This window comes from Pseudomonas sp. No.117 (genome assembly GCF_054558395.1).
Genome location: NZ_BAAJNP010000006.1, coordinates 1 through 112,905 on the forward strand (window position 1 = coordinate 1; position 112,905 = coordinate 112,905).

Below are 112,905 nucleotides of genomic sequence, written 5' to 3' on the forward strand. Positions count from 1 at the left end.
CTTCATTTCGTTATCACCCGAAGGTGAAGACCAAATGGCGAGGACTCCGTGGACCCCTCGCCCGACTCAGACCTAAGTGCTTGATTTTCAAGCCCTTCAGCGTCTGCGCCGGAAGTGGGGCGCATTATAGGGGAGTTTTGGAGGGCGTCAACAGTTATTTTACGGCCGCGTTACAGCGGATCAGCTCGGCCATGTCCTTGACCGCCTGCTTGAAGCCGACGAAGACCGCCTGGGCCACGATGGCATGGCCGATGTTCAGCTCGTTGATACCCGGCAGCGCCGCGATGGGCTGGACGTTATGGTAGTGCAGGCCATGGCCGGCATTGACCACCAGGCCGAGCCCGGTGGCGAACTCGACGGCCTTGACCAGCCGTTGCAGCTCACGGGTCTGCTCTTGCTCGGTCTCGGCTTCCGCATAGCGACCGGTATGTAGCTCAATCACCGGGGCACCGCTGTCCTTGGCCGCCTGGATCTGCTGCAGATCGGGATCTATAAAGAGGGATACTTCCGAAGCGGGCAGCGCGGCGATGGCGTCACGAATACGCTGGACCTGCCCTACTACGTCCAGTCCACCTTCGGTGGTCAGCTCTTCCCGGCGCTCGGGCACCAGGCAGACGTGCTCCGGACGGATCTCCCAAGCGAAGGCCAGCATCTCGGGCGTCAGGGCGACTTCGAGGTTCATGCGGGTCTGCAGGAGTTCGCGCAGCAGGCGTACGTCCCGCTCCTGGATATGGCGACGATCTTCGCGCAGGTGCAGGGTGATGCCGTCCGCGCCAGCCTCCTCGGCATCCAGGGCCGCCTTGACCGGATCGGGATAGCGGGTACCCCGGGCCTGGCGCAGGGTGGCGACATGATCGATGTTGACGCCCAACAGAACACGACTGAACTCTTTCATGGCTTATTCACTTGGCTTGGCGAACAATTCGCGACTCATCAGGGGTTTGCTGCCCAGGTGGGGCGCCAGGGCCTGGCGCATCAACCGCTTGGCGGCCCGTACCACGGTGGGATCGTCCCACTCACCGCGTTCGAGTGCCAGGATTTCTGCACCGGCCAGGCAACCGGGCCGGACTTCGTCGACCGGCTCGAAGCCCTGGTCCGGCAGGAAGCGGTACAGGCGCTGCGCCTCGATGGGCTGACCATCGAGGGCCTGGGAAAAGGAAAAGCCGTAGCCCAGCAGATCGAGCAGGCGCCATTCGAAGGTGCGCAGCAGCGGCTCGACCGGCCGCCCCTGGGCCAGGGCCGCCAGGGTCAGGCCATAGAGTTCGAAGAGCGCAGGATAGGGATCTTCGGCGGGCAGTAGCCGGACCAGCAGCTCATTCAGATAGAAGCCGCTGAAGAGTGCCTGGCCCTGGAGCAGGTAGGGCGGCGCCAGGGCCGCCACCTTCTGCAGATTCTTCAACTCCCCTCGCCCACTGAGCTGAGCTTCCAGAGGAACGAAGGGCCTGGCCAGGCTACCGGAGCGGGAGCGGGCCGCACGCAATACGGTGCGGACCCGGCCGAAGGCGCCGAACACGTCCACCAGCGCGCTGCTTTCCCGATAGGGGCGCGCGTGCAGGACGAACAGCGGCTCGGACGCCTGCATCGTCAGAGGTCGGAATAACCCAGGGAACGCAGGGCGCGCTCGTCATCGGACCAGCCGCCTTTGACCTTGACCCAGAGATTGAGCATGACCTTGGCGTCGAACAGGGTTTCCATGTCCTGGCGCGCTTCCTGGCCGATTCGCTTGATGCGCTCGCCGGCCTGGCCGATGAGGATCTTCTTCTGGCCGTCGCGTTCGACGAGAATCAGGCCATGGATGTGCAGCACGCCGTTCTCGTACTTGAATTCCTCGATCTCGACGGCGACCTGGTAGGGCAGCTCGGCCCCCAGCTGGCGCATGATCTTTTCGCGAATCAGCTCGGCTGCCAGGAAGCGGCTGGATCTGTCGGTGATCTGGTCTTCCGGGAAGAAGTGCTCGCCTTCCGGCAGGCGCTCGGCGACCAGCTCCTCGAGGGCCTCGAGATTGTGGCCGTGCTGCGCGGAAACCGGAATGATGGTGGCTTCCGGCAATTGCTCCTGCAGCCACTGCAGGTGCGGCAGCATGTCGGCCTTGTCTTCCAGGCGATCCAGCTTGTTAACGGCCAGCAAAACCGGGCATTTCACGAAGCGCACCCGCTCCAGCACCATCTGGTCTTCGTCGGTCCAGCGGGTACGGTCGACCACGAACACCACGACGTCGACATCGCGCAGCGCGGTGACGGCCGTCTTGTTCATGAAGCGATTGAGCGCTTTCTGGTTTTCCTTGTGCAGGCCGGGGGTGTCGACGTAGATGGTCTGCACCTCGCCCTCGGTCTTGATCCCGAGCATGTTGTGTCGGGTCGTCTGCGGCTTGCGCGAGGTGATGGCGAGCTTCTGCCCGAGGATGTGGTTGAGCAGCGTGGACTTGCCGACGTTGGGCCGGCCGACGATGGCGACATAGCCGCAGCGCGATGCCTTGAGCTCATCATTCATGACCATTCTCCACGCCCAAGGCGATCAAGGCCGCCGAGGCGGCTATCTGTTCGGCGATGCGGCGGCTGGCGCCCTGCCCCGTCGTCTTTTCACTGAGCATCGCGACTTCACATTCGACGAAGAACACCCGGCAGTGGGGTTCGCCCTCGATGGCGACCACGTCGTAGCGCGGCAACTCGCAGGCGCGCGCCTGGAGGAATTCCTGCAAACGGGTCTTGGGATCCTTGTTGGTATCCACTGGTGTCAGTTCGCGCAGCTGGGGTCCGAGCCACGCCATCACCCGGTCCTTGGCCGCGTCCATGCCGGCATCCAGGTAGATGCCGCCGATCAGGGCTTCCATGGCATCGGCGAGAATAGACTCGCGGCGGAAACCGCCGCTCTTCAGTTCGCCGGACCCCAGGCGCAAGTAATCACCGAGTTCGAAGCTGCGTGCGAGCAGGGCCAGGGTCTCGCCCTTGACCAGCTTGGCCCGCAGGCGGGACAACTGACCTTCGCGGGCCTGGGGGAAGTGTTCGTAGAGGGCTTCGCCGATGATGAAGTTGAGGATGGCGTCGCCGAGGAATTCCAGGCGTTCGTTGTTACGACCCGCGAAACTGCGGTGCGTGAGGGCGAGCAGCATCATGTCCGGGTCCTTGAAGGTATAACCCAGCCGACGCTCGAGGCGATCTAGAGATAAAGTCACGGGAGATTTATACGGAAATCACGGTTGAAACGAACGACCAGATCGATGTTGCGGATCAGGTGTTCACGTTTTTCATAATCGAGGTAGATCTGCAGGCGGTTGCCGTCGGCTTCGACGCGCATGGCCTTCTGCAGATCGAGATCACGGATGTCGTTCACCTGCATACCCTTCCCCACGTAGCTGTAGACGTCGGACACGCTGCGAATCTGGTTATCGGGGTTATCGCCGATGGATTCGATGACCTTGGTCAGGGCATTGTAGTCCAGGTAATGGGGAACGAGTTTCATGGCCGTGCTGGCCAGGAAGGCGATGACGCAGAGTGCGAGCAGTCCGCCCAGGAACGACAGCCCCTGCTGACGCGACGGAAGACCAGACACTCTGCGTTCACTCATCGAATGATACCTACGCGGGACAGGGTGGGCATGCTCTGCAGCTTGGGCTCCGGCCAGCTCAGCCAGACGGCGAAGGCCTTGCCGACGATGTTGCGGTCCGGGACCATGCCCAGCAGCTCGCGGGGGATGTTGGGGTCGTCCCAGTAGCGACTGTCGTTGGAGTTGTCGCGGTTGTCGCCCATCATGAAGTAGTGGCCCGCCGGCACCTTCCACTCGTGGTCGGGCTCCATGCGGTAGCGGGTCATTTCCTCGCGGATCAGGTGCTCGGCCTTGCCCAGCTGCTCCTTGAACAGCTTGACGCTGCCCAGGGACCCGGGCTCGTCGCCGACCAATTGCTCGCTGACGCGCTGGCCATTGATATACAGCTGCTTGTCGCTGGTGTAGCGGATGGTGTCACCTGGCACCCCCACGACGCGCTTGATGTAGTTGACGCTGGGATCGCTGGGATAGCGGAACACCATGACGTCGCCGCGCTGCGGATCGCCGACCGGAATGACCTTGAGATCGATCACCGGCAGGCGGATGCCATAGGCGAATTTGTTCACCAGGATGAAGTCGCCCACTTCCAGGGTCGGCTTCATGGAGCCCGAGGGAATCTGGAAGGGCTCCACCAGGAAGGACCTGAGGATCAGCACGATGGCCAGGACGGGGAAGAAGGACTTCCCGTACTCGACCAGTGCCGGCTCCTTGTTCAGTTGCTCCAGCACCGCCGGATCCGGCTCGCTGACCTGCTGACCGTAGGTCTGGATCGCCCGGCGCCGCCGCGGGGCGAGGACCAGCAGATCGATGAGCGCCAGGGCGCCACAGATGGCGACCGCGAGAACCAGCAACAGAGGGAAGTTCCAAGACATGGGCTTCAGCTATCCACCTTGAGCACGGCCAGGAAGGCCTCTTGAGGAATCTCGACGCTACCGACCTGCTTCATGCGCTTCTTGCCCGCCTTCTGCTTTTCCAGCAGCTTGCGCTTACGGGAGACGTCACCGCCGTAGCACTTGGCCAGGACGTTCTTGCGCAGCGCCTTGACGGTGGTACGGGCCACGATCTGGCCGCCGATGGCCGCCTGGATCGCCACGTCGAACATCTGCCGTGGGATCAGCTCCTTCATCTTCTCGGTCAGGGCGCGACCCTTGTAGTGCGCCTTGTCGCGATGCACGATCAGCGCCAGGGCATCGACCTTCTCGCCATTGATGAGGACGTCCAGCTTGACCAGGCTGGCGGCTTCGAAGCGGTCGAAGCTGTAGTCCAGCGAAGCATAACCGCGGCTCACCGACTTCAGGCGGTCGAAGAAGTCCAGCACCACCTCGTTCATCGGCAGGTCGTAGCTGACCTGCACCTGGCTGCTGAGGAACTGCATGTCGCGCTGGACGCCACGCTTCTCGATGCACAGGGTGATGACGTTGCCCAGGTGCTCCTGGGGTACCAGGATGTTGGCCCGCACGATGGGCTCGCGCATCTCGGCGACGGAGGCCAGGTCCGGCAGCTTCGACGGGTTGTCGACGTAGATGATGCTGCCATCCTTGAGCACCACCTCGAAGACCACGGTCGGCGCGGTGGTGATGAGGTCGAGATCGTATTCGCGCTCCAGGCGCTCCTGGATGATCTCCATGTGCAGCATGCCGAGGAAGCCGATGCGGAAGCCGAAGCCGAGGGCCTCGGAGCTTTCCGGCTCGTATTGCAGGGCGGCGTCGTTGAGGGTGAGCTTCTGCAGGGCTTCGCGGAAGTCCTCGAAGTCGTCGGAGCTGACCGGGAACAGGCCGGCGTAGACCTGCGGCTTGACCCGCTGGAAGCCCGGCAGCATGGCCACGTCCGGGGTGGCGCTGAGGGTCAGGGTGTCACCGACCGGGGCGCCGAGGATTTCCTTGATGCCGGCGATGATGAAGCCCACCTCGCCCGCCTTGAGGTCAGGCATTTCAGTGTGCTTGGGCGAGAAGACGCCGACGCTGTCGACCTGGTGCACCTTGCCGGTGGACTTGACCAGGATCTTGTCGCCCTTCTTGACCCGCCCGTGCTTGACCCGCACCAGCGAGACGACGCCCAGGTAGTTATCGAACCAGGAGTCGATGATCAGCGCCTGCAGCGGTGCGTCGATCTCGCCTTCCGGCGGCGGGATGACCTTGACCAGTCGCTCGAGCACCTCGGGCACGCCCATGCCGCTCTTGGCGCTGCAGGGGACGGCGTCGGTGGCATCGATGCCGATGATGTGCTCGATCTCGGCCTTGACCTTGTCCGGCTCGGCCTGGGGCAGGTCCATCTTGTTCAGCACCGGCATGACCTCGAGGCCCTGCTCGATGGCGGTGTAGCAGTTGGCCACCGACTGGGCTTCCACGCCCTGTCCGGCGTCCACCACCAGCAGCGCGCCTTCGCAGGCGGCCAGCGAACGGCTGACTTCGTAGGTGAAGTCGACATGGCCGGGGGTATCGATGAAGTTGAGCTGGTAGGTCTTACCATCCTCGGCCTTGTAGTACAGCGTGACGCTGTGGGCCTTGATGGTGATGCCGCGCTCGCGCTCGAGATCCATGGAATCCAGGACCTGAGCCTCCATTTCTCGGTCGCTCAAACCACCACAGATCTGGATGAAACGATCCGCAAGCGTCGACTTGCCGTGATCGATGTGGGCGATGATGGAGAAATTGCGGATATGGCTCAGATCACTCACGAATCAGCACTCGAATAGCCAGCGGCGGAACATCCGCCGGGAAAATAGCGGGGGAGTTTACCTGAATGCGGCAAACAAGGGGACTCGCGCCGTTCGAGCGGACAAAAAGAAGGGGCGGTCGCCCGCCCCTTCGCTAAGCCACCCAACCCTTATTTGCCCGGTAGCTTAAAGGTGATGAAGCTGGCGCGGCCGTCGCGCACCACGCGCATCGAGATAGAGCGCCCCGCCGGCAGGGCGGAGGTGATCTTCTCGAAGGCGGTAGCCGATTCGATCGGCTGGTTGTTCAGGTGGGTGATGACGTCGCCGGGACGCAGACCGATGGCCGCCGCCGGACCGTCGCCGCTGAGCTTGTTGATGACCACGCCACCCTGCAGATCCATAGTCTTCTTCTGCTCGGCCGTCAGGTCCGCCACGGAGATGCCAAGGCGATTGCTGGCACGGTCGGAGCCGCGCTCGCCACCGGACGCAGCCTGGTCGTCCTTGGGCATATCGCCCACGGTGACACTGAGGTTCTGGCGCTTGCCATCACGGATGATCTCCATGTCGGCCTTGGCACCCGGCTTGAGGTTGCCGATCAGGTGCGGCAGATCGGCGGATTCCTCGATCTTCTGGCCGTTGACCGAGAGGATGACGTCACCCACCTTAATGCCACTCTTGGCGGCAGGACCGTCGTCCAGGGTCTGAGCCACCAGGGCACCAGCCGGACGATCCAGGCCGAAGGATTCGGCGAGATCCTTGTCCACTTCCTGGATGACCACGCCCAACCAGCCGCGGCTGACCTTGCCTTCGGTCTTCAACTGATTGGCCACGTTCATGGCGACGTCGATGGGAATGGCGAAGGACAGCCCCATGAAGCCACCGGAGCGGGTGAAGATCTGCGAGTTGATCCCGACCACCTCACCCTTGAGGTTGAACAGCGGACCGCCGGAGTTGCCCGGATTGATGGCCACGTCGGTCTGGATGAAGGGCACATAGCTTTCGTTGGGCAGGCTGCGACCCTTGGCGCTGACGATACCGGCGGTGACCGAGTGATCGAAGCCGAAGGGCGAACCGATGGCCAGGACCCATTCGCCGACCTTGAGCTGATCGGAATTGCCCAGCTTGAGGGTCGGCAGGTCCTTGGCATCGATCTTCAGCAGCGCCACGTCGGTACGGGCGTCCGCGCCGATCAGCTTGGCGGTGTGGTCGCTGCGGTCGGACAGGCGCACCAGGATCTCGTCGGCATCGGCGACCACATGGTTGTTGGTCAGGATGTAGCCGTCGGGCGAGATGATGAAGCCGGAACCCAACGATTGGGCCTGCTCTTGCTTGCCGCGGGGACTACGCGGCATCTGCGGGATGCTGCGCTCGAAGAATTCGCGGATGCCCGGCGGCAGGCCGTCCAGGTCCGGCATCGCCATGGAGCCCGCACCGCGCCCTTCCGGGATCTTCTGGCGGGTACTGATGTTGACCACCGCTGGCGATGCGGCTTCGACCAGGCCAGTGAAATCCGGCAGGTCGGCCCGGGCCATGGCCGTCAGCCCCATCAGCCAGAGCCCCATCAGGGCAGCCGTATAATGCTTGAAATTGCGCATGCGCATGCAGCTCCACGTTATCCAATGACTAGAACGCATCGTTGGCGACTGGCTCTTACCCTGGGGAAGTGCAGTCAGAGACGATTGGCAGCAGAAATATCACGCCCTTGCTGAACGATAGCTTTCGAAGCATTTTGCTGGTCCGCCGTCTTCCTCGGGACGAAAAAAAACGGCGCCCGGATCGGAAGTCCGGACGCCGCTCTCGAGGTGAAGCCAGCGAATCAACGCTGGGCAGGAGCGTCCTGCTTTTCACCCACAGCCGGTTGCTCGGCCTTGGCCTTGCTGCTCTCCTCGCTGAAGCTGGCCAGTACGGCCGGGCTACGCGCGGGCTGCGGCACGGTCAGCTGGCTCGGCGCCTGCTGGGCCAGGCCCTGGGTGGACACGTCGGACTGGTTGTACATCCGCACACCCGCCAGCACGGCGAAGGTGACGGATGCCGCTACCGCGACGCGACCCAGGCTCGACCAGCGACCCTTGCTGACCTGAGCGGCGACCGGGGCTGCCGGGGCAGCGGCCGCGTCGTCACGCTCCAGCGTGGTGGTCACATCCTTGGCGATATCCAGGAGGGGCATCATGGGTTCGCCGCGGATCACGGCACTGACCATGGCATAACGCGACCAAGTGGCGCGCAGTTCTGGATCCTTGCTGACCTCGGCGATTACACGCCGGGTTTCGAATTCGTCCGCTTCGTTATCCATAACAGCGGACAGGGATTCCAGCAGGGCTTCACGACTCATACGTATTACCTCTCTAAAAGCTGTCGCCGCTGTCTATGCATCACGCAGCAGGGGCTGCAATGCTTTGTCTATCGCTTCCCGAGCTCGGAAAATCCGAGACCGGACCGTTCCCACCGGACACTGCATGACGTTCGCAATGTCTTCGTAGCTGAGACCTTCGAACTCGCGAAGGGTCAGCGCGGTGCGCAGATCTTCCGGGAGCTGCTGGATGGTCCGATGCACGGTGGCCTCGATCTCATCCCGCAAAAGGGACCGCTCTGGGGACTCGATATCCTTTAGAGCATGGTCACCTTCATAAAATTCCGCATCTTCGGCGCTGACGTCGCTGTCCGGTGGACGACGACCCCGGGCAACCAGATGGTTCTTCGCCGTGTTGATGGCGATGCGATAGAGCCAGGTGTAGAAAGCGCTATCACCGCGGAAGTTCCCGAGCGCGCGATAGGCTTTGATAAAAGCCTCCTGGGCGACGTCCTGGGCTTCCTGGGTATCGTGTACGAACCTTACGATCAGACCGAGAATCTTGTGCTGGTACTTGAGCACCAGCAGGTCGAAGGCACGCTTGTCACCACGTTGCACGCGCTCGACCAGTTGTTGATCCTGCTCCTGCGTGGGCAGGGCCTGCTTGCCGTCCTTTGCTTGCAGCTCGTTATCGTCCTTGCTTTCACTGTCGACGCGCGCTGCTAGACTGGGCTGTTGCACGAAAGTTCTCCCCTCCACAGCAGTTGATGAGCGAGCACTGGGTGGCTGCTGATCGCTCCTGGGTATCACTGATTGGCTTTGGCAGACGTCCCACTCTCGGCTAGGCACTCCGGCCGCACGGATGGGCAATTATCTGTACATAGACCCTGCTGGCAGCCTGCGAGTTCCCTGGCCACTACCATCGATGGCTATGCCGTCGTCCCCCTTGTTCCTATACTCGCCGCTCCGGTGAGAAGGAAACGACATGGCGCGTCATCTGGAATTCGATGTTCTGGTAATCGGCAGCGGCGCAGCGGGCCTGACCCTCGCCCTCAACCTTCCCGCGACGCTGTCCATCGCGGTGCTGAGCAAGGGCGAGCTGGCCCACGGCTCGACCTACTGGGCGCAGGGTGGCGTCGCCGCCGTCCTGGACGAGGGCGATACCGTCGAGGCGCACGTGCAGGATACCCTAGTTGCCGGCGCCGGGCTCTGTGACGAGGAGGCCGTACGCTTCACCGTGGAACATAGCCGCGAAGCCATGCAATGGCTGATCGACCAGGGCGTGCCCTTCACCCGCGAACAGGGTGCCGGCACCGGTGGCCTGGGCTTCCACCTGACCCGCGAGGGCGGGCACAGCCATCGCCGCATCATCCATGCCGCGGACGCCACCGGCATGGCCATCTTCGACACTCTGCTGCGGACCGCCGAAGGTCGCCCCAACATCCAGCTGCTGAGCCAGCGGGTGGCGGTGGACCTGATCACCACGGAAAAGCTCGGTCGACCGGGGGCTCGCTGCCTGGGCGCCTATGTACTCGACCGCACCAGTGGCCAGGTGGACACCCTGCACGCGCGCTTCACCGTGCTGGCCACCGGCGGCGCCAGCAAGGCCTACCTCTATAGCACTAACCAGGACAGCGCCAGCGGCGACGGCATCGCCATGGCCTGGCGCGCCGGCTGCTCGGTGGCCAATCTGGAATTCAACCAGTTCCATCCCACCTGCCTCTACCATCCCCATGCACGCAGCTTCCTCATCACCGAGGCCCTGCGTGGCGAGGGCGCCGTGCTGCGCCTGCCGGATGGCGAGCGGTTCATGCCACGCTTCGACGAGCGCGCCGACCTGGCCCCGCGAGACGTGGTGGCGCGCGCCATCGACCACGAGATGAAGCGCCTTGGGATCGACTGCGTATTCCTCGACATCAGCCACAAGCCGGCGGACTTCATCCAGGAACACTTCCCCACGGTCCATGGCCGCTGCCTGGAACTGGGCATCGACATCACCCGCGATCCGATCCCGGTGGTGCCGGCGGCGCACTACACCTGCGGCGGTGTGCGCGTGGATCGACATGGACGCTCGGACCTGGCCGGCCTCTATGCCATCGGCGAGACCAGCTGCACCGGCCTGCACGGCGCCAATCGCATGGCCAGCAACTCGCTGCTGGAATGCTTCGTCTACGCGCGCTCGGCGGCGCTGGACATCCAGGCACAGCAGGCGCAGGTCGCCATGCCGCGCGACCTGCCCGACTGGGATGCCAGCCAGGTGACCGATTCCGACGAGGACGTGGTGATCGCCCACAACTGGGACGAGCTGCGACGCTTCATGTGGGATTACGTCGGCATCGTGCGCACCACCAAGCGTCTGGTCCGCGCCAGCCATCGCATCCGCCTGCTGATGGACGAGATCGACGAGTTCTACAGCAACTACAAAGTCAGCCGCGATCTGATCGAATTGCGCAATCTGGCGCAGGTGGCGGAGTTGATCATCGAGAGCGCCCTCGCCCGCCAGGAAAGCCGCGGCCTGCATTTCACCCTCGACTATCCGCAGACCGACAGCGACGCCCGGGACACTATTCTGGCGCCGCGAAACGGCGTGGCGCGAAGCGAAGCCTGACGCGCAGGCGGCGATGGGCATCCGGGGACAGGCTGTCCCGCGCGATGCAGAGACCACGGCTGCGTCTCTCACCAGGCAGGCGATAGCGCAGCACCACCAGCAGCGGTAGCGCCAGGCTGTCCGGGCGCAACTGGATAGCCTGCCAGCCCGCGGCTGGCGACCAGAGCTGCCAGCCCTCGGCACCATGGCGGAGGCGGCGGGGTACCGCCGGATAGTGCTGGCGGAGCTGTCGCTGGCGGACGCGCTGCCAGGACCAGAGCAGCAGCAGGGTCAACAGCGCTTTCAGCGACCAGGGGATGGCGGCGAGCCAGAGACAGGTCCCGGCGGCGAAGGCCGCCAGGGCATGCAGCCGCAGGAGCGTCGGCGAGGCGCTCCAGCGGCACTCGAACGGCTCAAGCCGGCTGGACACGGTCCAGGATCATGCGCACGATGAGGCGCAGGTCGGCGTCTTCGGGTTCGCCACGCTGCATGAACCAGTGGAACATGTCCTGATCCTCGCACTCGAGCAGCTTGCGATAGCGCGCCTGGTCTTCGGCACCGAGGGTGGCATAGACCTCCTGGACGAAGGGCACCAGCAACACATCCAGCTCCAGCATGCCGCGACGGCTGTGCCAGTACAATCTCTTGAGTTCGGTAGTTTCGGTACTCATGGGGACTCCTGCGACGATCGACGCAGTATAAGCCCGAAGCGCCCCGCCGCGCAGTGCGCCTGACATTCCCCCCGGGCGGGCCTATGATGGGCGGCTTCACACGACACGGAGCTGCAGCCGCGATGGCCGACTCGCCGTATTTCTGCCGCTTGACCCACGAGGGCGTCCTGGCCATCCGGGGCGTCGACGCGACCAAGTTCCTCCAGGGGCAGGTGACCTGCAACCTCAATTATCTCGCCGACGACCAGGCTGGCCTGGGCGGCCGCTGCACGCCCAAGGGGCGCCTGGTGTCCAGTTTCCGCATCGTCAAGTCGGCCGACGGCTATCTGCTGGCGATGGCCCGGGAACTGGTCGAACCGCTGCTGACCGACCTGAAGAAATATGCGGTCTTCTCCAAGTCGGCACTGACCGATGAAAGCTCCCAATGGCAACGCCTGGGCCTGAGCGCCGCCGGCTTCGCCAGCGCCTACCCCGCCATCGTCCTCGGCGAACAGGCCAATGGGGTAGCGCCCCTCGACGACGGCCTCGCCCTGCGCCTGGAAGATGGCCGCGTGGAAGTCTGGCGCGCCGCGGAGGCGATCGCCCCCGCGTTGCCGGAGGCGGGGCTCAACACCTGGTTGCTGGCCCAGGTACGGGCCGGCGTCGGCCAGGTGTTCGGTGCGACCCGCGAGTCGTTCGTCCCGCAGATGATCAATCTGCAGGCGCTGGACGGCGTGAGCTTCAGGAAGGGCTGCTACACCGGCCAGGAAATCGTCGCCCGCATGCAGTATCTCGGCAAGCTCAAGCGGCGCCTCTATCGCCTGGCCGGAAGCGGCACGGCTCCTGCCGTAGGCACGGAGCTGTTCTCGCCGGTGCACGGCAGCAGTGTCGGCGAGGTGGTGCTCGCCGCCCCGGCCGCCGACGGCTGCGAATTCCTGGCCGTGCTGCAGGCCGATGCCGTGGAGGACGGGCGCCTCAGCCTCGGCAGCTCGGACGGGCCAAACTGCCGTTTACTCGATTTGCCCTACTCACTCGATAGCGATCGTGAAATAAAGCGCTGAAGGTTGGGATCGCCTTCCCGTTCTCCACACAGGTATGTCATGACTCCTCTTGCCGAAAAAGTTGTCCAGGATCTTCTGCACGCGATAGACACCGATCGCGTGGTGCTGCCCACCCTGCCGGAGGTGGCACTGAAGGTCAGAGAAGCGGCGGAAGACCCCAACGTGGGCGTCGCCGAGCTGAGCCGGGTGATCGCCCTGGACGCGGCCCTGACGGCGAGGCTGATCAAGGTGGTCAACAGCCCGCTGCTGCGGACCAGCAAGGAGATCACCGACCTGCAGATGGCCGTCGGCCGGCTGGGCATCAACTACACGGCGAACCTCGCCACGGGCCTGGCCATGCAGCAGATGTTCCAGGCCACCAGCGATGCGGTGGACCGCAAGATGCGCGAGGTCTGGAGCCAGGGCACCGAGATCGCCGCCATCAGCCATGCGCTGTGCAAGAAGTACACGCGCCTGATGGCCGACCGCGCCCTGCTCGCCGGACTGGTGCACCAGATCGGCGTGCTGCCGATCCTGACCTACGCCGAGGAACAGGAAGACCTGCTGGCCAATGCCATCACCCTCGACCAGGTGACGGCGCGGATCCATCCGCAGATCGGCGAACGCATTCTCAAGGTCTGGGATTTCCCCGCCGACATCGCCTGTGTGCCGCGGGAGTACCTGACGCTGGATCGCCAACCGGCGACCGCCGATTATGCCGACATCGTCCAGGTGGCCACCCTGCTGCAGGCGCAGCGTCAGGGCCAGTCGGAGACATCGGTCCAGACGCTGCCGGCCGCTCTTCGCCTGGGCCTGGACCAGCAGCCGGACCCGGCCAAGGATCCCGCCTTCTGGGACGCCGTGGACCAGTCTCGCAGCCTGCTCGGCTAAACCCGCTCTAGCCTTCCTCGACGGGAAATTCGACCCGCACGCGCAAGCCTCCCAGGGCGCCATCCAGCAACTGGATGCGTGCCCGGTGGGCCGCGCAGATCTCGCCGACGATGGCGAGGCCCAGGCCGGCACCACCGGACTGGGGATCCAGGCGCTGGAAGCGTTCGAACACCCGGGTCCGGGCATTGGCCGGAATCCCGGGGCCGTCATCCTCGACCTCGAGTACCGCGGGTGCCAGTACCCGCACCACGATGTTGCCGCCCGGGGCGCTGTGGGTCAGGGCATTTTCCACCAGATTGCAGAGCAGTTCGTTAAGCAGCGTGGGTTCGCCGATCACCGTGCCCTTGGCGAAGGGTTCGAAGGCCAGGGCGACGCCTTTGGCATGGGCCAGCGGCGCCAGCGCCAGGGCCAGTTCCCGTGCCAGTTCGCTCAGCTCCAGGCGCTCGGCACCGCCTTCGGCGATGGCCTGGGCACCGCTTTCGATCCGCGCCAGGGACAACAGCTGATTGGCCAGCCGCGCCAGCCGGTCGGTGCTGGCGCGCACCTCTTCCAGGGTGGCGTGCCAGGCCTGCGGCTCCTTCTCACGCAAGCCCAGTTCGACCCGGGCCTTGATCGCCGCCAGGGGGGTGCGTAACTCGTGGGCCGCATTGGCGATGAAGTCGGCCTGGCGCTCGAACAGGCGGCGCAGCCTGAGGGTGAAGCCTTCCAGCGCATGCACCAGCGGCAGCAGTTCCTGGGGGGCGCGGACGTCCGGCAGGGGCCGCAGGTCGTCGACGCCGCGCTCCTCCACCGCCTGGCGCAGTCGCTCCAAGGGACGCAAGGCAGCGCCAACCGCCATCCAGACCAGCAGGATGGCGCCCAGCCCCATGAGGCCGAGACGGATCAGGGTGTCGGTGAGCAAGCTGCGGGCCACGTCCTCGCGCGCCTCGGCGGTCTCGGCGACGCGGATTTCCGCCATGCCGGTCAGATCCGGCTGGCTGACGGGTTGCGCCAGGCTGACCACGCGGACGTCCTTGCCGCGGTAGGTGCCGTTGTAGAAACGCGCCAGGGCGGGGTATTCGCGGGTCAGGCCGGCATCCGGCGGTGGCGGCGGCAACTCCTCGTAGCCGGAGATCAGCCGCCCGCGCGTATCCAGCACCTGGTAGAAGATGCGGCCGACGTTGTCGTAGGCGAAGTTGTCCAGGGCGATGTAAGGGACATCGGCGCGCAGGGTGCCGTTGCTGGCCGAGAGACCCGCGGCGATGGTGCGGGCCGAAGCCAGCAACGTCCGGTCATAGGCGACGTCGGCCAGGCGGCGGCCATTGAGGTAGGCGGCCAGGCTGCTGATCGCCAGGACCACGGCGAGCAGCACGACCAGGCGCAGCAGCAGGCGGCCGCGCAGGCTGCCGGTCGCACTCACCGCTTCAACCATGCTGTTCTTCCAGCAGGTAACCCAGGCCGCGGAAGGTGACGATGCGCACGGCGCCGGCTTCGAGCTTCTTGCGCAGGCGGTGGACGTAGATCTCGATGGCTTCGGGACTGGCCTCCTCGTCCAGGCCGAACACCTGGGCGGCCAGTTGCTCCTTGCTCATGACCCGCCCGGGCCGGGCGATCAGCGCGGCCAGCACGGCATGCTCGCGCGAGGTCAGCGACAGCGCCTCCTCGCCCAGGGCAAAGCGGGAGGTATTGAGGTCGTAGACCAGCGGCCCGCAGCGCTGCTGGCGGTCGCCGCCCAGCACGCTGCGGCGCAGCAGGGCCTTGACCCGCGCCTCCAGCTCGGTGAGCTCGAAGGGCTTGGCCAGGTAGTCGTCGGCTCCCAGGTTAAGCCCCTGGACCCGGTCCTTGACCTCGCCGCGGGCGGTGAGCATCAGCACCGGCAGGCGATCGCCGCGCTCGCGCAAGCGGGCCAGCACCTCGAAGCCGTCCAGGCGCGGCAGGCCGACATCGAGGATGGCCAGGGCATAGCTTTCGCTCTGCAGCGCCAGGTCCGCGGCGACGCCATCGGTGAGCAGGTCGACGTTGAGCCCGGCACTCTTGAGTGCCTGGGCAACGCTTTCGGCCAGGGGCGGATGGTCTTCGACCAAAAGGATGCGCACGCTGCTTGCTCCCGCGGAAAAATCGGGAGTTTACCGGGATACGGACGGGCTGGCCCCAGGCCAGAAGCTCGTATTCGTCGCCTTTCATCGTTGAAAGGCTGTTGAAAGCTTGGCGGTCTAGAGTGAAAGGTAGCGGTCCCAGAACCGCATGATGCTTGCCCAAGCGCCACCCCTGGTTGGCCGACAACAATAACAAGCGGAACGACATCCATGCTCGCCCTCGTGCAGCTTCCCGTGCTCCCCCTTCCGGTTTCCGAACGATCGCCGCCCTGGCGAGCCTGAGCCGTGTCCGCCTGTCAGCTTCTGAAATAACAACAAAAGGAAGACGTCGATGAGCACCACCTTGCGCACCCTCACCCTGACCCTGGCCGCCTCCGTGCTGCTGTCCGCCCAGGCCATGGCCGAACCCAAACGTCCCGAGTGCATCGCCCCGGCCTCGCCCGGTGGTGGCTTCGACCTGACCTGCAAGCTGGCCCAGAGCGGCCTGGTGGAAGCCAAGCTGCTGGACAAGCCCATGCGGGTGACCTACATGCCCGGTGGCGTGGGCGCAGTGGCCTACAACACCGTGGTGGCCCAGCGGCCGGCCGATGGCGACACCATCGTCGCCTTCTCCAGCGGCTCGCTGCTGAACCTGGCCCAGGGCAAGTTCGGTCGCTTCGACGAGAAGGCGGTGCGCTGGCTGGCCGCGGTGGGTGCCAGCTATGGCGCCATCGCGGTCAAGGCCGATTCGCCCTACAAGACCCTGGGCGACCTGGTCGAGGCGCTGAAGAAGGACCCGAGCAAGGTGGTGATCGGCTCCGGCGGTACCGTCGGCAGCCAGGACTGGATGCAGACGGCGCTGATCGCCAAGGCCGCCGGGATCAATCCCAAGGACCTGCGCTACGTGGCACTGGAAGGCGGCGGCGAGATCGCCACCGCGCTGCTGGGCGGGCACATCCAGGTCGGCAGCACCGACATCTCCGACTCCATGCCCCATGTCGAGGCCGGCAACATGCGCCTGCTGGCGGTGTTCGCCGAGCAACGTTTCGACGAGCCAGCGATGAAGGACATCCCCACCGCCCGCGAGCAGGGCTACGACATCGTCTGGCCGGTGGTCCGCGGCTTCTACGTCGGCCCGAAGGTCACCGACGAGCAGTACAACTGGTGGAAAGCCAGCTTCGACAAGCTGCTGGCCTCCGACGACTTCGCCAAGTTGCGTGACCAGCGCGAGCTCTTCCCCTTCGCCATGACCGGCTCCGAACTGGACGCCTATGTGCAGAAGGAAGTCGCGCGCTACCGCAGCATGGCCAAGGAATTCGGCCTGATCCAGTAACGCGCCCTGCCGCCCCGGCGCCCATTCAGGGCGCCTTCGAGGATGTCGACATGATCTTCCAACGCGCCTTCATGGCGGTCTGGCTGGTGGCCGGACTCGCCATGCTGTTCATCGCCCGGGATTACCAGGCGCCCTTCTCCTACGAGCCGGTCGGTCCGCGGGCCTATCCGATGCTGATGTTCGGCCTGATGAGCCTGGGCCTGGCCTACCTGATCATCCGCCCCACGCCGATCGGCGACGGCGAAGACCAGAAGCCGCTGGACGCCTCGTCGCTGCGCAAGGTGGTGGCCTGCTGCGTCATCCTGCTGGGCTACGCCCTGACCTTCCAGCCGCTGGGCTTTCCGCTGAGCGCCTTCATCACCGCCACCCTCTGCGGCCTGCTCTACGGCGGCCGCCTGGTGCCCTGCGCCCTGGTTAGCCTGTTGCTCGCCATCGGCCTCTATGTGCTGTTCGACCGGGTGATGGAAGTCCCCCTACCCCTTGGCGTGCTGGAATTCCTGGAGGGCTGACATGGATACCCTGAACTTTCTCATGCAGGGCTTCGGCGTCGCCCTGACGCCGACCAACCTGATCGTGGCGCTGATCGGCACCCTGATCGGCACCGTGGTGGGCCTGCTGCCGGGTCTCGGCCCGATCAACGGCATCGCCCTGCTGATCCCGGTGGCCTTCGCCCTGGGCCTGCCGCCGGAGACCTCGCTGATCCTGCTCGCCGCCGTCTACCTCGGCTGCGAATACGGCGGGCGGATTTCCTCGATCCTGCTGAACATCCCCGGCGAAGCCGCGACCATGATGACCTGCCTGGACGGCTATCCGCTGGCCCGCCAGGGCCTGGCCGGCGTGGCCCTGTCGCTGTCGGCCTGGAGCTCCTTCATCGGCGCCTTCATCGCCACCTGCGGCATGGTGCTGTTCTCGCCACTGCTGGCCAAGTGGGCGATCGCCTTCGGTCCGGCGGAATACTTCGCGCTGATGGCCCTGGCCATTCTCAGCCTCTCCGGCATGGCCGCCGAGAAACCGGTCAAGACCCTGGTCGCCGCGCTCTTCGGCCTGGCCATCGCCTCGGTGGGCATCGATGCCAACAGCGGCGTCTACCGTTTCACCTTCGACAACGTGCACCTGGCCGATGGCATCGACTTCGTGATCCTGGTGCTGGGCCTGTTCTCGGTGAGCGAGCTGCTCCTGCTGCTGGAGCAGACCCATCACGGCCAGGTGGCGGTCAAGGCCACCGGACGCATGCTGTTCAACGTGCGGGAAGCGCGCAGCGTGTTCATGGTCAACCTGCGCAGCTCGGTGAGCGGCTTCATCATCGGCGTGCTGCCCGGCGCCGGCGCGACCCTGGCCAGTGCCCTGGCCTACACCACCGAGAAGCGCATGGCCGGTGCCGATGGCAAGTTCGGCAAGGGTGACCTGCGCGGCCTGGCGGCGCCGGAGACCGCCATCGGCGCGGCGGTGTGCGGCAACATGATCCCCATGCTGACCCTGGGCATCCCCGGCTCGGGTACCACCGCGGTGATGATCGGCGCCCTTACCCTCTACAACATCACCCCCGGCCCGCTGCTGTTCCAGAACGAGCCGAACCTGGTGTGGGGGCTGATCGCCTCGCTGTTCATCGCCAACGTGATGCTGCTGATCCTCAACGTGCCCATGGTGAAGATGTTCACCAAGATCCTCGATGTCCCGAACTGGTCGCTGGCACCGGCCATCGCCATCATCACCGGCATCGGCGTCTATGCGGTGCATGCCACCACCTTCGACCTGGTGCTGATGGTCTGCGTGGGTATCTTCGGCTACATCATGCGCAAGCTGGACTTCCCGCTGTCGCCGCTGCTGCTGGGCTTCATCCTCGGTGAGCTGATGGAGACCAGCCTGAGACGAGCCCTGTCGATCTCCAACGGCGAGGTGGGCATTCTCTGGCAGAGCGGCATCAGCCAGGCCATCTGGATCGTCTGCATCCTGATGGTGGCCCTGCCCTTCTACCGTTCCTGGCGCAAGCGTCGCGCGCCCAAGGCCGCGACCGTCTGACCTAGCGGCAGCTCAAGCCCGCGGCCGGAGTCCTTCCGCCTGCGGGCTTTTTCGTTCAGAGCGGCTGGCAGGCGGGTACGCGCGGCGCGCAGAAGCCGCATCGAGAGCACTGCACGCGCCCGTCTGGCGGACGCGCAGTAGGTTTGCTAGCCGCTCTAGGAGGACTTGAAGCTCTTCTTCGGATAGATGTCGTAGCGGCTGGATTTGCCCTCCAGCACATAGCCGGGCTTCACCCCTTCGATGACCGGTGCCTTGCGCGGGCGTTTGACCACCACCCGGTGGGTAGCGCGGGCCAGGGCCGCGGCGAGCAGCGCCGGGGCGTCCAGGTCGTCGCCCACCAGCGGCCGGAACAGGCGCATTTCCTTTTTTACCAGGGCGCTCTTGTCGCGATGGGGGAACATGGGGTCCAGGTAGATCACCTCGGGCGCCTCACCCTCCCCGCCCTGCAGATAGGCCGTGGAATCGGCCTGCACCAGGCTCATCAGGGCGACGATGCCAGCGGCCTCGGGGTCCCGCGCCGCGCGCGCCAGGCCGTCTTCGAGCAGGGCGGCGATCAGGGGCTGGCGCTCCACCAGGGTCACCTGGCAGCCGAGGGTGGCCAGCACGAAGGCGTCGCGCCCCAGGCCGGCGGTGGCATCGAGGATCCGCGGCCGGACGCCCGGACCCACACCCACCGCCTTGGCGATCATCTGCCCGGCACCGCCGCCGAATTTGCGCCGATGCGCCGCCGCGCCCTCGACGAAATCCACCCGCACCGGGCCGGGCGCGTCCGGACCGCGCTGGACCAGTTGCAGACCCTGGGCACCGACCTGCACCGCGAAGTCTTCGGCGGTGGCCGTGCCCAGGGGCAGGCCCAGGCGCGTTGCCCAGGCGGCAGCGGCCTCGCTGAAGGCAGGTTCCAGGGCTTCGACGATGAGCGAGGGGCTAAGGGTGGACATGGGCGACTCGATGGCGGAAAGACCGGTCATTCTACCGGCAGACGCGAAAGCCACCCATGTCGACGTGGAAATGATCGCGATGCGCGGCGTTGTAGTCCGGCCCCAGGGTGGTGTTGAAGGCGCGGCAGGCACCCTCGCGTACCAGCCGCAGGAAGCGCTGCGCCTGGGCATCGCCGTTCCAGTCCCGGGCCACGCTGATGCGGCGGTCGTCGGCCAGGCGCAGGGCGGCGATGTCCAGGGCATTGGCGCTGGCGTGCTGGCTCCGCCGCCCGGTGGCCCGGCCATAGACATTGCGACAGGCGAAGCTGCCATAGTGCTCCACCTCGGCCACCCGTTGCCCATAGACCGCCTCGGCAGCCGGTTGCAGTGCCTGCCGCTCGAACAGGGCGAAACTCACCGCCAGCGGGCAGCTGGCGATGAAACTACCGCTCAGCCGTACGCCTTCACCGCGCTGGATGCGGACCGCGCGCTCCAGCGGGCAGTCGGCCGACCCCGGATTACCCCGGAGTTCGCGATAGCTGAGCGCCGAGGTGGCCAGCGAGGCCGCGCAATAATCGGCATCCGCCTGCAGGCGCCAGAGCTTGAGGCGGGTGACGGCATTGGTGGGTGCCTGGATATCCAGGGGCGCCCAGGGATTGTAGGCCGGCGGGATGCGCAGCCAGCCCTGGTCGAAAGCGGTATGCAGACCACTGTAGAACAGGATGACGAGACCGAGCAGGTGTCTGGCTTTCATGCGGCGCGCTGGAGGGGATTCGCGAAGCGGAGTCTCCATCAGACCCGAGCGGGCCGCGGGAATGCCGGTGAAAACGTCGCCAAACGTATCGCGCCGGCAGGTACTGGCTAGAGCAGGCCGAGTTGCTCGGTGTCGGCGGTACTCAGCTCGGGCAGCGCCGGCAGGCCGGTCAGTCGCTCGCGCAGCTGGGCGTGGAATCTCAGGGCCAGCTCGGGCGCCTGGCGATTGTCCGGGGTATGCAAGAAGACATAGGGCACCTTGCCTGCCTCGATCCAGTCGGCCACCCGGGCGATCCACTTGGCCAGGTAGTAGTCGTTGGCGGCCAGCTCCAGGCGACCGATGAAGCGCACCTGGGGATGGGCGCTGAAGGCCAGGGCACGGGCCGGTACCCGTGGCTTCTTGGCCTGCGCCAGGCGTACCTCCGGTTCACTGGGGTCGGCGCTGAACAAGGCCGCTGAATCCAGGCCGACGCGCTCCACGCCCAGCTCCAGGAGCAGTCGATTCAGCGCCCGCTCGGTCTCGCCCTTGTCGAAGAAGGCCAGGTGGCGAACCTCCACCGCCAGGGCGCAACGGGGCGCCATGGCCGTGAGGAACACCCGCAATTCATCCAGGCGTTCCGGACCGAAACCGGCGGGCAGCTGCAGCCATAGCGGACTGGCGCGCTCGCCCAGGGGCGCTAGCAGTTCGAGGAAGGTCCGGGCGCTGGCCAGCTGCACCCGTAGGTCGTCGGCATGGCTGATGTCACGGGGAAACTTGGCGCAGAAGCGAAAGCCGGCCGGCATCAGCTCGGCCCAGCGGCGGATGGTGTCGGCTGACGGCCAGGCATAGAAGGTGGTATTGCCTTCCACGGCGTTGAACACCTGGGCATAGCGCGGCAGGAAGTCGGTGGGCCGCAGGCCGTGGTAGAGGCTCTCGCGCCAGGCGTTGTCGTTCCAGGAAGGACAGCCGAGAAAATACGGCAGCATCAGGCGTAGAGGTCGAGACCCACGACGCTGGAGGAGCCTTCGGGCTCGGCGCCGAAGGTGGCGGTGCTGCCATAGCTGGCCAGGGCCTGCTGGGCACGGACGGTGAGCTGACTGGCGAAGCGGCCCTGCCGCTCGCTGAGCACCAGGCCATTGTCGCCCGCGTGGCCGGTATCGGTCGCCGTGGTCGCTTCGACACGGCGTACCGGGGGCTGGGCGGTGGTACCCGCCTCCTTGGCGACGGCGTTCTGGCGGGCGTCCTCATCCTTCGCCACCTCGCGTACGGGCGTGACCGCGCGCGAGGAACGATTCAGGGGATAGGCGGAGGAGGAATAACCGCTGTCGATGCGCATGGGCGGGTCCCGAACGGATGACGCTACTCTATGTAGGGTCGAAGGCGATGGCAATCAAGGGCCGGACACCCGTCACGACAGGCAGACGAGCGGCGTTCAGTTATTGGACGCCCGACCGGCACCCTCGGTTTCCGCGCCCTCAGCGCGACTGTTTGGGAGTGGCGACCCGGTCACGCAGATAGACGGGTTGCGCCGCTTCGGACTCCGCCGCCACGGCCTCGCCTCGTTGCCAGGCCACGGCGGCCAGGACCGCCAGGTCCTGCGCATGGGGCAACAGGGTGGCATCCGTCTCCGCCACAGGCACGGCCATCCGGCCGACGTAGCCCCAGCCGGTTCCGGCGCCGAACCAGTCGCCGCTGGCGGTCGCGGGCAGGACGATGGCTTCGGGCGCCAGCACGGCTTCCGCGCCCGTCAGCACCATGGCCTCGCCGTCCAGGCGATAGCAGCCCCAGTACACCTCGTCCATGCGCGCATCGATGGCCGCCGCCACCTGGGTGACGCCCCGTTCGCGCCAGGCGCGCTGGGCGATGATCGCCAGATTGGACACCGGCAGCACCGGTCGCTCCAGCCCGAAGGCCAGGCCCTGGACCACGCCGATGGCGATGCGTACCCCGGTGAAGGCGCCGGGGCCGCGGCCGAAGGCGATGGCGTCCACCTGAGCCAGGCTCAGGCCGGTCTCGGCGAGCAGCTCCTGCACCATGGGCAGGACCCGCTGGGCATGCAGGCGCGGGGCGATCTCGTAGCGATGGATGATCTCGTCGCCCAGGTGCAAGGCGACCGAGCAGGCTTCGGTGGCGGTGTCGAGGGCGAGCAGGATGGACATGAGGCGAATCCGCAACGGCTGGGAAGGCCGCGCATTCTAGAGCAAGACGGGACGCGAGGGGACCCGCCCATCGGTCACGACGCCAGGACGGCGCCTTGACCGGGCCGCCTGCAGGCACAGGCGGCCTTGACCAACTTTTAGCTCAGGGCTTGCAGCACCTTGGCGGTGATGGCATCCACCGAACCCACGCCCTCGATGCGGCTGCACTTGGGGGTGCCCTGGGCAGCGCCGAGCTTCTGGTAGAAGTCCACCAGCGGCTTGGTCTGGGAATGATAGAGGTCCAGGCGCTTGCGAATGGTGGCTTCGCGATCGTCCTCGCGCTGCACCAGCGGCTCGCCGGTCAGGTCATCGGTGTCGGCGACCTTCGGCGGATTATGCTGGACGTGATAGACACGGCCGGAACCCGGGTGCACGCGGCGACCGGACAGACGCTGGACGATTTCCTCGTCGTCGACGGCGATTTCCAGCACATGGTCGATCTTCACGCCGGCGGCTTCGAGGGCCTCGGCCTGGGGAATGGTGCGCGGGAAGCCATCGAAGAGGAAACCCTGGGCACAGTCGGCGTCCAGGATGCGCTCGCTGATCAGGGCGATGATGATCTCGTCGGAGACCAGGCCGCCATTGTCCATGATGTCCTTGACCTGCAGGCCCAGGGGCGTGCCGGCCTTGACCGCGGCCCGCAGCATGTCGCCGGTGGAAACCTGCGGAATGCCGAATTTTTCAGTGATGAACCGGGCCTGAGTACCTTTGCCGGCACCGGGCGCTCCCAGCAGGATTACGCGCATCTGTTGCTCCTTAGAATGGTCTCGGACTGGCAGCCCGCGCAGGGCGCTGTCGCGATGATTGTTGTCGACGACACGAGACGGCCAAAGGGACCAACCATACACAGCGCCCCCTGGCCGCACAAGTTACCAAGCGTCGCAGGTGCCGGGCCCGTCCAGACGACCCCGGGCCCTGGCAAAAGCGACGGTCTGTTCAACCGGTATTGCGCAGTCCTGCGGCGATCCCGGCCACGCTCACCAGCAGCGCCTGATCGAGCGCCGCCGGCTGGCTTTCGCCCGCCGCCCGCGCCCGGGCCAGCAGTTCGATCTGCAGCAGGTGCAGCGGATCGAGATAGGTGTTGCGCACGGTGATGAACACCAGGGTGTCCCGGTGATGTTCGAGCAGCTCCTGCTGGCCGGTCAGGCGCAGCACCGCGACGCCGGCCTGGCGTAGTCGCTCGCGCAGCTGGCTGCCGAGCACCTGCAGCTCGGCGTCCACCAGGCGCTCGTCGTACAGCCGCGCCAGCTCGGCCTCGGCCTTGGCCAGCACCATCTCCAGCATGTCGATACGGGTCTGGAAGAACGGCCAGCGCTCGCGCATCTCGCGCAGCAGCGGCGACTCGCCGCGCCGCTCGGCCTGCTCCAGCGCCGCCTCCCAGCCAAGCCAGGCGGGCAGCATCAGGCGGGTCTGGGTCCAGGCAAAGATCCAGGGAATCGCCCTGAGGCTTTCCACGCCGCCCTCGCGACGCTTGGCCGGCCGACTGCCCAGGGGCAGTCGGCCCAGCTCCAGCTCCGGCGTGGCCTGGCGGAAATAGCTGACGAAATGCGGATCTTCGCGGACCACGCCGCGATATGCCTGCAGGCTGTCGCGGGCCAGGCGATCCATCTGCTCGCGCCAGGCCGGTTCGGGCGCCGGCGGCGGCAGCAGGGTGGCCTCCAGCACCGCACCCAGGTAGAGCGCCAGGTTCTGCTCGGCGATGGCCGGCTGACCGAACTTGAAGCGGATCATCTCGCCCTGCTCGGTGGTGCGGAAGCGCCCGGCCACCGAGCCCGGCGGTTGCGAGAGGATGGCCGCGTGGGCCGGACCGCCGCCACGCCCCACGGTACCGCCGCGGCCATGGAACAGCAGCAGCTCGACGCCGCGGCTGGCGCAGATCTCCACCAGCGCCTCCTGGGCCCGGTACTGGGCCCAGGCCGCCGCCAGGGTACCGGCGTCCTTGGCCGAATCCGAATAGCCGATCATGACCTCCTGGGGGCCGGCCAGACGCTCGCGATAGTCGGGCAGGTCCAGCAGGCTGGCGATGGCGGTGCCGGCGTGATCCAGGTCGTCGAGCGTCTCGAACAGCGGCACCACGCGCATGGGCTGGCGGACGCCACATTCGCGCAGCAGCAGCTGCACGGCGAGGACATCGGACGCCGCGCCGGCCATGGAGATGACATAGGAGCCCAGGGCGTCGGGCGGCGAGGCGGCGATCACCCGGCAGGTGGCGAGCACCTCCTGGGTATCGGCCGCCAGCTCGGCATCCAGTGGCAACAGGGGGCGCCGGCTGTTCAGCTCGCCGCGCAGGAATTCCAGGCGCTGCTCCTCGCTCCAGGCGGCATAGTCGCCCAGGTTCAGGTAGCGGCAGATGTCGGCCAGGGCCGCGGCATGCCGTGCGGCATCCTGGCGGATGTCCAGGCGGACCAGATAGAGGCCGAAGGTACGGGCCCGGCGCAGGGTATCGAGCAGGGAGCCGTCGGCGATGACACCCAGGCCACAGTGCTGCAGGGAGTCGTAGCACAGCTGCAGTGGCGCGATCAGCTCGGCGTTGTCGCTGAGGATATGACGGGCGCCGGCATGGGGATCGGTGATGGCGTGGGCCGCCCAGCTGCGGGTGATCTGCAGCCGCTCGCGCAGCACCTTGAGCACCTTGCGATAGGGTTCGGGGTGATCGCCGGCCTGTTCGCGCAAGGCCGGACTTGCCGCCTGCATGGACAGCTCGGCGGCCAGGCGGTCGACATCGCGCAGGTAGAGATCGGCGGCCATCCAGCGCGCCAGCAGGAGCACCTCGCGGGTGATGGCGGCGGTAACATTGGGGTTGCCGTCGCGGTCACCGCCCATCCAGGAGGAGAAGCGCACCGGGGCCGCCGTCAGCGGCAGCCGCTGGCCGGTGCGCTCCTGCAGGCAATCGTCCAGCTTGCGCAGCAGGCTGGGTATCGCCTGCCAGAGCGAATTCTCGATCACCGCGAAGCCCCACTTGGCTTCGTCCACCGGCGTCGGCCGCTGGCGGCGGATCTCCTCGGTGTGCCAGGCCTCGGCGATGAGCCGCCGCAGCCGGGCCTCGATAGCGGCCACCTCGGTGGACGTCAGATCGCGGTGATCGAGCGCCGCCAGTTGCGCGCTGATCTCGTCGTATTTCTGGATCAGGGTCCGCCGCGACACCTCGGTCGGGTGGGCGGTCAGCACCAGGTCGATGTCCAACGCCGCCACCCGCCCGGCCAGCTCGGCCCCGGAGTGCCCGGCCGTGCCCAGGCGCTCCAGCAACTCGGGCAGCACCTGTTGCTCGAAAGGCGGCGGCTCGTCTTCGGTGCGCCGCCGGACGCGGTGATATTCCTCGGCGATGTTGGCCAGGTTGAGGAAATGGCTGAAGGCCCGGGCGACAGGCAGCAGCTCGTCCTCGGCCAGGGTATCCAGAGTGTCGCCGAGCTGGCGCGCCCCTTCCGCGGAACCGCCACGCGCCGCCTTGGCGCCCTTGCGGATCCGCTCGATCTTGTCGAGAAAGGCTGCGCCATGCTGGTCGGCGATGGTCTGCCCCAGCAGATCACCCAGCAACCGCACCTGCTCGCGCAGACGAACGTCGATTTCCACCATTTCGTGCTCCTCGAAAGTACCGGTTCGGACCTCAGGGCCACCACTGCGGTCTAGCGCAGAGGACAGCACCCTACTGCCCTGGTTGCAAGCCCCCGGCCCTTGCAGGGTGCCCAGGCTTGCTCGACCTGAATATCCGACCTTTGCCTAAGCCACGGGAGATCCCCATGAAGATTCGCGAACTCGCTCACCAATGGGAGCAGCAGGCCACCACCCCCAGCACCACGCGCAGCTACCGCCTCGACCTGGAGCTGGAAACCGCGGCCCGGCTCGAGGCGCTGCGCGAGCTCTATCCCCAGCGTACCCCCGAAGCCCTGCTGAGCGAATTGCTGGCGGCAGCCTTCGAGGAACTGGAGGCCAGCTTTCCCTACGTCAAGGGCGACGAGGTGGTGGCCACCGATGAGCTCGGCGACCCACTGTATGCGGACGCCGGAACAACCCCGCGCTTTCTCGAACTGGCGCGCAAGCACCTGCACCGCCTGCAGACGGAAACGGGCGCCTAGCCGCCGACCTGCACCTTTACCTACAGGGCTACCGCTCTGCGAAGGGCCTTGGCGCCAGGGCGAAATTCGATAGCCAGTGAACATTTTTGGCGGATGAGCGGTCACAGGATCAGACCGCAGCGCTGGACGAGGGCTGTCTGACAGCACCCGCCCATGGACCTTGAAGGAACGGGCAGGGCTTGCCTCCACGTGCGGCTTTCAATGACCAGGCGCCCGCCTCGCCCATGCCGGCGGCGCGCTTTTCGGATCAACAACGGAGCTTGAATCCATGAAGAGTGCCACTGCCCAAACGTCCTTCTCCAAAGCCTGCACCCTGAAACTTGCAGCCCTCGCCCTGGGCAGCTCGCTGCTGCTGGCCGGTTGCGCCGGCAACCCGCCGACCGCCCAGATGGCCGTGACCCAGTCCGCCGTCAACGAGGCCGTCAGCTCCGGTGGCAACCAGTTCGCGCCCATCGAGACCAAGTCGGCCCAGGACAAGTGGACCCAGGCGCAAACCGCCCTCTCCAACGAAAAGTACGCCGAAGCCAAGCAACTGGCCGAACAGGCCGAGTGGGATGCCCGCCTGGCCACCCGCAAGACCCAGGCCGCCAAGGCCGAAGCCGCGCTCAAGGATGCCCAGAACAGCATCCAGCAGATCCGTGAGGAAGGTCAGATCAACCTGCAGCTCCAGCAGAATCTGCAGAAGAAGGTCCAGCAGTAACAGACCCGCTCCTTCTTACCTTCACGAATTCAAAGGATGACCACCATGCGTAAACATATTCTGATCCCTGCCGTGTCGCTGCTCAGCCTGGCCCTGGCCGCCTGCTCCACGCCGCCCAACCCCAACCTGGAACAGGCCAAGTCCGACTACTCGGCGCTGGAGTCCCAGCCGCAGGCCGCCCAGCTGGCCGCCCTGGAGACCAAGGACGCCGGTGCCTGGCTGCAAAAGACCGAGAAGGCCTACAAGGACGGTGAGAACGAGAAGACCGTCGACCAGCTGGCCTACCTGACCAACCAGCGCATCCAGACGGCCATGCAGACCATCAAGCTGCGCATGACCGAAGCCCAGATGCAGAACGTCGACGCCGAGCGCACCCAGGCCCGCCTGGACGCCCGTACCGCCCAGCTCAAGCAGCTGCAGGACGCCCTGCAGGCCAAGCAGACCGACCGTGGCACCGTGGTGACCTTCGGTAACGTGCTGTTCGACTTCAACAAGGCCGAGCTCAAGCCCCAGGGCTATGCTAACGCCCAGAAGCTGGCTGACTATCTGAAGCAGAATCCCGAGCGCAAGGTGATCGTCGAAGGCTACACCGACAGCGTCGGTGGCGATGCTTACAACCAGCAGCTTTCCGAGCGTCGCGCCCAGGCCATCCAGACCGCGCTGATCAGCGCCGGCGTGGAGCCGAGCCGCATCCAGACCCGCGGCTACGGCAAGGCCTTCCCGGTGGCCAGCAACAGCAATGCCTCCGATCGCGCCCTGAACCGTCGGGTGGAAGTGACTATCTCCAACGACGCCAACCCGGTCGCCCCGCGCATGTAATGACTGCCTAGCGCACAAGAAAGACCCCGCCTCGGCGGGGTCTTTTTTTGGCTGGCCGAGCGGCTAGCGACGCTTGCCGCCCAACAGCGAACCCAACAATCCCCGCACCAGCTGGCGCCCCAGCTGATTGGCCGCCTGGCGCGCGGCGGTCTTGAGCGCCTGGCCCGCCAGTTCGCCGACCAGATCGCCCAGGGCGCCGCCCTGCCCCGGCTTTGCCGGCGCGGGCGCCTCTTCGGGTATCCGCGCGGCCTGACGATCACGCAGGATCTCGTAGGCCGACTCCCGATCCACCGGCCGGTCATAACGCCCCGCCTGGGGTGACTGACGAATCAGCGCCTGGCGCTCGGCCTCGCTCAGCGGGCCGACCCGCGATTGCGGTGGCGCTATGGCCACGCGCTCGACCATGGCCGGGGTGCCCTTGTCCTCAAGGCTGCCCACCAGGGCTTCGCCAATGCCCAGCTCGGTCAACACCTCCAGGCTGTCGAAGGCCGGATTGGCGCGGAAGCCGTCGGCCACCGCGCGCAGGGCCTTCTGCTCCTTGGCGGTGAAGGCGCGCAGGCCGTGCTGGATACGCAGGCCCAGCTGGGCCAGGATGGCGTCCGGCAGGTCAGCGGGCGACTGGGTGACGAAGTAGACGCCGACGCCCTTGGAACGGATCAGCCGCACCACCTGCTCCAGGCGATCACGCAGCGCCTTGGGCGTATCGCCGAAGAGCAGATGGGCCTCGTCGAAGAACAGCGCCAGCACGGGTTTGTCGGCATCGCCCCGCTCGGGCAATTGCTCGAAGAGCTCAGCCAGCAGCCAGATCAGGAAGGTGGCATAGACCTTGGGCGCCTCGTGCACCAGGCGGCTGGCGTCGAGCAGATGGATGCGCCCGCGGCCATCGGCCTCAGGGCGCAAGACGTCTTCCAGTTGCAAGGCCGGTTCGCCGAAGAAGGCCTCGGCGCCCTGCTGCTCCAGGGTGGCCAGGCGCCGCAGCAGTGCCTGGGCCGAGGCACCGGTGAACAGGGCGCGGTCTTCGCCGAGGGCTTCGGGTTGCTCGCGCAGGTGATTGAGAACGGCCTTGAGATCCTTGAGATCGAGCAGCAGCAGGCCTTCGCGATCGGCCAGCTTGAAGGCGGCATGCAGGGCGGCCTGCTGGCTGTCGGTCAATTCCAGCAGATTGCCCAACAGCAGCGGGCCCATCTCGCTCAGGGTGGTCCGCAATGGATGGCCGCTCCGGCCGTCAACGTCCCAGAGGGTGACCGGATAGGCCTGGGGCTGGTGCGGCAGGCCCTGGGCGGCGATCCGCTCGGCCAGCTTGCCCTGGGGCGCGCCAGCGGCACCCAGGCCGCAAAGGTCACCCTTGATATCGGCGGCGAACACCGCGACGCCGGCATCGCTGAAGGCTTCGGCGAGCCGTTGCAGGGTAACGGTCTTGCCGGTGCCCGTGGCCCCGGCGATGAGCCCGTGCCGATTGGCCAGCTTCAGGGGATGACCGAGGGGTTGACCATCGGTGCGGGTACCAAGGATCAGGTGGGGCGTCGAAGGCATGGCGCAGCTCCATAGCGGTTCTGCGCCCAGCTTAACCCGAGTGCCGCCAGCGGTCAGGTACGGTTGCGGATCCGCTCGACGATGGCGGTGGTGGAGCTGTTCTCCACCAGGCCGAGGATGCGCACCTCGCCGCCGTAGCCCTGCACGATCTGGGCGCCGACCACCTCTTCGACGCTCTTGTAGTCGCCACCCTTGACCAGCACGTCGGGGCGCACCTGCTCCAGCAGCCGCTCCGGGGTGTTCTCGCTGAAGGGAATGACCCAGTCCACCGCGCCGAGACCGGCCAGCACCGCCATGCGCCGGTCGACGCTGTTGATGGGGCGACCCGGGCCCTTGAGGCGGGTGACCGAGGCGTCGTCGTTGACCGCCACGATCAGGCGATCGCCCTGGGCGCGCGCCTGCTCCAGGTAGGTCACATGACCGGCGTGGAGGATGTCGAAGCAGCCGTTGGTGAAGACGATCTTCTCGCCATGGGCGCGGGCGTCCTCGATGGCCAGTTGCAGTTGCTCCAGGGTCAGGACGCCACGCTCGGAGCCTTCCGAGCGCTGCACCGCGCGGCGCAGCTCGGGGGCGCTGATGGCGGCGGTACCCAGCTTGCCGACCACGATGCCGGCGGCCAGGTTGGCCAGGGCCACGGCCTGGGGCAATTCCTCGCCGGCCGCCAGGGCGGCGGCCAGGGTGGAAATCACGGTGTCGCCGGCGCCGGTGACGTCGAACACCTCGCGAGCGCGGGCCGGCAGGTGCAGCGCCGCCTGGCCTGGCCGTAGCAGGGTCATGCCGTGCTCGCCGCGGGTCACCAGCAAGGCGCCCAGGTCCAGGCGCGCCATCAGCTCGCTGCCCTTGGCCACCAGCTCGGCGTCGTCGGCGCAGACGCCAACGATGGCTTCGAATTCGGACAGGTTCGGGGTGATCAGGCTGGCGCCCCGGTAGATGGAGAAATCCTTGCCCTTGGGATCGGCCAGCACCGGGATGTTGCGCGCCCGGGCCAGCTGGATCAGCGCCTGGTGGTTCTTCAGCGCGCCCTTGCCGTAGTCCGAGAGCACCAGCACCTTGACCCCGGCCAGCATGGCGGCGGTGTCCGAAGCCAGCGCCTGGGCGTCGGTGTCGAAGGGTTCCTCGAAGTCGACGCGGATCAGTTGCTGGTGACGACTCATGATGCGCAGCTTGACGATGGTCGGTTGCTGGGCGATGCGCTGGAAGCGCACCTGCACATGGGCGGCTCTCAGGCTGTCGGTCAGGGCATCGGCAGCCTCGTCCTGGCCGGTGACGCCGACCAGGTAGGCCGGCGCGCCGAGGGCGGCGATGTTGAGGGCGACGTTGGCCGCGCCACCGGGACGATCCTCGTGCTGGTCGACCCGCACCACGGGTACCGGCGCCTCGGGGGAGATCCGCGAGGTGGTGCCGTGCCAGTAGCGGTCGAGCATCACGTCGCCAACCACCAGGACCGGCGCGAGATCGAAGCGAGGCATGGTCAGCTTCATAGGGACAGGCTCCAAAGCGCGAAAATGGCGGCGATCATAGCATAGGGGCCAAGGCGCCCCGGAAGCGCCTGCCAGCGGGAAAGGCCGGGCTCAGGGCCCGTTCATAATCTCGCGAGCTGGAGCCAAACAAGGCGCAACGACCCACGGGAGTAACAGCCAAGGGCTGGCCCGAAGGGTGAGCGCTAGCGAATCAAAGGCCTGAGGGAACGGATCGGACTCGCGCTCGACCGGGCTCGCGCACGAGTTTACGAGCGGTAAATGAGCATGGCGACGGGGCCGCCCAGGCCGGGCTGGCGACCAGGGCCTTTTCAACGCCGTTTGGCCGACGCGCAGCAGCTTCTGAATAGGCTCTCAGGGCCGGCGATTGATCCAGAACAGCTCGTGACGCCGCACCGCCTTGCGGAAGAACTCGTCTTCCCCGGTGCGCGGCCAGCGGCGCCCGGCCAGCAGCCACTGGATGGCGCGGCGCAGGCGCTTCTTGGCCGGCAGCGGCACCAGCAGGTCGTGCTGCAGGCCCAGGGCCATGGCCTTGTCCAGCCGGCGCTCCGGCGTCAGCAGCGGACTCCAGGGCACCAGGGGCGTGGGTGTCTCGATGGCCGGTGGCAAGGCGATACCGCCCTCGGCTGGGCCCATGGGCCAGCGGTCGTTGTCGTGCAGGTGGTTGGCATAGAGCAGCTCGAACTCGGGCTGCCAGTCGCTCGCGGCCATGGCCTCGCGCAGGGCCTGGGTGCTGGCGACGTGATCGGCATGGGGATCGATCTCGGGATGCGGCAGCACCACCACCTCGGGACGGAAATGCTCCAGCAGCGCCACCAAATCGGCCACCAGGTTGCGCCAGCTGGGGATGCCGTCGGCATCCCCGGGCAAGTCGAAGGCATTATAGCGGCGCGCGCTGCGAATATCGCCTTCGCCGGATTCGCGGGAACCGCAGGCTTGATCCGGCGCCTGGCGCATGGCCGGCAATTGCAGGCAGTAGTAACCCAGTTGGAAGCAGCGCTCGGGCAGTACCCCACCCCACAGCGGGGTGACCAGGCTGTCCCAGGTGCGCAGCCGGCCCTTGAGCCGGGCAGCCGCCTGGCGGTCGAGGCCCAGGCGCTGGTAGTGCTCGGCCTCGATCTCGCCCTGGGTCAGGGTGACGATGCTGGTCTCCCGGGCCTGGCTGTAGAGACCGAAGGCGGCCAGCTCGGCGTCGTCGGCATGGGGGGCGATGACCATCACGCGCTTGGTAGTGAAATCCGGCTGGGCGAAGACATGCAGGCGCAACTCCCCCTGCAGGCGGCAGAAGCGGGTCCAGAGTTGCAACTCGCCACGGCGCAAGGCCTCGGCGTAGCCACTGAGGTTGACGTAGCGGCGCCCGGCCACGCCGCGCTCGAAGTCCTGGCGGTCCACGTCGTCGCCCGCCCGCAACCGCACCTGGGGATCCAGCAACCGGCCGAGCCAACCGGCCCGCAGGCGGCACTCCAGGAACAGCGTCAGCTCGCCCGGCGGCAACTCCACCGCGGCCAGCCGGCCCTGCTGCAAATGCAGGCCCAGCACGAGGGTGTCGGCAGGAAACTGGTACTGGTAGCTGTCCCGCGGCGAGTAGAAGAGATGATCGGCGAACCAGGCTTCATGCCCGACCCAGACCAGCAACGCCAGCAACGGCGCGCTCCACCAGGGCCCCAGCGCCAGGCAGCCGAGCAGGACCACGGCGATGACCAGCAGGGCCAGCCGCTTGTGCCGGCGATGACGTTTGAGCAGGGCTTGTTTGCGGGCAGTCATCTCAGCTCTCGAAGACGGTGACGCGGTGGCACCAGCGGTCCTTGTAGTCGCGGTCGGCGCGGCCGAAGGAGTAGCGCAGCGCCTTGTCCAGGGCACGGGCATCCTGCCAGGCCGCCTGGGTGTTCAGATAAGTGAGAACGCTGCCCGGACTGAGGTCGCTGCAACTGGGATCGACGCCGCCATTGACGTATTCGACGCTGATCCACTCGGGCGCTTCCACCCGATAGAGCACCTGGATGGCCACCGGCCGCTCGCCGAGCATGAGCACCGAACCGGTCATGAAATCGCGCAGTAGGGCGAACACCTCGGCCAGCCGCGCCTTGCCCGGCACCTCGAAGCCCCAGCGCGACTCGAACAGCTCGGCATAGATCCGCGCCTGCTCGGCACTGTCCAGCTCGGCCATAGGCAGGGCGCGGCCACCGGCGTCTTCGAAAAGGCGCTGCTCGCGTCTCTGGTTGTAGCGGAATTTCTTCGACCAGGCCTCCGGCTCGCGGAGCATGGCCAGTTCCTCGCTCTGCCGACGCAGCCCAGCAAAGCGCTCTTCGCACAGCGGCGACAAGTAGCGGGCACGCTGGCGCAGGGGTGCCGCAGCGCCCTGGGCGGCGGGCAGGATGATCTCGGCATTGCCCAGGTCGAACAGGGCACGCTGGCGGCGCTGCTTGAGCACCGCGCGGGACAGCGCCAGTTCGCGGCCCCAGCAGGGCACCGCGGCCTGCCAGCCGTCGGCGCCGGCCCAGCCCAGGTAGCGCACCGGGATACCGGCCAGCTCGGCCAGTCGAGCGATCACTTCCGGGTGAGTGACGACGCTGCCGCCGTAACGCTGCCAGGTGGCGGCATAGTCGGCGGCGGAAATCGAGGTCCAGCCGCGCTCACGCCAGAAACGCAGTCGGTTCAGCATTCGATCGTCGGCGCCGGCGGCGCGACCTCCTCGAATTGCTTGGCATGTAGGCGGGCATAGTAGCCGTTCAGCGCCAGCAGCTCGCCGTGGCTGCCGCGCTCGACGATGCGGCCATTGTCCATCACCAGGATCAGGTCGGCCTTCTCGATGGTGGAGAGGCGGTGGGCGATCACCAGGGTGGTACGGCCTTGCATGACGCGATCCAGCGCCGCCTGGATATGCCGCTCGGATTCGGTATCCAGGGCCGAGGTGGCCTCGTCGAGGATCAGCAGCGGCGCATTCTTCAGCAGGGCCCGGGCGATGGCCAGGCGCTGACGCTGACCGCCGGACAGCAGCACGCCGTTCTCACCGACCTGGGTATCGTATTGCTGCGGCAGGCGCTCGATGAATTCGTCGGCATAGGCCGCTTCGGCCGCTGCCTTGACCTGCTCCATGGGCGCCCCGGCCAGGTCGCCATAGGCGATGTTGTTGGTGACGCTGTCGTTGAACAGGGTGACGTGCTGGGTTACCAGGGCGATATGCCGGCGCAGATTGGTCAGCCGGTAGTCCTGGATCTCCAGGCCATCGAGCAGGATCTCGCCCTGCTCGTGCTGGTAGAAGCGCGGAATCAGGTTGGCCAGGGTCGACTTGCCACTGCCCGAGCGGCCCACCAGGGCCACCATCTGGCCCGGCTCGGCGACGAAGTCGATGCCCTCCAGCACGGCCTTGTCGGTGCCGGGATAGCGGAAGGTGAGGTTGCGCACCTCCAGCCGACCCTGGACACGCTCGCGCTCCTCGCGGCCCTCGTCACGTTCGGCGGGTTCGTCGAGCTGCTCGAAGATGCTTTCCGCGCCAGCCACGCCGCGCTGGATGGTGGAACTGACCTCGGAGAGCTGGCGGATCGGCTTGGGCAGCAGGCCGGCCATGGTGATATAGGCCACCAGGTCCCCGGCGGAAGCCTCGCCGCGCAGCCAGAGCACCAGGAACATCAGCACCGCCATGGCCGAATAGATCACCAGCTGCAGCATGGGGGTATAGACCGCTCCGGTCTTGGTCATGGTCAGCTGCTTGTCGGTGTTGGCGACGCTGGAATCGAGGAAGCGCTGCTGCTCGTAACGCTCGCCACCGAAGCTGCGCACCACCCGATAGCCCTGGATGGCCTCGGAGGTGATGTGGGTGACGTCGCCCATGGCCGACTGGATCTTGCTGCTCTGCTTGCGGAACTTGCGACTGGCGCTGGTCACCATCAGGGCGATCAGCGGCAGGATGGCCACCATCACCAGGGTCAGCTTCCAGTTCATCCACAGCAGGGAGGCGAACAGGAAGACCACCGTCATGCCCTCGCGGATCACTACCTTGATCGCCTCGGTGGCGGCGCCGGTGACCATGGTGACGTTGAAGGTGATGCGCGAGATCAGGTGGCCGGAGTTGTTGGCATCGAAGTAGCGGTTGGGCAGCCGCAGCATGTGGTTGAACAGCGCCACCCGCAGGTCATGCACCAGTCCCAGGGAAACCCGCGCCAGGAAATAGTTGCCGAGAAAGGAACCGACGCCCTGCCAGGCGGCGATCAGGATGATCATCAGCGGCACCGCCTGGACCAGGTGCAGGCCGCCGATGAGCGGCCACCCCGGGAACATCGAGGCATTGGGATTGTTCAGGCCATCGACGAAGTACTTGAGGATGCCGGCCAGCATCGGCTGGGTGGAGGCGAAGATCAGGAAGCCGACGATACTCAGGGCGAACATGCCGATGTAGGGCCGCACGTAGCCGAGCAGGCGGAAATAGATCTTCAGACTGGAAGTCTGCGCAGGGGAGTCTTGGCTCATGGTCTCGTCGTGACGCAAAAGCGCCATGTTAACACGCACCTGCCGCCGACCCAGTGGCGGGATTTTCCGCTAGGCTTGCCCTCCCCTGCTCCGGAACGTCCGTCATGCCACCGCTGATCGCCACCTTCGCCGAACTCAAGGATCATTGGCGCGTGGAGGTGCTGGATGCGCCGGGCAAGCCCTTGCGCCTCAAGCGCCTGTTCCGGCGCGTGGCGGCCGGAGAGAGTCCGAGCTTTCTGTTCTGGTATCGCCTGGCGCAGTTCCTCTACTGCCGCCCGCGCGGCCTGCTCAATTACCGCAAGCTGGCCGAGCGGATCAATCGCCGCCTGATCCGCCGGCACAACATCGAGATCTTGCTGGGCGCGCGTATTGGCCCCGGGCTGCGCCTGCCCCACCGCATGGGCATCTGCGTTTCCAACCTGGCGGTGATCGGGCGCAATGTGATGATCCGCCAGCACACCACCATCGGCATCAAGAGCGACGATCCGGCGCGGCTGGTGGGCATCTTCATCGGCGACAACGTCAGTCTCGGCGCCCATGTCTGCATCGTTGGCGACCACCTGACCATCGGTGACAACGTGGTAGTCGGTGCCGGCGCCCTGGTGATGCGCGACATCCCCGCCGACAGCCTCTACTACAGCCGTCACGAGGCGGTGATCCGGCCGCTGCCGGGCTTCATGCCCGGGGATGACGGCCCCTGAACACGGTCTGCAGCATCTGCGGCAGCACGCCATACAGATAGAGGCGATTGCCCAGCAACTGCCGCCCCAGATAGCGCAGCACCTTGCCGCGGGAAGCGCCCTTGTAGTGCAGTCGCAGCAGCAGGGCGACGTAGAATTTTTCGATATCGCGAAAGCGCCGCTGGGCCGGCGTTTCGGCTTCCAGCTCAGACAGCGAATGATCCAGCACCCCGGCGCAGAGCAACTGGACCGGCTCCTCCCGCGCGAGCTCCTGGACCCGCAGGAAGAAGGAGACATCGACGCCATAGAGGGCGAATCTCTCGTCGAAGACGTCGCCATGACGGGCCGCGATGCGCTGGGCCAAGCCTTGGGTCAGACACAGGCCCGAGCTGATGGTGACGGTGGCCTGGGGATCCAGCGGGCCTTCTTCCGTCACTACCGCCTTGTGCTGATGGGGATAGCGGATGGTACCTGCACCCAGCACCAAGGGCACCAGCAACTCGGCCTCCCGTGACAGGGCCTGCAGATAGCGACCGTCCACCACGGTGTCCTGGTCGAGGACCACCAGCCGCTCGGCGTCCTGCTGCAAGGCCTGGTTGTAGACCCGACTCAGCGGGGGATTGCCGAGGTCTTCCGTGATGAGTACCCGCGTCCAGCCTGGCGCAGCCAGCAGGGCCTGGCGCTCCGCCTCGTCCAGGGCCTGGGGGCCGTTGTTCCAGACCAGCAGACCGCTGTCCGCCGGCAGGCTGGCCAGAGGCTGGGCCAGCAGGCTGCGCAAGGTGGCCGAATCCCTCGGGCGCAAGCCGTAGAGGACGACGAGGAAAAGCGTTCGCATGCAGAGATTCCTGAAGGGATGCTAGCCGCGCACCCGTGTGCGTAGATAGTCGAGCGCCGCACCGGCTTCGTCGGCCAGGTGCGGGCGTGGCAGGTCGTTCGGCCAGATGCCTTCGGCGAAGGCCTGACGGTCGCCGCCACCCAGGCGCTCGCTCAACGCCCGTTCCCACCAGACGTGGCGACAGGCCTGGGCGTAGCTGTCCTGGGGCGCCAGGCAGCCATAGAGCAGCTTGCGGCCCAGGCTCGCCCGCTGCTTGTCCAGTCCGGCCAGTTGCCACTTCACCCGCAGCCGGGTCCAGACGTCGGGCAGGGGCTTGGTCAGGGGCACCTCCTGCCAGTGGCGCTGGAGTTCGGGCGAGTAGTCTTCACCGTAGCGCTCGAAGAAATGCGCCAGCATGAAGTGCAGGAAGCGTTTTTCCGCGTAGTAGTGGCGGATGGCACCGCGCGCCTGGCTGATGCCAAGGTCCGCCAGACTGAACGACAGGGCGATCTGCTCCAGGGTATGGACCTCGTCGTCGTGCCCCCGCCAGTCGTCGATCAGGGCGATGGCCTGCTCGACCCGCCACAAATGGGTTCGCGCCAGACCACAGACCCCGCTGTTATAGAGCCGCGTATCTGCCGCCGGCTCCTGGTCGCGCTCGGCCAGGGTCGCGGCGAACCGGGCGAATTCGGGGCGGGCGCGGGCTCGGTGCCAGGGCCACTCCTCGATGTCCATCAGGCCACGCTGGTCGTCGATGCCGTCGAACAGGGCGGCCAAGGGCGCCTGGACCACGGTGTCGCTGTCGAGGAACAGCGTCTTGTCCGCTCGCGGCAGTGCCCAGGCGATGGCGCAGGCCTTGCTGCGATGCAGGTAACCGTGCTGGCCCTGCCAGGCCTGGAGCGTCGCCCCGTCGAGGGGCAGCACGTCCACCGGCCAGCCACGATAATCCTGCGGCCGGTCGGTCAGCAGGCGAATGGCGATGTCCTGGCGCTGCCGCCAGTGCAAGGCGCTGAGCAGGCTGAACTTCAGCTCCTGCCGATAGGCCTGGGCACCGCCGTAAACGAAGTACAGGAGTTGACGTGTTGAGCGCATGTAAAGGTGCTGGCAAAAAATCGATTCTAGCAACAAGCGCTAGGTTAGGTAGTAAGGGTCACTTCACAGCCTGCCACCTTCGGGTAACATGCACGCCCTGACGTTGACGGGTCTTGCATGAAGCCTCTCGAACATTCGCGCTATCTCGAACTGCGCGACGCCGCCCAGGTAGTGGAAGCCGATCATCACGGCGACAAGGTCCTGCGCCTCACCGATGGCAGCTACCTCAAGCTGTTTCGCCGCAAGCGGCTGCTGACCTCGGCTGCGCTCTTTCCCTATGCCCAAAGATTCGCCGACAACGCTCGTCAACTGGCGGAACGCGGCATTCCCTGCCCGAAGGTGCTGGCCGTCTACCGCGCCGCCTCGCTTCAGCGCGATCTGGTCCACTACAGCCCGCTGCCCGGTGCCACCCTGCGCCAGCTGCGCGGCACGGAGCAGGCCGAGACACTGCGTCCGGCCCTGGGCCGCTTCATCGCCGGGCTGCACGACGGTGGCGTCTACTTCCGCTCGCTGCATCTGGGCAACGTGGTGCTGACGCCGGAAGGCGAGCTGGGCCTGATCGATATCGCCGACCTGCGCTGCCATACGCGCCGTCTGCCGCTGCGCCTGCGGGTACGCAATTTCCATCACCTACTGCGCTACGACGAGGACCGCGACTGGCTGTTCGCGCCGGGTCGCGAACCCTTCCTGCGCGCCTACGCCGAGGCCTGTCGCCAGCCGTTGGACTGGCGCGACCTCGACCGCCAGCTGCAGAACTAGACGGGTAGTGCCTGCCCCAGCGCCAGCTTGCGGCGGCGCTGCACCTCGGCCCCGGCGATCATCGCCGCAGGCAACAGCACCAGCGGCCATAACTCGTCCGGATTGCCGATCAGCTTGGCCCCGTCGAAGTTCAGCATGAGCAGGGCCACCACCAGGTAGAGTCCCCAGGGATCGCGCTGGCGCAGCGCCGCGCCCAGGGTGGCCAGCATCAGCACGGCGAAGATCAGCAGCGAGACCAGCCCGGTGTAGATGCCGAAGGAAACGAAGATGTTGTGCGGATGCTGGATGGCCTCGGTGCCATGCAGCAGGTCGTGGCTTTGGTAGCCCAGGCCACAACCCAGCCACCAGCCGCAGGCCTGCCAGTCCTTCATCATGAAATGGAACAGCTCGATGCGCCCGGAATCGGCTCGCCCCCAGAAGGCGACGAACCAGGCCTCGGTGTGTACCACCTGGACCACGCCGGCGATCAAGGCGCTGACCAGAACAACGAAGGCCAGGGTGCGGAGCGGGAACCGCGGGAAGGCGAAGAGCACGCCCAGGGCCGCCAGGAAGACGATCCCGACCAGGCCGGTGCGGGTCTGCAGCGCGAAGGAGATGCCGACGATGGTGATCACAACCGCTGCCAGCAATTCACCCCAGCGCCGTTCGCGAATCCAGGTGGGGGCGGCCAGCCCGCCCAGGCACACCATCCAGATGCTGACATAGATGGGGTTGGCGATCCGTCCGGGCAGATGGATGACCCTCTGGCCCACGGCGTAGTGGCCGGTCAGCCAGAAGACCAGGCTGGAGCCCACGGCGTAGGCGCAAAGGATCCAGAACGCCAGCCGCACGAATCCGGGGCGCCGAAAGAAATCGCCATCCACCAGGCAAGCCACGGTGAAGACGAACAGCAGCACATAGAGGATGTGCTTGAAGAACGCGCCCTCCTCCGCCCGCGCGCCTGGCACGATGAACCAGGCGAGAAACACCAACCAGAGCAGTAGCAGCGGGGAACGCCAGTCGATCACCCGCGGGCGCAGGACGAACAGCACCAGCGCCGGCAGCGCGATCACCGCGTAGTAGTAGCTGTTGATCCACTTCGCGACGGGAATGCACAGATAGGCGGCCAGGAACACCAGCACCGCCAGGGTGAAATAGCGGCTGTGCTGCAGCCGATCGAGCACGGGTGTCACCACAGCAGGGCTCCCAGGAGTGCACCGACCAGGAAGGCCAGCGCCAGTTTGATGCGGTCCAGACGACGACGCCTGCACTTGTCTTCGCGATCTTTCTCACTGACCACGTGCTGGCCGAAGCCCGTGTGCAAGACCGCATCGTTTTCCAGGATCAACGCGTGCCGCTGCTCCTCGGCGTAGCGGCGGGACAGTTCCTTCTCACCGGTCAGCTCGCCATAGGGCGCATGGCGGAGGTAGTCGGCACGTCGACGCAGACCGGGATTGAAGGAGAAACCCTGCCATTCGGGCTTGTGCGAGCCGACCTCGTGGAAGGCGATACCCGCGTGCACCTGTCGTGGCTTGAGATAGACGTAGGGGCTGTGGATCGCCAGGTCATGGGCATGGCTGCGCAGCCAGACCTGCAACGCCTGGGGATCGGCCTCCAGCAGCGCCTGGGAGTCCTCGATGAAGCCGGGCCGATAGAAGGCCCAGTCGTCTTCGCAATGGAAGATCCAGGTCGTTTCGACCCGGGCGTAGGCGGCGTCGACGCTGCGCATCTGGCCGAGCTTGGGCTGGTTGACGATGAACTCGGTGTGCTCGCGCCAGTGCGCTGGGATGCAGTCGCGCACCCGTTCGTCACCGGAGTCCTCGGTGATGAAGACCCGGCGAATGGGGGCGGTGTTGAATTCGTCGAAGGTCGTCAGCGTCTGCGTGAGCAGGTCGAAGCGCCCGCAGCTGGTGACGACCAGGGAGATGTCGCTGTCGGCGGAAAACTGCACGTTCTACCCTTTCTGCCAGGTGAGTCGAAAGCTTGGCCTTGCGCGCCGCATCAGCGTCCCAACCTGGCCAGCAGGCGGTGTAGGAACCCTGGTGCGACCGCCGGCCGCAGCGCAGGGGTTATAGCCGAAACCACGCGTTCGCCCAAGTGGCCGAAGGCGAAAGAGTGACGCGCCAGGGCCTCTCCGGCCCTGGCGATCGCCGCGGCGTGCGCAGGGTCCGTCCTGAGTCTCGCGAGTTTCTCCCGCAACTCCGCCAGCGAACGATAGAGCACCACGTTGACGCCGTCCTCGAAGCCCAGCGCCCGGTTCTCTTCCTCGCCTTGGTCGTAGGTGAAGAGCACGCAGCCACAAGCCATGGCTTCGAAGTTCTTGATCATGTATTCGCCCATGCCGACGTCGGCACCGACGAAGAAGCGGATGCGGTTGAGGGTCTGCAGGTATTCGTCGCCCGAGCGGGTCTTGGTGATCAGCAGGGGCTCGATCTTGGCAAGGTCTTCCAGCAGTTGCCGACGCCCGCTGTAGGCTACGCTGCCCAGGCTGCCGACGAAGCCCAGTTCGATGTCGCGTTGCAGGCCCAGGTCGTGCAGGCGGCTGTCGTCGTAGCCCTTGGGCACGAAGACGGCATCCACCTCCTCCTCCTGCAGCCGCCGCGCCACGCCCGCTCCCGAGACCAGAACACGTACATGGGGGATGGCCTGATAGTAGCGGCTGAACTTGCCGGTGTACTTGCAGGGGATGAAGTTCTGGTAGGCGTCGTGTTCCAGCTCGACCAGATTGGGCAGGCTGCGGATGAAGGCGACCTGCTTGAGCTGCTTCTTGAAGCGCAGAAACAGCAGGATGCGGTCGTATTGTTCGGGCTGGGGCACGGCGCGGCGAAAATAGCCGCGCAGATCGGCTTGTTCCTCGTCGCTCAGCCAGCGCAGGTCGCAGTCGCAATGGGCGGCGATGCTGGCATAGAAGTGGTCCAGCAGGATGCGTTGTTCCTTCTGGACCAGGAACAGGACTTTCACGGCGCCGGGGCCTTGAAGGCGGCGACCATCGGCAGGCGCCAGAACTCGCGGCGCACGGCCGCGTCGGAAAAGCGCTCGGCCAGGCGTTCGCGCATGTGCTGGACGCAGGCGCGTCTCTGGCTGGGTGCCAGGCGGCCGAGGTGCTGCAGGCCCTGGCCGAGGGCTTCGGCATCGCCCAGGGGGAAGAGGAAGCCGACGCCCTCGACGATCTCCCGGGCGCCGCCACAGGCGGTGGCGATCAGCGGCACACCGGCGGCCATGGCTTCCAGCAGGACCATGCCGAAGGGCTCGTGGTCGGAACTCAGGGCGAAGACGTCGAAGGCCTTGAAGTAGCGCCGGGCGCCCTCCACCTGGCCGAGGAAGAGCACCCGGTCGGCGATGTTCAGCTCGCGGGCCAGGTCCTTGAGGTCGTCTTCCAGGCGGCCCTTGCCAAGGATGGCCAGCAGGGCGTCGTTCGGCAGGTTCGGCAGGGCGGCGGCGAAGCCGCGCAGCAGAGTGGCCTGGTCCTTGTCCGGATGCAGGCGGCCAACATTACCGACGATCCAGGCGTCCTGGGGCAGCTTGAGCTCGGCGCGAGCCTGGTCGGCCGGCAGCAATTCGCGCTCCACCGCCTCGACGTCCAGACGGTTGTAGAGGGTCTCGATGCGCTCGGCCGGCCAGTCCTTGAGGCGCTGGCGGATCTCGTCGCGCACCGCGTCGGAAACCGCCAGCAGGGTCAGGCGCTTGCTCATCAGCTTGGCGAACAGCCGCCGACCGAGGCGATCGTAGTCGCCGAAGGCATGGTGGACGCCGATCACCGGCAGGTTGGTGGCCAGGCAGGCGATCCAGATCGGCTTGAAGCGATGGGCGATGACGAAGCGGATGCCGCGCGAGCGGACGATCTCGCGCAGCGCCTGGATGGCGCCGAGCTTGAGGCCGCGCACGTCCCTGGAGGAGTACTCCAGGAACAGCACCTCGTCGCTGCCGCACCCGGCGGCCACCTCCGCATCGGCGGTGCCGGTGAGGAACACCGTGGTGACGCGATAGCCGCTGTCCGCGAAGAGACTGGCGGTCTGGCGGGCGCAGTCGAGGAAGGGACCGTCATAGCCGTGACAGAACTGCAGCACCCGCGGTTCGGCGGAACGCGTCATAGGCCGGCGCCCTCCTTGACCACCAGGATGTCTTCCATGATCAGGTACTGCAGGTCAGAGCCGAAGAACATGTTCAGGGCGTCGGTGGGCGAGCAGACCATGGGTTCACCGCGGCGGTTGAGCGAGGTGTTGAGGGAGACGCCGTTGCCGGTGAGCTTTTCCAGCTCGAGCATGAGGTCGTACCAGCGCGGATTGTGCCGGCGCTCCAGTACCTGGGCGCGGGAGGTGCCGTCTTCGTGGACCACCTCGGGTACCCGGCTCTTCCACTCTTCGTTGACCTCGAAGGTAAAGGTCATGAAGGGCGAGGGATGGTCGACCTTGAGCATCTGCGGCGCCACGGTGTCGAGCATGGACGGGCAGAACGGCCGCCAGCGCTCGCGGAACTTGATCTGGGCATTGATGCGGTCGGCGACGCCCGGCACGCTGGGGCAGCCGATGATGGAGCGACCGCCGAGGGCGCGCGGACCGAATTCCAGGCGGCCCTGGAACCAGGCCACCGGATTGCCGGCCACCATGATCTCGGCGATGCGCTGGGGCATGTTGTCGATTTGCTGCCACTTAGGCGCATTGGGATGCCGGGCGCAGGCGGCGATGACGTCCTCGTTGCTGTAGCCTGGGCCGAGGTAGACGTGCTCCATCTTCTCCACCGGCACGCCGCGGGCATGGGAGACGTAGGCCGCCGCACCCACGGCGGTACCGGCGTCGCCCGAGGCGGGCTGGACGAACAGCTCCTTGACCTCGGGACGGGCGATGATCTTCTGGTTGAGCTTGACGTTGAGCGCGCAACCACCGGCGAAGGCGAGCTTGCCGGTCTGCTTGATGATGTCGCCCAGGTAGTAGTCCATCATCTCCAGCGCCAGCTTCTCGAACAGGGCCTGCATACTGGCGGCGTAGTGGATGTAGGGATCGTCGGCGATATCGCCTTCACGCTTGGGTCCCAGCCACTCGATCAACTTGGGCGAGAAGTAGTAGCCCTTGCCCTTCTCCTTGTAGCGGCGGAAGCCGATGACGTTGGCGTAGTCGGTATTGATGATCAGCTCGCCGTTCTCGAATTTCGCCAGGCGCGAGAAATCGTACTTGCTGGCATCGCCATACGGCGCCATGCCCATGACCTTGAATTCGCCGTCGAGCATCTCGAAGCCGAGGAATTCGGTGAGGGCGCCATAGAGACCGCCCAGGGAGTCCGGATCGTAGAACTCCTTGATCTTGTGAATCTTGCCGTTCTCGCCATAGCCGAAGAAGGTGGTGGCGTACTCGCCCTTGCCGTCGATGCCGAGGATGGCGGTCTTTTCGCTGAAACCCGAGCAGTGATAGGCGCTGGAGGCGTGGGCCAGGTGGTGCTCGACGGCTTCCAGCTTGACCTTCTTCAGGTCGAAGCCGAGCTGCACCAGGCACCACTCGATACGCTTCTGGTAGCGGTGGTAGCGGCGATTGCCGAACAGAATGGCATCCAGCGCGCGATCAGGGGCGTAGGCGTAGCGCTTGGCGTAGTGCCAGCGGGCCTCGCCGAACAGACTGATGGGCGCATAGGGAATGGCCACCACGTCGACGTCGGCGGGGGTGATCCCGGCTTGCTCCAGGCAGAACTTGGCCGACTCGTAGGGCATGCGGTTCTTGGCATGCTTGTCGCGCACGAAGCGTTCTTCTTCCACCGCGGCGATCAGCTTGCCGTCGATGTAGAGCGCGGCGGAGGGATCGTGGCTGAGGGCGCCGGACAGGCCAAGGACGGTCAGGGACACAGGTAAAGCCTCTGTACAGGGCGTAACCAGGGGTTCGCCGGGGTTTCGCGAGGCCGCTGCAGGCCCGCCTCGCCTCAAAAACGGCGAATTATAGCCGTTCGCTGCCACCGGGGGTAATCGCGCCACGGCACATTGTGGCCAGGCGGTGCCCGGCCCGGGCCGAAAACGACGAAGCCCGCCGGATCGCTCCGGCGGGCTTCGGGAGGTCAAGACGCCGGGATCAGCGCTTGTCAGGCAGGGCGTAGGCGATCACGTAGTCGCCGCGATCCGGCGACTGGCGGGCGCCACCGGCGCTGATGACCACGTACTGCTTGCCGGTCTTGGGCGAAACATAGGTGATGGGCGTGCCCTGGCTGCCCACCGGCAGGCGCGCGCGCCAGATCTCGCGCCCGGTGCCGCTGTCGTAGGCGCGCAGGTAGTAGTCCTGGGTACCGGCGAAGAACAGCAGGCCGGCCTGGGTCGCCAGGGAGCCACCCAGAGTGGGCATGCCGATGGGAATCGGCAGGTGCAGCTTGATGCCCAGCGGGCCGGTATCCTGCACGGTACCTACCGGCACCTGCCAGGCGACCTTGCGGGTCTTGAGGTCGATGGCGGTCATGGTGCCGTAGGGCGGCGCCTGGCAGGGAATGCCCAGCGGCGAGAGGAAGCGGTTGCGCAGCGAGCCGTAGGGGGTACCGGTCTGGGAGGCTGCGCCCATCTCGACGCCACCGGCCTTGTCGTTTTCCATCTGGGCGCGCGGGATCAGCCGCGTCCACAGCCCCAGGCGCATGTCGTTGACGAACAGGTAGCCAGTGGTGGGATCGATGGAGTTGCTGCCCCAGTTCATGCCGCCCAGGGAACCGGGCCATTGCAGGGAGACGTCGGTGGACGGCGCGGTGAACATGCCGTCATAACGCAGCTGCTTGAACTGGATGCGGCAGAGCAGCTGGTCATAGGGGGTGGCGCCCCACATGGCCGACTCGGTGAGGGTCTCGGTGCCGATGGCGGGCATGCCCACCGACAGCGGCTGGGTCGGCGAATGCCGTTCGCCGGTCACCTCTTGCGGCGGTGCCTTGACCGGCTGATCACGCACTTCGGCGATGGGCTTGCCGGTCTCCCGGTTGAGCAGGAAGACCTGGCCGGCCTTGGTGGTCTGGATCAGGCCCGGCAGGGTACCGCCCTGCCCGTCCGGCACGTCCACCAGGGTCGGCTGCGACGGCAGGTCGTAGTCCCAGAGGTCGTGGTGGACGGTCTGGTAGACCCAGCGCTCCTGGCCGGTCTTGACGTCCAGGGCGACGACCGCCGAGCTGTACTTGTCGTCCTGGGGCGTACGTTCGCCACCCCAGGCATCAGGGGTGGTATTGCCGGTCGGCAGGTAGATCAGGCCGAGTTTGGCGTCATAGGCCATGGAGGTCCAGACGTTGGGCGTAGCGCGGGTATAGTCGATGTTGGGGTCCAGCGGGGTATCCGGCTGTTCCTTGGCCAGATCCCAGGCCCAGACCTTCTTGCCGGTATGGACATCGAAGGCGCGGATGACCCCGCTCGGCTCGTTGACCTCGATGTTGTCGGCCACCCGACCGCCGACCACGATCAGGTCACCCGCCACCAGGGGTGCGGCGGTCAGGGTATAGAAGCCCGGCTTGACCTCTCCCAGGCCGGCCTTGAGGTCGACCACGCCATTGTCGCCGAAATCAGCGCAGGGCTTGCCGGTGTCGGCGTCCAGGGCGAACAGCCGGGCGTCGATGGTGGTGGTGAGAATGCGTCTCTGGCAGACAGCCGCCGGCTGGGCGGGAGTTGCGGTGGCGCTGGCCTGGGCGGCCGGTGCGTCCTCGTAATAGCCGACGCCGCGGCAGCGCTGCCAGTTGGGCGCGGTGGCCTTGGGGTCGAAGGACCAGCGCTTGGCCCCGGTATCGGCGTCCAGGGCGAACACCTGGTTGTGCGCGGTACAGAGATAGACGCTGTTGCCGACCTGCAGCGGCGTCACCTGGTCCTCGGCGCCGAAGCCGTTGCTCTGGGGGATGTCACCGGTCTGGAAGGTCCAGGCCACCTGCAGCTGGCCGACGTTGGCCTTGGTGATCTGGTCCAGGGCGGCGAAACGGGTCCCGGCGGTGGTATTGCCCCAATGGCGCCAGTCCTGCTGCGCGGTGGCGGGCGTCACCGGGGTGACGGCGGGTGCCGTTGCGGCGGCCACCAGCGCCTGCGGCTTGAACATCCAGGCGAAAGTCGCGGCACAGGCCAGGGCCAGCAGACCACCCAGCAGGTAGCCACCCTTGCCGGCGACGCCACCCCGGGCGCGTACCAGCGCCGGGTAGGCCAGGGCCACCACCGCGCCGATCACCGCGAACATCATCAGCCGGGAGACCAGCGGCCAGAACACCAGCCCGACATCGGCCAGTGCCCAGACCAGGGTCGCCAGCAGGAATAGCCCGTACAGCCAGGCGCCCAGCGGCCGCCGGATGGCGATCAGGGCGCCGGCCAGGGTCAGCAGCAGGCCACCCAGAACGAAATAGAGGCTGCCGCCGAGGGTGGCGAGATAGATCCCGCCGCCGCCCAGGGCCAGCCCCAGCAGGGCGATCAGCACGCCCAGGGCAGATACCAGGAATTTGCAGGCGCTCGTCGCGCCCCCGTTGCCACTCATCGTTGTCTCCTTAAAAAATTCATGCATGCCAGACGCCCGCCATTGGCGGGTCCGTTCGTGGATCTCATTATGGGTGCCGGGCGTATCGCGCAGACCAGCGCCCTGGCGGGGAACCTCAGGCTGCGACATTCTGCCACAAAGGTAGCCAGCTAATTAACTAGTTGGTTCATTTCCGCGCGAAACGGGTCGGTTATCGAACGACGGGCGCTCAGAGCCTGCTCAAAGGCGCGAGCTAGAGGTAAGCAAGGCTTGGGCGGCCCCGCGAAAATAGCTGGGGAAGCGGATCGGACCCGCGCTCGGGTTTGCCCGTAGTAAAAGAGTATGCGGACTGGGCTGGCGATGCCGGCCATTTCAACACTGCCTAGTCGACGCACAGCAGCCTTTGGACAGGCGCTCAGGCCGGTGGTAGACGGCTATCGAGCAGCCGATACAAGGCACTCTCAGCCGGCCAGTTACGCAACAGCCGGGCGCGGTCGCGGGCATAGGCGCGGGCATAGGCCTGGTCGCTGCTGTGGGCCTGGAGCGCATCGAGGTCGATCACCTGCCAGCGGCCGGCATGCCAGATCAGGTTGGTCCCCTTGAAGTCACCATGCCCGAGGCGCTCGCGGCGCAGGGCATCGACCAGGGCCAGCAGGGCGTCCAGCTCCGCCGGGGGCGGGGCGGAATCGACATAGGGCGCGAAGCGCTCCAGCAGATTGGGCCCCGAGAGATAAGGCGTCACCAGATAGGCGCGGCCGCGCAGGCCGAGGAAACGCCGCTCGCGCACGGCCAGGGGTTCGGGGGTGGGAATGCCGAGGAACAGTAACCGGTGCCCTTCGCGCCAGCTGTGCCAGGCCCGGCTGGGCCGCCAGAAGCGCGTCAGCCAGTGGCCGAAGCCCTTGATATTGTACCTCTTGAGCACCAGGTCCTGGCCTTGCCACTGCAGCCGCGCCACGGTGGCGGCGCCGCCGTCCTTGAAGGTCGGCAGCCCGACCAGGGCCGCATCGGGTTCGGCCATCAGGCCTTCCAGGGTGGCCAGCCAGCGGCGGCGGACGGCGATCAGGCCGAAGGCGCTGCGGGTGACGGCGAACAGGGTGCACTCCCGGCCGCTCTTCTTCAGGTAGTCGGCCAGGCGCCAGCGGCGGATCTCGGCGGTACGGGCCAGCAGCGCCTCGAGGCGCAGGGCGTGCTCGGCGTTGACCAGCAAATAGTGGATCAGCAGCTCTTCAAGGTGCGCATCCAGGGTGGCCGGCAACTGGGCGAAGAACACCGCCAGGTTTTCCTGCACCCGCGCCTGGGACAGCGGCTGGCCGACCGTCTCGGCCTGGATGTCGGCCGCGTCTATGACCAGGGCGGCGCCGTCTTTGACCAGCAAGTTGTCCAGATGCAGATCGGCCTGCCAGAGGCCCTGGGCGTGGAGCCGGGCCAGGGTAGCCAGCGCCGCGCCGAGCAAATCGTCCTGCGCTCGCGACAGCGGCGGCTCGCCGGCGATCTGCTGCCAGAGCTGGTCGACGCTGGGCGCGGCCTCGATGAAGTCGAACAGCAACCAAGCGCCCTGCCCGCTCGCCTCGCCACTCTCCAGCAACGCGGGCGTGGGCGCCGCGGCTGTCGCCAGCAGACGACAGCCCTCGCGCTCGCGGGCGAATTGCCGGGCGGCGCGGTCGCCCACCAGCAACTTGGCCAAAACCCGGCGGCCCTGCCAGAGCGCTTCGCCGACATAGCGCTGACCCGGCAGCACCCGCAGCAACGAGCGCAGTTCCAGCTCGCCGCCGGGTAGCTCGATCCGCAGGGGCAGCGTCGGGGCGCGGCCGGCCTTGGCCAGTTGCTCCAGGGTCATGCCTTGCGCTCCTTGTGGCGGCGGCGTCCGGCCAGCTGACCGCTCCAATCACGCACGGCGGCGCTATCCAGCGGCTGGTCCAGATAGCTGGCCAGCAGGCGGGCGATGTCCGGCTCGCGCCACTGCGGCGCACGCCGCACCAGGGGTTCGAGATCACGCAGCCGGTCGCGCCGGCCGAACAGCAAAGGCCGGGTCTTTTCCAGGTCGATCAGGCGGGCGGCCAGGCCTTCGCCCTGGCGCTGCAGGAACAGGTGCTTGGGGTAGAAGCAACCGTGGACCTGGCCGGCGGCGTGCAGCCGCCGGGCCAGTTCACCGACGGCGACCAGCACCGCGGTGCGCTCGTCGGGCGACAGGTGCGGCCAGACCTTCAGCCAGCTGTCGAGATCGCGCCAGTCGTCCAGCGCGCGGGTCACCAGGATGGCGCGCCAGCCCTCGGCATCCCGCCGCTCGCCATAGTAGGCCAGCTCCAGCGCCGGGATGCCGCGTTCGGCGTAGCGGCGGATGTTGCGACTCTCGCGAGCGAAGGTGGGCTCGCCCAGCGGGCGGGCCAGGGTCCGGGTCAGGTAATCACGCTGCCGCTTGAGGTAGTAGCCGTGGCCGGCCACGTCCAGGCGAAACACCTGGCTGAAGCCGCCGCGCCCCCGGTTGGGTTCGTCCACCGCCGGCAGCTCCAGCGCCCATAGCGCCGCGAAGCTGTCCAGGCCCGCGTCGGCCAGCACGGCCTTGTCCTCGGCCGCCCATCCCTCGTTCATTCCCGCCCCTTGAAATAGTCCAGCACCTCGCGGATGCGCCCCTTGTCGTTGTCGCTGAGCCGCGGACGACCGCGGTATTGCAGATAGAATCTGAGCCGCTGGGTGCGCGAGAGCTGGTACTTGGCCACCTTGTCCAGGCAGGCCAGGTCCTTGACGATGCGCCAGCGCAGCCAGTGGCCGACCCAGAAGGCGCCGCCCGGACAATCGATGAAGTAGAGCACGCCCTGGCCATCCACCAGCAGGTTGCGCCACTTGAGATCGTTGTGGACGAAATGGTGGTCGTGCAGGGTGCGGGTCGCCGCGGCCAGCTGGCGGCTGATATTGTCCACCCAACGCCGGTCGCGCAGCCGAGGATCGCCGCGGCGGGCCAGTTCGGCGAGATCCAGGGTATCGGGAATCTCCCGGGTGATCATGGCGCCCCGGCTGAATCCCCTGGGCGAGCGCTCCAGGCCCCAGGCCACCACCGGTGCGGTGGCGATGCCCCACTTGGCGAAGCGCTTGAGATTCTGCCATTCGGCCTTGACCCGCGGCCGCCCCACGTAGCGCCGCAGCCCCTTGCCGGCGCCGTGGTAGCGCTTGACGTAGTAGCGGATGCCGTCGCGCTCGACGCGGATCACTTCCGACAGCGGATCGCTGGTCAGGCGCTCGCCCGCGAGGGCGAACACCCCTTCGAGGGTGGCGAACTCGCGGATATGGGCAACGCTGGAGTCGAGGCGCCAGTCAGCCATCAGAGACGGTCTCCGTAGCGCTCCTTGCGCTCCAGCAGCGCGGCGGCCTTGCGTTCCAGGCGCGCCAGCAGCGGCGCCTCGTCGCGCAGGATCTCGCGCAGCGGCCGCTGGAAGTAGCCGCGCAGGAAACGCAGAAAGTCACGCCGCGTCAGGCCGATGCCCACGGCGGAGAAATACAGTCCGGCCAGGTCCTTGTCGCGCCAGCGGCGGGGCACCTGGGTGCGGCACTGGGCGCGGTGCAGGTCGATCAGCCAGAGCCGCAGGTTGGCCACCGTCACCGGCTGGGCGGTGTCGAGCAGGAAATGGCAGATATAGCAGTCGCGATGGTTGACGCCGGCGCGGTGCATGGCACCGGTCATGCGCGCCACCTCGGCGATCAAGGCGCGCTTGAGCGCCGGCTCCGGCGGCTGACGACTCCAGTCGAGACTGAAATCCTCGAGGCTGACGGTGGGCGCCAGCTCCTCGGTAATGATGAAGGAATGCTGGGTCGCCGGATTGGCGCCGCGCTCGCCGAAGGCCACGGCGGTCATGGTCGGCACGCCCACCTGATGCAGGCGTGCGATGGCCTGCCATTCCTGGCGGGCGCCCAGCACCGGCTGCTTGGCCTGTAGCAGGTTCTTGGCGATCTCGCCCCAGCCGATGCCGCGGTGGATCTTGACGAAATACCCCCGTCCGGCCACCTCGGTGCGCAGGGTGCGGCGGCCGTCCAGCTCGCGGAACACCTGGCCCTGCAGGGCCTCCACGGCGACGAAGGGGTCCTGGCCAGCCCAGAGACTGGCGAAGGGTTCGCGCAATTCCAGGGTCATGCCACCCCCAGGATGACGTCGGCGGCGCGCTCGGGCAGCGAATAGAGGTCGGCGCTATCGGCGAAGGCCAGGCCATTGCGCCCCTGCACCGCCCGGCGCTCGGGATCGGCCAACAGCTCGGCGAGCATCAGATCCAGGGTCTCCTGGGCGAAGGGCGAGGGCACCACTTCGCCAGCGCGGGCCTCGTCGATGTAGTGGGCATAGCCGCAGACGTCGGTGACCAGCACCGGTAGCCCGGCGACCAGCGCCTCCAGGAGCACGGTACCGGTGTTCTCGTTGTAGGCCGGGTGGATCAGCAGGTCGGCGCCGAGCAGGAAGCGCGGGATGTCGCTGCGTCCCTTGAGGATCTGCACCCGATCACTCACGCCCAGCGCCTTGGCCTGGAGGATGAAGGGCTTGGGATCGTCCTGGCCGATGGCGAACAGCCGGGTGCGCCGGCGCACTTCCTTGGGCAGGGATGCCAGCGCCCGCAGGCTGCGATCCAGCCCCTTGGTCTTGAACCCGGAGCCGATCTGTACCAGCAGCAACTCGCCCTCTTCCAGACCGAATTCGCGGCGGAAGTCGGCGCGGATCTCGGCGGCATTGGCCGGGGCGCGACGGTCGGCGGCGATGCCCGGTGGCAGCAGATGGAAACGCGGCGCGGGCGTCCCGTAGTGCTTGACGAACAGCGGCTGCTGCACCTCGGAGATCATCAGGATCTCGGTGCGCGACTCGGGGGCGAACACCGCCCGCTCGTATTCGGCGAAATGGCGATAGCGCCCCCACTGGCGATACAGCGGATTGCGCAGGGTCTGGGCCTTGTCCTCGAAACAGGGATCGGCGGCGTAGTAGACATCCAGGCCCGGCATCTTGTTGAAGCCGATGACCCTATCCACCGGATCGCGGGCCAGGTCGGCCTGCAGCCAGGCGTGGAATTTCTCGTTGCGCCGGTGATTGAACAGGGCGCTGACCTTGGCCACCCGCACATCGAAGCCCTCCGGCACCGGGCCTTCCCAGATCAGGGTATAGACGCGGATGGCGTGGCCACGGCGCTGGCACTCCTGGGCGATGCGCAGGAAGTCCCGCTGCAGGCCGCCAAAGGGAAAGTACTTGTAGAGCACGAAAGCCAGGGTCATGCGGGGAGGTCTTCCAACAACAGGGTTTCCAGTTCCAGTTCGACCCGCTCCGGGGTCAGGGCGGCGAGGCTTGCGGCCGGCTGGTCGCGCGGCTCGTCGGTGCCGTCCAGGCCCACGGCGCTCAGGTGCACCTGGGAGCGGCCATAGGCGCCGACCTTCTTCGGACTGGTCGGGCCATAGAGGGACACGGTGGGCACATCCAGCGCGGCGGCCAGGTGACCGAGGCCAGTGTCCACCGCCACGCAGGCGCGGGCGCCGGCCAATACCTTGGCGACCCCGGCCAGATTCAGCCGCGGCAGTACCTGGACGCCATCCAGCCCATCCGCGATGCGCTCGGCCCGGGCGTGCTCGGCCTCGTTGCCCCACAGCAGCCGCACCGGCCAGTCCAGCTGGCTCATGCGCTCCGCCAATTCGCGCCAGTGGGCTTCGGGCCAATGCTTGCTGACCCAGGTGGTGCCGTGCAGGAAGACTACGTAGGGCGTCTCGTTGGGTCCGGCCAGGCGCTGCCGGTCCAGCCCGTAGTCGCCCACCGAGTTCGGCAGCGGATAGTCCAGCGCCTGGGCGAACAGCTGACGCACCCGCTCCAGGGCGTGCTGCCCCTTGGCCACGTGGTAGCGTTCATCGTAGAAGCGACTGGCCAGCGGCTCGCGGGCCGAATGACGGTCGAGGCCGGCCACCGGGGCATCCACGTAGCGGGTCAGCCAGGCGCTCTTGAGCAGGCCCTGGGCATCGATCACCCGGTCGTAGGGACGCTCACGCACCCGGCTCTTGAATTCGGCCCACTCGCCGCTGGCCCAGGCGGAAAAGGGCTGCTTGCGCCAGCGGCGCAGGGCCACCGGGATCACCTGGCCCACCGCTGGATGCCAGGCGGGAATCTCGGCGAAGCCCTCCTCCACCACCCAGTCGAAGCAGATGCCGGGGATGGCCCGGGCCGCATCGGTCAGCGCCGGCAGGGTATGGATGACGTCGCCCAGGGACGAGGTCTTGATCAGCAGCACGCGCATCTAGCCCACCTCGACCGGATCGGCGACCAGGCGACCGAGGGCGTCCTGCACCAGGCTCGGCTGCAAGAGGCGCAGGCAGTCGTAGTGACCGAAGCGGCAGGTACGGTCGAAACAGGGACTGCACTCCAGGCCCAGGCGCACCGTTTCCACCTGGCTGGCCAGCGGCGGCGTGAAGCCCGGCGAGGTGGAGCCATAGACAGCTACCAGCGGGCGATCCAGGGCGGCAGCCACGTGCATCAGGCCGGAGTCGTTGCTGACCACCGCGCTGGCGCAGGACAGCAGATCGATGGCCTCGGCCAGGGAGGTGCGCCCGGCCAGGTTATAGACGTCTTCGTCCAGGCCGGGCGTGACCCACTCACGGATCTCTTCGCCACCCGGGGCATCCTTCTGCGAGCCGAACAGCCACACCTGCCAGCCCTGGCGCAGCCGGGCATCGGCCACGGCGGCATAGTGCTCGGCTGGCCAGCGCTTGGCCTCGCCGAATTCGGCGCCCGGGCAGAGCGCCAGCACCGGCCGGTCCAGGCTCAGACCGAAACGCTCCAGAGCGGCATCACGGCTGGCCGGGTCGATGACCAGGCGCGGCTCGGGGTAGGGTTTGGGCAGGTCGGCACCCGGGGCATAGGCCAGCGCCATGAAGCGCTCGATCATCAGCGGGTAGCGCGCCTTGTCCAGGGTGCGGATATCGTTGAGTAGCCCGAATCTCATTTCGCCGCGCCAGCCGGTACGCTTGGGAATGCCGGCGAAATAGGGCACCAGCGCCGATTTCAGCGAATTGGGCAGCAGGATCGCCTGGTCGTAGCGGCCGCGCAGCTGCTGGCCGATACGCCGGCGCGTGGCCAGCTCGAAGGCGCCATGACCGAGGGGAAAGCTCAGGGCTTCGCGCACCTCGGGCATGCGCTCGAGCAGCGGGCGACTCCACTCGGGGGCGAGGACGTCGATCTGGCAGTCGGGGTGCTGGCGCTTGAGGCAGACGAAGAGGGTCTGCGCCATCACCATGTCGCCGACCCAACTGGGTCCGATGATCAGAATATTCATGTTGGCAGGCGGTCGGCACCTAGCGGGTGACCGACTCCAGCCACATCAGGCCGTGCCTGATCGAAAGGTCCCGCGCGGACATCGACATCTTGCCTCTCCTTACTAATAGCGGCCTAAGAGCCTGTTCAAAGACTGCTGCGCGTCGGCCAAACCGCGTTGAAAAGGGCCTGGATCGCCAGCCCGGTCGGAATGCTCATTTACCACTCGTAAACCCGAGCGCGGGTCCGATCCACTTCCTCAGCCCTTTTCGCGGGGCCACCTAGGCCTTGTCTGTCTCTAGCTCGCTAGACTTTGAACAGGCTCTAAAGAGTAGCCGGATTGCCGGACGCTGCGTCCAGCCCCAGGCCGTGCCAGATGCGGCGCACTTCGTCGCGCTCGGCGAGAAAGCCATCGGCCGGCACCTTGCCCGGCTGTTTCTGCAAGACCAGGCGGTGCATCGCGGCGCGGTAGGCCTTGTAGGCCTCGCGCAGGGCGATGGCGTCCGTGGCCGGTAACAGACCGACCGCCTCGAGGGATTCCAGGATGCGGATATTGTCGGGAAAACGCAGCAATTCGGGGTGCTGCCACGACCAGGCCAGAACGGCGTATTGGACCATAAATTCGATATCGACGATACCGCCGGCGTCCTGCTTGAGGTCGAACAGCAGCTCCGGCCGGCGTGCGTTCGGCCCCAGGCCGCCGGCGGTGACCGCGGTGCCGAGGTTATCGAGCATCTTGTCGCGCATGCTGGCCACGTCGGCCCGCAGCGTCGCCAGCTCCCGCTGCCGCCCCAGGATCCGCGCCCGCACGGCGTCGAAGCGCTCGCCCAGCCGCGGGCAACCCGCCACCACTCGCGCCCGCACCAGGGCCTGGTGTTCCCAGGTCCAGGCCTCGCTGCCCTGGTAGCGCTCGAAGGCCTCCAGCGAGCTGACCAGCAGCCCCGCCGCGCCGGACGGCCGCAGGCGCATGTCCACTTCATAGAGGGTACCCACCGGGGTGGTGGTGGTGAGCAGATGGATGAGGCGCTGACCGAGCCGGTTGAAGAACTGGGCGCCATCCAGCGGCTTGGCGCCATCGGTCTCGGCCAGGGGATCGGCGTCGTGGATGAACACCAGGTCGAGGTCCGAACCATGGCCGAGCTCGATGCCACCGACCTTGCCATAGCCGACGATGACGAAGTCCGGCTGGCAGGGCGAGCCGTCGCGGCGCTGCGGGGTGCCGTGGCGCTGCACCAGCTGGCGCCAGGCCAGGCCGAATACCTCTTCGAGGATCACCTCGGCCAGCCACGTGAGGTAGTCGCTCACCTTCATCAAGGGCAGGCTGCCGACGATCTCCGCCGCCGCGACCCTCAGGCTGTGGGCGCGCTTGAAGTGGCGCAGCACGTCCATCTGTTGCCCCAGGTCTTCTTCGGGCAGGCGCATCAGCCGCTCGCGCAACTCGGCGGCCAGCTCCGGCTTCTGCGGCGGATTGTAGAGCCGGCCTTCGTTGAGCAACTCATCGAGCAGCGCCGGATAGCGGGCGATCTGCTCGGCCACCCAGGCGCTGGCACCGCAAAGTTCCAGCAAGCGCGCCAGGGCTGGCGGATTCTCACTGAGCAGAACCAGATAGGCGGACCGTCGCGCCACCGCTTCCACCAGTGGCAATACCCGCTCCAGCGCCCGGTCGGGCTGCTCGTCGACGCTCACCGCATCCAGCAGGCGCGGCATGAAGGCATCCAGCCGTTCGCGGCCGGCGCGCTGCATGGCCCGCACCTGGCCACTGGCGCGCAACTGCGCCAGCAACTCCAGCGCCTGCTCCGGCGCCTGGAAACCCGCCTCGCGCAAGCGCGCCAGGCTTTCTTCGGGGTCGAGCAGGTCTTCCCACAAGGGCAACCAGCTGTCTTCCAGCTCTGCGCTCTGGGCCTCCTCCTCGGGATCGGCGATGGTCTGCTGGAAGTGCCAATCAACACGTGTACGCCAGCCGTCGAGGGCCGCATAGAAGGCGTCCCAGTCGGCGTAGCCCATCAGGAAGGCCACCCGTGCCCGGTTCTGGGGGGCCACCGGCAGGGTCTGGGTCTGCTGGTCGGCGATGGCCTGCAGGGCATGCTCGACATAGCGCAGGAAGCTATAGCCCTCGCGCAACTCGGTCTCGGCCGACGCCGGCAGGTAGCCACGCTCGCGCAGGCTGGGCAAGACCTGGAGCAGCGGCCGCTGCTGCAACGCCGGATCACGACCACCATGGATCAGCTGGTAGGCCTGGGCGATGAATTCCACCTCGCGGATGCCCCCCGCGCCGAGCTTGACGTTGTCGGTCATGCCGCGCCGCCGCACCTCCTGGCGGATCAGCTGCTTCATGCTGCGCAAGGCTTCGATGGCGGAGAAATCCAGGTAGCGGCGATAGACGAAGGGCCGCAGCAGGGTCAGCAGCTCGGCGCCGCTGGCCTGGTCACCGCCGACCACCCGCGCCTTGATCATGGCGTAGCGCTCCCAGTCGCGGCCCTGATCCTGATAATAGAGCTCCATGGCGGCGAAGCTCAGTACCAGGGCGCCGGCGCTGCCATAGGGGCGCAGGCGCATGTCGACGCGGAAGACGAAGCCGTCCACGGTGACGGCGTCCAGCGCCTTGATCAGCCGCTGGCCGAGCCGGGTGAAGAATTCCTGGTTGTCCTGCTCGCGCCGGGCACCGCGCGTTTCCCCCGCCTCGCCATAGGCGAAGATCAGGTCGATGTCGGAAGACAGGTTCAATTCGCCCGCACCCAGCTTGCCCATGCCCAGCACCACCAGCTGCTGCGGCTGGCCGCTGTGGCGGCCGGTCGGCACGCCGAACTGGGCGCACTGCTGGGCGTACAGCCAGGCGCAGGCCTGGTCGATGCAGGCATCGGCGAGGTCGCTGAGGTCGCGGCAGGTTTCCAGCAGGTCGGCCTGGCGGGTCAGGTCGCGCCAGACGATGCGCACCTGCTGCAGCATGCGGAAGCGCCGCAGGCGCCGCCCCAGCTCGGCTTCGTCCGGGCAATCCGCCAGGGCTTCGCGCAACCGCTGCGCCATCTCCCCTGGCGCCAGCGCCTGGTGCAGGGCGCCACTGTCGACCAGCGCCAGGCAGGGTTCGGGCAGGCGGCAGAATTGCTCGACGACGAAATCGCTGAGCGCCGCCACCCGCCGCCAGTCGGCCTGCTGCGCCGCGGACCATCGAGCGCGCTGCGCAGTCGCTTCCGGCGCCCCGGCCAGCGCCTCGACCAGGCGGCGTTCGGCGAGGTCGGCACAGGCGACAAGAGTAGGAGGCAGATCGGAGCGAAGAGGCGGTATCATGGGCAGTCCTGCGCAGAGACCGTCGAACGTCACCACCCCTGCCACGCCGCCGATTTCAGGGACATTCCGACGGACCACCCGGTCCGAGCGGGAACCGTTTTCCTGTCCGCGGTTCGGAGTTCGCGAGCCCTGGAGCGGGGCGTTCGACAAACGTCGAATTGTTTTTTATCCATTTCAGCTCGGAGCTGAAACGGAATTGAATTTGTAGTAAAACTACACGCCGATCGGAACCGTCCGGTCATAAATCCAAGAATTTTCGCTGCCCCCAAGAGGCCGGCGGCGACCCTGAGGCGACCGATTCTGGAAGCCTTTCCGCCCTGGAGCAAGCCATGCAAGATCTCGATCCCGTCGAAACCCAGGAATGGCTGGACGCCCTGGAGTCCGTCCTCGACCACGAAGGCGAGGAGCGCGTTCATTATCTGATGACCCGCATGGGCGAACTGGCTACCCGCAGTGGTACCCAGTTGCCCTACTCCATCACTACGCCCTATCGCAACACCATTCCAGTGACCAAGGAAGCCCACATGCCGGGCGACCTGTTCATGGAGCGGCGTATCCGCTCGCTGGTCCGCTGGAACGCCCTGGCGATGGTCATGCGCGCCAACCTCAAGGATCCGGATCTGGGTGGCCACATCTCCACCTTCGCCTCCAGCGCCACCCTCTATGACATCGGCTTCAACTATTTCTGGAAGGCGCCCAACGAAGAGCACGGCGGCGACCTGATCTACTACCAGGGCCATGCCTCCCCGGGCGTCTACGCCCGTGCCTTCCTGGAAGGCCGCCTCTCCGAAGACCAGATGAACAACTTCCGCCAGGAAGTGGACGGTAAGGGCCTGTCGAGCTACCCGCACCCGCATCTGATGCCCGACTTCTGGCAGTTCCCGACCGTTTCCATGGGTCTGGGTCCGATCACCGCCATCTACCAGGCCCGCTTCATGAAGTACCTGGAGAACCGCGGCTACATCCCCGCCGGCAAGCAGAAGGTCTGGTGCTTCATCGGCGACGGCGAGTGCGACGAGCCGGAAACCCTGGGTGCCATCTCCCTGGCCGGCCGCGAGAACCTCGACAACCTGATCTTCGTCATCAACTGCAACCTGCAGCGCCTCGACGGCCCGGTCCGCGGCAACGGCAAGATCGTCCAGGAACTGGAAGGCATCTTCCGCGGCGCCGACTGGAACGTTACCAAGGTCCTCTGGGGCCGCATGTGGGATCCGCTGTTCGCCCGCGATACCGAAGGTCGCATGCAGCAGCGCATGGACGCCGTGGTCGACGGTGAATACCAGAACTACAAGGCCAAGGACGGCGCCTATGTGCGCAAGCACTTCTTCGGCGCCAACCCCGAGCTGCTGAAGATGGTCGAGGACCTGTCCGACGACGAGATCTGGAAGCTCAACCGTGGCGGTCACGACCCCTACAAGGTCTATGCGGCCTACCACCAGGCGGTCAACCACAAGGGCCAGCCCACCGTCATCCTGGCCAAGACCATCAAGGGCTACGGCACCGGTGCGGGCGAAGCCAAGAACACCGCGCACAACACCAAGAAGGTCGACGTGGACTCGCTGAAGAAATTCCGCGATCGCTTCGACATCCCGCTGAACGATTCCCAGCTCAGCGAGTTGCCCTTCTATCGTCCGGCCGATGACAGCGCCGAGATGAAGTACCTGATGGGTCGCCGCGAAGCCCTGGGCGGTCACCTGCCTCAGCGTCGCGCCCGCAGCATCAGCATCCCCACCCCGCCGCTGGAAACCCTGAAGGCGGTGCTGGACGGCTCCGGCGATCGCGAGATCTCCACCACCATGGCCTTCGGCCGCATCCTGTCGCAACTGGTCAAGGACAAGGACCTGGGCAAGCGCATCGTGCCCATCCTCGCCGACGAGGCCCGTACCTTCGGCATGGAAGGCATGTTCCGCCAGCTGGGCATCTACTCGCCCCACGGCCAGCTCTATGAGCCGGTCGACCGCGACCAGGTGATGTACTACCGCGAAGAGAAGGACGGCCAGATCCTCCAGGAAGGCCTCAACGAGGCGGGCGCCATGTCCTCCTTCATCGCCGCCGGTACCGCCTACAGCAACTACAACCAGCCGATGCTGCCGGTCTATATCTTCTATTCGATGTTCGGCTTCCAGCGCATCGGCGACCTGGCCTGGGCGGCGGGCGATGCCCAGACCCGCGGCTTCCTGCTCGGCGGCACCTCCGGCCGTACCACCCTGAACGGTGAAGGCCTGCAGCACGAGGACGGTCACAGCCACATCCTGGCCGGCACCATCCCCAACTGCCGCAGCTACGATCCCACCTATGCCTACGAGCTGGCGGTGATCATGCGCGAAGGCATCCATCAGATGATGGAACTGCAGCAGAGCGTCTTCTACTACATCACCGTGATGAACGAGAACTACCAGCAGCCGGCCATGCCGGAGGGTGTCGAAGAAGGCATCATCAAGGGCATGTACCTGCTGGAAGAAGAAAAAGGCGACTTTAAGCACCGCGTCCAGCTGCTGGGCTCGGGCACCATCCTCAACGAGGTCCGCGCCGCCGCGAGCCTGCTGCGCGAGATGGGCGTCGGCGCCGACATCTGGAGCGTCACCAGCTTCAACGAACTGCGCCGCGAAGGCCTGGCCGTGGATCGCTGGAACCGCCTGCACCCGCTGGAAGAGCGCCGCCTGACCTACGTCGAGCAGTGCCTGGGCGAGCGCCAGGGTCCGGTCATCGCCTCCACCGACTACATGAAGCTGTTCGCCGACCAGATCCGCCAGTGGGTCCCCACCGAATTCCAGGTGCTGGGTACCGACGGCTTCGGTCGCAGCGACAGCCGCAAGAAGCTGCGTGATCACTTCGAGGTCGACCGCCGTTGGGTCGCCGTCGCCGCTCTGCAGGCGCTGGCCAACCAAGGCAAGCTGGAACGCAAGGTCGTGGCCGACGCCATCACCAAGTTCGGCATCGACATCGAGAAGCGCAATCCCCTGGATTGCTGATGCGGCACACGGATAAGAGGAAACAATTGTGAGCGAGACCATCCGCGTACCCGACATCGGCAGTGGCGACGGCGAAGTCATCGAGCTGCTGGTGAAGGTCGGCGATACCGTCGAGGCCGAACAGAGCCTGGTGGTGCTGGAGTCCGACAAGGCCAGCATGGAGATCCCGGCCCCCAAGGCCGGCAAGATCGCCGCCCTGCACATCAAGGTCGGCGACACCCTCAAGACCGGTGATCTGCTGATCGACCTGGAAGGCGACGACGCTGCTGCCGGCAGCGAGCCCGCCGCCGAACCCAAGGCCGAGTCCAAGCAGACCCAGGTCGAGGAAAGCGAAACCCCGACGCCCGCCGGCGACGAGGACGCTTCGGCGTCCGCCGGTGAAGGCGAGTCCCAGGAGATCCACGTTCCGGACATCGGCTCCAGCGGCAAGGCCAGCATCATCGAGGTGGCGGTCAAGCCCGGTGACACCATCGCCGCCGAGCAGACGCTGATCACCCTGGAATCCGACAAGGCCAGCATGGAAATTCCCTCCCCCGCCGCGGGCGTGGTGGAAAGCGTTTCCGTCAAGGTCGGCGACGAAGTGGGCACCGGCGATCTGATCCTGGTGCTCAAGGGCGCCGCGAATGCCAAGCCGAGCAAGAGCGTCGAGTCCAAGGCCGGCGACAAGCCCGCCAAGGAAGCCGCCGAGCCCGAGCTGCACGAGGTAGCCGCCGCCGAGCCGGCCGGTGAGTCGGTCGAGGAGATCAAGGTCCCCGACATTGGCTCCACCGGCAGTGCCAACGTCATCGAGGTGCTGGTCAAGGCCGGTGACCAGGTCAAGGCCGAGCAGTCGCTGATCGTGCTGGAGTCCGACAAGGCCAGCATGGAAATCCCGGCGCCCAAGGCGGGCGTGGTGGAGAGCGTCGCCATCAAGGTCAACGACCAGGCCAAGACTGGCGACCTGATCCTGACCCTGAAGGTGGCCGGTGCCGCGCCCAAGCAGGCGGCCAAGCCGGCTACCGGCAACGCTGCCAGCGCCCCGGCGCCTGCGCAGAAAGCCGCGGCTCCGGCCAAGGCCGCCGCTCCGGCCAGCGCGCCTGCCGCTGGCAAGGGCAAGAAGGTCCACGCCGGTCCGGCGGTGCGCATGGTCGCCCGCGAGTTCGGTGTCGACCTGGGCGAGGTCACCCCGACCGGTCCCAAGGGCCGCATCCTCAAGGAAGACGTCCAGACCTACGTCAAGGATCAGTTGCAGAAGAGCAAGGCGGCACCGGCCGCGGCCCCAGGCGCCACCGGTGGTGCCGGCATCCCGCCGATCCCCACCGTGGACTTCAGCAAGTTCGGCGAGATCGAAGAGGTGCCGATGACGCGCCTCATGCAGGTCGGTGCCAACAACCTGCATCGCAGCTGGCTGAACGTGCCCCACGTCACCCAGTTCGACCAGTCCGACGTGACCGATCTGGAAGCCTTCCGCGTCGGCCAGAAAGCCGTGGCGGAAAAGGCCGGCGTCAAGCTGACCATCCTGCCGTTCCTGCTCAAGGCCTGTGCCCATGTGCTCAAGGAACTGCCGGACTTCAACGCCTCCCTGGCCCCCAGCGGCAAGGCAGTGATCCGCAAGAAGTATGTGCACATCGGCTTCGCCGTGGACACCCCGGACGGCCTGCTGGTCCCGGTCATCCGCAACGTCGACCAGAAGAGCCTCCTGCAACTTGCCGCCGAAGCCGCCCAACTGGCGGAAAAGGCGCGGACCAAGAAGCTCAGCGGCGACGACATGCAGGGCGCCTGCTTCACCATCTCCAGCCTGGGTCACATCGGCGGCACCGGCTTCACGCCGATCGTCAATGCCCCGGAAGTGGCGATCCTCGGCGTGTCCAAGGCCAGCATACAGCCGGTCTGGGACGGCAAGGCCTTCCAGCCGCGCTTGATGCTGCCGCTGTCGCTGTCCTACGATCACCGCGTGATCAACGGGGCTGCCGCGGCGCGCTTCACCAAGCGCCTGGGCGACCTGCTGGCCGAGATTCGCGGTCTGCTGCTGTAAGGCGCCACAAGGCGGTAACTGCACTCGGTTACCGTCCACCGGCGTAGACCAGAAACCCCGCCTTGGCGGGGTTTCTGCTGCCAGCTCCACCGAAAGACCGAGGAAAAAGGTAGGATGGTGGTCCGGACGTCGCCCCTTGCACCCGCCGGGTCTCATCGGGCACCCTTGGCAGCCATCCCAGCGTGCTGGCGAGGCGGAGAGGAAAAAGGATTAATGATTTGTCTGTCCTTTCCGATAACCCTAGGACATCTTTCCGTCTTCACAAGGACGCGGACCCTCGCATGAGTATTCACTCCGATGCTGCCGATGCCGCGGTAGCCGATCAGGCAGGCGCTCTCAAAGCGCCTGCCCGATTGGGCCTGCTGCGCTTCGAGCGTCTGAATGAAGCCTCCTGGGCGATGCTCTACCTCGATTCCCGCTGCGAGACCAGCCTCGGCCTGCCCGCCCAGGCGCTGTGCTCGCTCATCGATGCCCCCTACGCCAGCCTGATGGAACCCAGTGTCCGTCACCGCCTGCACGAGGACATACAGCTGCAGCTCGCCGAACATGGCAGCTATCAGGTGCGTTACCTCTTCCATTCCCCCAGCGCGCCCTGCCAGGTCATCGAGGTGGGCGAGAGCCTGCAGCGCCATGGCCGCCCGCTGCTGCAGGGTTATCTGCTGCAGGTGTTGAATGACGATGCCCTGGCCGGCGAGTGGGAAGCCCACAACCTGGCCCTGCGCTCGACCCTCTCGCTGCTGCAGGACAGCCAGGACCACAGCCAGCAACGCCTGGCGATGGCCCAGGCCCGGCAGGGCCTGCTGCTCGAGCTGGCGCGCCTGGCGCTGCGCCAGCCGCCGGTCGACGACGAATTGTTGGAGCTCCTGCGCACCCAGGGACCGGCTGCCTTCGCCGTCGACCAACTGAGCCTGTGGCGCTACGAGGGCAATGGCCTGGTTACCCTGGGCAACGAGGAGCGCCTGCCCTCACTGTGCAGCGATCATCGCCGTCGCCTTCGCGAAGACGGGTTGATCGAGGACGCCAGCCAGGTGTTGCAGCCGCCCCACACCGCGGGCGGGACAGCGCTGGACGTGGCCCTGGTCCACGAGGGCCAGCTGACCGGCCTGCTCTGCCTGAGACGCGACCGGGCGGCCACCTGGGAAGCCGAGGACGTCGCCTTCGCCCGCAGCCTGGCGGAGTGCCTGGCGACCCTGCTCCACCAGGCGGACAGCGTGCCGAAGCTCGCCCATCCGCTGACGCGGGTGATGGAAGCCAGCAGCGATGCCTTCCTGCTGCTGGACGCCAGCGGTCGCCTGGAACACGCCACGGACAGCTTCGCCCGGATCACCGGCTATCCCATCGGCAAGCTTCAGGGCACGCTGATCGAATCCCTGCCGGCGCTGGAAAACTGGAGCGAGCTGCTCTACGAAGCCTGGCAGCGCCTGGCCCACCAGGACAGCTGGCAAGGCGAGCTGCGCTGCTATCGTCGCGACGGCGAAACCTATTGGGGCCAGTTGTCGATCTCCAAGATCCAACAGCCCAATGGCGACCTTCAGGGTTATCTGGGGATCTTCCAGGACACCAGCAAGACCCGCTTCGCCCAGCAGCACAACGACGAGATGGTGTTCCGCGACAGCCTCACCGGGCTGGCCAACCGCAGCCATTTCATCGCCCGCCTGGAGGCCCGCCTGGAGCAGTCGAATCCCAGCCGGGAACACTCGCTGCTGCTGGTGGACGTGGACAACTTCAAGCGAGTCAACGACAGCCTGGGCCACCGCATCGGTGACCAGTTGCTGGTCGGCCTGGCGCGCCGCCTGCGCAGCGCCCTGGGCAAGGGCGCGCTGATCGCCCGCATCGCCAGCAACGAATTCGCCGTGCTGCTCGAGGGCATGGACGCGGTGTCCGCCGCCAGCCTGGCCCGCGACACCCTGGTGGCCCTGGATCCGCCACTCTACGTGGAAGGTCACCCGACCCTGATCAGTTGCTCGATCGGCCTGACCACCGCGCGGCCGCACGAAACCGATCCCCAGACCCTGATCAAGCACGCCGGCCTGGCCCTGCACAGGGCCAAGGCCACCGGCGGCCACCAGGTCCAGGTATTCACCGAGGCGCTGATCGCCGAGGCCAGCAACAAGCTGTTCGTGCAGAACAACCTGCGCCGGGCGCTGGAGCAGAACGAGCTACTGGTGCACTACCAGCCCAAGGTCTGCCTGCGCCGGGCCAAGCTGCTCGGCCTGGAGGCCCTGATCCGCTGGCAGCATCCGGAAAAGGGCATGATCCGCCCCGACCAGTTCATCAGCATCGCCGAGGAAACCGGGCTCATCGTGCCCATCGGCAAATGGATCATCCGCGAGGTCTGCCGCCAGTTGCACCGCCTCGCCGCCGCGGGTTTCGCCGATCTGCAGATCGCCATCAACCTGTCGCCCAAGCAATTCACCGATCCCGACCTGGTGCAGTCCTTCGTCACCATCCTCGACGAAGAAGGCATCGCCCCCGAGCGCCTGGAACTGGAGCTCACCGAAAGCCTGCTGCTGGACGCCACCGACGCCACCCGCAATACCCTCGAAGCCCTCAAGCGCCTGGGCATGAGCCTGGCGATGGACGACTTCGGTACCGGCTATTCGTCGCTCAGCTACTTGAAAAAATTCCCCATCGACATCATCAAGATCGACAGGAGTTTCATCAAGGACATCCCGGACAACCAGGACGACATGGAAATCACCTCCGCGGTGATCGCCATGGCCCATAACCTGCGGCTGCAGGTGGTTGCCGAGGGCATAGAAACGACCGAACAGCTGGCCTTCCTGCGCCATCATCGCTGCGATATCGGCCAGGGCTATCTGTTCGACAAGCCCATCCCGGCTGAGCAGCTCGACGCCGCCCTGGCGCGCTACCTGCAGGCGCGCTGAGCCGCCGAGCGGTGCCGACCCGGCCGCGGCGATTTTGCGTACACTGGGCCTTTCGCCCGACCTTTTCCAACGAGGTATCCCATGGTCCTGCGTTCCGAAATCCTGACCAAGAAAAGCCACCTGCCCGCCGCCGAACAGGCGCTGCCCGGCCGGGAAACGCCCATGGCCGTACCGCCGGCCCACTTCGTCAACGGCAATCCCTTGCAGGGCCCCTTCCCGGCTGGCTTGCAGAGCCTAGTGGTCGGCATGGGCTGCTTCTGGGGCGTCGAGCGGCGCTTCTGGCAACAACCTGGGGTCTGGACCACTGCCGCCGGCTATGCCGGGGGCTACACGCCCAATCCGACCTACGAAGAGGTCTGCTCCGGCCTGACCGGCCACACCGAGGTGGTGCTGGTGGTATTCGATCCGGCGCAGACCTCGCTGGATGCGCTGCTGAAGATCTTCTGGGAAGCCCATGACCCGACCCAGGGCATGCGCCAGGGCAACGACGTAGGCACCCAGTATCGCTCAGCGCTCTACTACACCGACGACAGCCAACGCGAGGCCTTTGAGGCCAGCCAGGCCGCCTTCCAGGCCCAGCTGGCCGAGGCCGGCTACGGCGAGATCACCACCGAGATCGCCCCGCTGCCGCCGTTCTACTACGCCGAGGCCTATCACCAGCAGTACCTGGCGAAGAATCCCAACGGCTACTGCGGCCTGGCCGGCACCGGCGTCTGCCTGCCACCCAGCCTGGCACGCTGAAAGCCCGGGCACGGATGAGCTATTGACCGCCCTGTTGGGCTTCGGCGATGGAGCCGCCTCAACCCAAGCTACAAAGCCGCTTCGAGTGCTCTGGTAGGTTGGGCTGAGCACAGCGAAGCCCAACACTGCCTGGACGCTACCCAAACCGGCGGAAAGCTTATTCCGCGATCAGCCAGTCCAGCCGCCAGCTGCCTTCGCCTTGGGCCAGGTGTTCGGCCAGCCAGGGCAGCAACTCGCGCAGCTCTTCCTCCAGGCCCCAGGGCGGATTGACGATGGCCAGGCCGGAACCGTTGAGGCGGGTGGGATCGTCCGCCGGGCGGATCAGCAATTCGGCGCACAGCAACTTGGGCGCGCCGCTGTTCTGCAGTCCTGCGTGGAAGCGCCTGAGCTGGCGGCGATCCTTGATCGGATACCAGAGCGCTATCACCGTCTGGCGCATCCGTCCGATGGCCTCCTGCACCGCCTTGACGCAACGCTCCAGCTCATCGGCCTTCTCGAACGGCGGATCGATCAGCAGCAGGGCCCGGCGTTCGGCGACCGGCAGCAGCGCCCTCGGCAGCAGCCAACCGTCCTTCTGGTGCACCGCTACCCGGCGGTCGCCTGCCATGTTTTCCTTGAGCAGCTGGCCATCCGTGGGATGCAGCTCGTTGAGCAGCAGGCGATCCTGGGGCCGCAGCGCCTGGCGCATCAGCTCGGGCGAGCCGGGGTAGTAGCGCAGGGCGCCATCGGGATTGAGCGCCGCGACCGCCTCACGGTAGCCGGCGAAGGCCGCGGGGAAAGCGTCCAGCGCCCACAGCCGGCCGATGCCCTCGCGCCATTCGTCGGTGCGGCTGGCCTGGTCGCCGGCCAGGTCATACCGACCGACGCCGGAATGGCTGTCCAGGTAGGCGAAGGGTGTTTCCTTGCGCGCCAGCAAGGCGGCCAGCCGCAGCAGGGTGGCGTGCTTGAAGACATCGGCGTGGTTGCCGGCATGAAAGGCGTGTCGGTAATTCATGGGATACTCCAGCGTCAGCCCTACAGTGTACCGTCTTCCGCCGCCGCCAGCGGCGCTGCGCTTTGACACCCCGGCCGCCCAGCGGGTTAAATCCCTAGGTTCTTCAATCCTTTGTCACAGGAGTCGCGCTTGGACGCCGTCACCATCAACAGTCTGTTCTTGATCGGTGCGGTGCTGATCGGCCTGTCGATTCTGGTCAGCTCGATTTCCTCGCGGATCGGCATCCCGATCCTGGTGATCTTCCTGGTGGTCGGCATGTTCGCCGGGGTCGACGGCCCCGGGCACATCGCCTTCGACAACTATCCGATGTGGGCAACCTGGCCCTTGCTGTGATCATGCCCCCCTATTGATTGCCGCACCGAAACGGTCAAGAGCTAATCGCCCGCTTAAACGATGAATTGCAAGCTCTAGGGATCAGTGACAGCGACTGCTCCACTCGGGATATCAGTCCAGCAGCTGCTGATGTTTTTCTGGTCGCAGGTATCTGCCGTTTGGGGCCCCATCAGCTCCCGCGTTTTTTTGAGATTCTGGGGTGTAACGCGCTCGCCTCGTACCTTGTTATCTCTCCAGCCACAGAAGAATCGCTTGTGCGCATCCTCGACATTTCGGCGAACCTGGGCAACGTGGTGAGGCCCAGCTTTTTGACTCGGTACAGCAGTTGCTGGGATGTGAGAGTTGAAGTCGGCAAGAAAGCCGCCCGGTGAAAACGAGTTGTTCGGGTCCCACTTAAGGCCGAGCAAGCGGCAGAGCATCGCGTAGTCAGCCTTGCCCAAGTGTGGATGCACGACACGGAAACCGGGCTGCACCTGAAACTCAAAAGATAGGTTGCCCCCTTGGGCGCCGAACAGGAGCGCGTAGGGGGTTTCGTCTATCAGGAACATGACGTCAAAGGTCAACGACCCTCGCTGATAGCTGAATCGGTACCGACTAATACTTTGCGCGCGCATGCTGTTAAAGAGGCTGCGTAGCCTGTCAAGTACTACCACTGCCATATGCCTGTTCCCGAGTGTCCAGACGTACCACTCACCTTGTCAGCATTTCACTTTTTATGGAAGCGCGGCAATGCCACACATGTAAACTAACTGCGTGACGACTTTCCAAACGACTTCCATGGCCAATCATTGAACCGCCTCAGCTACGCCAACAGCAAAGCTGAGGAGGTGCTGACGGATCTGCGCCAGCATGGGGAATTCACAGGCGATCTATTCGCGGCCTTACTTGGCGCTGATGGCTAATGACCGTGTTCGACCATATCAGTACCCGCGAGGGCAGAGGAGCAGTGCAATTCGGTCACACCCCGCCGCCTCTGATTGACCGATGCGGTGCGAAATGATGTCGCAACTTTACAAGATGCGGCGGGATAAGCGTTGCTTGGGGTTGCTGAATGACAGCGATCGGCCAGTAGCAGTCTGTGGATCAGCTCTCCGTAGCAGGCCCGACTAAAATCCCCGCCCATCTATGGAAGCTGATTTTAGCTATTCGGACTTTTGTATCCGGGAGCAAACATCGCGCTTTCCACCCCATACAAAGCCAAGGGATCGCTTAGCCAGAGGCGATAAGCCTTGTCCTCATTGCTATGGTCTGGAGAGCAATCAACGTGGTATTGCTGCAGGACATACCCCGCCATCGCAGCACGTACACGCAGCCTAAGCACCCCATCAGGCATGTCATAATCGCGCCTCACAATCTGCTCACAATTTTTGTCTGGGTGTGGAACGAGGGGTAGATCCAACATGCGATTCCACTGATCATCATTCTTTGATTCTTCTACGCTACGGGGTTTCTGCCCTAACTGAATCTGGACATGACCGATACGCGCCAATACAAAGTCCACAAACTTCTCTCGCTTCCTATCGTAAGCCCGGACGTGCCAGCGCAACCCATCACAGCTGATAGCAAAGGGCACAATTTCACGTTCAGATTCGCCCGAGCCCGACGTGTAGCCAATTTTCACCACTTGGTTCAGGCTGATCGCACGGGTGATTGGCGCGAGGATCTCAACCTTGGGCTTGCTAAGTAGCGAAACAGACTCACTTAGGATAAGTGGTTTCTCTCCATCCAGGCCGTAGCCGTACCCTTGGGAAAGGGCGGTAAGTACCCGCTCAGGCGAATGAGCAAGCAAGGGCGAGAAGGTGTCGCGTATCACGTAATGTTTAGTTACCGTATCGAGCTCCGTGTTGCCAGGGACAATCTCGCGGTATAGGGCGAAATCCCGAGTGGCGGCGGCAGCGCCTACCCCGAAGCGATCCATTAGATCCGCTCGGGAGACAGTCCCTGTGAAATACAGGCGGAAATCTATGTATACCAAGCGCTCCCGCTGCGCCTGGCTGTAGTCTCCTAAGTCAATCATCTGCTCTCCGTCATACTTACTAAATTGCCTTGACTGTCTTGCTATATGGCCAACACATGGTCGATCACATCCGATGTGGAGCATAACACGTGAGCGCTTGACATCATCAAAATGATGATGTTACGCTTTGATTATGGTGCCTCCGAGTCTCGATTTATAGCGCATTAGACGATTTAAGTGGGCTTGAACTGAGTGACGGAACGCCAGAAACGAAAAGGCCGGTCAAGGTGCGAACTTGACCGGCCTCGGTAAAAGACATCTGAACTGGCTCTAGATGTCTCTCGCGCTTTTGTGACTAAAGCCTTGCGATGGTAGCCCTTGCGGACTGCTTACGCAAGGGAGCGAGTTCTGTGTTCGAGCCACCTCAATGGAAGACATTCTATGTCCCAGCTTGAGATGTTCGAAAAGCCCGACGAGGAAGGCGAGGTCATCTATCGAATGACCATCACCACCAAATCGGGAAAGGTGATTCGGCGTGCTAACGGCCAACCGTTCCGCATCGTCATTCGCCCAAAAGCGACCAACTGATTTAGTCGCTTAACAGAGCCCAGGGCAGGTTCTCTGCCTTGGGTCTAGCTCCCATTTATGCAAGGATTACGATATGTCTAGATGCACAGCACCAGTACGTGGACATAGCTCAGCGGCCGCAGCAGCGGCTTGCCCTGCTTGCCGCTACCGCAGCAGCAGCAGCAGCAGCAGCTCTCGAGCTTACTATCCATCGCTTAATAGTAGTGGGAATAGTTACGGGAGTGGCAGTGGCAGGTCTAGCAGCGGCACGAGGCCTCGCTGGTCCAAAGCGGGTTCGGCCGTACCATACACATTTGCTCAAGTGCAGTCACTCACCCCAATCCGCCAAGCCGTGGAGGCGCGAGCAGCCGCGCAACCTGACCTACGTGACGTATTCCTGTGCCACGCATGGGACGACCGCCAGGGGGCAGCAAAAGAGCTGCACGAGCTCCTTGTGGCGGCCGGGGTTAAAGTTTGGTTCAGCGAGAAGGATCTTGGACTTGGCGTTCCGATGATGCGAGCTATCGACAAAGGCTTAGCAAACTCACGAATTGGACTTGTCTTGGTGACCCCTACTCTACTGGACCGCCTGCCAAAAGAGAGCGTCGCCGACAAAGAACTTTCGGTACTCTTGGCAGGTAACCAGCTAGTACCCATTGTGCACAACACAACATACGACGCTCTTCGTAATATCAGTCCGTTGCTCGCATCCCGAAGCGGCTTGGACACTGCGGAAGACTCTATGTCAGTGGTTGCCGCAAAAATCGCGGAGCTGGTCTCACTCTAACTGCATCTCCCATGCAGTTTGTCATTCGCACTACCTTCCGCCTTATTCAATACATCTACCTTTGGGGCACGGGTCAGCTCCAAAATTAGAATCTGTATTTTTCCCCTATCTGCCTTTTGCGAAGGGCAGATAGGAGTCGGCGTAGGCAGCCATCGGCAAAACAGCCTTTTCTGCTTGGCCATAGAAGGGAATATGGCTTGGGAAATTGGAGAGTTTTGTTGTATGTCGAATCCCCCGCGCAACCACCATTTCATCCCTCAGTATTTCTTAAAAGCTTGGCAGCATGCCGAGGGTAAAATCTTCCGCTACCGCCGATTACCCTCTAGCGGCGCGATGGAGATCAAGTCTGTCGCCATCAAACGTACCGCCTCGATCCAGGATCTTTACCGTATCGACTTTCCAGCTGGAGGCTTTGAAGTCGAGTCTAGCCATGTAACCCCTCTGATTGATGAGGCCGGCCATAAGATCATTAAAAAGGCACTAGAAAGTAGTATCCAGAATTGGGATATAGCTGATCGTCGGCAACTGGCGAATACCTTGACATCATTGGAGGCCCGGCACCCTGACATTCTTAAGGCCATGGATGTCCGTTCGGCACTTGATCCCTTGCGAAAAAAGATTAAGGCCGAACAGCACTTCTCGCATAAATCAGTTGACGAGCTAATCGATTACTTTAAGGCGACTGACTCTCTCGGAGTAATGTCCTTTGTCTTATTTATCCAGAACGAACTACTACCATTGATTGCACAGCCTTTTTCAGATGGGCTCTTACGGGCATCCATGCGAGAGTACAGCTATGAGCAGTCATGCTTGCTATGCTCGGATTACCCCACCTTCCGCAAGGGGGATTACTTGAAGGACCTGCTGTTCAGCATTGCGATCAGTCCGGGTAAGGCATTGGTATTTTCAAACAATCCAGCCATCGTAGTTTTCGATCTTCTTAAGCCGCATGCTCGTACTCGCCTGATCAATCTGTACACCTTAGGGAAAGCGAAGACGGCGTACTACTGTGATGATACACAAGGTGAGTTTGTCAACGCCCATCTTGGCTGGGCGTTGACCCGTCAAGATATTTCGGATCAACAACAGTACGTCCAAGACTTTTTACGAGCTGAGGATGCATGGCATCATTAGAGGCGTTATCGATCAGCAGCAGTGCCCGGCGCTCGGGCACTGGCAGCAGCCAGCCATCCTTCCGGTGCACCGCCACCCGGCGATCTCCGGCCACGTCTTCCTTGAGCAGGCGACCGTCCTCGGGGTGCAGCTTATTGAACAGCAGCCGATCCTGGGGTCGCAGCACCTGGCCCGATTAATTCAGACGAACCTGGGTAGTAGCGCAGCGTGCCATTGGGATTAAGTGCCGCCACCGCTTCGTGATAGCTGGCAAAGACCGCCGGCACGGACTCTAGCGCCCGCAGCCGTCCGATCCCTTCGCGCCACTCGTCGCTGCGGCTGGCCTGATCACCAGCCAAGTTGTAGCGCCCGACCACGGAATGGCTGTCCAGACAGCCCCAAAGTGTACCGTCTTCCTCCGCCGCCAGCGGCGCTGCGCTTTGACACCCCGACCGCCCAGCGGGTTAAATCCCTAGGTTCTTCAATCCTTTGCCACAGGAGTCGCGCTTGGACGCCGTCACCATCAACAGTCTGTTCTTGATCGGTGCGGTGCTGATCGGCCTGTCGATTCTGGTCAGCTCGATTTCCTCGCGGATCGGCATCCCGATCCTGGTGATCTTCCTGGTGGTCGGCATGTTCGCCGGGGTCGACGGGCCCGGGCACATCGCCTTCGACAACTATCCGATGGCCTACCTGGTGGGCAACCTGGCCCTGGCGGTGATCCTGCTCGATGGCGGCATGCGCACCCGGGTGTCGAGCTTCCGGGTGGCTCTCTGGCCGGCCTTGTCACTGGCCACCGTGGGAGTGATGATCACCACCGGCCTGACCGGCATCGCCGCGGCCTGGCTGTTCGATCTCAGCCTGCTGCAGGGCCTGCTGATCGGTGCCATCGTCGGCTCCACCGACGCCGCCGCGGTATTCTCGCTGCTCGGTGGTCGCGGCCTCAACGAACGGGTCACCGCCAGCCTGGAAATCGAGTCGGGCAGCAACGACCCCATGGCGGTGTTTCTCACCGTCACCCTGATCGAGATGCTCGCCAGCGGCCAGACTGGCTTCACCTGGAGCCTGCTGGGCCACTTCGTCAGCGAATTCGCCATCGGCGGCGTCATCGGCCTCGGCGGCGGCTGGCTGCTGTTGCAACTGATCAACCGTATCCACCTGGCCGACGGCCTCTATCCGCTGCTGGCCATCAGTGGCGGCCTGCTGATCTTCGCCCTGACCAATGCCGCCCACGGCAGCGGCATCCTCGCCGTCTACCTGGCCGGCCTGCTGCTGGGCAACCGGCCGATCCGCAGCCGGCACAGCATGCTGCACATGCTCGACGGCATGGCCTGGCTGGCGCAGATCGGCATGTTCCTGGTGCTGGGGCTGCTGGTGGAGCCGCACAACCTGCTACCCATCGCCCTGCCCGCCCTGGGCTTGGCGCTGTGGATGATCCTGGTCGCCCGCCCGCTGTCGGTGGCCATCGGCCTGCTGCCCTTCCGCGCCTTCCACGACCGCGAGAAGGCCTTCATCGCCTGGGTCGGCTTGCGCGGCGCGGTGCCCATCATCCTGGCGGTCTTCCCGATGATGGCCGGGCTGCCCCAGGCACAGCTGTTCTTCAACGTGGCCTTCTTTATCGTGCTGGTGTCGCTGCTGGTACAGGGCTCCAGCCTGCCACTGGCGGCCAAGCTGCTCAAGGTGACGGTCCCCCCGGAACCGGCGCCCTTCTCCCGCGCCGGGCTGCAGGTGCACCCCACCAGCGAATGGGAGCTGTTCATCTATCGCCTAGGCGCAGAGAAATGGTGCATCGGTGCCGCCCTGCGCGAGTTGAAGATGCCCGAGGGTACCCGCATCGCCGCGCTGTTCCGCGGCGAGACGCTGCTGCACCCCTCGGGTAGTACCACCCTGGAGGCCGGTGACATCCTCTGCGTGGTCGGCCATGAGCACGACCTGCCGGCCCTAGGTCGCCTGTTCAGCCAGGCACCCCAGCAGACCCAGAGATTCTTCGGCGATTTCGTCCTGGAAGCCGACGCCGAACTCAGCGCCGTGGCGGCCCTGTACGGTCTGCAACTGGGCAACGTGGACGGCAACCAGCGCCTGGGCAGCTTCATCACCCACGAGATCGGCGGCGAACCCATCGTCGGCGACCTGGTGGAATGGAACGGCCTGGTCTGGATCGTCGCGGCCATCGAGAACAAGCGCGTGCGCAAGGTCGGCGTGAAGTTTCCCGAAGGCGGCAGCAGCGGCCCCGCGCTCTTTCTTTAACCGCGGATGAACGGGGTTCGCGGCGCGGACGGCCCTGCCTTGCACCCTGGGCAGCCTGGCTTTAACCTCGCGCCTTTCCACTGCCCGACGCCTGCCGCATGCACCGCCTGTCCGCCCTGCTTCGCGCCGCCGCTCTCTGCGGTTGCCTGTTCACCCTTCCCGTCTCCGCGCAGGAAGCCGCGCTGCCCGATGCCCAGCAGGTTCAGCAGAGCCTGAGCGGGCTGGCCGATCGCAAGCTGCCCGCCGCCGAGCAGAGCGCTGCCCAGGACAGCCTGCAGCAGACGCTGAAACTGCTCGACCAGCGCGACCAGTACGTCAAGCAGCTGACCGACCTGCGCCAGCAACTGGCCCAGGCGCCCCAGCAGACCAAGGATGCCCAGCGGCAACTGGCCCGGTTGCGCGCCGAGCCGGTCAAGCCGGCCGACCAGCGCTATGCCGGCGCCACGCCCCAGGCCCTGGAGCAGCGCCTGAGCGAGACCAGCCTGGCACTCAACAGCGTGCAGGACGACCTCAACGCGGCCAACAGCCTGGTGATCAACGCCCAGACCCGCCCCGAGCGTGCCCAGGTGGACATCGCCAACCTGCAGACGCGCCTGCAGCAGATCGCCGACCTGCTCAAGACGGGACGGGAGAATGCCAAGGCCCTCACCGCCGAGCGGCGTGGCCAGTTGCTGGCGGAACAGGCCGCGGCCAATGCGCAGATCCAGCTGCTGCGCCAAGAATTGGCCGGCAACAGCGTCCTGCAGGACCTTGGCGCCGTCCGCCGCGAACTCTTCAGCGAACAGGTCAAGCGCTACGAGCAGGAGACCCTGGACCTGCAGACCCTCATCAGCGGCAAGCGGCGCCAGCAGTCCGAGAAGACCCTGGCCGAGGCCTCGCGCGAATCGGAAAAGACCGCCGGTGACGATGTGCTGTCCCAGGAGACCGGGCTCAACCTGCAGCTGTCCGATTACCTGCTGCGCGCCACCGACAGACTCAACGATCTCAACCGCCGCAACCTCGAGTCCCGCCAGCAGCTGGATCAACTCAAGCAGACCACCGAGAACATGGATCAGCAGATCAGCGTGCTCAAGGGCAGTGTGTTGCTGTCCAAGCTGCTCTACCAGCAGCGCGCGGCGCTGCCTTCGGTCAAGGTCAACAAGGACCTCACCGACGACATCGCCGATCTGCGGCTCTATCAGTTCGAGCTGAATCAGCAGCGGGCGCAGATCGCCAATCCGGAGGCCTACGTCAGCAACCTGCTGGCCCAGCAACCGCCGGAGAAGGTCACGCCGCAGTTGCGCCAGCAGCTGCTCGACCTGCTCAAGACCCGCAGCGAGCTGCAGGAAAGACTCAATACCGAACTCAATTCGCTGCTCAGCGAATCCATCGACCTGCAACTCAATCAGCGCCAGTTGCAGACCACCATCAGCAGCCTGCGCGGCACCCTCGACGAGCAGATGTTCTGGATTCCCAGCAACAAGCCGCTGGACTGGAACTGGGTGAAGAGCGCCCCGCGTAAGCTGACGCAGCAACTGCGCGACGTCCCCTGGGGCTCCAGCCTCCACGAACTCTACGTGGGCCTGGCGGAGCGGCCGCTGCTGCTGCTGCCGCTGGTGCTGGCCTTCGCTACCCTGATCTGGCAGCGGCCACGCATCCATGCGCGGGTCAACCGGCTCAACCAGGATATCGGCCACTACCAGCGCGACAGCCAGCTGCACACGCCCCAGGCCGTGCTGCTCACCATCCTGCTCGGCCTGCCGGCGAGCCTGGTGCTCTGGCTGGGCGGCGTGGCCCTGGAAGGAGACGAGCGCGGCGTCAACGCCGCTATAGGCGCGGCCTTGCTGGAGATCGCCGCCGGCTGGCTGGTGTTCTACACGGTCTATCGCCTGCTGGCCTCCGGCGGCGTGGCCGAGACCCACTTCCGCTGGGCCCGGCCCCAGGCGCAGTCACTCCGCCGGCTGGTACGCCGGGTGGGGCTGCTGGCCCTGGCGCTGATGGCCGTGGTCGCCATCGCCGAGCGTCAGCTGGCCGGACTGGCCGACGACGTCCTCGGCATCCTCATCGTGCTGGTCGCCTACGCCAGCCTGGCCTGGATGCTGGGCCGCTCGCTGCTCAACGCCACCGCCCGCGAGCGCCTGCCGTTCTTCCGCCTGCTGCTCGGCCTGATGATCACCGCCATCCCGGCCGTGCTGTTCTTCGCCGTGCTGTTCGGCTACTACTACACCGCGCTCAAGCTCACCGACCGCCTGGTGGACACCCTCTATGTGCTGATGGCCTGGATCATCCTCGAGGCTACCCTGGCCCGCGGCCTGAGCGTGGCCGCACGGCGCCTCGCCTACCAGCGCGCCATCCAGAAGCGCCAGGCGCAGCAGGAGGACGCCGAGGGCGTCGAGGTGGTGCAGGAGCCGACCCTGGACATGGAGCAAGTCAACCAGCAATCCTCGCGCCTGCTGCGCCTGACCCTGCTGCTGGCCTTCCTCGGTGTGCTCTACCTGGTCTGGGCCGACGTGGTGGCGGTGTTCTCCTACCTGGACAACGTCACCCTCTACCAATACACCAGCGGCACCGGCGCCGCGGCCACCCAGGTCCCCCTGACACTGCGGGTGTTCATCATCGCCCTGGTCATCGCCGCGCTCACCGTCGCCCTGGCGCGCAACCTGCCCGGCTTGCTGGAGGTGCTGGTGCTGTCGCGGCTGAACCTGGCCCAGGGCAGCGCCTACGCCACCACCACCCTGCTCTCCTACGTCATCGTCGGCTTCGGTACCGTCACCACCCTGGCGACCCTAGGGGTCAGCTGGGACAAGCTGCAGTGGCTGGCCACGGCCCTCTCCGTCGGCCTGGGTTTCGGCCTGCAGGAGATCTTCGGTAACTTCATCTCCGGCCTGATCATCCTCTTCGAGCGCCCGGTGCGGGTCGGCGACCTGATCACCATCGGCAACGTGACCGGCACGGTCAACAAGATCCGCATCCGCGCCACCCACATCACCGATGCCGACCGCAAGTCGGTGGTGGTGCCGAACAAGACCTTCGTCACCAGCCAGCTGATCAACTGGACGCTGACCGACACCGTCACCCGCATCGTGCTGACCTTCGGTATCAACCGCGGCACCGACCTGGCCCAGGCCCAGCAGCTGATCATGCAGGCGGTGAAGGAAAACGTACGGGTGCTGCACGATCCCGAACCCTCGCTGTACGTCATCCACTACGGCGCCACTACCTTGGACCACGAGCTGCGCATCTATGTGCGCGAGCTGGGCGACCGCAGCGCCGCCACCGACGAGCTGATCCGGCGGATCGATCAACTGCTGCGCGACGCCGGCATCAACCTGCTGTCCACGCCGCAAATGGAGATCACCCTGAAGAATCGTCACGGCGCGGAGAAACAACTGGGCAAAACGCCCCTCCTACCTGAAGGGGATGCCCAGCAGGAGGCCGAGGATCCCAAGCCGACCAAGGCCTGACGGCCGCTGCGCTAACCTGCCGGGATACCCATGAAACAGCTGCTCGACCTGACCTTCGACAACAGATTCGCCCGTCTGGGCGATGACTTCTCCACGCACATCGAGCCGCGGCCGCTGGACGATCCGCGGCTGGTGGTTGCCTCGCCCGCGGCCATGGCGTTGCTGGACTTGGACCCGGCCGAGGCGGCAACGCCCGAATTCACCCAGGTGTTCGCCGGCGCCCAGCTGTGGGACAGCGCCGAGCCGCGGGCGATGGTCTATTCCGGCCACCAGTTCGGCTCCTACAACCCGCGCCTGGGCGATGGCCGCGGCCTGCTGCTGGGCGAGGTGGTGAACGACCGCGGCGAGCACTGGGACCTGCATCTCAAGGGTGCCGGCCTCACGCCCTATTCGCGCATGGGCGACGGTCGCGCCGTGTTGCGCTCTTCCATCCGCGAATTCCTCGCCTCCGAGGCGCTGCACGCCCTGGGCATCCCGACCACCCGCGCCCTCTGCGTGATCGGCTCCTCCACCCAGGTGGTGCGCGAGCGACTGGAAACCGGTGCCACCCTGCTGCGCATGGCCCCCAGCCATGTGCGCTTCGGCCATTTCGAATACTTCTACTACACCCGCCAGCATGCGCTGCTCGAACAGCTGGGTGAACACGTCCTGGCCGCGCATTTCCCCGAGTTGCTGGCCACGCCCGAGCCCTGGGCGGCGTTGTTCCGCGAGGTGGTGGAGCGTACCGCGCGGCTGATCGCCCACTGGCAGGCCTATGGCTTCTGCCATGGCGTGATGAACACCGATAATTTCTCGATCCTGGGCCTGACCTTCGACTTCGGGCCCTTCGCCTTCCTCGACGACTTCGACGCCCAGTTCATCTGCAACCATTCCGACCACACGGGGCGCTACTCCTACAGCAACCAGGTACCCATCGCCCACTGGAACCTGGCGGCCCTGGCCCAGGCGCTGACGCCCAAGGTGGCGGTCGAGACCCTGCAGGAAAGCATCGCTCTGTTCCTGCCGCTCTACCAGGCGCACTACCTGGACCTGATGCGGCGGCGGCTGGGCCTGCAGGAAGCGCGCGATGAAGACCAGGAGCTGGTCGAACGCCTGCTGGCCCTGATGCAACAGGGCGGCGTGGACTATCCGCTGTTCTTCCGCCGGCTGGGCGAAGAGGCGCCCGAGGCCGCCCTTGCCCGGGTCCGCGAGGATTTCATCGACCTGCGTGGCTTCGACGACTGGAGCCAGGCCTATCGCGCCCGCCTGGACGCCGAAGGCGGTGCGCCAGCCGACCGGACCGCGCGCATGAACGCGGTCAATCCGCTCTACGTCCTGCGCAACTACCTGGCACAACAGGCCATCGAACAAGCCGAAGCGGGCGATTACCGCGAGGTGCGACTGCTGCACGAGGTGCTCTCGCGTCCCTTCGAGGCTCAACCAGGCCGCGAGCGGTTCGCCCAGCGGCCTCCGGACTGGGGCAAGCATCTCGAGATCAGTTGCTCGTCCTGAGACCAAAGGCCGTGACTCGGAGCCTGTTCAAACGCTCGCGAGCTGGCGCCAGCCAACGCGCAACGACCAAGGGCAGTAACCGCCAACGGCTGGCTCGAAGAGTGAGCACTAGCGAACCGAACGCCTGAGGAGGCGGATCGAACTCGTGCTCGACCGGGCTCGCGTCCGAGTCAACGAGTAGTAGATGAGCGTTCCGTCGGGGCCGCCCAGGTGGGGCTGGCGACCCCGTAGCTTTTCAACGCCCTCTGGCCGACGCGCAGCAGGCTTCGAACAGGCTCAGGCGCCGTCGACCTGGAAGACGTGCCGCAGATAGTGCAGGAAGTCCGGCTCGCCGCCCTGGGCCTTGCCGGGCGCGTCGGAGATCTTGGCCACCGGCTGGCCGTTGCAGCGACTCATCTTGAGCACCATGTTCATCGGCTGCACCCCGGGGATGTCGCAGGTGAAATGGGTGCCGATGCCGAAGCTCACGTTGATCCGCTCGCGCAGGGCGCGGAACAGGGCGAGGGCCTTTTCCAGGTTGAGCGAGTCGGAAAACACCAGGGTCTTGGTCAGGGGGTCTATGCCCAGCTGCTGGTAGTGGGCGATGGCCTTTTCCGCCCACTGCAGCGGATCGCCACTGTCGTGGCGCAGGCCGTCGAAGAGCTTGGCGAAGTAGAGATCAAAATCGCGCAGGAAGGCGTCCATGGTGATGGTGTCGGTCAGGGCGATGCCGAGCTGACCGCGATACTCGCGCACCCAGCAATCGAGCGCGGCGATCTGGCTGTCGATCAACCGCGGTCCCAGCTGCTGGTGCGCCATGAGCCATTCGTGGGCCATGGTGCCCAGGGGAGCGACTCCCAGCTTCCAGGCCAGGTGCACGTTGCTGGTGCCAACGAAACGCCCGGGGAAATCATCCCTCAGGCTGCGCACCACCATCTCCTGCACGCCATAGGAGAAACGCCGCCGGGTGCCGAAGTCGGCCATCTTGAATTCGGCCAGCTCATCGGCGCCGGCTTCGCGCGCCAGCCAGTCGAACTTGCGATAGAGCTGATCCTGGGCCACCTGGAGCGGCAGCTCGGCATGGCGCTGGCGATTGCGCACCTCGCTGATCAGCGCCAGGATGGGCACCTCGAACAGGATGAGATGCAGCCAGGGCCCCTTCAGGGTCAGGGTGAAGCGGCCCTCTTCCTCGCCGAGGAAGACATAGGATGGATTGAAGCGGAATAGCCGCAGGAAGCGGATGAAATCGGGGGTGATGAAGGCGATGCGCTCGAGAAAGGCCAGTTGGCTGTCGCTGATGGCGACGTCGGCGAGGGCATCGATTTCGGCCTGGATGGCCGCGTGGTAGGGTCGCAGGTCTTCGTCATTGCGACAGCGAAAGGTCCATTCGACTTCCGCGTTCGGATAGTTGTGCAGGACGGCCTGCATCATGGTGAGCTTGTAGAAATCGGTGTCCAACAGGCTCTGCACGGCCTGCTCGGAAAAACTATCGGCCAACATTGGCGGGGCTCGGCAGCGATTGGTCAATCGACAGCATGCCGAACTTGGCTGGGAAGCGAAAGGACCTTGACCGCGCTGGGATCAGCGGTTGTGGGTCTGGGTCATGCCGAACAGGAAGAGCAGCAGGTCGTGGCTGCCGGTATTGGAGGTAGCCAGATTCCGCGCGACCGGGGTCTGGCAATAGCTGAGTTCCTCGCTACCGACCACCGCGGCCGCCGGACGCAACCAGCTCGCATAGGCCAAGGTGGTGACGCCACAGAAAGCCGCGATCAGCAAACCTCGAGTAATTTGTGAAGTCATGGCTCCAACCCTCTGATCTGTCGTCCCAACGCTTGTTGGTAACCGTAGAGGAGAGTTCGCCATTGCGCAGCGTTCCACGACGAATGGCGGCGTAATTGCAGCATATCCCGACGGGCGGCCGTCGCCAATGACAGTCGCTGCCGACATTTCTCCAGATCGAGCAGGGCGACGGAGAATTCCTTGCCCGCGCTGCCCTGCCGCTCGGCGACGAAGATGTGCTTGGGATAGAGGCAGCCATGCTGCCAGCGATGGCTGTGCATGCGCGCCAGCACACCTCCCAGGGCGGTCAGGAAGCGCTCGTGCTCCGCCTCGCTGAGATGACTGCCAGCGCCCTCGGCGTACCACTGATCGAGATCCTGGTAGCCCTCCAGGGCGGCGCTGACCAGCAGCGCGCGCCACCCGCCCTGGGCTTGCCGGGCGGCGCAGAACAGCAGCTCGGGCACCTTGATGCCCAGCTCGCGAAAGGCGAGCAGGGCATCGCGCTCGCGCAGGGCGGTGGGACGCCCCAGGGGATGGCGCAGGCTGCGATAGAGATGGCCGACCTGGCGCTTGACGTAGGCCAGGGTGCCGTCGGGCAGGCGCAGGCGCTGGACGCCACTCTCGCCGCCGCGGCGCACGTTGGGGGCTTCCACCCAGTCGCCGGCGGTGTTCCACCAGCGCTCGAAACCCTCTTCGCCCTGCGTCACGGCTCCCATCAGCTGCCTCTCTTGTTCTGGAATAGCGTCAATTGGCCTTGCGCAGGACGTAGACCCGCCACATGGCATAGCCCGGCAGGAAGTCCAGGGCCCGGTCGACGACGAAGCCGGCCTGGGCGACCTCCGCCTCGAACTGGCTGCGCTCGACGATGAATCTGTTCTGGTAGCCGCCACGGTCGCGGCCTTGCGCCTGCCGGCGGCGCTCTAGCGCCTGGCGACGCCAGGCCTTGAAGTTGCCGTCGACCCACAGCGACAGGATGACGCTGTCGCGGGTCACCCGGTGGAACTCCTGCAGCAGGGCCAGGCGGTCCGCCGACTCGCCGACGTGGTGCAGCAGGCGCATACAGAAGATGCAATCTACAGAATTGTCGGACAAGTCGATAGCGAAAGCCGACGTCTGCAGGGTCTTGACCCGGGCGACGACCTCCGCGGGCTGCTGCTCCCGGGCGGTAGCCAGCATGTTTTCCGAATAGTCGGCGCCGATGATCACTCGATTGCGCTTTTCCGCCAGCAGCGGCCAGAAGCGCCCGGCGCCACTGGGCAGGTCCAGTACCAGGTTGGGCTGGCCGGCGATGCTCAGTGCCTGACGAGCCAGTTGCTGGTCGCGCCAGTTGGAGAGGCGGCGAGCCAGCCCGTCCTGGTGCTTCAGGAAATACTGGCGAGCGTGGTCGGCATCGTACTTTTGCGAAAAGGGCAGGTCGATGGGCGCTTTCACGGAGGCGGCTCCTGGGAGTAGAGAGGTGCCGCTACCCTACTCAGGCCGCTGTCAAACCCCGGTCAAGCGCTTGTGAAAATTCTGTCATCTCAGGCTGCTACCCTGTCGTCGCCGAGACTGATGTCGAAGCGGCAGCCGCCCACCGCGCTATCGCCCAGGGCCACGCTCCAGCCCTGCAACTGGCAGATCCGTCGCACCAGCGACAGGCCCAGCCCGAGGCCCTCGCCGCGCCCCTCGGCGCCGCGCACGAAGGGCTGGAACATGGCCTCGCGCTGCTCCTCGGGAATGCCCACCCCGCTGTCCTCGACGGCGAAACCGGTGGCCCCGACCTGCAGCCCTATGTAGCCGCGCTCGGTGTAGTGCAGGGCGTTGCGCAGCAGGTTGCTCATCACCGAGCGCAGGAAGGGTTCGTGCCAGAGATAGCAATCGGCCTCCGGCGCCACGCTCAGGCGCCACTGCAAGCCCTTGGCCTCCACCGCCGCCTGCCATTCCGCGGTCTGCCGGCGCGCCACCTCGGCCAGGGTGGCCCGCGGTACCTGGGTATCGCTGTCACCCTGGTTGCGCGCCAGGGCGAGAAAGGTCTGTACCAGCTCCTGCATCTCCCGCGCCGCACGGGTCATGCGCTCCAGCGGGCCCTTGGCCCGTGGCGGCAGGTCCGGCGTGGCGGCCAGCAGTTCGCAGGAGGAATTGATCACCATCAGCGGGGTGCGCAGCTCATGGCTGACGTCGCTGGTGAACAGGCGCTCGCGCGCCAGGGCCGCCCGCAGGCGATCGAAGGCATCGTCGAAGGCGCCGGCCAGTTCGCCGACCTCGTCCTTGGCGTAGTCCGGTGCCAGCGGCGGCGTCACATCGAGGATCTGGTCGCGGCGGCGTACCTGCCTTGCCAGCCGCACCACGGGGGCGATCACCCGCCGCGCCAGCGCCCAACCCAGCAGCCAGGCCAATGCCACGCTGATCAGGAAGCCGATGAGCACCACCTTGTAGAGCAGGCGTTCGCGTGCCTCGAAATCGCTCTGGTTCTGCAACAGCACGAAGTGGTTGCCGTCGATCTCGGCCACGTAGGCGTAGAAGTACTGATGGTCTTCCTCCACCTCGCTGAAGCCCGCCGGCAGGTCGCGCAGGTGCTCGGGCAGGTGCGCGGCCTCGGCCAGCGGCACGAAATACAGGCGCATGTCGGGGTCCAGCACCGGTTGACCGCCGCGTCTCATGTCGCGCTGTACCATGCGGTCCAGTTCGTTGCGCAGGTCGGTGGAGATCAGCCGTTCCTCGACGGTGTGGACCACTGCGACGATCCCCAGGGAAAACACGCCGCCGACCAGAAAGGTCATCAGCACGAAGGCGATGACGATCCGCCGCGACAGGCTCAGGTGATATTCCATGGCTAATCCTGCTCGACCAGCTTGTAGCCCACGCCGTGGATGGTCCGCAGCAGTGGCTGGGCAAACGGCTTGTCGATCACCTGGCGCAGCTGGTGGACGTGGCTGCGCAGGCTGTCGCTGTCCGGATAGTCCTCGCCCCAGACCGCCTCCTCCAATACCTCGCGGCGCACCACGTGGGGGCTCTTCTGCATCAGCAGGGCGAGGATTTTCAGACCGATGGGATTGAGCTTGAGCGGCGTCCCGGCGCGACTCACTTCCAGGGTGTCCAGGTCATAGCTGAGATCCGCCACCTGCAACTGGCGACGGCCGCCGCCCTTGGTGCGCCGCATCACCGCCTCGACGCGGGCGGCCAGCTCGGACAGGGCGAAGGGCTTGACCAGGTAGTCGTCGGCGCCGGAGCGGAAGCCTTCCAGGCGGTCGTCGAGCTGGTCACGGGCGGTGAGCATGATCACCGGGGTATCGCGCCGGGCATCCTGGCGCAGGCGCTGGCAGAGGGTGTAGCCGTCGATACCCGGCAGCATGATGTCGAGGATCAGCAGGTCGTAGTGCTCGGTCGCGGCCAGGTGCAGGCCGGACAGGCCATCCTGGGCGCAATCCACGCTGTAGCCCTTGAGGCTGAGGTAGTCCAGCAGGTTGCTGAGGATGTCCTTGTTGTCTTCCACCACCAGGATACGCATGTCGCCGACCTCTTGCCCGGGCCCACCGCAGGGGCCGCTGTTGCCTGTTCGACGCAGAGCCTACCTGCCACCAGCGACCTCGACCAGCGCAGCGGCGTGCGCGCCTTCAGGAATACCGAACATGAAAAAGCCCCGGTGTCCGCGAGGAACACCGGGGCTCGGCTCGGCCCGAGGGCCGGAGCGGCTCTTACATCATGCCGCCCATGCCACCCATGCCGCCCATGTCGGGCATGGCCGGGGCTGCGTCGTCTTTCGGCAGCTCAGCCACGATGGCTTCGGTGGTGATCAGCAGACCAGCGATGGACGAAGCCGCCTGCAGCGCGCTGCGGGTCACCTTGGCCGGGTCGATGATGCCGAATTCCAGCATGTCGCCGTATTCGCCGGTGGCGGCGTTGTAGCCGTAGTTGCCGCTGCCCTGCTTGACCTTGTCCAGCACGACGGAGGCTTCGTCACCGGCGTTGGTGACGATCTGGCGCAGGGGCGCTTCGACAGCGCGACGCAGGATGTTGATACCGGCGTTCTGCTCTTCGTTGATGCCCTTCAGATCCTTCAGGGCGTCCAGGGCACGCACCAGGGCGACACCGCCACCAGGCACCACGCCTTCTTCCACCGCAGCACGGGTCGCGTGCAGGGCGTCTTCGACGCGGGCTTTCTTCTCTTTCATCTCGACTTCGGTGGCAGCGCCAACCTTGATCACGGCAACACCGCCGGCCAGCTTGGCCAGACGTTCTTGCAGCTTCTCCTTGTCGTAGTCGGAAGAGGTTTCTTCGACCTGGGCACGGATCTGCTTGATGCGGGCCTGGATGTCGACCTCGACGCCGGCGCCGTCGATGACGGTGGTGTTTTCCTTGTTCAGGACCACACGCTTGGCTTGACCCAGGTGCTCCAGGGTGGTGCTTTCCAGGCTCAGGCCGACTTCTTCGGAGATGACGGTACCGCCGGTCAGGATGGCGATGTCCTGCAGCATGGCCTTGCGACGATCACCGAAGCCGGGCGCCTTGACGGCAGCGACCTTGACGATACCGCGCATGTTGTTGACCACCAGGGTGGCCAGGGCTTCGCCTTCGACGTCTTCGGCGACGATCAGCAGCGGGCGACCGGCCTTGGCGACAGCTTCCAGCACCGGCAGCAGTTCACGGATGTTGGAGATCTTCTTGTCGACCAGCAGCAGCAGCGGGCTGTCCAGCTCGGCGGACATGGTGTCGGGCTTGTTGATGAAGTAGGGCGACAGGTAGCCACGGTCGAACTGCATGCCTTCGACGACGGACAGTTCGTTTTCCAGGCCCGAGCCTTCTTCGACGGTGATGACGCCTTCTTTACCAACCTTCTCCATGGCTTCGGCGATGATGTTGCCGATGCTGTCGTCGGAGTTGGCGGAGATGGTGCCTACCTGGGCGATGGCCTTGCTGTCGGCGCAGGGCTTGGACAGGTTCTTCAGCTCGGCGACGACGGCAGCGGTGGCCTTGTCGATGCCGCGCTTCAGGTCCATCGGGTTCAGGCCGGCAGCCACGGACTTCAGGCCTTCGGTGACGATGGCCTGGGCCAGTACGGTGGCGGTGGTGGTGCCGTCGCCGGCCGCGTCGTTGGCCTTGGAGGCCACGTCTTTCACCAGCTGGGCGCCGATGTTCTCGATCTTGTCCTTGAGCTCGATCTCCTTGGCGACGGAAACGCCGTCCTTGGTGATCAGGGGAGCACCGAAGCTACGCTCCAGAACCACGTTGCGGCCTTTCGGGCCCAGGGTGGCCTTGACGGCGTCGGCCAGGGTGTTGACACCGGTCAGCAGCTTCTTGCGCGCGGAGTCACCGAATTTGACGTCTTTTGCAGCCATGTTCTGTTTCCTCTAAGAAATTCGAAAAGTGAGCGGGGATCAGCCTTCGATGACGGCCAGGATTTCGGACTCGGCCATCACCAGCAGTTCTTCGCCATCGACCTTGATGGCATTGCTGCCGGAGTAGGGGCCGAACACCACCTTGTCACCCACTTTTACCGCCGGAGCCCGGACTTCACCGTTGTCCAGCACGCGTCCAGTGCCTACGGCAACCACTTCACCGCGGTTCGGCTTTTCGGCAGCCGAGCCCGGCAGCACGATGCCGCCAGCGGATTTGGTCTCTTCTTCGCTGCGACGGATCACAACGCGATCATGCAGAGGACGAAGCGCCATTGTCGTATCTCCCAAAGTTCTGAGTGTTTCCAGCGCCGATGACTGCATCGGCAGTTTGTTTTGACCGGCTGCGCCGGGTGCGCCCCGTGCATGACAGGACGCGAAACCTGCTCGCCTCGCGGCGACAACCTTGCGGTGTCCGCTACATGAGGTTGTCGCCAGGCATTTCAAGGGTGGCCCGCAAAATTTTTAGCGTTTTTCCTCATCGCGGTGGATCACTTCACCTTCGATGACCTCGGGGCGATGGGGCGCGGAATGGCCAGGACCCGGCTGATAGCCCTGGGCACCGGGATGGCGTCGGGTCACCCGGGCGATCACCGCGCCCAGCAGGGCCTTGCGGGTGACCGGCAGGAGGCAGACGAGGGCCAGGACGTCACTGATGAAGCCGGGGAAGATCAGCAGGGCGCCGGCGATCGCCAGGGTCAGGCCCTGGATGACTTCCTGCTCGGGCATCTGCCCCTGGGCCAGGCGCATGCGGATGCGCCAGAGGGTGGTGAAACCGGCGATGCGCAGCAGGGCGACGCCGATCAGGAAGCTCAGCAGCAGCAGGGCGAAGGTGGCGAGCACGCCGATTTCGCTGCCGATCTTGATGAGAACGGCCAGTTCCACAAAGGGAAACAGCAAGAAGAGTAAGGCGGTCACGCGCATCTCGAGTCCTTCACGGTAGAAACCGGTTGAAAGCCAAGAGATGGAGGCGACCAGGCCGATTTCAAGGTGCTCGCACCGGGCCGCGCGCAGACGAAAAGGCCGCGAGAATCGCGGCCTTGACGGTATGCACAGCGCTCAGGGAAATATGACGTTACCAGGAGACGCCGACGCCGGCGGTGTACTCGGTCTGGTTGACGTTGCCCTCGGCGCCGCTGGTGAGCTCCTTGGACGCCTTGAGGTTCAGGGACGCCCAGTTGGTCACCTTGTACCTCAGGCCGACGTCGCCGTCGAAGGTGAGGTTGGCGGTGTTGTCCAGCGGCCGGCCGATCTCGCCGGTGGTGAAGAACTGGATGGTCTGACCGTAGAGGTAGCGGTTGTAGTCCCACTTCATGCTGGCCGAGAGGAACTGGTCGGAACCACCGTCCTTGTACTGGTAGCGGTTGTGGTTGAGCAGCCCGGTGAGGGAGAAGGCGCCCAGTTCGTTATCCCAGAACTGGTAGCCGGGACCGGTACCTATGGTGCGCTGCTTGGCCAGTTCCTGGATCCAGTCGCGCTTGTATTCGGCGCGGCCCTGCCAGAAGAATTTCTCGTCGAAGAAGCGATCCAGCGCGTACTGCAGATCGTACTTGCTGGTCGATACCGCGCCATCGGCTTCGTAGCGGTCATAGCTGCCATTGGCATTGTGCCGCCACATGCCATGCCGTGCCTGGGTCTTGAAGTCGATGTCGTACTTTTCGCTGTCTTCGGAAGAACTGATGTAGTCCAGACCGGCATCGATGTTGCCCTTCCAGGCGAAGTCGCGCAGGAAGGGGCGCGGCGGCACGATCTGGGTGATGCTCGCCAGGGGCACGGTCTGCTGGCCGTCCGCGGTAGTGACCACCACCTGGCCGTCGTCGGCCGGCTTGAGGCTTTCCACCGGGAAGTCGGGCTCGTACTTGCCGCGCTGGACGATGACGGGGTTATCACGCTGCAGGGTCTTGATCTTGTCCCACGACAGGGGAATGTTGCCGCCATATTCGGTCTGCAGCAGCAGCTTCTTGCTGTCGAGCAGCTTGATGGTTCCGGTGAGACGGTCGCCGTTCTTCAGCCAGACCGTGTCGGCGTGGGCGAAGGAAGCGAGTGACAACAGCGCGAGCGAGGAAAGGAATCGAAAACGCATGGGCACCAGGACACCTTGGGTGGACTTGGGTGGAAAGGTAACGAAACGAGAGGCCGCGATTATCCGGGTGCCTGAGGTCGGCGCAACCGTTGCTGGGTAAAAGTTAGGCAAGTTTCCGGAAATACCGCCCAAAGGAGGGTCATCCTGGAAGAATGCGGCAGCTCGACACGTTTCAGCACCACCGTAACCAAACTTTTCGGCACACTGGCACTCTGTCCCCGGAGCAACAGGACGTCATGACCGCCTCTCCTCCCCCCGAACCTCGTCGCCAGGCGGTCTTCCTGGCATTGGCTGCCATTCCCGCAGGGCGGGTGGTCAGCTACGGCCAGCTGGCGGAGCTCGCCGGCCTGGGGCGTGGGGCGCGCTGGGTGGGCTGGGTACTGGGGCGCTTGCCGGAGGGCAGCGCCCTGCCCTGGCATCGGGTGATCGCGGCGGATGGCCGGCCGAGCCTGACCCGCGACAGCCCGTCCGGACGCGAGCAGCGCGAGCGCTTGCGCGCCGAGGGTGTGTTGCTGCACGAGGACCGGGTGGACATGCGTCGGTACCGGTGGAATCCAGCTGAGAGTGTCGAGTAGAGTGCGCGTTTTTTCCGAGCCCAAGGGCATGTTTGCACGTTTCTGGCGTGAAGCCGTCTCCACCTACAAATCCAGGGCCTGCCTGGCCATGCTGCTGCTGGGTTTCGCCGCGGGCCTGCCGGCCATGCTGGTGTTCTCCACCCTCTCGGTATGGCTGCGCGAAGCGGGCGTGAGTCGCGAGACCATCGGCTACGCCAGCTGGATCGGCCTGGCCTATGCCTTCAAGTGGGTCTGGTCGCCCATGCTCGACCTCTGGAAGCTGCCGCTGATCGGCAAGCTCGGCAGGCGGCGCTCCTGGCTGGTGCTGTCGCAGATCCTGGTGGGCCTGGGGCTGGTCGGCATGGCGCTGTGCAATCCGCAGCAGCACCTGGAGCAGCTGATCGCCCTGGCGGTGCTGGTGGCCTTCGCCTCGGCCACCCAGGACATCGCGGTGGACGCCTATCGCCTGGAGATCGCCGACGACGACCGCCAGGCCGCCCTCGCCGCCTGCTACATGACCGGCTATCGCATCGCCGCCCTGCTGGCCAGCGCCGGCGCCCTGTTTCTCGCCGAGGAGCTGGGCTCGTCCAGACTCGGCTACAGCCAGAGCGCCTGGGCCACCACCTACATGCTGTTCGCCCTGCTGGTGTTGCCGGGGCTGGTGACCAGCGTGCTGATCCGCGAGCCGGAGCCGGTCGCGCCCATGGCCATGGCGGAATCGCGCTTCGGCTTCAACCACCAGCTGGTGGCGGTGGCGCTGCTGCTGGTGATGCTGGTCTCCCTCCCGGCCGCCATCAATGCGGCGATCGCCCAGGCCTGGCCGCGCGCCCTGCTCTACAGCCTGTTCATCGTCGGCTGCCTGTCGCCCTGGGGCCGCTATTGCTCCAAGCCGCTGAGCGACCTCATGCGGCGCATGCGCGAACCGCTGCGGCTGCGTGACGCGGCCAATGCCGAGGAACTGCCGCGCTTCGACTTCGTGCACCAAATGGTCTCGGTGATCCTGCTGATCGTGCTCATCGTGGCGGTCACCGGGGGACTGTCGGCCTTCGCCGGGGGCTACTGGCCACGGGGCCTGATGTACGCCCTGATCGCCTGGCTGTGCCTCACCGCGCCCGGGCGCCGGCTAATGGCCCCGGTACTCACGCCCATCACCGAGTTCATCCAGCGCTACCAGTGGCAGGCGCTGCTGCTGCTCGGCCTGATCTCCACCTATCGACTGTCCGATACGGTCATGGGGGTGATGGCCAGCGTCTTCTATATCGACGTCGGCTACAGCAAGGAAACCATCGCCGGGGTCAGCAAGATCTTCGGGGTGTTCATGACCCTGCTCGGCGCCGGCCTTGGCGGGGTGCTGATCACCCGGGCGGGGATCCTGCCCATCCTGTTCCTCGGTGGCGCCGCCTCGGCGCTGACCAACCTGCTGTTCGTGGTGATCGCCTCCACCGGCGCCAACGTCCCGCTGCTGATCGCCACCATCTGCGCCGACAACGTCAGCGGCGGCATGGCCACCTCGGCCTTCGTCGCCTACCTGTCGAGCCTGACCAACCTGAGGTTCTCGGCCACCCAGTACGCCATGCTCAGTTCGCTGATGCTGCTGTTGCCGCGGCTACTGGGTGGTTATTCGGGGGCCATGGTGGAGCACGTCGGCTACAGCTCCTTCTTCTCCCTGACCGCCCTGATGGGCATCCCCACGCTGCTGCTGATCGGGACGCTCTGGCTGCGCCAGCGCCGTGCCCCGGTCGCCAGCGAATCCTCCCAGGGACACTGAGGCGGCCAGCGGCCGCCCCCGGCCCGGCTAGGCTTCGCCGCGCGCGGCAGCCGTGGCGCGGTTGTCGCCCTTGTCGTCCACCACCTTTACCACCCGGCTGGGCAGCGCGATGTCGATGCCTTCGGCGCGCAGCCGGTCGCGGATCTGCTCGTTGAAGGTGAACTGGGTACCCCAGAAGTCACTGTTGGCGGTCCAGCAGCGCAGGGAGACGGTAATGAAGGTATCGCCCAGGCCGGCCACCACGATGGCGGGCGCGGGGTTGTCCAGGACCCGCGGATCCTTGGCCATGTCGGCCAGCACCTGCTTGGCCTTCTGCAGATCGGCGTCATAGCCCACCTTGACGTCGAAGACGATCTGCCGGGTAGTCTGCCGCGACTGGTTGGTGATGATGCCGTTGGACAGGTTGCCGTTGGGGATGGTGACGGTCTTGTTGTCACCGGTGCGCAGCACGGTGTGGAAGATCTGGATCGAGTCCACGGTGCCCTGCACGCCCTGGGCCTCGATGTAGTCGCCGATCTTGAACGGGCGGAACAGCAGGATCAGCACCCCGCCGGCGAAGTTGGCCAGGCTGCCCTGCAGCGACAGGCCGATGGCCAGGCTGGCGGCGCCGAGGGCGGCGACGAAGGAGGTGGTGGCGATGCCGATCATGGAGGCGACGCTGATCACCAGCATCACCTTGAGGCCGATGTTGACCAGGGTCACCACGAAGGTTTCCAGCGCCTGGTCCATGTGCCTCAGGGTGAAGAGCGCGGCCAGGCGCCCGGTGAGGCGATTGATGATCCACCAGCCGATCCACAGGGTGACCAGGGCCAGCAGCACCTTGCCGCAATATTGCAGGATCACCGGTATCCAGGCCGTGAAGGCCGTCAGCAGGTGATCGGTCTGGGCACTAAAATCCATCGTCTACCTCTCCACGCACAGGAAAAAAGTCGGGCGCGACCGCAATGGCGGCGCCCTATGTGCGACGGACGGTAGGCCCAGAGGTTCCGGAGCGGGGCTCAGTCGCGGAAGTTGTCGAACTGCAGCGGCATGCCCAGGGACTGGCCACGCAGCAGGGCGATGACTTCCTGCAGCTCGTCGCGCTTCTTGCCGGTGACCCGCACCTGCTCGCCCTGGATGGCGGCCTGGACCTTGATCTTGCTGTCCTTGATCAGGGCGACGATCTTCTTCGCCAGCTCCTTGTCGATCCCCTCGCGCAGAGTGGTTTCCTGCTTCACGGTCTTGCCGGAGGCGTAGGCGTCCTTGACCTCCAGGCACTGGACGTCGATCTTGCGCTTGGCCAGGTTGACCTTGAGGATCTCCAGCATCTGCTCGAGCTGGAAATCGGCGTCGGCGGTAAGGGTGACGGTCAGGTCCTTGGCCTCGAAGCTGCCCTTGCCGCGCAGGTCGTAGCGGCGCTCGAGCTCCTTCATGGCGTTGTCCACGGCATTGGTGACTTCGTGCTTGTCCAGCTCCGATACCACGTCGAAGGAAGGCATGGATTTTCTCCTCAATTGGGATGGGGCAGCCTTGACGCTGCGGCATGACCAACCATTATAACGACTGGCCCTCTTCCTCAGGAATCCGACCATGCGCAAGGAATCGACGTTGGAGTCACGTTCGTGAGCTGGCACGTGCTGGGCGCCGGCAGTCTCGGCGGACTCTGGGCGGCCCGACTGTTTCGCGGTGGCGAACCGGTGCGGTTGATCCTGCGCGATCGTCCGCGCCTGGCGCAGTACCGCGCCAAGGGCGGCCTGCTGCTCACCGAGGGCGAGACCACCAGTCTCTATCCGCTGCCCGCCGAGACGCCCGAGGCGGCCAACCCGATCCGCCGGCTGCTGCTGGCCTGCAAGAGCTACGACGCCGAGGACGCCATCGCCAGCGTCGCCGCGCGCCTGGAGCCGGAAGCCGAGATCCTCCTGCTGCAGAACGGCCTCGGCAGCCAGGACGCGGTGGCGGCGCGGATCCCGCGGGCGCGCTGCCTGAGGGCGAGCACCACCGAGGGCGCCTTTCGCGAAACCGACTTCCACGTGGTGGCGGCCGGCGCCGGCCAGACCTGGATCGGCGACCAGCTCGGCAGCCACTCCCCGCCGCCCTGGCTGGAGACCCTCAGCGCCCTGGGTTTTCCGCTGCGCTGGACCGACGACATCGACGCCCGGCTGTGGCGCAAGCTGGCGATCAACTGCGCCATCAACCCGCTGACCGTGCTGCATCGCTGCCGCAATGGCGAATTGCGCAACCACGCCGCCGAGGTGGCGGCGCTGTGCGACGAACTGGTGGCGCTACTGGAGGCCATGGGCCTTGCCCCGGCGGCCCAGGGTCTGCAGCAGGAGGTCGAGGCGGTGATCGCCGCCACCGCCAACAACAGGTCCTCGATGCTGCAGGACGTGGAACGTGGCCAGCGCACCGAGGTGAGCTATCTGCTCGGCCACGCCCTGCCGATCGCCGGGCGGTTGCGCCTGCCGGTTCCCCGGCTCACCGACGTCCACCAGCGCCTGCAGGCCCGCCTCGCGGAGCGTGGATTGCCCGTGGACTAGCTGCGGGCTACCCTGCCCGCTTCTCTGTTACCACGGCTGCCCCATGATCCTCGCCAAACGCCTGAAGAATCTCCCGGTCGGTCGCAAGTTGCTGGCCGCCCTGCTGGTGATGATGATCGCGGTGCTGGTGGTGGCCAACGTGACCTTCATCAGCGCCGCCTACTGGATCTCCCAGGAAAGCGTGGCGCCCCAGGCGCTGCAGACCCTCGGCCGGCTGTTCGCCAGCCCCGTGCTCAGCCGTGAGGTGCTGGCCTCGCCGGACGCCGCCGAGGCCCAGCTGCACCAGCTGGACGGCTATGCGCCCCTGCGCCTGGCGGCGGTCTACGACAGCCAGGGCCAGCGCCTGGCCGAGCTGCACAACGGTGACCGCCTGCAGGTACCGGCGCGCTTCGAGGAACTGCAGACCTGGCGCCTGCGCGAATTCCGCACCAACCTGCTGGTGGAACTGCCCTGCCCCGAGGGCCCGCCCGGGCACCTGCTGCTGGTGGCCAGCAGCGAATTGCCGGGGGCCTTCTACCGCGGCACCCTGACCGCCAGCCTGGCCATCCTGACCTTCAGCATCCTGCTCTGGCTGGTGGTAGCGCGGCAGATCAAGCGGCTCATCACCCTGCCCATCCGCGAGCTGGAAGAACTCTCGCGCCAGGTGACCCGCGAGGAAAACTATTCGCTGCGTGCCAGCAAGGGCAGTGAGGACGAGCTGGGGCGCCTAGCGGAATCCTTCAACACCATGCTCGGCCGCATCCAGGGCCGCGAGCAGCAACTCAAGCGCGCCCGCGACGATGCCCAGTACGCGGTACTCCAGGCGCAGAGCCTGGCCGAGGAAACCCGCCGCTCCAACCGCAAGCTGGAGCTGGAGGTGCAGGTCCGCGGCAAGATCGAGAAGAAGCTCACCGGCTTCCAGAACTACCTCAACAGCATCATCGACTCCATGCCCTCGGCGTTGATCGCGGTGGACGAGCAGTTCTACGTCACCCAGTGGAACCAGGAGGCCACCCACCTCTCCGGCACCCAGCTGGACGAGGCGTTGAACCAGCCGGTGTTCCTGGCCTTTCCCTCGCTCAAGCCTTTCCTGCCGCAACTGAGCCGCACCGCCGAACTGCTGCGGGTGGAAAAGGTGGAACGAGTGACCTGGGCGCTGACCGACACCCCCCGCCACTACACCCTCACCTTCTACCCGCTGATGGGCGGCGCCGGGCGCGGCGTGGTGATCCGCATCGACGACATCACCCAGCGCCTGAACATGGAAGAGATGATGGTGCAGTCGGAGAAGATGCTCTCGGTGGGGGGCCTGGCGGCCGGCATGGCCCACGAGATCAACAACCCGCTCGGCGCCATCCTGCACAATGTGCAGAACATCCGCCGGCGGCTGTCGCCGGAGCTGCCGAAGAACCTGGAGCAGGCCGCCGAATCCGGCGTCGAGCTCAATGCGGTGAACTGCTACCTGGAGAGCCGGCAGATCCCGCGGCTGCTGGACGGCATCCACCAGGCCGGCAGCCGCGCGGCCAAGATCGTCAGCCACATGCTCGCCTTCAGCCGCCGCAGCAATCGCAAGATGGAAGCCAGCGAGCTGCCGCCGCTGATCGACCAGGCCATCGAGATCGCTGGCAACGACTTCGACCTGGCCGAAGGCTTCGACTTCCGCACCCTGTCCATCCTGCGTGAATTCGACCCGGCGCTGGGCCCGGTGCCGGTGATCGCTAACGAACTGGAGCAGGTGCTGCTCAACCTGCTGAAGAACGCCGCCCAGGCCATCCACCTGAGGGACGACGAGGAGGAAGGCGAATACGGCCGCATCACCTTGCGCACCCGGCTGCGCGGCGGCTGGGCGGAGATCCAGGTGGAAGACAACGGCATCGGCATCCCCGAGGACATCTGCAAGCGCATCTTCGAGCCCTTCTTCACCACCAAGGAAGTGGGCCAGGGCACCGGCCTGGGCCTGTCGGTGTCGTACTTCATCATCACCAACAACCACAAGGGGCAGATGGAGGTGCACTCCACGCCCGGCGTAGGGACCTGCTTCACCCTGCGCCTGCCCCTCGTCCAGGCCGATTTCGACGCGGTCTAGACTCAGCCAGGAGCCGTGCCATGGGTTTTCGCCTCACCGAGATCTACACCCGCCAGGGCGACGCCGGCGACACCGGCCTCGCCGACGGCAGCCGGGTGCCCAAGGACCATCCGCGCATCGAGGCCATAGGCGCGGTGGACGAACTCAACAGTGCCCTGGGCCTGCTGCTCGCCGACCTGGCGGAGGACGAGCGGCTGGCCGAGGTGAGCAGGGTCCTGGCGCCCTGCCAGCACCGGCTGTTCGACCTGGGCGGCGAACTGGCCATGCCCAGCTATCGTGCCCTGCACGCGGTGGAGATCGAGCGGCTGGAGCAGGCCATCGACGGCTGGAACACCGAGCTGGGTCCACTGGAGAACTTCATCCTGCCCGGGGGCTCCCGCGCCGTCGCCCAGGCCCACGTGTGCCGGACCCTGGCGCGCAGCGCCGAGCGGCGCTGCCGTAGCCTGCACGCCGTGGAACCCCTCGAAGGCCAGGGCCTGCCCTATCTCAACCGGTTGTCCGACCTGCTGTTCGTCGCGGCGCGCATCGTCGCCCGCCGCCAGGGCGTGAGCGAGGTGCTCTGGCAGGCCGCGCGGCCATGAGCGCGCCAGCCGCGGCCCCGGCGCCACCGCCGCGCCGCCACGAGGGACTGCTGGCACTCTGGGACGGCCTGATCCTGCTCCTGGTCTGCCTGAACCTGGCGCTGCTGCTGTTCGACAGCCTCTATGCCCTGGGGCCGCTGAATCGCGCCCTGGCCGCGCTGCTGCCCAGTTTCCATGCCTTCTATGGCGAGCGCATCCACGCCCACTTCACCAGCATCGACCTGGTGTTCGTCGCCTTCTTCATCGCCGACGTGCTGCTCGGCTGGCTGGTGGCGGTGGTCGAACGGCGGCATGCGCGCTGGTACCACTATCCCTTCATCCACTGGTACGACGTGCTCGGCTGCATCCCCCTGGGCGGCTTCCGCCTGCTGCGGGCGCTGCGCATCGTCTCGCTGCTGTTGCGTCTGCAGCGTCTGGGCCTGATCGACATGCGCCGCTGGCGGCCCTATTGCCTGTTCGACCACTACTACCAGCTGCTCATGGAAGACCTGTCGGACCGGGTGATGATCAAGATCTGCGGCGAATTGCAGGACGAACTGAATACCCGCGACGACTTCTCCCAGAGCGTCATCGACCGCGTCCTGCGCCCGCGAAAGCAGCGGCTGATCGACGGCATGGCACTGCGCATCCAGAGCCTGGTGGAGCAGGGCTATGCGCAGAATCGCGCCACCCTGGAGCGGCTGGTCGCCGACGTGGTGCAGCGCGCCCTGGACGACAACCCGGATCTCGCCCGGCTCAAGCGCCTGCCCATGGGCGAGCGCCTGGCCGACACCCTGGACGGCGTGCTCACCGACATCGTCAACGGCCTGGTGCGGGAAGCGGCGGCCAGTCTGCGCACCCGCGACTTCCGCGCCCTGGCCAGTCGCCTGGCCGACCAGGGCTTCGATCAGAGCCTGCCCAGCGGCGCCCAGGACAGCGCCCTGGACGACGTGCTGGTGGAGATCCTCGAGGTCTTCAAGCAGAAGGTCCTGCAGCGGCGGCTCGACCAGCTGGATGGCGAACTCTGGCCGCAGGAATGGCAACGCAGCGAGATCGATCCGATCAACGCGCCCCGGCGCTGATCTGCTGCTGCAGGTTCTGCACCTGGGTCTGCAGGGTATTGATGTTCCTCGTGGTCTGCAGGCGGAAGGCGTCGAATTCCTTGCTGTCCGGCCCTACCGGCCGGGCATCCAGCTCACTGCGCAGCACCAGCAGGTCCTGCTGGATGTCACCCAGGGCCTGGCTCTGGGCGCTCGGCTTCTTCAGCGCGGCGATGTCCGCCTGCAGCGCCTTGTTCTGCGCGGTCAGGCTGGCGACCTGCTCGGCCAGGCTGCCGGTCTGGGCCAGGCCGTTCTTCAGCGCGGCCTGCTCCTCGGCCAGGGCCTTGAGCCGGGTATCCACCTCGCCGCTGCCGGTCTGTACCGTCTGCACCGCCGTGGCGAGATTCTGCAGCCGGTTGTCCTGGGCCTGCTGGTTGTCGGTCACGCCCTGCTGCTGGCGCGTGAGATCGGCGACCTTGGTCTGCAACGTCTTGACCTGCAGCAGCAAGGCTTCGCGGCTGGTGGTGCCGGAGGATTCGCTTTCCACCAGCTTGCCGGAGATGTCCCTCAGGCGGCCCTGGGCGTCTTCGCTGATCCGCGCGAAGTTCTCCTGGGTGGCCACCACCTGCTCCTGCATCAGCAGCAGCTGCTGATGGCTCCACCAGGCGACGCCGGCCAGGGCCAGGGTCAGGGCGGCGACCAGGACCCAGAGCGGCGCCGTGGACGGTCCGCGCCGCACCCCACGCGGCGCATGCCCGGCAGTGGGTTCGCGATAGGGCTCGTCAGCCTCGACCGGACGCCGATTCGACGGCCGGCGGTCGTCACGCTCCGGCGTCAGACTCGGCACGTTATCCATTTCATCGAGAAGATCGTTGCGCATGGCGGACCTGTGGGCAAAGGCGGAAAGACGAAATCGCGGCCAGTATAACGGCCGATCCCCCGGGCGCGAGGTAGCCGGCCGTAGCTTTCGTATCGGGATCGTGCACCGAAACTCATACCGCGTCGATATCAATGCGCCATCACGGCGCACAGGAAACACCGCTACGCCAATCGAGCCGCCTAAGGGCTGGATCTGCAGCTTCTGGTATGAGCTTTGCGTCACACCAGGCTTCGTCGCCCTTGGAGGTCCAACAGCATGGAATACAGCAAAGCCTTCTTCGATTGCCTCACCGCCCTGCGGCGTCGGTTGCGCCAGGAACAGGGCCTGACCCTGCGCCTCGACGAGGTCGACGCCATCCCGCGGATGCTGGCCGCCAGCCTGGGCGCCGAGGATGCCGAGACCCGCGAGCTGGGCAAACGGCTGGCGGCGCTGGGTGGCCTGCCCCTGCCCGCGGAGCGGCCGCAACCCAGGCTGGCGCTCCAGGATTCGGGCTTCGTCAGCCAGGAGTTCCTGGCTGCCGCGAATCGCTACGCCGGTCCGCTGCGGGGCTGACGCCCGCGCGGGCGATACTCTTCAAGCGCCGCCCAGGAACTGGCCTCGGGTCTATAGCCGAAGGCCTCCTGCGCGGCGTGGATATCCAGGGTGAAGGGTTCGTCCAGCAGCTCGGGCCAGGGCGAGGCGAGACGCGGCGCCCGCAACCGGGCATAGAGCCGCCAGGGATCGAAGGCCTTGGTCGCGGGCACCGGTGGCAGCTCGAAGCGCCGCAACAGGAAGTTGATGGCGTCCCAGCACACCAGCGGCTGGCCATCGCTGAGGTTGAAGACCTTGCCGGCGGCCGTCGCCGGCTGCTCCAGCAGCAGCGTCAGCAGCGCCTGGCGCAGGTTGGTCGCACTGGTGAAGTCCCAGCGGTTGAGGCCGTTGCCACGCTGCCAGAGCTGCTTGGCGCGAGCGCGCTCGAGCAGCCAGCGGGCCCAGTCGCGGTCGGCCAGGCCGAGTACCTGGGCCGGGCGCAGCACCGTCACCTGCGGACCGAATTCACCGGCCGCCAGGGCCAGGCGCTCCAGTTGCAGACGCCATTGGGCCTCGCTGCTGCGCGGCTTGGCCGGTACCTGATCCTCCTTGAGCGCCTCGCCCCCGCGCTCGTAGACGCGGGCGGAAGAGACATAGAGGAATTGCGCGACCCGCTGCTGCAAGGCCGCCTCGATCAGCACCTGGCCGAGTTCCAGTGCAGCCGCGGTCGGCATCCCGGCCACGTCGGTGCAGTGGACGATGGCGTCGATGTCGTCGCACAGCGCCACCACCTGCGCGGGCTGGTCGAGCAAGGCGGGGCGATATTCGGCGCCGCGCTCGACCAAGGCATCCAGGGTCGCCCCGGGCCGGCCGTGCACGCGCACCAGTTGGCCGCGGTCGAGCAGATCGCAGGCCAGGCCCGCACCGAGGGCATCGCTGGCGCCCGTGATCAAGATACGCATGTCGCTGGGATTCCCTGAAAGGCCGCGGTCGCGCCGCGGGCGACCGGTCCGCCAGTGTACCCAAAGCCTCGGCCGGACGCCGCTAGTCGCGTACCAGCCACCGACCGGCAACGTCTTCCAGGTGCCGGGTCAGGGCCTGCAGGGAGGCGCCGCCGTTGCGCCAGTGATGCCAGAACAGGGGCACGTCCACCCAGTGACCCGGCACTAGGTCCACCAGGGCACCGCTGGCACGGGCGGCGGCGCTCTGGATGTCCGGCAGCAGGCCCCAGCCGATGCCGCTCTGGGTCATCTGCAGGAAACCCTCGGCGGACGGGCACAGGTGGTAATCGAAGGGCTGGGTGATGCCGAGCTGTTCCAGATAACGATGCTGCAGCCGGTCATCCGGACCGAAGACGATGGCCGGTGCCCGCACCAGGGCCCGGGGGTCGGGCAGCGCGGCCAGCCGTCGGGCACGGAAGTCGGGACTGGCCAGGGCTCGATAGCGCATGGCGCCGAGGGCGCTGACCCGGGCACCGGCCAGGGGCTGGCCGCTGGCGCAGAGGCAGGCCGCCACCTCGCCGGCGCGCATGCGGCGCAGCACCACGTCCTGATCCTCCACCACCAGATCCAGCAGGATTCGCTGATCCCCGAGCCAGGGGCCGACCGCGGCCGGCCACCAGTTGGCCAGACTATCGGCGTTGAGGGCGATCCGCAGCCGCTGCGGCGCCTCCTCGGCGAGGCCCGGCACCTCGCTGCCCAGATCGGCTTCCAGCAGGCGCACCTGCTGGATATGGCGCAGCAGGCGCAGGCCCGGGGCGGTGGGCTGGGGCGGCGTCTCGCGGACCAGCACCGCCTGGCCGACCCGGGCTTCGAGCAGCTTGATGCGTTGCGAGACCGCCGACTGCGACAGGCCCAGGCGGCGCGCGGCGCGCTCGAAGCCACCCTCCTCCACCACCACTGCCAGAGCTTCCAGCAATTTGTAGTCGATCATCGATTCAGCTAATGCTGCATAAGGAATATTGGTTTTTCTTATACACCCCAAGTCGGCAAGGTGGCAGCCATTCCGAGACCACCAGGCACTGACCACGTAATGAACAGCTACTTCACCGGCCTGCTGACCATGGCCAGCCTCATCATGGCCCTGGGCGCCCAGAACACCTACCTGCTGGCCCAGGGCCTGCGCCGCGAGCATCACCTGGCCATCGCCAGCTTCTGCCTGGCCTGCGATGTGATCCTGGTGGCCGCCGGGGTGCTGGGCCTGGCCGCGCTGATCCAGCACAGCCCGCTGCTGGTGGACATCCTGCGCTGGGGCGGTGCGGCCTTCCTGATCTGGTACGGCGTCCAGGCCCTGCGCCGGGCCTGGCAGCCCGCCGCCCTGGGCAGCCTGGAGGCCAGCCTTCCGCGCAGTCGCCGCCAGGCCCTGCTCGCGGCGGCGGCGGTCTCCCTGCTCAATCCCCATGTCTACCTGGACACGGTACTGTTGGTCGGCTCCCTGGGCAGCCAGCAGGCCGCGCCCCTGGCCTATGTGTTCGGCGCCGCCACCGCCTCCCTGCTGTGGTTCTTCGGCCTCGCCCTGGGCGCCGCCTGGGCCGCCCCCTACCTGGCCCGGCCGAACGTCTGGCGCCTGATCGACCTGCTGGTGGCACTGGTGATGTTCGCCGTCGCCGGGCAGTTGCTGGCCGCGGCCTGAGGCTGGCCTTCGGCGAGCAGGCGCCCTAAGCTGCGGCTCTGCGTTCCCTGTCGAGATTCCCCATGCCTTTCGCCCGCTCGCTCCGCAGCCAGAGCCTGCTCCTCTTCGGCGGCAGCCTGCTGCTGATGCTGCTGATCGCCCTGGCCGGCTTCGCCCTGCTCTCCCGCGAACTCCAGCGCTACCAGCAGCTGATCGAAGGCCCTCTGGAGCGTTTGGTGGAGGTCGACGATACCCACCTGGTCTTCAAGATCCAGGTACAGGAGTGGAAGAACTTCCTCCTGCGCGGCGGTGATGCCGCTACCGCCGAGCGCTACTGGCAAGCCTTCCTGAGTCGCGAGGCGGAGGTCGACCAGCGCCTGCGGCAGCTGGCCGCCACGGTCGATCCCGACCTGCAAGCGCGCCTGCAGGCCCTGCGCGCCCAGCACGGACGCCTGGGCGAGCGCTATCGCGCCGGCCAAGCCGCCTATCTTGCCCATGATCGCGATCCCCGCCGGGGCGATGCCGAGGTCCGCGGCATCGACCGGGAAACCGCCGAAGGCTTCGCCACCCTGGTCAGCGAGCTGCACGGACGCACGGCCGCCCAGATCGCCACCATCCGCGCCGAGGCGCAGCGCGACATCCTGCTCGGTGGCCTGGCGCTGCTGCTCTGTGGCGGCGGCCTGCTGTTCCTTGGCGTGCGCCTGGTGGAACGCCGGCTGGTCGATCCCCTGGTGGCCTGCGCGCGGCAACTGGGGCTGCTGGCCCGCGGGCGTTTCGGCGAGCGCCTGCCCACTGGCCCGGACGACGAGCTGGGTCGACTGACCCACAGCACCAACCTGCTGCGCGACGCCGCGGTCCAGCACACCCACGACCTCCGCCACCAGGCCACCGAGGTCGGGGCGCTGAGCGCCCTGCTGGCCAGCCAACTGCTCACCGAGCCGGGCCAACCGGCGCGCGAACTGGATCCGCAGCTGCTGAAAGACGTCAGCCGCCGCCTCGCCGACATCGCCGGCGACCTGCAGGAAGCGGCCAGCGAGCGCCAGGACTGACCCTGGCGCGAAGCGCTGGACGACAGGTAGCCAACAGGTATCTTGCGTACAGAAGCTAGAGCCGCGCCGGCACCTCGCGCCATTCCCCCGGCGCCAGGTCATCCAGGGTCCAGGGACCGATGCGGACCCGTACCAGCCGCAGGGTCGGCAAGCCGACCGCGGCCGTCATGCGGCGCACCTGGCGATTGCGGCCTTCGCGGATGGTCAGTTCCACCCAGGCGGTCGGCACGCTCTTGCGAAAGCGCACCGGCGGATCGCGCTCCCATAGCCCGGGGGGTTCGGCCAACAGCCGCGCCTCGGCCGGCAGGGTCGGGCCATCGTTGAGCTCGACCCCCTGGCGCAGGCGCTGCAGCTGCTCCTCGCTGGGCGTACCCTCCACCTGCGCCCAGTAGGTCTTGGGCAGCTTGTGCTTGGGATCGGCGATGCGCGCCTGCAGCTGGCCATCGTTGGTCAGCAGCAACAGGCCTTCGCTGTCACGGTCCAGGCGGCCGGCGGGATAAACCCCCGGTACCGCGACGTAGGCTTTCAGCGTGGCCCGGCCGTCGGCGTCAGCGAACTGGGTGAGGACGTCGAAGGGCTTGTTGAGCAGCAGCAGCCGTGGCTCGGCTGGCGGTGCCTTGGCCTGGCGACGGGGCCGGGGGCCGGAAGGGGAACGAGGATTTCGCGACATGGGGATCGACGGCGGCTAGCGAAGGGGTAAGCTGGACCGCTCAGTCTAATCGTCCGAGGTCCCATGCGCATCTTCCGTCCGCTGTGGCTGATCCACCTCCTCGCCTTGGCCGGCTGCGCCTCGTCGGCCTACGAAGGCCCGCGTTCCGACCATTTCGACGGCGAGCGTTTCTACAACCTGGCGCCGCGGGAGGACAAGAGCCTCTGGACGCTGCTCAAGTGGCAGTTCACCCGGACGCGTCCGCAGTGGACCTGGCAGGACGGCCCCGCGGTGCCCACCCGGCCGGCGACCCGCGTCGCGGGCAGCGAGCTGCGGGTCACCTTCGTCAATCACGCCACCCTGCTGATCCAGCATGAAGGCCTCAATATCCTCACCGACCCGGTCTGGTCGGACCGGGTCAGCCCCTTCACCTTCATCGGTCCGCAGCGCCAGCACGCCCCGGGCGTCGCCCTGGACGACCTGCCGCCGCTGGACCTGATCTTCGTCAGCCACAGCCACTACGATCATATGGACCTGGCGACCCTGAGGCGCCTGGCCGAGCGTTCGCCGCTGACGCCGGTGGTGACGCCCCTGGGCAACGGCGAGCTGATCCGGCGCGAGACCGGCTTCGTCACGGTCGAGGAGCTGGACTGGTGGCAAAGCCTGCCGCTCAAGGACGGGCTGCGCCTGCATCTGGTGCCCGGCCAGCACTGGTCGGCGCGCAGTCGCTTCGACACCAATCGGCGGCTCTGGGGTGGCTTCGTGCTGGAGGCACCGGCGGGACCGGTCTATTTCGCCGGCGATACCGGCTGGGGGCCGCACTTCGCGCAGATCCGCGAGCGGCTGGGCGCGCCGCGCTTCGCCGCCCTGCCCATCGGCGCCTATGAGCCGCGCTGGTTCATGCAGGACAGTCACCTCAATCCCGATGACGCGGTACGCGCCCACCAGACGCTGGAGGCCCGGAGCAGCCTGGGCATCCACTTTGGCACCTTTCCGCTCAGCGACGAAGAGCAATTCGCCCCGCCCCGCGACCTGGCCCACGCGCGCGCGCTGCATGGCCTGGCGGATGCGGATTTCCGGGCGCCAACGCCAGGCGAGGTCTGGGCGGTGCCCTAGGGCTTACTCCACCAGCCCCTTGTCCCACAGCCGCACCAGCTCACTGGGCGCGCGGTCTTCGGGGATCAGCAGGGTCAGCTCGTCTTCCTGCTCGGCGGGCTGCGGCCGAAAGCGCAACTCCACCTTGAAGTAGCGCTGGTCGCCACGGCCGACCTGGGTCGGCTCGCCGGACTCCGGCAGGCAGCGCTCCAGCACCGAGCAGATACGCCCGCGCTGGGTGCTGTCGTACTGGCCGAACTCGATCTCCCGTGGCTTGCTCAGGGCATGCAAGGGCGCGAAACCGCCCTGTCGCGAGAGCCGTACCACGGTGTCCTTGCCCAGCGGGGGTAGTTCGCGCATTGCCATGCTCCTCGGTGCCAGGCACCGCTAGATGAGGGTGACGCCCACGTCGGCCCAGGCCGCCTCGACTGCCCGGACCTCCGCCGATTCGGCACCGAAGCGCCGCCCGGCGTTGGACACCGTCAGCCGGGCGAAGGCGGCGAAGTCCGCATCGTTGGCCAGGCGACTGTCGCAGAGGGTGTCGTACCAGATCGGCCCGGCCTTCTCCCAGGCATAGCCACCCAGGGCCACCGCCGCCAGATAGAACGCCCGGTTGGGGATGCCCGAGTTGAGGTGGACGCCACCATTGTCCTCGCGCGTCTCTATGTAGTCGCGCATATGGCCGGGTTGGGGATCCTTGCCCAGGGTCGGGTCATCGTAGGCGGTGCCCGGCTCGGCCATGGATCTCAGGCCCTTGCCGTGGATTTTCTCGGTCAGCAGCCCGGCGCCTATGATCCAGTCCGCCGCGGCGGCGGTCTGCTTGAGCTGGTACTGCTTGACCAGGATGCCGAAGACATCGGAGACCGACTCGTTGAGCGCGCCGGACTGGTTGAAGTACACCAGGCCCGCCTCGCTTTCGGTGACGCCATGGGCCAGCTCGTGGGCGATGACGTCCAGGGCGATGGTGAACCTGTTGAAGATCTCCCCGTCGCCATCGCCGAAGACCATCTGCTCACCGTTCCAGAAGGCGTTCTGGTACTCCTGGCCATAGTGGACGGTACCCGCCAGCGGCAGGCCCTGGCCATCGATGGAGTTGCGGCCGAACACCTCGTGGAAGAAGGTGAAGGTGGCCCCGAGGTAGTCGTAGGCCTCGTCCACCGCCACGTCGCTGACCGCCGCCTGCCCTTCCTGGCGCACCAGCCGCCCCGGCAATTGCATGGCATTGCCGGCATCGAAGATGCTGCGCTGCGGACTGGCGTCATCGGTGCGCGGCAACGGCCCCACCGGCGCCTGGCGCACCCCGGGCCGCCCGGGATTGTGAAGCAGACTCTGGACGTGACTCAGGGTGGTCAGGGCGCAGGAACGCTGGTGTTCGTCGCCATGATCGATGATGCGGCCGAGAATGTAGGGGGGAATCACCCCCTGGATGGTGCCTTGGTTGCGAGACATGCGCGCCCTCCTCCTGTGGGGACAGCGTCCCCGATCACCGCAGCCTGCGGTCCCTGTTCCTTGGACCACGAAACGACCAGACGACTCCCGCCTCTTCACCCCGGCGCACGCTTCTGGTACAAAGGCACCCCACGCGGGCGTCGTATAATGGCATTACCTGAGCTTCCCAAGCTCATGACGAGGGTTCGATTCCCTTCGCCCGCTCCAGATTGAAGACGGCCTCCAATCAGTCCTAGCGGACCACTGATTGGGGGCCGTTGTGTTTCCGGGCCCTGCCGAAGGCCGCTGGGACGCGCATCCTACCCCTCCACCAGCCCCTTCACCCGCTGCGCCAGCGTTTCCACCGCGAAGGGCTTGGTGAGTATCGCCATGCCCGGTTCCAGGTGGCCGTCGTTGAGCAGGGACGTTTCGGCGAAGCCGGTGATGAACAGCACCTTGAGCGCCGGGCGGTAGACGCGGGCGGCGTCGGCGAGCTGGCGGCCGTTCATGCCGCCGGGCAGGCCGACGTCGGTGACCAGCAGGTCGATGCGGGCATCGGAATGCAGGACTTCCAGGCCACCGGCGCCGTCGGCGGCTTCGATGATGACGTAGCCCAGTTCGCGCAGCAGGTCGGTCACCAGCATGCGCACCGTGGGTTCATCGTCGACTACTAGCACGGTGGCGTTGGCGCCCTCGAGAGCACAGCCGAGGCCCTTCGCTGCGGCGGGTTCGTAGGGTCGCTCGGCCAGTCGCAGGGGCAGGTAGAGACAGACGGTGGTGCCTGCACCGGGTACGGAGCGCAGGCGTAGCTGGCCGCCCGACTGGCGGGCGAAGCCGTAAATCATCGACAGGCCGAGGCCGGTGCCCTGCCCCATCGGCTTGGTGGTGAAGAAGGGTTCGAAGGCCTTGGCCGCGACGTCCGGGGTCATGCCGCTGCCGCTGTCGGTCACCCGCAGGTGCAGATAGCGTCCCGCTGCCAGCTCGAAGTCTGGGGTCGCCGAGGTACCCACCTGGAGGTAGCTGGCTTCGATGAGGATACGCCCGCCGCCGGGCATGGCGTCGCGGGCGTTGATGCAGAGATTGAGCAGGGCGTTTTCCAGCTGGGACTGGTCCACCAGCAGCGGCTGGTCGTCCGGTAGGCTGATGAACTGCACCTGGATGGCCGGGCCGACGGTGCGTTGCACCAGGTCGAGCATGCCGCCCACCAGCTGGTTGACCAGGGTGGGCTCGGGCGCCAGGGTCTGGCGGCGGGCGAAGGCCAGCAGCCGGTGGGTCAGGGCCGCCGCCCGCTTGGCACTGCCCTGGGCCGCCAGCAGGTATTTTTCCAGCTCGGTGAAGCGGCCCTGGCCGATGCGCAGGCTCATCAGGTCCAGGCTGCCGGAGATCCCCGCCAGCAGGTTGTTGAAATCGTGGGCCAGGCCCCCGGTGAGCTGGCCGACGGCCTCCATCTTCTGCGACTGGCGCAGCGCCTCCTCGGAGCGGCGGAGTTCTTCGGTGCGCTCCTCGACGCGCTGTTCCAGGGTGGCGGTCAGCTCGCGCAGGTCGGCCAGGGCGCGGTCACGCTCGTCGGCCAGGGCACGACGAGCGTCCACGTCCAGCAGCACGCCGGGAAATCTCAGCGGGGTGCCGTCCGTCGCCAGCTCGACATGGCCGTTGGCTTCCAGCCAGTAGTAGCGACCGTCGCGGCGGCGCACGCGGTACTGGTGGGCATAGCGACCGCCGCGACCGATCACCTCGGCGATGGCGGTGGCAAGACCCGCCTGGTCGTCCGGGTGGACGTTGGCGACCACCTGGGCCAGGCTCAGGCCGCTGCGGCCGAGAGCCGGATCCAGGCCGAAGCTGGCGGCGAAGGCCTCGTCGACGGTGAACCTGTCGGTGGGCAGATCCCAGTACCAGGTGCCGATGATGGCGCCGGCGGCCAGCGCCAGGCGGACCCGCTCGGCATTGACCCGGGCATTGCTTTCGGCCTCCCGGGCGCTGTCGCGTTCGTCGATGCGGACGCTCAGCTCCTGCTCCAGCGACAGGTTGTGTCGGCGCAGCGCAGCCTCGGCGGCGTCGCGCTGGCGATGGGCGAAGACGCTGGCGGTGGTCTCGGTGGTGATGTTGAGCATGCCGACGATGGTCTCGCCGTCCCGCAGCGGGCTGTAGGAGAAGCTCCAGTAGGTGTCCTCGGGATAGCCGTTGCGGGTCATCACGAAGTGCTTGTCGACGAAGTGCAGCGCCTCGCCGGCCAGGGTCCGCTCGATCAGGGGCGCGATCTCGCACCAGAGCTCGGCCCAGACCTCGTGGATCGGCTGCCCCAGCGCCGCAGGATGCCTGGCGCCGAGAAAGGGCGCGTAGGCCGGGTTGTAGATCAGGGTCTGCTCGGCGCCCCAGGTCGCGCACATGGCGAAGGGCGAGGCCATCAGCAGGTCATAGGTAGTCCGCAGCGCGACCGGCCAGTCAGGGCGAGCGCCCAGCGGCGTGGTTTCCCAGGCGAAGGTTTCGAGGTAGGACAAGGGACGACTCACTGGCAGAGGCGCTGATGGATCTCGTGGCCGCCAGACCCTCAGCACTGGGCCCAGACGGCCATGATAGGCGGGTTCAAGGCTCCCTTGCCAGCCCCGCGGGTAACCGGTGGCAGGCTGCCGGTGGCCAGCGGCAGACCCGCCCTGCGGCATGCTGTCCTGGCAAAACGACTGGCATGCCCGGCAGGCATCTCTTACCTTGTGGCCCCCGCTGTCGCTGCCAGGTATCCGCTCGTCATGTCCGCGTCACCCACCCCGCCCGAGGAGCTGCAACGCAGCCTGTCCAACCGCCATCTGCAACTGATCGCCATCGGCGGCGCCATCGGCACCGGCCTGTTCATGGGCTCGGGCAAGACCATCGCCCTCGCCGGTCCGTCGATCCTGCTGGTCTACCTGATCATCGGCAGCGCGCTGTTCTTCGTCATGCGCGCCCTGGGCGAGCTGCTGCTGGCGAACCTTGAGTACCGCTCCTTCATCGACTTCTGCAGCGACCTGCTCGGCCCCTGGGCGGGCTTCTTCTGCGGCTGGACCTACTGGTTCTGCTGGATCGTCACCGCCATCGCCGATGTCATCGCCATCGCCGCCTACGCCCAGTTCTGGTGGCCCGGCCTCGCACCCTGGATCCCGGCGCTGCTGTGCGTGTTGCTCCTGCTGGGGCTCAACCTGGTCACGGTGCGGCTGTTCGGCGAATTGGAATTCTGGTTCGCGCTGATCAAGATCGTCGCCATCTGCGCCCTGATCGTCACCGGCTTCGGCCTGGTGCTGTGGGGCTTCCGCTCCCCCGCGGGCAACGTCGCCAGCCTCGCCAACCTGTGGAACGACGGTGGCGTCTTCCCCATGGGCCTGGGCGGTTTCTTCGCCGGCTTCCAGATCGCGGTGTTCGCCTTCGTCGGCATCGAGCTGGTGGGCACCACCGCCGCCGAGACCGCCGATCCCCGGCGCAACCTGCCCCGCGCCATCAACTCCATCCCGCTGCGCATCCTGGTGTTCTATGTGCTGGCCCTGGTGGTGATCATGGCGGTGACGCCCTGGCGCCAGGTCGTGCCGGACAAGAGCCCCTTCGTCGAACTCTTCGTGCTGGCCGGCGTGCCCATGGCGGCCAGCCTGATCAACTTCGTGGTGCTGACCTCGGCGACCTCCTCGGCCAACAGCGGCATCTTTTCCACCAGCCGCATGCTCTATGGCCTGGCCCGCGAAGGTCATGCGCCGCGCAGCCTCACCCGTCTTTCGCGGGCGGCGGTACCGGCGCGCGGGCTGGTGCTCTCCTGCCTGTGCCTGTTGCTGGGCACCTTGCTGATCTACCTGATTCCCAACCTGGTCACCGCCTTCACCCTGGTCACCACCCTGGCGGCGGTGCTGTTCATGTTCGTCTGGTCGCTGATCCTGCTGGCCTGGCTGGCCTACCGTCGCCACCGCCCGGAGCAGCATGCCGCCGCGACCTTCCGCCTGCCGGGCGGGCGCTGGGTGTGCTACGCCGTGCTGGCCTTCTTCGCCGGGGTGCTGGTACTGCTGACGCTGCAGGACGATACCCGCCAGGCGCTGCTGGCCAGCCCCCTGTGGTTCCTGCTGCTGGGCGTGGGCTACGCCTGGCAACGGCGCACCGCTGGCAACCGCTAGGGCGGCGAGACGCGTGCGGGCTCAGCCCACCGTCCAGAGTTCGTCGAGGCGGGTGGTATAGCGCGGGCTGAGCAGGTCGCGGCGCATCTGCCAGGCGGGATCGCGCGGGATGCGTGCGGGTCTCAGGGTTTCGCGGCCGAACTTGCCGTTGATGGCATCCAGGGTCGCCATCAGGCGGGTACTAGCCGGATCCGGCGCGGCGGCGAAGAGGTCACCGGCGAGATCTTCGCGGCGACAGAGGTCGAGCAGCAGGATCTCCGCCTTGGCATAGCCGAAACCATCGCGAAAGATCTCGCGCAGGCCGGACTGGGCGTAGTCGTTGAGCATCCGGGTGTCGTCACTGGCCACCGGCAGCGTGAGCAGGGCGGCATTGGCGTAGCGGCCCTCGTCGGCACCGTGCATGCCGGTCTGGATGCTGACCCGCAGCGCGCGGCAGAGCGAGCCCTGGCCGCGCAGCTTTTCCGCGGCGCGGGCGGTGTAGCTGGCCACCGCCTCGGCCAGGGCGCCGAACTGGTACTGGCGCCGGCCGAACATGCGGCTGCTGCAGATCGTCTGCCGCGGCGCTTCCACTTCCTCCAGGCTCAGGCAGGCCAGCCCGCGCAGCTCCCGGGCGGTCTTTTCCAGCACCACGCTGTATCTCTGCCGCAGCGTCCAGGGGTCCTGCTGGGCCAATTCCCAGGCGGTGGTCACCTGCTGGCCACGCAGGCGCGCCGCCAATCGCCGCCCCACGCCCCAGACGTCCTCGATCGGCGAGTGCCGCAGCACCCAGTCATGCACCGCCGGGTCGCGCAGATCGAGCACCCCGCCGGTACGCTCCGGCCAGCGCTTGGCCGCGGCATTGGCGAGCTTGGCCAGGGTCTTGGTGCCAGCGATGCCGACGCTCACCGGGATGCCCGTCCATTTCTGCACCCGCGCCTGCAGGCGGTGGCCGAGGGCGTCCAGCGGTTCGGGCAGACCGGCCAGCTCGGCGAACACCTCGTCGATGCTGTAGCGCTCCAGGCGCGGCACCAGGGTGGCCAGGGTGCGCATCACCCGGTCGCTCAGGTCGCCGTAGAGGGCGTAGTTGGAACTGAAGGCGGCCACCTCGCCGCGCTGGGCCAGGTCGCGAACCTGGAACCAGGGCGCGGCCATGGCGATGCCCAGGCGCTTGGCCTCGGCCGAGCGGGCGATCACGCAACCATCGTTGTTGGACAGCACCACCACCGGGCGCTGGGCGAGATCGGGGCGGAAGACCCGCTCGCAACTGCAATAGAAGGCGTTGCAGTCGATCAGCGCCAGCACCGACTCAGCCATGGCCGAAGCGCCGCAGGCCGTGGGTGGCCACGCCCCAGACCTCGAAGTCGTCGCGCTCGCCGATGACCAGGGGCGCATAGGCCGGGTTTTCCGCCAGCAGCACGAAGTTGGCGCCGCGCCGGCCCAGGCGCTTCAGCGTGGGCTCGCGGTCGCGCACCGCTACCACGATGTCACCCACCCGCGCCGGCCGCGAACGGTCGACGATCACCAGGTCACCGGGAAAGATGCCGACGCCGGTCATGCTGTCGCCGCTGACCTTGATCACATAGGTATGGGGGGCGCGCAGGTCGACCAGCTCATCCAGCGAGACCTGGCGCTCCAGATGATCCTGCGCCGGCGACGGAAAGCCGCACGAGAGGCGAACCTCATGAAGCGGCACCTGGGTCGGCGAAGACTCCAGGCGACCCAGGACGGTGATGGACATGACGCGGCGCTCCTGCGGATAACTGTCTATTTATACAGTTATCCGCAGCCGCCCGCTCTGTAAAGCGCGGCCCAGCCTCCGCCGATGAGTGGTGCTCTCAGGCGCTGAGCCGGAAACGCGCGACGACGCTGCGCAGGTCCTGGGAGAGGCTGGCCAGGCGCTCGGCGGTACCGGCGTCCGCCTCGATCCCGCCCAGCACCTGGACGGTACTGGCGCGGATGCCGATGGTGTTGCGGTTGATGTCCTCGGAAACCGCCGCTTGCTGCTCGGCGGCACTGGCGATCTGCACGTTGACGTCGACGATCCGCTCCACCGCGGAGCCGATGCTGTTCAGGCTGACGCTGGCCTGCTCGGCGGCCTCGACGCCGGTCAGGGCGTGGCCACGACTGGCCTGCATCTGCCCCACTGCCTCGGCGGTCGCCCCCTGCAGCTGCTCGATGATGCGGCGGATCTCCTCGGTGGAGGTCTGGGTGCGCGAGGCCAGGGTACGAACCTCGTCGGCCACCACGGCGAAGCCGCGCCCCTGCTCGCCCGCCCGGGCGGCTTCGATGGCGGCGTTAAGCGCCAGCAGGTTGGTCTGCTCGGCGATGGTACGGATCACCGCGATGACGCCACCGATGGCCTGGCTGTGGTTGGCCAGGGCGGCGACCTTGCTGGCGCTCAGATCCACCTCAGCGGCCAGGGCCTCGATGGCCTGTTGCGTCTGCCGCATCACCCGGGTGCCCTGCTGGGTCGCCTCATCGGCCTGCTGGGCGGCGGCCACCGCGCCTTCGGTGTTGTGGGCGACGTCCGCCACGCTGGCGGTCATCTCGGTGATGGCGGTGGCCACCTGATCGGTCTCGGCCTGCTGCGCCTGCATGGTCGCGCGCGCCTGGCCGATGGAACCGGCCAGGGCGCCGGAGGCCTGGGCCACCGCAGCGGACGCCTGGTCGACCTCGCGCAGCGAGCGACCAAAGGCCTCCAGCATCGAGTCCAGGCTACGGCCGATGTCGGCGATCTCGTCACGGCCACGCAGGGCGGCGCGGCGACTTAGGTCGCCCTGGGCGGCGGCAGCGGTCACGCTGACCAGACCGGCGATCCCCAGGCGCAGCGCCTGGTAGATGCCGGCGAAGGTATAGCCCAGCAGCGCCAGGGCCGCCGCGATCATGCCCAGCACCAGGTCGCGCAACAGGGTCTGGTGGGCCAGGCGCTCGACCAGCAACTGGGCCAGGATGCCCTGGGCCTCTTCCTGCACCTTGAAGTAGCGCGCGACGACGGCGCTGCCCTGGGTCCCCAGGGCTCGCCCGTCGACCCCGCCCTCGCCGCCCAT

101 protein-coding genes, 1 tRNA gene and 1 pseudogene (1 of these 103 only partly in view) are annotated in these 112,905 nt (G+C 66.3%); 34 read left to right on the plus strand and 69 right to left on the minus strand.

Annotated features, from left to right (window positions below; all coding sequences use genetic code 11):
- Positions 1–154 precede the first annotated feature (154 nt).
- The 10 genes from pdxJ to rpoE form a co-directional block, all read right to left on the minus strand.
- The gene (gene pdxJ, locus ACYJP6_RS15085) at positions 155–895 is read right to left on the minus strand and encodes a pyridoxine 5'-phosphate synthase (protein ID WP_459475833.1); all 741 of its coding nucleotides are present in this window, start codon (positions 893–895) and stop codon (positions 155–157) included.
- A gap of 3 nt (positions 896–898) precedes the next feature.
- Entirely contained in the window at positions 899–1,582 is a 684-nt protein-coding gene (gene recO, locus ACYJP6_RS15090; protein ID WP_459475835.1) for a DNA repair protein RecO, read from the minus strand.
- A gap of 2 nt (positions 1,583–1,584) precedes the next feature.
- Positions 1,585–2,490 carry a GTPase Era gene (era, locus tag ACYJP6_RS15095; RefSeq protein WP_459475836.1) on the minus strand — a complete coding sequence of 302 codons (906 nt, stop codon included), beginning with the start codon at positions 2,488–2,490 and terminating at the stop codon, positions 1,585–1,587.
- On the minus strand, positions 2,483–3,172 hold the full coding sequence (gene rnc / locus ACYJP6_RS15100; protein WP_459475837.1) for a ribonuclease III: 690 nt from the start codon (positions 3,170–3,172) through the stop codon (positions 2,483–2,485). The genes era and rnc overlap by 8 nt, the downstream gene beginning before the upstream one ends.
- Positions 3,169–3,564 (minus strand): DUF4845 domain-containing protein, encoded by a 396-nt coding sequence (locus ACYJP6_RS15105; RefSeq protein WP_459475838.1) that lies wholly within the window; start codon positions 3,562–3,564, stop codon positions 3,169–3,171. Before ACYJP6_RS15105 ends, rnc begins: the two co-directional genes overlap by 4 nt.
- Positions 3,561–4,415 carry a signal peptidase I gene (lepB, locus tag ACYJP6_RS15110; RefSeq protein ID WP_459475839.1) on the minus strand — a complete coding sequence of 285 codons (855 nt, stop codon included), beginning with the start codon at positions 4,413–4,415 and terminating at the stop codon, positions 3,561–3,563. Before lepB ends, ACYJP6_RS15105 begins: the two co-directional genes overlap by 4 nt.
- Positions 4,416–4,420: 5 nt before the next feature.
- Complete coding sequence (gene lepA / locus ACYJP6_RS15115; RefSeq protein ID WP_459475840.1) at positions 4,421–6,220, minus strand: translation elongation factor 4; 1,800 nt, start codon at positions 6,218–6,220, stop codon at positions 4,421–4,423.
- A 149-nt stretch (positions 6,221–6,369) separates the two neighbouring features.
- The gene (locus ACYJP6_RS15120; protein WP_459475841.1) at positions 6,370–7,794 is read right to left on the minus strand and encodes a DegQ family serine endoprotease; all 1,425 of its coding nucleotides are present in this window, start codon (positions 7,792–7,794) and stop codon (positions 6,370–6,372) included.
- A 221-nt stretch (positions 7,795–8,015) separates the two neighbouring features.
- Positions 8,016–8,531: a sigma-E factor negative regulatory protein gene (locus tag ACYJP6_RS15125; protein WP_459475842.1), complete on the minus strand. Its 516-nt coding sequence runs from the start codon at positions 8,529–8,531 to the stop codon at positions 8,016–8,018.
- Positions 8,532–8,564: 33 nt separating this feature from the next.
- A complete protein-coding gene (gene rpoE / locus ACYJP6_RS15130) occupies positions 8,565–9,146 on the minus strand; it encodes an RNA polymerase sigma factor RpoE (RefSeq protein ID WP_026083736.1) in 582 nt (193 codons plus the stop codon).
- A 328-nt stretch (positions 9,147–9,474) separates the two neighbouring features.
- On the opposite strand from rpoE, the gene nadB reads away from it, so the two are divergent.
- The gene (gene nadB / locus ACYJP6_RS15135) at positions 9,475–11,097 is read left to right on the plus strand and encodes an L-aspartate oxidase (protein WP_459475843.1); all 1,623 of its coding nucleotides are present in this window, start codon (positions 9,475–9,477) and stop codon (positions 11,095–11,097) included.
- On the opposite strand, the gene ACYJP6_RS15140 is transcribed toward nadB, so the two are convergent.
- Together ACYJP6_RS15140 and ACYJP6_RS15145 are read right to left on the minus strand one after the other, a co-directional pair.
- Positions 11,054–11,506, minus strand: coding sequence for a protein YgfX (locus ACYJP6_RS15140; protein ID WP_459475844.1), 453 nt, complete (start codon positions 11,504–11,506; stop codon positions 11,054–11,056). The two genes, nadB and ACYJP6_RS15140, sit on opposite strands and share 44 nt — an antisense overlap.
- Positions 11,490–11,747 (minus strand): FAD assembly factor SdhE, encoded by a 258-nt coding sequence (locus ACYJP6_RS15145; protein ID WP_459475845.1) that lies wholly within the window; start codon positions 11,745–11,747, stop codon positions 11,490–11,492. The genes ACYJP6_RS15140 and ACYJP6_RS15145 overlap by 17 nt, the downstream gene beginning before the upstream one ends.
- 122 nt (positions 11,748–11,869) lie before the next feature.
- On the opposite strand from ACYJP6_RS15145, the gene ygfZ reads away from it, so the two are divergent.
- Entirely contained in the window at positions 11,870–12,787 is a 918-nt protein-coding gene (gene ygfZ, locus ACYJP6_RS15150) for a CAF17-like 4Fe-4S cluster assembly/insertion protein YgfZ (protein ID WP_459475847.1), read from the plus strand.
- A 39-nt stretch (positions 12,788–12,826) separates the two neighbouring features.
- Positions 12,827–13,657, plus strand: coding sequence for an HDOD domain-containing protein (locus tag ACYJP6_RS15155; RefSeq protein WP_459475848.1), 831 nt, complete (start codon positions 12,827–12,829; stop codon positions 13,655–13,657).
- 7 nt (positions 13,658–13,664) lie between these two features.
- On the opposite strand, the gene ACYJP6_RS15160 is transcribed toward ACYJP6_RS15155, so the two are convergent.
- Together ACYJP6_RS15160 and ACYJP6_RS15165 are read right to left on the minus strand one after the other, a co-directional pair.
- On the minus strand, positions 13,665–15,056 hold the full coding sequence (locus ACYJP6_RS15160; protein ID WP_459476216.1) for a sensor histidine kinase: 1,392 nt from the start codon (positions 15,054–15,056) through the stop codon (positions 13,665–13,667).
- Between the two features lie 4 nt (positions 15,057–15,060).
- Entirely contained in the window at positions 15,061–15,732 is a 672-nt protein-coding gene (locus ACYJP6_RS15165; RefSeq protein WP_145008001.1) for a response regulator, read from the minus strand.
- 331 nt (positions 15,733–16,063) lie between these two features.
- Here ACYJP6_RS15165 and ACYJP6_RS15170 point away from each other — a divergent pair, with 331 nt between their 5' ends.
- Genes ACYJP6_RS15170 through ACYJP6_RS15180 form a run of 3 tightly spaced genes read left to right on the plus strand, consistent with a single transcriptional unit; the run spans position 16,064 to position 19,063 of the window.
- Entirely contained in the window at positions 16,064–17,044 is a 981-nt protein-coding gene (locus tag ACYJP6_RS15170; protein WP_459475849.1) for a Bug family tripartite tricarboxylate transporter substrate binding protein, read from the plus strand.
- 50 nt (positions 17,045–17,094) lie between these two features.
- On the plus strand, positions 17,095–17,553 hold the full coding sequence (locus ACYJP6_RS15175) for a tripartite tricarboxylate transporter TctB family protein (protein ID WP_459475850.1): 459 nt from the start codon (positions 17,095–17,097) through the stop codon (positions 17,551–17,553).
- A 1-nt stretch (position 17,554) separates the two neighbouring features.
- A complete protein-coding gene (locus tag ACYJP6_RS15180; RefSeq protein WP_459475851.1) occupies positions 17,555–19,063 on the plus strand; it encodes a tripartite tricarboxylate transporter permease in 1,509 nt (502 codons plus the stop codon).
- 155 nt (positions 19,064–19,218) lie between these two features.
- On the opposite strand, the gene ACYJP6_RS15185 is transcribed toward ACYJP6_RS15180, so the two are convergent.
- From ACYJP6_RS15185 to ppc, 7 genes are all read right to left on the minus strand, one after another.
- Positions 19,219–20,001, minus strand: a complete 783-nt coding sequence (locus ACYJP6_RS15185; protein WP_459475852.1) for a class I SAM-dependent methyltransferase — start codon at positions 19,999–20,001, stop codon at positions 19,219–19,221.
- A gap of 31 nt (positions 20,002–20,032) precedes the next feature.
- Positions 20,033–20,734, minus strand: a complete 702-nt coding sequence (locus ACYJP6_RS15190; RefSeq protein ID WP_459475853.1) for an extensin-like domain-containing protein — start codon at positions 20,732–20,734, stop codon at positions 20,033–20,035.
- A gap of 107 nt (positions 20,735–20,841) precedes the next feature.
- Positions 20,842–21,699 carry a DUF72 domain-containing protein gene (locus tag ACYJP6_RS15195; RefSeq protein ID WP_459475854.1) on the minus strand — a complete coding sequence of 286 codons (858 nt, stop codon included), beginning with the start codon at positions 21,697–21,699 and terminating at the stop codon, positions 20,842–20,844.
- A complete protein-coding gene (locus tag ACYJP6_RS15200; RefSeq protein WP_459475855.1) occupies positions 21,699–22,049 on the minus strand; it encodes a hypothetical protein in 351 nt (116 codons plus the stop codon). The genes ACYJP6_RS15195 and ACYJP6_RS15200 overlap by 1 nt, the downstream gene beginning before the upstream one ends.
- Before the next feature lie 139 nt (positions 22,050–22,188).
- Positions 22,189–22,872, minus strand: coding sequence for a tRNA (adenosine(37)-N6)-threonylcarbamoyltransferase complex dimerization subunit type 1 TsaB (gene tsaB, locus ACYJP6_RS15205; RefSeq protein WP_459475856.1), 684 nt, complete (start codon positions 22,870–22,872; stop codon positions 22,189–22,191).
- A 137-nt stretch (positions 22,873–23,009) separates the two neighbouring features.
- Positions 23,010–23,657 carry an adenylate kinase gene (adk, locus tag ACYJP6_RS15210; RefSeq protein ID WP_459475857.1) on the minus strand — a complete coding sequence of 216 codons (648 nt, stop codon included), beginning with the start codon at positions 23,655–23,657 and terminating at the stop codon, positions 23,010–23,012.
- A gap of 190 nt (positions 23,658–23,847) precedes the next feature.
- Positions 23,848–26,484: a phosphoenolpyruvate carboxylase gene (ppc, locus tag ACYJP6_RS15215; RefSeq protein ID WP_459475858.1), complete on the minus strand. Its 2,637-nt coding sequence runs from the start codon at positions 26,482–26,484 to the stop codon at positions 23,848–23,850.
- Positions 26,485–26,648: 164 nt separating this feature from the next.
- On the opposite strand from ppc, the gene ACYJP6_RS15220 reads away from it, so the two are divergent.
- The 3 genes from ACYJP6_RS15220 to ACYJP6_RS15230 all read left to right on the plus strand — a co-directional run bounded on the left by ACYJP6_RS15220 (position 26,649) and on the right by ACYJP6_RS15230 (position 28,503).
- Complete coding sequence (locus tag ACYJP6_RS15220) at positions 26,649–26,984, plus strand: pilin assembly protein (RefSeq protein ID WP_459475860.1); 336 nt, start codon at positions 26,649–26,651, stop codon at positions 26,982–26,984.
- Positions 26,985–27,252: 268 nt separating this feature from the next.
- On the plus strand, positions 27,253–27,684 hold the full coding sequence (locus ACYJP6_RS15225) for a DUF4398 domain-containing protein (RefSeq protein WP_459475861.1): 432 nt from the start codon (positions 27,253–27,255) through the stop codon (positions 27,682–27,684).
- Positions 27,685–27,729: 45 nt separating this feature from the next.
- Positions 27,730–28,503 (plus strand): OmpA family protein, encoded by a 774-nt coding sequence (locus ACYJP6_RS15230; RefSeq protein ID WP_145007977.1) that lies wholly within the window; start codon positions 27,730–27,732, stop codon positions 28,501–28,503.
- A 63-nt stretch (positions 28,504–28,566) separates the two neighbouring features.
- Here the strand turns inward: ACYJP6_RS15230 and ACYJP6_RS15235 are convergent, their stop codons facing one another.
- The 5 genes from ACYJP6_RS15235 to msbA all read right to left on the minus strand — a co-directional run bounded on the left by ACYJP6_RS15235 (position 28,567) and on the right by msbA (position 35,981).
- Positions 28,567–30,036 (minus strand): helicase HerA-like domain-containing protein, encoded by a 1,470-nt coding sequence (locus ACYJP6_RS15235; RefSeq protein ID WP_459475862.1) that lies wholly within the window; start codon positions 30,034–30,036, stop codon positions 28,567–28,569.
- 53 nt (positions 30,037–30,089) lie between these two features.
- On the minus strand, positions 30,090–31,517 hold the full coding sequence (gene hldE, locus ACYJP6_RS15240; protein ID WP_459475863.1) for a bifunctional D-glycero-beta-D-manno-heptose-7-phosphate kinase/D-glycero-beta-D-manno-heptose 1-phosphate adenylyltransferase HldE: 1,428 nt from the start codon (positions 31,515–31,517) through the stop codon (positions 30,090–30,092).
- A 351-nt stretch (positions 31,518–31,868) separates the two neighbouring features.
- Entirely contained in the window at positions 31,869–33,278 is a 1,410-nt protein-coding gene (locus tag ACYJP6_RS15245; protein WP_459475865.1) for a PIG-L deacetylase family protein, read from the minus strand.
- Between the two features lies 1 nt (position 33,279).
- A complete protein-coding gene (locus ACYJP6_RS15250) occupies positions 33,280–34,176 on the minus strand; it encodes a GNAT family N-acetyltransferase (RefSeq protein WP_459475866.1) in 897 nt (298 codons plus the stop codon).
- Positions 34,170–35,981, minus strand: a complete 1,812-nt coding sequence (gene msbA, locus ACYJP6_RS15255) for a lipid A export permease/ATP-binding protein MsbA (protein WP_459475867.1) — start codon at positions 35,979–35,981, stop codon at positions 34,170–34,172. Before msbA ends, ACYJP6_RS15250 begins: the two co-directional genes overlap by 7 nt.
- Before the next feature lie 104 nt (positions 35,982–36,085).
- Between msbA and ACYJP6_RS15260 the strand changes: the two genes are divergently transcribed.
- Positions 36,086–36,682 (plus strand): serine acetyltransferase, encoded by a 597-nt coding sequence (locus ACYJP6_RS15260; RefSeq protein WP_459475868.1) that lies wholly within the window; start codon positions 36,086–36,088, stop codon positions 36,680–36,682.
- On the opposite strand, the gene ACYJP6_RS15265 is transcribed toward ACYJP6_RS15260, so the two are convergent.
- Together ACYJP6_RS15265 and ACYJP6_RS15270 are read right to left on the minus strand one after the other, a co-directional pair.
- Positions 36,657–37,496, minus strand: a complete 840-nt coding sequence (locus ACYJP6_RS15265; RefSeq protein ID WP_459475870.1) for a glycosyltransferase family 2 protein — start codon at positions 37,494–37,496, stop codon at positions 36,657–36,659. The two genes, ACYJP6_RS15260 and ACYJP6_RS15265, sit on opposite strands and share 26 nt — an antisense overlap.
- A gap of 21 nt (positions 37,497–37,517) precedes the next feature.
- Positions 37,518–38,567: a hypothetical protein gene (locus ACYJP6_RS15270; protein WP_459475871.1), complete on the minus strand. Its 1,050-nt coding sequence runs from the start codon at positions 38,565–38,567 to the stop codon at positions 37,518–37,520.
- A gap of 117 nt (positions 38,568–38,684) precedes the next feature.
- On the opposite strand from ACYJP6_RS15270, the gene ACYJP6_RS15275 reads away from it, so the two are divergent.
- A complete protein-coding gene (locus tag ACYJP6_RS15275) occupies positions 38,685–39,326 on the plus strand; it encodes a lipopolysaccharide kinase InaA family protein (RefSeq protein WP_459475872.1) in 642 nt (213 codons plus the stop codon).
- Here the strand turns inward: ACYJP6_RS15275 and ACYJP6_RS15280 are convergent.
- The 14 genes from ACYJP6_RS15280 to glnE form a co-directional block, all read right to left on the minus strand.
- Positions 39,323–40,489, minus strand: coding sequence for an O-antigen ligase family protein (locus ACYJP6_RS15280; protein ID WP_459475873.1), 1,167 nt, complete (start codon positions 40,487–40,489; stop codon positions 39,323–39,325). The genes ACYJP6_RS15275 and ACYJP6_RS15280 overlap by 4 nt on opposite strands.
- 5 nt (positions 40,490–40,494) lie before the next feature.
- On the minus strand, positions 40,495–41,256 hold the full coding sequence (locus ACYJP6_RS15285; protein ID WP_459475874.1) for a glycosyltransferase family 2 protein: 762 nt from the start codon (positions 41,254–41,256) through the stop codon (positions 40,495–40,497).
- A gap of 50 nt (positions 41,257–41,306) precedes the next feature.
- On the minus strand, positions 41,307–42,266 hold the full coding sequence (locus ACYJP6_RS15290) for a glycosyltransferase family protein (protein ID WP_459475876.1): 960 nt from the start codon (positions 42,264–42,266) through the stop codon (positions 41,307–41,309).
- Entirely contained in the window at positions 42,263–43,396 is a 1,134-nt protein-coding gene (locus tag ACYJP6_RS15295; RefSeq protein ID WP_459475877.1) for a glycosyltransferase, read from the minus strand. The genes ACYJP6_RS15290 and ACYJP6_RS15295 overlap by 4 nt, the downstream gene beginning before the upstream one ends.
- The gene (locus ACYJP6_RS15300) at positions 43,393–45,135 is read right to left on the minus strand and encodes a carbamoyltransferase family protein (protein WP_459475878.1); all 1,743 of its coding nucleotides are present in this window, start codon (positions 45,133–45,135) and stop codon (positions 43,393–43,395) included. The genes ACYJP6_RS15295 and ACYJP6_RS15300 overlap by 4 nt, the downstream gene beginning before the upstream one ends.
- Before the next feature lie 220 nt (positions 45,136–45,355).
- Positions 45,356–47,752 carry a membrane-bound PQQ-dependent dehydrogenase, glucose/quinate/shikimate family gene (locus ACYJP6_RS15305; protein WP_459475879.1) on the minus strand — a complete coding sequence of 799 codons (2,397 nt, stop codon included), beginning with the start codon at positions 47,750–47,752 and terminating at the stop codon, positions 45,356–45,358.
- Between the two features lie 394 nt (positions 47,753–48,146).
- Positions 48,147–49,568 carry a lipopolysaccharide kinase InaA family protein gene (locus ACYJP6_RS15310; RefSeq protein ID WP_459475880.1) on the minus strand — a complete coding sequence of 474 codons (1,422 nt, stop codon included), beginning with the start codon at positions 49,566–49,568 and terminating at the stop codon, positions 48,147–48,149.
- A complete protein-coding gene (locus tag ACYJP6_RS15315) occupies positions 49,565–50,320 on the minus strand; it encodes a lipopolysaccharide kinase InaA family protein (protein ID WP_459475881.1) in 756 nt (251 codons plus the stop codon). Before ACYJP6_RS15315 ends, ACYJP6_RS15310 begins: the two co-directional genes overlap by 4 nt.
- Entirely contained in the window at positions 50,317–51,048 is a 732-nt protein-coding gene (locus ACYJP6_RS15320) for a lipopolysaccharide kinase InaA family protein (protein WP_459475882.1), read from the minus strand. Before ACYJP6_RS15320 ends, ACYJP6_RS15315 begins: the two co-directional genes overlap by 4 nt.
- Positions 51,048–51,854 carry a lipopolysaccharide core heptose(I) kinase RfaP gene (gene rfaP / locus ACYJP6_RS15325; RefSeq protein ID WP_459475884.1) on the minus strand — a complete coding sequence of 269 codons (807 nt, stop codon included), beginning with the start codon at positions 51,852–51,854 and terminating at the stop codon, positions 51,048–51,050. Before rfaP ends, ACYJP6_RS15320 begins: the two co-directional genes overlap by 1 nt.
- Positions 51,851–52,969, minus strand: coding sequence for a glycosyltransferase family 4 protein (locus tag ACYJP6_RS15330; RefSeq protein ID WP_459475885.1), 1,119 nt, complete (start codon positions 52,967–52,969; stop codon positions 51,851–51,853). Before ACYJP6_RS15330 ends, rfaP begins: the two co-directional genes overlap by 4 nt.
- Positions 52,966–53,973 carry a lipopolysaccharide heptosyltransferase I gene (waaC, locus tag ACYJP6_RS15335; RefSeq protein WP_459475887.1) on the minus strand — a complete coding sequence of 336 codons (1,008 nt, stop codon included), beginning with the start codon at positions 53,971–53,973 and terminating at the stop codon, positions 52,966–52,968. The genes ACYJP6_RS15330 and waaC overlap by 4 nt, the downstream gene beginning before the upstream one ends.
- Complete coding sequence (gene waaF / locus ACYJP6_RS15340) at positions 53,974–55,008, minus strand: lipopolysaccharide heptosyltransferase II (RefSeq protein ID WP_459475888.1); 1,035 nt, start codon at positions 55,006–55,008, stop codon at positions 53,974–53,976.
- Between the two features lie 302 nt (positions 55,009–55,310).
- Positions 55,311–58,271: a bifunctional [glutamate--ammonia ligase]-adenylyl-L-tyrosine phosphorylase/[glutamate--ammonia-ligase] adenylyltransferase gene (gene glnE / locus ACYJP6_RS15345; RefSeq protein ID WP_459475889.1), complete on the minus strand. Its 2,961-nt coding sequence runs from the start codon at positions 58,269–58,271 to the stop codon at positions 55,311–55,313.
- A gap of 329 nt (positions 58,272–58,600) precedes the next feature.
- Here glnE and aceE point away from each other — a divergent pair, with 329 nt between their 5' ends.
- From aceE to msrA, 4 genes are all read left to right on the plus strand, one after another.
- A complete protein-coding gene (aceE, locus tag ACYJP6_RS15350; protein WP_459475890.1) occupies positions 58,601–61,243 on the plus strand; it encodes a pyruvate dehydrogenase (acetyl-transferring), homodimeric type in 2,643 nt (880 codons plus the stop codon).
- 28 nt (positions 61,244–61,271) lie between these two features.
- Positions 61,272–63,257, plus strand: a complete 1,986-nt coding sequence (gene aceF / locus ACYJP6_RS15355; RefSeq protein ID WP_459475891.1) for a dihydrolipoyllysine-residue acetyltransferase — start codon at positions 61,272–61,274, stop codon at positions 63,255–63,257.
- 281 nt (positions 63,258–63,538) lie between these two features.
- On the plus strand, positions 63,539–66,145 hold the full coding sequence (locus ACYJP6_RS15360; RefSeq protein WP_459475892.1) for a putative bifunctional diguanylate cyclase/phosphodiesterase: 2,607 nt from the start codon (positions 63,539–63,541) through the stop codon (positions 66,143–66,145).
- A gap of 81 nt (positions 66,146–66,226) precedes the next feature.
- Positions 66,227–66,886: a peptide-methionine (S)-S-oxide reductase MsrA gene (gene msrA, locus ACYJP6_RS15365; protein WP_459475893.1), complete on the plus strand. Its 660-nt coding sequence runs from the start codon at positions 66,227–66,229 to the stop codon at positions 66,884–66,886.
- Positions 66,887–67,043: 157 nt separating this feature from the next.
- Here msrA and ACYJP6_RS15370 read toward each other — a convergent pair whose 3' ends face one another.
- Entirely contained in the window at positions 67,044–67,880 is an 837-nt protein-coding gene (locus ACYJP6_RS15370; protein ID WP_459475894.1) for a 23S rRNA (adenine(2030)-N(6))-methyltransferase RlmJ, read from the minus strand.
- A gap of 129 nt (positions 67,881–68,009) precedes the next feature.
- Between ACYJP6_RS15370 and cvrA the strand changes: the two are divergent.
- Positions 68,010–68,218: pseudogene (gene cvrA, locus ACYJP6_RS15375) on the plus strand (potassium/proton antiporter); the annotation flags it as partial.
- Positions 68,219–68,287: 69 nt separating this feature from the next.
- On the opposite strand, the gene ACYJP6_RS15380 reads toward cvrA, so the two are convergent.
- Together ACYJP6_RS15380 and ACYJP6_RS15385 are read right to left on the minus strand one after the other, a co-directional pair.
- Entirely contained in the window at positions 68,288–68,872 is a 585-nt protein-coding gene (locus tag ACYJP6_RS15380; RefSeq protein WP_459475895.1) for a DUF6037 family protein, read from the minus strand.
- Between the two features lie 479 nt (positions 68,873–69,351).
- Positions 69,352–70,230, minus strand: a complete 879-nt coding sequence (locus tag ACYJP6_RS15385; RefSeq protein ID WP_459475896.1) for a helix-turn-helix transcriptional regulator — start codon at positions 70,228–70,230, stop codon at positions 69,352–69,354.
- A gap of 381 nt (positions 70,231–70,611) precedes the next feature.
- Here ACYJP6_RS15385 and ACYJP6_RS15390 point away from each other — a divergent pair, with 381 nt between their 5' ends.
- From ACYJP6_RS15390 to ACYJP6_RS15400, 3 genes are all read left to right on the plus strand, one after another.
- Positions 70,612–70,758: a hypothetical protein gene (locus ACYJP6_RS15390; protein ID WP_459475897.1), complete on the plus strand. Its 147-nt coding sequence runs from the start codon at positions 70,612–70,614 to the stop codon at positions 70,756–70,758.
- 331 nt (positions 70,759–71,089) lie between these two features.
- Positions 71,090–71,524, plus strand: coding sequence for a toll/interleukin-1 receptor domain-containing protein (locus ACYJP6_RS15395; protein WP_459476217.1), 435 nt, complete (start codon positions 71,090–71,092; stop codon positions 71,522–71,524).
- Positions 71,525–71,716: 192 nt separating this feature from the next.
- Positions 71,717–72,658, plus strand: coding sequence for a DUF4238 domain-containing protein (locus ACYJP6_RS15400; protein WP_459475899.1), 942 nt, complete (start codon positions 71,717–71,719; stop codon positions 72,656–72,658).
- Here ACYJP6_RS15400 and rlmJ (ACYJP6_RS15405) read toward each other — a convergent pair.
- Both rlmJ (ACYJP6_RS15405) and rlmJ (ACYJP6_RS15410) read right to left on the minus strand, forming a co-directional pair.
- Complete coding sequence (rlmJ, locus tag ACYJP6_RS15405; RefSeq protein ID WP_459475901.1) at positions 72,558–72,824, minus strand: 23S rRNA (adenine(2030)-N(6))-methyltransferase RlmJ; 267 nt, start codon at positions 72,822–72,824, stop codon at positions 72,558–72,560. The genes ACYJP6_RS15400 and rlmJ (ACYJP6_RS15405) overlap by 101 nt on opposite strands.
- Entirely contained in the window at positions 72,790–73,014 is a 225-nt protein-coding gene (rlmJ, locus tag ACYJP6_RS15410; protein ID WP_459475903.1) for a 23S rRNA (adenine(2030)-N(6))-methyltransferase RlmJ, read from the minus strand. The genes rlmJ (ACYJP6_RS15405) and rlmJ (ACYJP6_RS15410) overlap by 35 nt, the downstream gene beginning before the upstream one ends.
- Positions 73,015–73,144: 130 nt before the next feature.
- Between rlmJ (ACYJP6_RS15410) and ACYJP6_RS15415 the strand changes: the two genes are divergently transcribed.
- From ACYJP6_RS15415 to selO, 3 genes are all read left to right on the plus strand, one after another.
- Positions 73,145–74,884: a potassium/proton antiporter gene (locus ACYJP6_RS15415; RefSeq protein WP_459475905.1), complete on the plus strand. Its 1,740-nt coding sequence runs from the start codon at positions 73,145–73,147 to the stop codon at positions 74,882–74,884.
- 98 nt (positions 74,885–74,982) lie between these two features.
- Positions 74,983–78,327, plus strand: a complete 3,345-nt coding sequence (mscK, locus tag ACYJP6_RS15420; protein ID WP_459475907.1) for a mechanosensitive channel MscK — start codon at positions 74,983–74,985, stop codon at positions 78,325–78,327.
- Between the two features lie 30 nt (positions 78,328–78,357).
- Entirely contained in the window at positions 78,358–79,818 is a 1,461-nt protein-coding gene (gene selO / locus ACYJP6_RS15425; RefSeq protein WP_459475909.1) for a protein adenylyltransferase SelO, read from the plus strand.
- 276 nt (positions 79,819–80,094) lie between these two features.
- Here the strand turns inward: selO and pncB are convergent, their stop codons facing one another.
- From pncB to ACYJP6_RS15475, 10 genes are all read right to left on the minus strand, one after another.
- A complete protein-coding gene (pncB, locus tag ACYJP6_RS15430) occupies positions 80,095–81,297 on the minus strand; it encodes a nicotinate phosphoribosyltransferase (protein WP_459475910.1) in 1,203 nt (400 codons plus the stop codon).
- A gap of 81 nt (positions 81,298–81,378) precedes the next feature.
- Positions 81,379–81,597, minus strand: coding sequence for a hypothetical protein (locus ACYJP6_RS15435; protein ID WP_459475911.1), 219 nt, complete (start codon positions 81,595–81,597; stop codon positions 81,379–81,381).
- Positions 81,594–82,292 (minus strand): lipopolysaccharide kinase InaA family protein, encoded by a 699-nt coding sequence (locus tag ACYJP6_RS15440; RefSeq protein WP_459475912.1) that lies wholly within the window; start codon positions 82,290–82,292, stop codon positions 81,594–81,596. The genes ACYJP6_RS15435 and ACYJP6_RS15440 overlap by 4 nt, the downstream gene beginning before the upstream one ends.
- 28 nt (positions 82,293–82,320) lie before the next feature.
- Positions 82,321–83,007, minus strand: coding sequence for a class I SAM-dependent methyltransferase (locus tag ACYJP6_RS15445; protein ID WP_459475913.1), 687 nt, complete (start codon positions 83,005–83,007; stop codon positions 82,321–82,323).
- Positions 83,008–83,096: 89 nt separating this feature from the next.
- Entirely contained in the window at positions 83,097–84,386 is a 1,290-nt protein-coding gene (locus tag ACYJP6_RS15450; protein ID WP_459475914.1) for a sensor histidine kinase, read from the minus strand.
- A 2-nt stretch (positions 84,387–84,388) separates the two neighbouring features.
- Entirely contained in the window at positions 84,389–85,063 is a 675-nt protein-coding gene (locus ACYJP6_RS15455; protein WP_459475915.1) for a response regulator transcription factor, read from the minus strand.
- A 187-nt stretch (positions 85,064–85,250) separates the two neighbouring features.
- On the minus strand, positions 85,251–86,891 hold the full coding sequence (gene groL, locus ACYJP6_RS15460; protein WP_459475916.1) for a chaperonin GroEL: 1,641 nt from the start codon (positions 86,889–86,891) through the stop codon (positions 85,251–85,253).
- 39 nt (positions 86,892–86,930) lie between these two features.
- The gene (locus tag ACYJP6_RS15465) at positions 86,931–87,224 is read right to left on the minus strand and encodes a co-chaperone GroES (RefSeq protein ID WP_058763482.1); all 294 of its coding nucleotides are present in this window, start codon (positions 87,222–87,224) and stop codon (positions 86,931–86,933) included.
- 189 nt (positions 87,225–87,413) lie between these two features.
- The gene (locus ACYJP6_RS15470) at positions 87,414–87,872 is read right to left on the minus strand and encodes an FxsA family protein (RefSeq protein ID WP_459475918.1); all 459 of its coding nucleotides are present in this window, start codon (positions 87,870–87,872) and stop codon (positions 87,414–87,416) included.
- A gap of 151 nt (positions 87,873–88,023) precedes the next feature.
- Positions 88,024–89,031 carry a DUF481 domain-containing protein gene (locus ACYJP6_RS15475; protein ID WP_459475921.1) on the minus strand — a complete coding sequence of 336 codons (1,008 nt, stop codon included), beginning with the start codon at positions 89,029–89,031 and terminating at the stop codon, positions 88,024–88,026.
- Between the two features lie 236 nt (positions 89,032–89,267).
- Here ACYJP6_RS15475 and ACYJP6_RS15480 point away from each other — a divergent pair, with 236 nt between their 5' ends.
- Complete coding sequence (locus ACYJP6_RS15480) at positions 89,268–89,606, plus strand: MGMT family protein (RefSeq protein WP_459475922.1); 339 nt, start codon at positions 89,268–89,270, stop codon at positions 89,604–89,606.
- Between the two features lie 28 nt (positions 89,607–89,634).
- Positions 89,635–91,353: an AmpG family muropeptide MFS transporter gene (locus ACYJP6_RS15485; RefSeq protein WP_459475923.1), complete on the plus strand. Its 1,719-nt coding sequence runs from the start codon at positions 89,635–89,637 to the stop codon at positions 91,351–91,353.
- 27 nt (positions 91,354–91,380) lie between these two features.
- Here the strand turns inward: ACYJP6_RS15485 and ACYJP6_RS15490 are convergent, their stop codons facing one another.
- Both ACYJP6_RS15490 and ACYJP6_RS15495 read right to left on the minus strand, forming a co-directional pair.
- Positions 91,381–92,253, minus strand: coding sequence for a mechanosensitive ion channel family protein (locus tag ACYJP6_RS15490; protein ID WP_459475924.1), 873 nt, complete (start codon positions 92,251–92,253; stop codon positions 91,381–91,383).
- Between the two features lie 98 nt (positions 92,254–92,351).
- Complete coding sequence (locus ACYJP6_RS15495; protein ID WP_017640080.1) at positions 92,352–92,831, minus strand: YajQ family cyclic di-GMP-binding protein; 480 nt, start codon at positions 92,829–92,831, stop codon at positions 92,352–92,354.
- Between the two features lie 123 nt (positions 92,832–92,954).
- Between ACYJP6_RS15495 and ACYJP6_RS15500 the strand changes: the two genes are divergently transcribed.
- The 4 genes from ACYJP6_RS15500 to ACYJP6_RS15515 are packed head-to-tail and all read left to right on the plus strand — an operon-like array spanning position 92,955 to position 97,576.
- Positions 92,955–93,869 (plus strand): putative 2-dehydropantoate 2-reductase, encoded by a 915-nt coding sequence (locus tag ACYJP6_RS15500; RefSeq protein WP_459475925.1) that lies wholly within the window; start codon positions 92,955–92,957, stop codon positions 93,867–93,869.
- 43 nt (positions 93,870–93,912) lie between these two features.
- The gene (locus ACYJP6_RS15505; RefSeq protein ID WP_459475926.1) at positions 93,913–95,934 is read left to right on the plus strand and encodes a sensor histidine kinase; all 2,022 of its coding nucleotides are present in this window, start codon (positions 93,913–93,915) and stop codon (positions 95,932–95,934) included.
- A gap of 20 nt (positions 95,935–95,954) precedes the next feature.
- The gene (locus ACYJP6_RS15510) at positions 95,955–96,515 is read left to right on the plus strand and encodes a cob(I)yrinic acid a,c-diamide adenosyltransferase (protein WP_459475927.1); all 561 of its coding nucleotides are present in this window, start codon (positions 95,955–95,957) and stop codon (positions 96,513–96,515) included.
- On the plus strand, positions 96,512–97,576 hold the full coding sequence (locus tag ACYJP6_RS15515; protein WP_459475928.1) for an ion transporter: 1,065 nt from the start codon (positions 96,512–96,514) through the stop codon (positions 97,574–97,576). Before ACYJP6_RS15510 ends, ACYJP6_RS15515 begins: the two co-directional genes overlap by 4 nt.
- On the opposite strand, the gene ACYJP6_RS15520 is transcribed toward ACYJP6_RS15515, so the two are convergent.
- Positions 97,557–98,414 (minus strand): ATPase, encoded by an 858-nt coding sequence (locus tag ACYJP6_RS15520; RefSeq protein WP_459475929.1) that lies wholly within the window; start codon positions 98,412–98,414, stop codon positions 97,557–97,559. The genes ACYJP6_RS15515 and ACYJP6_RS15520 overlap by 20 nt on opposite strands.
- Before the next feature lie 255 nt (positions 98,415–98,669).
- On the opposite strand from ACYJP6_RS15520, the gene ACYJP6_RS15525 reads away from it, so the two are divergent.
- Positions 98,670–98,966 carry a hypothetical protein gene (locus ACYJP6_RS15525; RefSeq protein WP_459475930.1) on the plus strand — a complete coding sequence of 99 codons (297 nt, stop codon included), beginning with the start codon at positions 98,670–98,672 and terminating at the stop codon, positions 98,964–98,966.
- On the opposite strand, the gene ACYJP6_RS15530 is transcribed toward ACYJP6_RS15525, so the two are convergent.
- Together ACYJP6_RS15530 and ACYJP6_RS15535 are read right to left on the minus strand one after the other, a co-directional pair.
- Entirely contained in the window at positions 98,942–99,886 is a 945-nt protein-coding gene (locus tag ACYJP6_RS15530; RefSeq protein WP_459475931.1) for an NAD-dependent epimerase/dehydratase family protein, read from the minus strand. The genes ACYJP6_RS15525 and ACYJP6_RS15530 overlap by 25 nt on opposite strands.
- An 82-nt stretch (positions 99,887–99,968) precedes the next feature.
- On the minus strand, positions 99,969–100,856 hold the full coding sequence (locus ACYJP6_RS15535; protein WP_459475932.1) for a LysR family transcriptional regulator ArgP: 888 nt from the start codon (positions 100,854–100,856) through the stop codon (positions 99,969–99,971).
- Between the two features lie 99 nt (positions 100,857–100,955).
- Between ACYJP6_RS15535 and ACYJP6_RS15540 the strand changes: the two genes are divergently transcribed.
- Both ACYJP6_RS15540 and ACYJP6_RS15545 read left to right on the plus strand, forming a co-directional pair.
- Positions 100,956–101,555, plus strand: coding sequence for a LysE/ArgO family amino acid transporter (locus ACYJP6_RS15540; protein WP_459475933.1), 600 nt, complete (start codon positions 100,956–100,958; stop codon positions 101,553–101,555).
- A 62-nt stretch (positions 101,556–101,617) separates the two neighbouring features.
- The gene (locus tag ACYJP6_RS15545; protein ID WP_459475935.1) at positions 101,618–102,583 is read left to right on the plus strand and encodes a methyl-accepting chemotaxis protein; all 966 of its coding nucleotides are present in this window, start codon (positions 101,618–101,620) and stop codon (positions 102,581–102,583) included.
- Positions 102,584–102,638: 55 nt separating this feature from the next.
- Here ACYJP6_RS15545 and ACYJP6_RS15550 read toward each other — a convergent pair whose 3' ends face one another.
- Positions 102,639–103,253: a pseudouridine synthase gene (locus ACYJP6_RS15550; protein ID WP_459475936.1), complete on the minus strand. Its 615-nt coding sequence runs from the start codon at positions 103,251–103,253 to the stop codon at positions 102,639–102,641.
- Positions 103,254–103,316: 63 nt separating this feature from the next.
- On the opposite strand from ACYJP6_RS15550, the gene ACYJP6_RS15555 reads away from it, so the two are divergent.
- Entirely contained in the window at positions 103,317–104,348 is a 1,032-nt protein-coding gene (locus ACYJP6_RS15555) for an MBL fold metallo-hydrolase (RefSeq protein ID WP_459475937.1), read from the plus strand.
- Positions 104,349–104,351: 3 nt separating this feature from the next.
- Here ACYJP6_RS15555 and ACYJP6_RS15560 read toward each other — a convergent pair whose 3' ends face one another.
- Together ACYJP6_RS15560 and ACYJP6_RS15565 are read right to left on the minus strand one after the other, a co-directional pair.
- On the minus strand, positions 104,352–104,687 hold the full coding sequence (locus tag ACYJP6_RS15560; RefSeq protein ID WP_313647461.1) for a protealysin inhibitor emfourin: 336 nt from the start codon (positions 104,685–104,687) through the stop codon (positions 104,352–104,354).
- Between the two features lie 27 nt (positions 104,688–104,714).
- Complete coding sequence (locus ACYJP6_RS15565) at positions 104,715–105,776, minus strand: M4 family metallopeptidase (protein ID WP_459475938.1); 1,062 nt, start codon at positions 105,774–105,776, stop codon at positions 104,715–104,717.
- Between the two features lie 133 nt (positions 105,777–105,909).
- Between ACYJP6_RS15565 and ACYJP6_RS15570 the strand changes: the two genes are divergently transcribed.
- Positions 105,910–105,983, plus strand: a tRNA-Gly gene (locus ACYJP6_RS15570).
- Positions 105,984–106,075: 92 nt separating this feature from the next.
- Here ACYJP6_RS15570 and ACYJP6_RS15575 read toward each other — a convergent pair.
- Positions 106,076–108,415: an ATP-binding protein gene (locus ACYJP6_RS15575; protein WP_459475939.1), complete on the minus strand. Its 2,340-nt coding sequence runs from the start codon at positions 108,413–108,415 to the stop codon at positions 106,076–106,078.
- An 84-nt stretch (positions 108,416–108,499) separates the two neighbouring features.
- Between ACYJP6_RS15575 and cycA the strand changes: the two genes are divergently transcribed.
- A complete protein-coding gene (gene cycA / locus ACYJP6_RS15580; RefSeq protein ID WP_459475940.1) occupies positions 108,500–109,879 on the plus strand; it encodes a D-serine/D-alanine/glycine transporter in 1,380 nt (459 codons plus the stop codon).
- 21 nt (positions 109,880–109,900) lie between these two features.
- Here the strand turns inward: cycA and ACYJP6_RS15585 are convergent, their stop codons facing one another.
- The 3 genes from ACYJP6_RS15585 to ACYJP6_RS15595 form a co-directional block, all read right to left on the minus strand.
- Positions 109,901–111,172, minus strand: coding sequence for a Y-family DNA polymerase (locus ACYJP6_RS15585; RefSeq protein WP_459475941.1), 1,272 nt, complete (start codon positions 111,170–111,172; stop codon positions 109,901–109,903).
- On the minus strand, positions 111,165–111,596 hold the full coding sequence (locus ACYJP6_RS15590) for a LexA family protein (protein ID WP_459475942.1): 432 nt from the start codon (positions 111,594–111,596) through the stop codon (positions 111,165–111,167). Before ACYJP6_RS15590 ends, ACYJP6_RS15585 begins: the two co-directional genes overlap by 8 nt.
- Positions 111,597–111,693: 97 nt before the next feature.
- Positions 111,694–112,905, minus strand: the 3' portion of a protein-coding gene (locus ACYJP6_RS15595) for a methyl-accepting chemotaxis protein (protein ID WP_459475943.1). Its footprint extends 807 nt past the window's final position; the window shows 1,212 of its 2,019 coding nt (coding positions 808–2,019); its start codon lies off the right edge, out of view; its stop codon occupies positions 111,694–111,696.

Excerpts from the sequence above, each read along its gene's own strand:
- pdxJ (WP_459475833.1), bottom strand. The coding sequence starts at position 895 with ATGAAAGAGTTCAGTCGTGTTCTGTTGGGCGTCAACATCGATCATGTC.
- recO (WP_459475835.1), bottom strand. The coding sequence starts at position 1,582 with ATGCAGGCGTCCGAGCCGCTGTTCGTCCTGCACGCGCGCCCCTATCGG.
- era (WP_459475836.1), bottom strand. The coding sequence starts at position 2,490 with ATGAATGATGAGCTCAAGGCATCGCGCTGCGGCTATGTCGCCATCGTC.
- ACYJP6_RS15105 (WP_459475838.1), bottom strand. The coding sequence starts at position 3,564 with ATGAGTGAACGCAGAGTGTCTGGTCTTCCGTCGCGTCAGCAGGGGCTG.
- lepB (WP_459475839.1), bottom strand. The coding sequence starts at position 4,415 with ATGTCTTGGAACTTCCCTCTGTTGCTGGTTCTCGCGGTCGCCATCTGT.
- ACYJP6_RS15120 (WP_459475841.1), bottom strand. The coding sequence starts at position 7,794 with ATGCGCAATTTCAAGCATTATACGGCTGCCCTGATGGGGCTCTGGCTG.
- ACYJP6_RS15125 (WP_459475842.1), bottom strand. The coding sequence starts at position 8,531 with ATGAGTCGTGAAGCCCTGCTGGAATCCCTGTCCGCTGTTATGGATAAC.
- nadB (WP_459475843.1), top strand. The coding sequence starts at position 9,475 with ATGGCGCGTCATCTGGAATTCGATGTTCTGGTAATCGGCAGCGGCGCA.
- ACYJP6_RS15145 (WP_459475845.1), bottom strand. The coding sequence starts at position 11,747 with ATGAGTACCGAAACTACCGAACTCAAGAGATTGTACTGGCACAGCCGT.
- ygfZ (WP_459475847.1), top strand. The coding sequence starts at position 11,870 with ATGGCCGACTCGCCGTATTTCTGCCGCTTGACCCACGAGGGCGTCCTG.
- ACYJP6_RS15155 (WP_459475848.1), top strand. The coding sequence starts at position 12,827 with ATGACTCCTCTTGCCGAAAAAGTTGTCCAGGATCTTCTGCACGCGATA.
- ACYJP6_RS15170 (WP_459475849.1), top strand. The coding sequence starts at position 16,064 with ATGAGCACCACCTTGCGCACCCTCACCCTGACCCTGGCCGCCTCCGTG.
- ACYJP6_RS15175 (WP_459475850.1), top strand. The coding sequence starts at position 17,095 with ATGATCTTCCAACGCGCCTTCATGGCGGTCTGGCTGGTGGCCGGACTC.
- ACYJP6_RS15180 (WP_459475851.1), top strand. The coding sequence starts at position 17,555 with ATGGATACCCTGAACTTTCTCATGCAGGGCTTCGGCGTCGCCCTGACG.
- ACYJP6_RS15185 (WP_459475852.1), bottom strand. The coding sequence starts at position 20,001 with ATGTCCACCCTTAGCCCCTCGCTCATCGTCGAAGCCCTGGAACCTGCC.
- ACYJP6_RS15190 (WP_459475853.1), bottom strand. The coding sequence starts at position 20,734 with ATGAAAGCCAGACACCTGCTCGGTCTCGTCATCCTGTTCTACAGTGGT.
- ACYJP6_RS15195 (WP_459475854.1), bottom strand. The coding sequence starts at position 21,699 with ATGCTGCCGTATTTTCTCGGCTGTCCTTCCTGGAACGACAACGCCTGG.
- ACYJP6_RS15200 (WP_459475855.1), bottom strand. The coding sequence starts at position 22,049 with ATGCGCATCGACAGCGGTTATTCCTCCTCCGCCTATCCCCTGAATCGT.
- tsaB (WP_459475856.1), bottom strand. The coding sequence starts at position 22,872 with ATGTCCATCCTGCTCGCCCTCGACACCGCCACCGAAGCCTGCTCGGTC.
- adk (WP_459475857.1), bottom strand. The coding sequence starts at position 23,657 with ATGCGCGTAATCCTGCTGGGAGCGCCCGGTGCCGGCAAAGGTACTCAG.
- ppc (WP_459475858.1), bottom strand. The coding sequence starts at position 26,484 with ATGGTGGAAATCGACGTTCGTCTGCGCGAGCAGGTGCGGTTGCTGGGT.
- ACYJP6_RS15220 (WP_459475860.1), top strand. The coding sequence starts at position 26,649 with ATGAAGATTCGCGAACTCGCTCACCAATGGGAGCAGCAGGCCACCACC.
- ACYJP6_RS15225 (WP_459475861.1), top strand. The coding sequence starts at position 27,253 with ATGAAGAGTGCCACTGCCCAAACGTCCTTCTCCAAAGCCTGCACCCTG.
- ACYJP6_RS15230 (WP_145007977.1), top strand. The coding sequence starts at position 27,730 with ATGCGTAAACATATTCTGATCCCTGCCGTGTCGCTGCTCAGCCTGGCC.
- ACYJP6_RS15235 (WP_459475862.1), bottom strand. The coding sequence starts at position 30,036 with ATGCCTTCGACGCCCCACCTGATCCTTGGTACCCGCACCGATGGTCAA.
- hldE (WP_459475863.1), bottom strand. The coding sequence starts at position 31,517 with ATGAAGCTGACCATGCCTCGCTTCGATCTCGCGCCGGTCCTGGTGGTT.
- ACYJP6_RS15245 (WP_459475865.1), bottom strand. The coding sequence starts at position 33,278 with ATGACTGCCCGCAAACAAGCCCTGCTCAAACGTCATCGCCGGCACAAG.
- ACYJP6_RS15250 (WP_459475866.1), bottom strand. The coding sequence starts at position 34,176 with ATGCTGAACCGACTGCGTTTCTGGCGTGAGCGCGGCTGGACCTCGATT.
- msbA (WP_459475867.1), bottom strand. The coding sequence starts at position 35,981 with ATGAGCCAAGACTCCCCTGCGCAGACTTCCAGTCTGAAGATCTATTTC.
- ACYJP6_RS15260 (WP_459475868.1), top strand. The coding sequence starts at position 36,086 with ATGCCACCGCTGATCGCCACCTTCGCCGAACTCAAGGATCATTGGCGC.
- ACYJP6_RS15265 (WP_459475870.1), bottom strand. The coding sequence starts at position 37,496 with ATGCGAACGCTTTTCCTCGTCGTCCTCTACGGCTTGCGCCCGAGGGAT.
- ACYJP6_RS15270 (WP_459475871.1), bottom strand. The coding sequence starts at position 38,567 with ATGCGCTCAACACGTCAACTCCTGTACTTCGTTTACGGCGGTGCCCAG.
- ACYJP6_RS15275 (WP_459475872.1), top strand. The coding sequence starts at position 38,685 with ATGAAGCCTCTCGAACATTCGCGCTATCTCGAACTGCGCGACGCCGCC.
- ACYJP6_RS15295 (WP_459475877.1), bottom strand. The coding sequence starts at position 43,396 with ATGACGCGTTCCGCCGAACCGCGGGTGCTGCAGTTCTGTCACGGCTAT.
- ACYJP6_RS15305 (WP_459475879.1), bottom strand. The coding sequence starts at position 47,752 with ATGAGTGGCAACGGGGGCGCGACGAGCGCCTGCAAATTCCTGGTATCT.
- ACYJP6_RS15310 (WP_459475880.1), bottom strand. The coding sequence starts at position 49,568 with ATGACCCTGGAGCAACTGGCCAAGGCCGGCCGCGCCCCGACGCTGCCC.
- ACYJP6_RS15315 (WP_459475881.1), bottom strand. The coding sequence starts at position 50,320 with ATGAACGAGGGATGGGCGGCCGAGGACAAGGCCGTGCTGGCCGACGCG.
- ACYJP6_RS15320 (WP_459475882.1), bottom strand. The coding sequence starts at position 51,048 with ATGGCTGACTGGCGCCTCGACTCCAGCGTTGCCCATATCCGCGAGTTC.
- rfaP (WP_459475884.1), bottom strand. The coding sequence starts at position 51,854 with ATGACCCTGGAATTGCGCGAACCCTTCGCCAGTCTCTGGGCTGGCCAG.
- ACYJP6_RS15330 (WP_459475885.1), bottom strand. The coding sequence starts at position 52,969 with ATGACCCTGGCTTTCGTGCTCTACAAGTACTTTCCCTTTGGCGGCCTG.
- waaC (WP_459475887.1), bottom strand. The coding sequence starts at position 53,973 with ATGCGCGTGCTGCTGATCAAGACCTCGTCCCTGGGCGACGTCATCCAT.
- waaF (WP_459475888.1), bottom strand. The coding sequence starts at position 55,008 with ATGAATATTCTGATCATCGGACCCAGTTGGGTCGGCGACATGGTGATG.
- glnE (WP_459475889.1), bottom strand. The coding sequence starts at position 58,271 with ATGATACCGCCTCTTCGCTCCGATCTGCCTCCTACTCTTGTCGCCTGT.
- aceE (WP_459475890.1), top strand. The coding sequence starts at position 58,601 with ATGCAAGATCTCGATCCCGTCGAAACCCAGGAATGGCTGGACGCCCTG.
- ACYJP6_RS15360 (WP_459475892.1), top strand. The coding sequence starts at position 63,539 with ATGAGTATTCACTCCGATGCTGCCGATGCCGCGGTAGCCGATCAGGCA.
- msrA (WP_459475893.1), top strand. The coding sequence starts at position 66,227 with ATGGTCCTGCGTTCCGAAATCCTGACCAAGAAAAGCCACCTGCCCGCC.
- ACYJP6_RS15370 (WP_459475894.1), bottom strand. The coding sequence starts at position 67,880 with ATGAATTACCGACACGCCTTTCATGCCGGCAACCACGCCGATGTCTTC.
- ACYJP6_RS15380 (WP_459475895.1), bottom strand. The coding sequence starts at position 68,872 with ATGGCAGTGGTAGTACTTGACAGGCTACGCAGCCTCTTTAACAGCATG.
- ACYJP6_RS15385 (WP_459475896.1), bottom strand. The coding sequence starts at position 70,230 with ATGATTGACTTAGGAGACTACAGCCAGGCGCAGCGGGAGCGCTTGGTA.
- ACYJP6_RS15390 (WP_459475897.1), top strand. The coding sequence starts at position 70,612 with ATGTCCCAGCTTGAGATGTTCGAAAAGCCCGACGAGGAAGGCGAGGTC.
- ACYJP6_RS15400 (WP_459475899.1), top strand. The coding sequence starts at position 71,717 with ATGGCTTGGGAAATTGGAGAGTTTTGTTGTATGTCGAATCCCCCGCGC.
- mscK (WP_459475907.1), top strand. The coding sequence starts at position 74,983 with ATGCACCGCCTGTCCGCCCTGCTTCGCGCCGCCGCTCTCTGCGGTTGC.
- selO (WP_459475909.1), top strand. The coding sequence starts at position 78,358 with ATGAAACAGCTGCTCGACCTGACCTTCGACAACAGATTCGCCCGTCTG.
- pncB (WP_459475910.1), bottom strand. The coding sequence starts at position 81,297 with ATGTTGGCCGATAGTTTTTCCGAGCAGGCCGTGCAGAGCCTGTTGGAC.
- ACYJP6_RS15435 (WP_459475911.1), bottom strand. The coding sequence starts at position 81,597 with ATGACTTCACAAATTACTCGAGGTTTGCTGATCGCGGCTTTCTGTGGC.
- ACYJP6_RS15440 (WP_459475912.1), bottom strand. The coding sequence starts at position 82,292 with ATGGGAGCCGTGACGCAGGGCGAAGAGGGTTTCGAGCGCTGGTGGAAC.
- ACYJP6_RS15450 (WP_459475914.1), bottom strand. The coding sequence starts at position 84,386 with ATGGAATATCACCTGAGCCTGTCGCGGCGGATCGTCATCGCCTTCGTG.
- ACYJP6_RS15455 (WP_459475915.1), bottom strand. The coding sequence starts at position 85,063 with ATGCGTATCCTGGTGGTGGAAGACAACAAGGACATCCTCAGCAACCTG.
- groL (WP_459475916.1), bottom strand. The coding sequence starts at position 86,891 with ATGGCTGCAAAAGACGTCAAATTCGGTGACTCCGCGCGCAAGAAGCTG.
- ACYJP6_RS15465 (WP_058763482.1), bottom strand. The coding sequence starts at position 87,224 with ATGGCGCTTCGTCCTCTGCATGATCGCGTTGTGATCCGTCGCAGCGAA.
- ACYJP6_RS15470 (WP_459475918.1), bottom strand. The coding sequence starts at position 87,872 with ATGCGCGTGACCGCCTTACTCTTCTTGCTGTTTCCCTTTGTGGAACTG.
- ACYJP6_RS15475 (WP_459475921.1), bottom strand. The coding sequence starts at position 89,031 with ATGCGTTTTCGATTCCTTTCCTCGCTCGCGCTGTTGTCACTCGCTTCC.
- ACYJP6_RS15480 (WP_459475922.1), top strand. The coding sequence starts at position 89,268 with ATGACCGCCTCTCCTCCCCCCGAACCTCGTCGCCAGGCGGTCTTCCTG.
- ACYJP6_RS15485 (WP_459475923.1), top strand. The coding sequence starts at position 89,635 with ATGTTTGCACGTTTCTGGCGTGAAGCCGTCTCCACCTACAAATCCAGG.
- ACYJP6_RS15490 (WP_459475924.1), bottom strand. The coding sequence starts at position 92,253 with ATGGATTTTAGTGCCCAGACCGATCACCTGCTGACGGCCTTCACGGCC.
- ACYJP6_RS15495 (WP_017640080.1), bottom strand. The coding sequence starts at position 92,831 with ATGCCTTCCTTCGACGTGGTATCGGAGCTGGACAAGCACGAAGTCACC.
- ACYJP6_RS15505 (WP_459475926.1), top strand. The coding sequence starts at position 93,913 with ATGATCCTCGCCAAACGCCTGAAGAATCTCCCGGTCGGTCGCAAGTTG.
- ACYJP6_RS15510 (WP_459475927.1), top strand. The coding sequence starts at position 95,955 with ATGGGTTTTCGCCTCACCGAGATCTACACCCGCCAGGGCGACGCCGGC.
- ACYJP6_RS15515 (WP_459475928.1), top strand. The coding sequence starts at position 96,512 with ATGAGCGCGCCAGCCGCGGCCCCGGCGCCACCGCCGCGCCGCCACGAG.
- ACYJP6_RS15520 (WP_459475929.1), bottom strand. The coding sequence starts at position 98,414 with ATGCGCAACGATCTTCTCGATGAAATGGATAACGTGCCGAGTCTGACG.
- ACYJP6_RS15525 (WP_459475930.1), top strand. The coding sequence starts at position 98,670 with ATGGAATACAGCAAAGCCTTCTTCGATTGCCTCACCGCCCTGCGGCGT.
- ACYJP6_RS15530 (WP_459475931.1), bottom strand. The coding sequence starts at position 99,886 with ATGCGTATCTTGATCACGGGCGCCAGCGATGCCCTCGGTGCGGGCCTG.
- ACYJP6_RS15535 (WP_459475932.1), bottom strand. The coding sequence starts at position 100,856 with ATGATCGACTACAAATTGCTGGAAGCTCTGGCAGTGGTGGTGGAGGAG.
- ACYJP6_RS15540 (WP_459475933.1), top strand. The coding sequence starts at position 100,956 with ATGAACAGCTACTTCACCGGCCTGCTGACCATGGCCAGCCTCATCATG.
- ACYJP6_RS15545 (WP_459475935.1), top strand. The coding sequence starts at position 101,618 with ATGCCTTTCGCCCGCTCGCTCCGCAGCCAGAGCCTGCTCCTCTTCGGC.
- ACYJP6_RS15550 (WP_459475936.1), bottom strand. The coding sequence starts at position 103,253 with ATGTCGCGAAATCCTCGTTCCCCTTCCGGCCCCCGGCCCCGTCGCCAG.
- ACYJP6_RS15555 (WP_459475937.1), top strand. The coding sequence starts at position 103,317 with ATGCGCATCTTCCGTCCGCTGTGGCTGATCCACCTCCTCGCCTTGGCC.
- ACYJP6_RS15560 (WP_313647461.1), bottom strand. The coding sequence starts at position 104,687 with ATGCGCGAACTACCCCCGCTGGGCAAGGACACCGTGGTACGGCTCTCG.
- ACYJP6_RS15565 (WP_459475938.1), bottom strand. The coding sequence starts at position 105,776 with ATGTCTCGCAACCAAGGCACCATCCAGGGGGTGATTCCCCCCTACATT.
- ACYJP6_RS15575 (WP_459475939.1), bottom strand. The coding sequence starts at position 108,415 with ATGCCGCAGGGCGGGTCTGCCGCTGGCCACCGGCAGCCTGCCACCGGT.
- cycA (WP_459475940.1), top strand. The coding sequence starts at position 108,500 with ATGTCCGCGTCACCCACCCCGCCCGAGGAGCTGCAACGCAGCCTGTCC.
- ACYJP6_RS15585 (WP_459475941.1), bottom strand. The coding sequence starts at position 111,172 with ATGGCTGAGTCGGTGCTGGCGCTGATCGACTGCAACGCCTTCTATTGC.
- ACYJP6_RS15590 (WP_459475942.1), bottom strand. The coding sequence starts at position 111,596 with ATGTCCATCACCGTCCTGGGTCGCCTGGAGTCTTCGCCGACCCAGGTG.